At 68.9% G+C, this 115,343-nt stretch carries 106 protein-coding genes, 2 tRNA genes and 2 pseudogenes (2 of these 110 cut by a window edge); 36 read left to right on the top strand and 74 right to left on the bottom strand.

Annotation, left to right across the window (positions count from 1 at the left end):
- The 9 genes from dprA to K3M35_RS01040 form a co-directional block, all read right to left on the bottom strand.
- A protein-coding gene (dprA, locus tag K3M35_RS01080) for a DNA-processing protein DprA (RefSeq protein ID WP_033096503.1) crosses the window boundary here: on the bottom strand, positions 1-414 show its 5' portion. 720 nt of this gene lie to the left of the window's left edge; the window shows 414 of its 1,134 coding nt (coding positions 1-414); it begins with the start codon at positions 412-414; its stop codon lies beyond the left edge, outside the window.
- Positions 411-1,919, bottom strand: coding sequence for a YifB family Mg chelatase-like AAA ATPase (locus K3M35_RS01075; RefSeq protein WP_220665880.1), 1,509 nt, complete (start codon positions 1,917-1,919; stop codon positions 411-413). The genes dprA and K3M35_RS01075 overlap by 4 nt, the downstream gene beginning before the upstream one ends.
- Entirely contained in the window at positions 1,919-2,293 is a 375-nt protein-coding gene (locus K3M35_RS01070; RefSeq protein ID WP_019289117.1) for a YraN family protein, read from the bottom strand. The genes K3M35_RS01075 and K3M35_RS01070 overlap by 1 nt, the downstream gene beginning before the upstream one ends.
- A 177-nt stretch (positions 2,294-2,470) precedes the next feature.
- On the bottom strand, positions 2,471-2,785 hold the full coding sequence (locus K3M35_RS01065; protein ID WP_006550963.1) for a DUF2469 domain-containing protein: 315 nt from the start codon (positions 2,783-2,785) through the stop codon (positions 2,471-2,473).
- Positions 2,786-2,822: 37 nt separating this feature from the next.
- The gene (locus K3M35_RS01060) at positions 2,823-3,575 is read right to left on the bottom strand and encodes a ribonuclease HII (protein WP_220665879.1); all 753 of its coding nucleotides are present in this window, start codon (positions 3,573-3,575) and stop codon (positions 2,823-2,825) included.
- The gene (lepB, locus tag K3M35_RS01055; protein WP_064061631.1) at positions 3,572-4,381 is read right to left on the bottom strand and encodes a signal peptidase I; all 810 of its coding nucleotides are present in this window, start codon (positions 4,379-4,381) and stop codon (positions 3,572-3,574) included. Before lepB ends, K3M35_RS01060 begins: the two co-directional genes overlap by 4 nt.
- A gap of 228 nt (positions 4,382-4,609) precedes the next feature.
- On the bottom strand, positions 4,610-4,951 hold the full coding sequence (gene rplS / locus K3M35_RS01050) for a 50S ribosomal protein L19 (protein ID WP_006550960.1): 342 nt from the start codon (positions 4,949-4,951) through the stop codon (positions 4,610-4,612).
- Between the two features lie 83 nt (positions 4,952-5,034).
- Positions 5,035-5,940, bottom strand: coding sequence for a hypothetical protein (locus K3M35_RS01045; protein WP_024100629.1), 906 nt, complete (start codon positions 5,938-5,940; stop codon positions 5,035-5,037).
- Positions 5,941-6,008: 68 nt separating this feature from the next.
- Positions 6,009-8,369 carry a Tex family protein gene (locus tag K3M35_RS01040; protein ID WP_220665878.1) on the bottom strand — a complete coding sequence of 787 codons (2,361 nt, stop codon included), beginning with the start codon at positions 8,367-8,369 and terminating at the stop codon, positions 6,009-6,011.
- A 155-nt stretch (positions 8,370-8,524) separates the two neighbouring features.
- On the opposite strand from K3M35_RS01040, the gene K3M35_RS01035 reads away from it, so the two are divergent.
- Complete coding sequence (locus K3M35_RS01035; RefSeq protein ID WP_259443454.1) at positions 8,525-9,511, top strand: hypothetical protein; 987 nt, start codon at positions 8,525-8,527, stop codon at positions 9,509-9,511.
- An 18-nt stretch (positions 9,512-9,529) separates the two neighbouring features.
- Here the strand turns inward: K3M35_RS01035 and trmD are convergent, their stop codons facing one another.
- From trmD to K3M35_RS00960, 15 genes are all read right to left on the bottom strand, one after another.
- Positions 9,530-10,237 carry a tRNA (guanosine(37)-N1)-methyltransferase TrmD gene (gene trmD / locus K3M35_RS01030; RefSeq protein ID WP_006550956.1) on the bottom strand — a complete coding sequence of 236 codons (708 nt, stop codon included), beginning with the start codon at positions 10,235-10,237 and terminating at the stop codon, positions 9,530-9,532.
- Between the two features lie 3 nt (positions 10,238-10,240).
- On the bottom strand, positions 10,241-10,831 hold the full coding sequence (gene rimM, locus K3M35_RS01025; protein ID WP_220665876.1) for a ribosome maturation factor RimM: 591 nt from the start codon (positions 10,829-10,831) through the stop codon (positions 10,241-10,243).
- Between the two features lie 10 nt (positions 10,832-10,841).
- The gene (locus K3M35_RS01020; RefSeq protein WP_006550954.1) at positions 10,842-11,084 is read right to left on the bottom strand and encodes an RNA-binding protein; all 243 of its coding nucleotides are present in this window, start codon (positions 11,082-11,084) and stop codon (positions 10,842-10,844) included.
- On the bottom strand, positions 11,084-11,530 hold the full coding sequence (rpsP, locus tag K3M35_RS01015) for a 30S ribosomal protein S16 (RefSeq protein WP_024100625.1): 447 nt from the start codon (positions 11,528-11,530) through the stop codon (positions 11,084-11,086). Before rpsP ends, K3M35_RS01020 begins: the two co-directional genes overlap by 1 nt.
- Positions 11,531-11,615: 85 nt before the next feature.
- A complete protein-coding gene (locus K3M35_RS01010; RefSeq protein WP_374107747.1) occupies positions 11,616-12,515 on the bottom strand; it encodes a hypothetical protein in 900 nt (299 codons plus the stop codon).
- 64 nt (positions 12,516-12,579) lie between these two features.
- On the bottom strand, positions 12,580-14,148 hold the full coding sequence (gene ffh, locus K3M35_RS01005; RefSeq protein WP_024100624.1) for a signal recognition particle protein: 1,569 nt from the start codon (positions 14,146-14,148) through the stop codon (positions 12,580-12,582).
- A 128-nt stretch (positions 14,149-14,276) separates the two neighbouring features.
- On the bottom strand, positions 14,277-16,790 hold the full coding sequence (locus K3M35_RS01000; protein WP_220665875.1) for a [protein-PII] uridylyltransferase: 2,514 nt from the start codon (positions 16,788-16,790) through the stop codon (positions 14,277-14,279).
- Complete coding sequence (locus K3M35_RS00995; RefSeq protein ID WP_006551220.1) at positions 16,780-17,118, bottom strand: P-II family nitrogen regulator; 339 nt, start codon at positions 17,116-17,118, stop codon at positions 16,780-16,782. The genes K3M35_RS01000 and K3M35_RS00995 overlap by 11 nt, the downstream gene beginning before the upstream one ends.
- Positions 17,119-17,181: 63 nt before the next feature.
- Complete coding sequence (locus tag K3M35_RS00990) at positions 17,182-18,489, bottom strand: ammonium transporter (protein WP_220665874.1); 1,308 nt, start codon at positions 18,487-18,489, stop codon at positions 17,182-17,184.
- A 221-nt stretch (positions 18,490-18,710) separates the two neighbouring features.
- The gene (ftsY, locus tag K3M35_RS00985; protein WP_112320000.1) at positions 18,711-20,303 is read right to left on the bottom strand and encodes a signal recognition particle-docking protein FtsY; all 1,593 of its coding nucleotides are present in this window, start codon (positions 20,301-20,303) and stop codon (positions 18,711-18,713) included.
- 12 nt (positions 20,304-20,315) lie between these two features.
- Complete coding sequence (smc, locus tag K3M35_RS00980; protein ID WP_220665873.1) at positions 20,316-23,942, bottom strand: chromosome segregation protein SMC; 3,627 nt, start codon at positions 23,940-23,942, stop codon at positions 20,316-20,318.
- Between the two features lie 36 nt (positions 23,943-23,978).
- Positions 23,979-24,953: an SMP-30/gluconolactonase/LRE family protein gene (locus tag K3M35_RS00975; RefSeq protein WP_220665872.1), complete on the bottom strand. Its 975-nt coding sequence runs from the start codon at positions 24,951-24,953 to the stop codon at positions 23,979-23,981.
- Between the two features lie 87 nt (positions 24,954-25,040).
- Positions 25,041-25,328 carry an acylphosphatase gene (locus K3M35_RS00970; RefSeq protein WP_006551215.1) on the bottom strand — a complete coding sequence of 96 codons (288 nt, stop codon included), beginning with the start codon at positions 25,326-25,328 and terminating at the stop codon, positions 25,041-25,043.
- Between the two features lie 3 nt (positions 25,329-25,331).
- On the bottom strand, positions 25,332-25,769 hold the full coding sequence (locus tag K3M35_RS00965; protein ID WP_006551214.1) for an OsmC family protein: 438 nt from the start codon (positions 25,767-25,769) through the stop codon (positions 25,332-25,334).
- Positions 25,762-26,733 carry a LysR substrate-binding domain-containing protein gene (locus tag K3M35_RS00960; protein ID WP_220665871.1) on the bottom strand — a complete coding sequence of 324 codons (972 nt, stop codon included), beginning with the start codon at positions 26,731-26,733 and terminating at the stop codon, positions 25,762-25,764. Before K3M35_RS00960 ends, K3M35_RS00965 begins: the two co-directional genes overlap by 8 nt.
- A 94-nt stretch (positions 26,734-26,827) precedes the next feature.
- Between K3M35_RS00960 and pcaH the strand changes: the two genes are divergently transcribed.
- Both pcaH and pcaG read left to right on the top strand, forming a co-directional pair.
- Positions 26,828-27,559: a protocatechuate 3,4-dioxygenase subunit beta gene (gene pcaH, locus K3M35_RS00955; protein ID WP_220665870.1), complete on the top strand. Its 732-nt coding sequence runs from the start codon at positions 26,828-26,830 to the stop codon at positions 27,557-27,559.
- Positions 27,556-28,239 carry a protocatechuate 3,4-dioxygenase subunit alpha gene (pcaG, locus tag K3M35_RS00950; protein ID WP_006551211.1) on the top strand — a complete coding sequence of 228 codons (684 nt, stop codon included), beginning with the start codon at positions 27,556-27,558 and terminating at the stop codon, positions 28,237-28,239. The genes pcaH and pcaG overlap by 4 nt, the downstream gene beginning before the upstream one ends.
- Before the next feature lie 37 nt (positions 28,240-28,276).
- Here pcaG and mutM read toward each other — a convergent pair whose 3' ends face one another.
- From mutM to K3M35_RS00900, 10 genes are all read right to left on the bottom strand, one after another.
- Entirely contained in the window at positions 28,277-29,140 is an 864-nt protein-coding gene (gene mutM / locus K3M35_RS00945; RefSeq protein WP_220665869.1) for a bifunctional DNA-formamidopyrimidine glycosylase/DNA-(apurinic or apyrimidinic site) lyase, read from the bottom strand.
- A gap of 6 nt (positions 29,141-29,146) precedes the next feature.
- On the bottom strand, positions 29,147-29,950 hold the full coding sequence (gene rnc, locus K3M35_RS00940; protein ID WP_006551209.1) for a ribonuclease III: 804 nt from the start codon (positions 29,948-29,950) through the stop codon (positions 29,147-29,149).
- A gap of 11 nt (positions 29,951-29,961) precedes the next feature.
- Positions 29,962-30,144 (bottom strand): 50S ribosomal protein L32, encoded by a 183-nt coding sequence (gene rpmF / locus K3M35_RS00935; RefSeq protein WP_006551208.1) that lies wholly within the window; start codon positions 30,142-30,144, stop codon positions 29,962-29,964.
- Positions 30,145-30,146: 2 nt separating this feature from the next.
- Positions 30,147-30,761 (bottom strand): DUF177 domain-containing protein, encoded by a 615-nt coding sequence (locus K3M35_RS00930; RefSeq protein WP_006551207.1) that lies wholly within the window; start codon positions 30,759-30,761, stop codon positions 30,147-30,149.
- 101 nt (positions 30,762-30,862) lie between these two features.
- Positions 30,863-31,621: a DivIVA domain-containing protein gene (locus K3M35_RS00925; RefSeq protein WP_220665868.1), complete on the bottom strand. Its 759-nt coding sequence runs from the start codon at positions 31,619-31,621 to the stop codon at positions 30,863-30,865.
- A gap of 138 nt (positions 31,622-31,759) precedes the next feature.
- The gene (coaD, locus tag K3M35_RS00920; protein WP_006551205.1) at positions 31,760-32,251 is read right to left on the bottom strand and encodes a pantetheine-phosphate adenylyltransferase; all 492 of its coding nucleotides are present in this window, start codon (positions 32,249-32,251) and stop codon (positions 31,760-31,762) included.
- Complete coding sequence (gene rsmD, locus K3M35_RS00915; protein WP_006551204.1) at positions 32,248-32,814, bottom strand: 16S rRNA (guanine(966)-N(2))-methyltransferase RsmD; 567 nt, start codon at positions 32,812-32,814, stop codon at positions 32,248-32,250. Before rsmD ends, coaD begins: the two co-directional genes overlap by 4 nt.
- Complete coding sequence (locus K3M35_RS00910; protein ID WP_006551203.1) at positions 32,811-36,212, bottom strand: pyruvate carboxylase; 3,402 nt, start codon at positions 36,210-36,212, stop codon at positions 32,811-32,813. The genes rsmD and K3M35_RS00910 overlap by 4 nt, the downstream gene beginning before the upstream one ends.
- Positions 36,213-36,394: 182 nt before the next feature.
- Complete coding sequence (recG, locus tag K3M35_RS00905; protein ID WP_220665867.1) at positions 36,395-38,686, bottom strand: ATP-dependent DNA helicase RecG; 2,292 nt, start codon at positions 38,684-38,686, stop codon at positions 36,395-36,397.
- Between the two features lie 45 nt (positions 38,687-38,731).
- The gene (locus K3M35_RS00900) at positions 38,732-40,420 is read right to left on the bottom strand and encodes a DAK2 domain-containing protein (protein WP_220665866.1); all 1,689 of its coding nucleotides are present in this window, start codon (positions 40,418-40,420) and stop codon (positions 38,732-38,734) included.
- A 233-nt stretch (positions 40,421-40,653) separates the two neighbouring features.
- On the opposite strand from K3M35_RS00900, the gene rpmB reads away from it, so the two are divergent.
- Together rpmB and K3M35_RS00890 are read left to right on the top strand one after the other, a co-directional pair.
- A complete protein-coding gene (rpmB, locus tag K3M35_RS00895) occupies positions 40,654-40,845 on the top strand; it encodes a 50S ribosomal protein L28 (protein ID WP_006551201.1) in 192 nt (63 codons plus the stop codon).
- Positions 40,846-40,933: 88 nt separating this feature from the next.
- Positions 40,934-41,749 (top strand): enoyl-CoA hydratase/isomerase family protein, encoded by an 816-nt coding sequence (locus K3M35_RS00890; RefSeq protein ID WP_220665865.1) that lies wholly within the window; start codon positions 40,934-40,936, stop codon positions 41,747-41,749.
- A gap of 22 nt (positions 41,750-41,771) precedes the next feature.
- Here the strand turns inward: K3M35_RS00890 and K3M35_RS00885 are convergent, their stop codons facing one another.
- From K3M35_RS00885 to K3M35_RS00875, 3 genes are read right to left on the bottom strand one after another with little or no spacing between them, the layout of a single operon-like run.
- Entirely contained in the window at positions 41,772-42,500 is a 729-nt protein-coding gene (locus K3M35_RS00885) for a uracil-DNA glycosylase (protein ID WP_052039962.1), read from the bottom strand.
- Between the two features lie 3 nt (positions 42,501-42,503).
- A complete protein-coding gene (locus tag K3M35_RS00880; protein WP_006551198.1) occupies positions 42,504-43,031 on the bottom strand; it encodes a gamma carbonic anhydrase family protein in 528 nt (175 codons plus the stop codon).
- A 45-nt stretch (positions 43,032-43,076) separates the two neighbouring features.
- A complete protein-coding gene (locus K3M35_RS00875) occupies positions 43,077-44,000 on the bottom strand; it encodes a thiamine-phosphate kinase (protein WP_308257044.1) in 924 nt (307 codons plus the stop codon).
- A 144-nt stretch (positions 44,001-44,144) separates the two neighbouring features.
- Here K3M35_RS00875 and K3M35_RS00870 point away from each other — a divergent pair, with 144 nt between their 5' ends.
- Positions 44,145-44,759, top strand: coding sequence for a DUF3515 domain-containing protein (locus K3M35_RS00870; protein ID WP_024100608.1), 615 nt, complete (start codon positions 44,145-44,147; stop codon positions 44,757-44,759).
- A gap of 75 nt (positions 44,760-44,834) precedes the next feature.
- Here K3M35_RS00870 and K3M35_RS00865 read toward each other — a convergent pair whose 3' ends face one another.
- Positions 44,835-46,376: an acetyl-CoA hydrolase/transferase family protein gene (locus K3M35_RS00865; RefSeq protein ID WP_039587366.1), complete on the bottom strand. Its 1,542-nt coding sequence runs from the start codon at positions 46,374-46,376 to the stop codon at positions 44,835-44,837.
- A gap of 349 nt (positions 46,377-46,725) precedes the next feature.
- Here K3M35_RS00865 and K3M35_RS00860 point away from each other — a divergent pair, with 349 nt between their 5' ends.
- The 5 genes from K3M35_RS00860 to K3M35_RS00840 all read left to right on the top strand — a co-directional run bounded on the left by K3M35_RS00860 (position 46,726) and on the right by K3M35_RS00840 (position 52,401).
- A complete protein-coding gene (locus tag K3M35_RS00860; RefSeq protein WP_220665864.1) occupies positions 46,726-48,885 on the top strand; it encodes an ATP-dependent DNA helicase RecQ in 2,160 nt (719 codons plus the stop codon).
- A gap of 216 nt (positions 48,886-49,101) precedes the next feature.
- On the top strand, positions 49,102-49,608 hold the full coding sequence (gene ectA / locus K3M35_RS00855) for a diaminobutyrate acetyltransferase (RefSeq protein ID WP_006551193.1): 507 nt from the start codon (positions 49,102-49,104) through the stop codon (positions 49,606-49,608).
- Between the two features lie 61 nt (positions 49,609-49,669).
- Positions 49,670-50,959: a diaminobutyrate--2-oxoglutarate transaminase gene (ectB, locus tag K3M35_RS00850; protein WP_006551192.1), complete on the top strand. Its 1,290-nt coding sequence runs from the start codon at positions 49,670-49,672 to the stop codon at positions 50,957-50,959.
- Between the two features lie 58 nt (positions 50,960-51,017).
- Positions 51,018-51,416, top strand: coding sequence for an ectoine synthase (locus tag K3M35_RS00845; protein ID WP_006551191.1), 399 nt, complete (start codon positions 51,018-51,020; stop codon positions 51,414-51,416).
- A gap of 49 nt (positions 51,417-51,465) precedes the next feature.
- Positions 51,466-52,401 (top strand): D-isomer specific 2-hydroxyacid dehydrogenase family protein, encoded by a 936-nt coding sequence (locus K3M35_RS00840; RefSeq protein ID WP_024100603.1) that lies wholly within the window; start codon positions 51,466-51,468, stop codon positions 52,399-52,401.
- A 38-nt stretch (positions 52,402-52,439) separates the two neighbouring features.
- Here the strand turns inward: K3M35_RS00840 and ligD are convergent, their stop codons facing one another.
- Positions 52,440-53,378: a non-homologous end-joining DNA ligase gene (gene ligD, locus K3M35_RS00835; RefSeq protein WP_220665863.1), complete on the bottom strand. Its 939-nt coding sequence runs from the start codon at positions 53,376-53,378 to the stop codon at positions 52,440-52,442.
- A gap of 135 nt (positions 53,379-53,513) precedes the next feature.
- On the opposite strand from ligD, the gene K3M35_RS00830 reads away from it, so the two are divergent.
- Together K3M35_RS00830 and K3M35_RS00825 are read left to right on the top strand one after the other, a co-directional pair.
- A complete protein-coding gene (locus K3M35_RS00830) occupies positions 53,514-55,052 on the top strand; it encodes an ATP-dependent DNA ligase (RefSeq protein WP_220665862.1) in 1,539 nt (512 codons plus the stop codon).
- A gap of 5 nt (positions 55,053-55,057) precedes the next feature.
- The gene (locus tag K3M35_RS00825) at positions 55,058-55,903 is read left to right on the top strand and encodes an NAD-dependent protein deacetylase (protein ID WP_024100600.1); all 846 of its coding nucleotides are present in this window, start codon (positions 55,058-55,060) and stop codon (positions 55,901-55,903) included.
- Between the two features lie 5 nt (positions 55,904-55,908).
- On the opposite strand, the gene proB is transcribed toward K3M35_RS00825, so the two are convergent.
- The 9 genes from proB to K3M35_RS00780 form a co-directional block, all read right to left on the bottom strand.
- A complete protein-coding gene (gene proB / locus K3M35_RS00820; RefSeq protein WP_006551186.1) occupies positions 55,909-57,012 on the bottom strand; it encodes a glutamate 5-kinase in 1,104 nt (367 codons plus the stop codon).
- Positions 57,013-57,063: 51 nt separating this feature from the next.
- Complete coding sequence (gene obgE, locus K3M35_RS00815; protein ID WP_019289071.1) at positions 57,064-58,521, bottom strand: GTPase ObgE; 1,458 nt, start codon at positions 58,519-58,521, stop codon at positions 57,064-57,066.
- A gap of 140 nt (positions 58,522-58,661) precedes the next feature.
- A complete protein-coding gene (rpmA, locus tag K3M35_RS00810; RefSeq protein ID WP_006551184.1) occupies positions 58,662-58,925 on the bottom strand; it encodes a 50S ribosomal protein L27 in 264 nt (87 codons plus the stop codon).
- 36 nt (positions 58,926-58,961) lie between these two features.
- Positions 58,962-59,273: a 50S ribosomal protein L21 gene (gene rplU / locus K3M35_RS00805; RefSeq protein ID WP_006551183.1), complete on the bottom strand. Its 312-nt coding sequence runs from the start codon at positions 59,271-59,273 to the stop codon at positions 58,962-58,964.
- 234 nt (positions 59,274-59,507) lie between these two features.
- On the bottom strand, positions 59,508-62,876 hold the full coding sequence (locus K3M35_RS00800; RefSeq protein ID WP_374107746.1) for a translation initiation factor IF-2 N-terminal domain-containing protein: 3,369 nt from the start codon (positions 62,874-62,876) through the stop codon (positions 59,508-59,510).
- Positions 62,877-63,321: 445 nt separating this feature from the next.
- Positions 63,322-63,741 (bottom strand): nucleoside-diphosphate kinase, encoded by a 420-nt coding sequence (gene ndk, locus K3M35_RS00795; RefSeq protein WP_006551181.1) that lies wholly within the window; start codon positions 63,739-63,741, stop codon positions 63,322-63,324.
- Positions 63,742-63,750: 9 nt separating this feature from the next.
- Positions 63,751-64,161 carry a DUF4233 domain-containing protein gene (locus K3M35_RS00790; protein ID WP_006551180.1) on the bottom strand — a complete coding sequence of 137 codons (411 nt, stop codon included), beginning with the start codon at positions 64,159-64,161 and terminating at the stop codon, positions 63,751-63,753.
- Positions 64,158-65,579 (bottom strand): folylpolyglutamate synthase/dihydrofolate synthase family protein, encoded by a 1,422-nt coding sequence (locus K3M35_RS00785; RefSeq protein WP_006551179.1) that lies wholly within the window; start codon positions 65,577-65,579, stop codon positions 64,158-64,160. Before K3M35_RS00785 ends, K3M35_RS00790 begins: the two co-directional genes overlap by 4 nt.
- Positions 65,576-68,236, bottom strand: a complete 2,661-nt coding sequence (locus K3M35_RS00780; RefSeq protein WP_220665861.1) for a valine--tRNA ligase — start codon at positions 68,234-68,236, stop codon at positions 65,576-65,578. The genes K3M35_RS00785 and K3M35_RS00780 overlap by 4 nt, the downstream gene beginning before the upstream one ends.
- Positions 68,237-68,418: 182 nt before the next feature.
- Here K3M35_RS00780 and K3M35_RS00775 point away from each other — a divergent pair, with 182 nt between their 5' ends.
- Positions 68,419-68,784: a hypothetical protein gene (locus K3M35_RS00775; protein WP_024100597.1), complete on the top strand. Its 366-nt coding sequence runs from the start codon at positions 68,419-68,421 to the stop codon at positions 68,782-68,784.
- 32 nt (positions 68,785-68,816) lie between these two features.
- Here the strand turns inward: K3M35_RS00775 and K3M35_RS00770 are convergent, their stop codons facing one another.
- Positions 68,817-70,862, bottom strand: a complete 2,046-nt coding sequence (locus tag K3M35_RS00770; protein ID WP_220665860.1) for an alpha/beta fold hydrolase — start codon at positions 70,860-70,862, stop codon at positions 68,817-68,819.
- 125 nt (positions 70,863-70,987) lie between these two features.
- Between K3M35_RS00770 and thiD the strand changes: the two genes are divergently transcribed.
- Complete coding sequence (gene thiD / locus K3M35_RS00765; protein WP_006551175.1) at positions 70,988-71,779, top strand: bifunctional hydroxymethylpyrimidine kinase/phosphomethylpyrimidine kinase; 792 nt, start codon at positions 70,988-70,990, stop codon at positions 71,777-71,779.
- Between the two features lie 22 nt (positions 71,780-71,801).
- Here thiD and K3M35_RS00760 read toward each other — a convergent pair whose 3' ends face one another.
- Genes K3M35_RS00760 through K3M35_RS00725 form a run of 8 tightly spaced genes read right to left on the bottom strand, consistent with a single transcriptional unit; the run spans position 71,802 to position 78,081 of the window.
- Complete coding sequence (locus K3M35_RS00760) at positions 71,802-72,407, bottom strand: GNAT family N-acetyltransferase (protein WP_006551174.1); 606 nt, start codon at positions 72,405-72,407, stop codon at positions 71,802-71,804.
- Positions 72,408-72,416: 9 nt separating this feature from the next.
- Positions 72,417-73,628 (bottom strand): winged helix DNA-binding domain-containing protein, encoded by a 1,212-nt coding sequence (locus tag K3M35_RS00755; protein WP_019289065.1) that lies wholly within the window; start codon positions 73,626-73,628, stop codon positions 72,417-72,419.
- Between the two features lie 59 nt (positions 73,629-73,687).
- Complete coding sequence (locus tag K3M35_RS00750) at positions 73,688-74,668, bottom strand: DUF3445 domain-containing protein (RefSeq protein WP_064060929.1); 981 nt, start codon at positions 74,666-74,668, stop codon at positions 73,688-73,690.
- 24 nt (positions 74,669-74,692) lie between these two features.
- The gene (locus K3M35_RS00745; RefSeq protein ID WP_006551171.1) at positions 74,693-75,169 is read right to left on the bottom strand and encodes a dimethylamine monooxygenase subunit DmmA family protein; all 477 of its coding nucleotides are present in this window, start codon (positions 75,167-75,169) and stop codon (positions 74,693-74,695) included.
- On the bottom strand, positions 75,166-76,191 hold the full coding sequence (locus K3M35_RS00740; protein ID WP_081263438.1) for a DUF3445 domain-containing protein: 1,026 nt from the start codon (positions 76,189-76,191) through the stop codon (positions 75,166-75,168). Before K3M35_RS00740 ends, K3M35_RS00745 begins: the two co-directional genes overlap by 4 nt.
- Positions 76,188-77,183 carry a PDR/VanB family oxidoreductase gene (locus K3M35_RS00735; RefSeq protein WP_006551169.1) on the bottom strand — a complete coding sequence of 332 codons (996 nt, stop codon included), beginning with the start codon at positions 77,181-77,183 and terminating at the stop codon, positions 76,188-76,190. The genes K3M35_RS00740 and K3M35_RS00735 overlap by 4 nt, the downstream gene beginning before the upstream one ends.
- Entirely contained in the window at positions 77,183-77,695 is a 513-nt protein-coding gene (locus K3M35_RS00730; protein ID WP_308257039.1) for a dimethylamine monooxygenase subunit DmmA family protein, read from the bottom strand. Before K3M35_RS00730 ends, K3M35_RS00735 begins: the two co-directional genes overlap by 1 nt.
- Positions 77,696-77,703: 8 nt before the next feature.
- The gene (locus K3M35_RS00725; protein WP_006551167.1) at positions 77,704-78,081 is read right to left on the bottom strand and encodes an ethanolamine utilization protein; all 378 of its coding nucleotides are present in this window, start codon (positions 78,079-78,081) and stop codon (positions 77,704-77,706) included.
- Between the two features lie 410 nt (positions 78,082-78,491).
- Here K3M35_RS00725 and K3M35_RS00715 point away from each other — a divergent pair, with 410 nt between their 5' ends.
- The 10 genes and pseudogenes from K3M35_RS00715 (at position 78,492) to K3M35_RS00670 (ending at position 88,077) form a co-directional block, all read left to right on the top strand.
- Positions 78,492-79,262 (top strand): amidase family protein, encoded by a 771-nt coding sequence (locus K3M35_RS00715; RefSeq protein ID WP_220665963.1) that lies wholly within the window; start codon positions 78,492-78,494, stop codon positions 79,260-79,262.
- Positions 79,174-79,580 (top strand): annotated as a pseudogene (locus K3M35_RS25955) (acyl-CoA dehydrogenase family protein); the annotation flags it as partial. The gene K3M35_RS00715 and the pseudogene K3M35_RS25955, both read left to right, overlap by 89 nt.
- Before the next feature lie 202 nt (positions 79,581-79,782).
- Complete coding sequence (glnT, locus tag K3M35_RS00705) at positions 79,783-81,159, top strand: type III glutamate--ammonia ligase (RefSeq protein ID WP_006551161.1); 1,377 nt, start codon at positions 79,783-79,785, stop codon at positions 81,157-81,159.
- Between the two features lie 42 nt (positions 81,160-81,201).
- Positions 81,202-82,089 carry a glutamine amidotransferase gene (locus tag K3M35_RS00700; protein ID WP_064060924.1) on the top strand — a complete coding sequence of 296 codons (888 nt, stop codon included), beginning with the start codon at positions 81,202-81,204 and terminating at the stop codon, positions 82,087-82,089.
- A 53-nt stretch (positions 82,090-82,142) separates the two neighbouring features.
- The gene (locus K3M35_RS00695) at positions 82,143-82,841 is read left to right on the top strand and encodes a protein glxC (protein ID WP_050993466.1); all 699 of its coding nucleotides are present in this window, start codon (positions 82,143-82,145) and stop codon (positions 82,839-82,841) included.
- 46 nt (positions 82,842-82,887) lie between these two features.
- Positions 82,888-84,216: an FMN-binding glutamate synthase family protein gene (locus K3M35_RS00690; RefSeq protein ID WP_006551158.1), complete on the top strand. Its 1,329-nt coding sequence runs from the start codon at positions 82,888-82,890 to the stop codon at positions 84,214-84,216.
- Between the two features lie 46 nt (positions 84,217-84,262).
- Positions 84,263-85,492, top strand: coding sequence for an allantoate amidohydrolase (locus tag K3M35_RS00685; protein ID WP_220665859.1), 1,230 nt, complete (start codon positions 84,263-84,265; stop codon positions 85,490-85,492).
- Positions 85,493-86,053 carry a HutD family protein gene (locus K3M35_RS00680; protein WP_121208751.1) on the top strand — a complete coding sequence of 187 codons (561 nt, stop codon included), beginning with the start codon at positions 85,493-85,495 and terminating at the stop codon, positions 86,051-86,053.
- A 57-nt stretch (positions 86,054-86,110) separates the two neighbouring features.
- Complete coding sequence (locus K3M35_RS00675) at positions 86,111-87,301, top strand: FAD-binding oxidoreductase (protein WP_006551155.1); 1,191 nt, start codon at positions 86,111-86,113, stop codon at positions 87,299-87,301.
- Between the two features lie 128 nt (positions 87,302-87,429).
- Entirely contained in the window at positions 87,430-88,077 is a 648-nt protein-coding gene (locus K3M35_RS00670) for an XRE family transcriptional regulator (RefSeq protein ID WP_024100581.1), read from the top strand.
- An 84-nt stretch (positions 88,078-88,161) separates the two neighbouring features.
- Here K3M35_RS00670 and K3M35_RS00665 read toward each other — a convergent pair whose 3' ends face one another.
- Positions 88,162-89,499: an ammonium transporter gene (locus K3M35_RS00665; protein ID WP_064061842.1), complete on the bottom strand. Its 1,338-nt coding sequence runs from the start codon at positions 89,497-89,499 to the stop codon at positions 88,162-88,164.
- Between the two features lie 300 nt (positions 89,500-89,799).
- Between K3M35_RS00665 and fdhD the strand changes: the two genes are divergently transcribed.
- Entirely contained in the window at positions 89,800-90,630 is an 831-nt protein-coding gene (fdhD, locus tag K3M35_RS00660) for a formate dehydrogenase accessory sulfurtransferase FdhD (protein ID WP_220665858.1), read from the top strand.
- Positions 90,631-90,639: 9 nt separating this feature from the next.
- Here fdhD and K3M35_RS00655 read toward each other — a convergent pair whose 3' ends face one another.
- From K3M35_RS00655 to K3M35_RS00625, 7 genes and pseudogenes are all read right to left on the bottom strand, one after another.
- Positions 90,640-91,794: an alpha/beta hydrolase family protein gene (locus K3M35_RS00655; protein WP_374107750.1), complete on the bottom strand. Its 1,155-nt coding sequence runs from the start codon at positions 91,792-91,794 to the stop codon at positions 90,640-90,642.
- A 63-nt stretch (positions 91,795-91,857) separates the two neighbouring features.
- A pseudogene (locus K3M35_RS26580) lies at positions 91,858-92,275 on the bottom strand (SDR family oxidoreductase).
- A gap of 41 nt (positions 92,276-92,316) precedes the next feature.
- Positions 92,317-92,973, bottom strand: a complete 657-nt coding sequence (locus K3M35_RS00645) for a PaaI family thioesterase (protein ID WP_064061840.1) — start codon at positions 92,971-92,973, stop codon at positions 92,317-92,319.
- A complete protein-coding gene (locus K3M35_RS00640; protein WP_039586890.1) occupies positions 92,970-93,839 on the bottom strand; it encodes a MaoC/PaaZ C-terminal domain-containing protein in 870 nt (289 codons plus the stop codon). Before K3M35_RS00640 ends, K3M35_RS00645 begins: the two co-directional genes overlap by 4 nt.
- A gap of 5 nt (positions 93,840-93,844) precedes the next feature.
- Positions 93,845-96,034: an acyl-CoA dehydrogenase gene (locus K3M35_RS00635; RefSeq protein WP_217579912.1), complete on the bottom strand. Its 2,190-nt coding sequence runs from the start codon at positions 96,032-96,034 to the stop codon at positions 93,845-93,847.
- A gap of 34 nt (positions 96,035-96,068) precedes the next feature.
- Positions 96,069-97,232, bottom strand: coding sequence for a steroid 3-ketoacyl-CoA thiolase (locus tag K3M35_RS00630; protein WP_217579913.1), 1,164 nt, complete (start codon positions 97,230-97,232; stop codon positions 96,069-96,071).
- Positions 97,233-97,350: 118 nt separating this feature from the next.
- Positions 97,351-97,968 (bottom strand): TetR family transcriptional regulator, encoded by a 618-nt coding sequence (locus K3M35_RS00625; RefSeq protein WP_094980632.1) that lies wholly within the window; start codon positions 97,966-97,968, stop codon positions 97,351-97,353.
- Between the two features lie 202 nt (positions 97,969-98,170).
- On the opposite strand from K3M35_RS00625, the gene K3M35_RS00620 reads away from it, so the two are divergent.
- Entirely contained in the window at positions 98,171-99,091 is a 921-nt protein-coding gene (locus K3M35_RS00620; RefSeq protein ID WP_121208753.1) for a 3-oxoacyl-ACP reductase, read from the top strand.
- Between the two features lie 33 nt (positions 99,092-99,124).
- Positions 99,125-99,868, top strand: coding sequence for an SDR family NAD(P)-dependent oxidoreductase (locus K3M35_RS00615; RefSeq protein ID WP_006551143.1), 744 nt, complete (start codon positions 99,125-99,127; stop codon positions 99,866-99,868).
- Between the two features lie 93 nt (positions 99,869-99,961).
- Here K3M35_RS00615 and clpX read toward each other — a convergent pair whose 3' ends face one another.
- From clpX to K3M35_RS00590, 5 genes are all read right to left on the bottom strand, one after another.
- Entirely contained in the window at positions 99,962-101,239 is a 1,278-nt protein-coding gene (gene clpX, locus K3M35_RS00610; protein WP_006551142.1) for an ATP-dependent Clp protease ATP-binding subunit ClpX, read from the bottom strand.
- 230 nt (positions 101,240-101,469) lie between these two features.
- Positions 101,470-102,132, bottom strand: a complete 663-nt coding sequence (locus K3M35_RS00605; protein ID WP_016691867.1) for an ATP-dependent Clp protease proteolytic subunit — start codon at positions 102,130-102,132, stop codon at positions 101,470-101,472.
- Between the two features lie 46 nt (positions 102,133-102,178).
- On the bottom strand, positions 102,179-102,805 hold the full coding sequence (locus tag K3M35_RS00600) for an ATP-dependent Clp protease proteolytic subunit (protein WP_016691866.1): 627 nt from the start codon (positions 102,803-102,805) through the stop codon (positions 102,179-102,181).
- Between the two features lie 142 nt (positions 102,806-102,947).
- The gene (tig, locus tag K3M35_RS00595) at positions 102,948-104,333 is read right to left on the bottom strand and encodes a trigger factor (RefSeq protein ID WP_346772272.1); all 1,386 of its coding nucleotides are present in this window, start codon (positions 104,331-104,333) and stop codon (positions 102,948-102,950) included.
- Between the two features lie 73 nt (positions 104,334-104,406).
- Positions 104,407-104,483: transfer RNA gene (locus K3M35_RS00590), tRNA-Pro, on the bottom strand.
- 139 nt (positions 104,484-104,622) lie between these two features.
- On the opposite strand from K3M35_RS00590, the gene K3M35_RS00585 reads away from it, so the two are divergent.
- From K3M35_RS00585 to K3M35_RS00560, 6 genes are all read left to right on the top strand, one after another.
- Positions 104,623-104,696, top strand: a tRNA-Gly gene (locus K3M35_RS00585).
- Between the two features lie 396 nt (positions 104,697-105,092).
- Positions 105,093-106,250, top strand: coding sequence for a glutamate--cysteine ligase (locus K3M35_RS00580; RefSeq protein ID WP_039586881.1), 1,158 nt, complete (start codon positions 105,093-105,095; stop codon positions 106,248-106,250).
- A 73-nt stretch (positions 106,251-106,323) separates the two neighbouring features.
- Complete coding sequence (locus K3M35_RS00575) at positions 106,324-107,472, top strand: zinc-dependent alcohol dehydrogenase (RefSeq protein ID WP_217579914.1); 1,149 nt, start codon at positions 106,324-106,326, stop codon at positions 107,470-107,472.
- Positions 107,473-107,484: 12 nt separating this feature from the next.
- Entirely contained in the window at positions 107,485-108,060 is a 576-nt protein-coding gene (locus K3M35_RS00570) for a hypothetical protein (RefSeq protein ID WP_217579915.1), read from the top strand.
- 119 nt (positions 108,061-108,179) lie between these two features.
- A complete protein-coding gene (locus K3M35_RS26575) occupies positions 108,180-109,286 on the top strand; it encodes a wax ester/triacylglycerol synthase domain-containing protein (protein WP_006551136.1) in 1,107 nt (368 codons plus the stop codon).
- A 56-nt stretch (positions 109,287-109,342) separates the two neighbouring features.
- Positions 109,343-110,122: a hypothetical protein gene (locus K3M35_RS00560; RefSeq protein ID WP_064061830.1), complete on the top strand. Its 780-nt coding sequence runs from the start codon at positions 109,343-109,345 to the stop codon at positions 110,120-110,122.
- Between the two features lie 48 nt (positions 110,123-110,170).
- Here K3M35_RS00560 and K3M35_RS00555 read toward each other — a convergent pair whose 3' ends face one another.
- The 4 genes from K3M35_RS00555 to K3M35_RS00540 form a co-directional block, all read right to left on the bottom strand.
- The gene (locus K3M35_RS00555) at positions 110,171-110,968 is read right to left on the bottom strand and encodes an Fpg/Nei family DNA glycosylase (protein WP_024100566.1); all 798 of its coding nucleotides are present in this window, start codon (positions 110,966-110,968) and stop codon (positions 110,171-110,173) included.
- Between the two features lie 3 nt (positions 110,969-110,971).
- The gene (locus K3M35_RS00550; RefSeq protein WP_006551133.1) at positions 110,972-111,451 is read right to left on the bottom strand and encodes a ribose-5-phosphate isomerase; all 480 of its coding nucleotides are present in this window, start codon (positions 111,449-111,451) and stop codon (positions 110,972-110,974) included.
- 348 nt (positions 111,452-111,799) lie between these two features.
- Entirely contained in the window at positions 111,800-112,387 is a 588-nt protein-coding gene (locus K3M35_RS00545; RefSeq protein WP_064062145.1) for a GNAT family N-acetyltransferase, read from the bottom strand.
- A 37-nt stretch (positions 112,388-112,424) separates the two neighbouring features.
- Positions 112,425-113,057 carry a DsbA family protein gene (locus K3M35_RS00540; protein ID WP_006551131.1) on the bottom strand — a complete coding sequence of 211 codons (633 nt, stop codon included), beginning with the start codon at positions 113,055-113,057 and terminating at the stop codon, positions 112,425-112,427.
- A gap of 159 nt (positions 113,058-113,216) precedes the next feature.
- Here K3M35_RS00540 and K3M35_RS00535 point away from each other — a divergent pair, with 159 nt between their 5' ends.
- Entirely contained in the window at positions 113,217-114,458 is a 1,242-nt protein-coding gene (locus tag K3M35_RS00535; RefSeq protein WP_024100563.1) for an NAD(P)/FAD-dependent oxidoreductase, read from the top strand.
- Between the two features lie 63 nt (positions 114,459-114,521).
- Positions 114,522-115,343 carry the start of an aminopeptidase N gene (pepN, locus tag K3M35_RS00530; protein ID WP_064060713.1) on the top strand. The gene runs 1,761 nt beyond the window's last position, so the window shows 822 of its 2,583 coding nt (coding positions 1-822); the start codon lies at positions 114,522-114,524; its stop codon lies off the right edge, out of view.

The raw sequence follows: 115,343 nt of genomic DNA, 5'->3' as shown, positions 1-115,343 counted from the left end.
CCCGTAACCGCTCGCGGCGCGGGTCCCGACGATGCCGATCGCGCGTTCGGCGAGGTCGTCGATCCGCCGGCTCCCCCACACCCACAGCGCGAGGGGTGGCCCTTCGGCGTCGGTCGCGGTGTCGAGAGTGCCGAAGCCGAGCATCTGCCAGGCAGGCCATTCGTCGTCGTCGGGCGTGACCAGTCGCCCGCCGGCCCGTCCCAAACGATCGAGATCCCGTGCCGCGGTATCGAGGTGCGCCCGCACCGAGTACCGCGACGAGAGTTCGTCGAGGCCCGCACCCGACCGGATGGCGGCTGCCACCTCGAGTACACCCTCGGCTTCCACTGCCGCCGACAACGAACGCGACGCACCCTGTGCGACGGTCGACAGATAGGCCCAGGCCAGGCGCCGTTCGTCGCCGTGCCCGCTCATGCGACACCCCGATCCCGGAAGTCGAGTGCGGCAGCGACGTGCGTCGCCGTCGGCGAATCAGAACCGTCGAGGTCGCTCAGCGTCCACGCGACCCGCAGTGCCCGATCCGCTCCTCGCGCGGTGATGGCGCCCTTGCGCAGCGCCCATTCGACGGGTTCGAGCGCAGCACGTGGAAGACGGAACTTCTGCCGCAGAGCCGGCCCGGGCACCTCGGCGTTGGTGGCCCAGCCGTGCTCGGCCCACCGCTCGCGTGCCGCGGCTCTCGCCCGGGCGACGCGCGCCCGTACGTCGTCGGTGCTCTCGCCGGTCTCCCCCATCAACGCGCTGGTCGCGACGGCTTGCATCCGGACCCGCAGGTCGACGCGGTCGAGGAGCGGGCCCGACAGACGCCCCAGATAGCGGCGACGTGCGGTCGGCGCGCACACGCAGTCGGCGTCGCGTGGTGGTGCGCACGGGCACGGGTTGGCGGCGAGGATCAGCTGGAAGCGGGCCGGATATCGCGCGACACCGTCCCGGCGGGCGATGCGCACCTCCCCGTCCTCGAGCGGCGTCCGCAGCGCTTCGAGTGTCTTCGTCCCCATCTCGGCGACCTCGTCGAGGAACAGCACGCCACGGTGTGCCCGGCTCACCGCGCCGGGTTTCGCCATGCCGGTACCGCCTCCGATCAGCGAACTCACCGACGCCGTGTGATGGGGCGCGATGAAGGGCGGTTCCGTCACGAGCGGCCGGTCGCTGGTGAGGGTGCCCGCCACCGAATGGATGGCCGTCACCTCGAGGGCGTGACTTTCGTCCAGGTCCGGCAGGATCCCCGGAAGTCGCTGCGCGAGCATTGTTTTCCCGATTCCCGGCGGGCCGGTCAACATCAGGTGGTGCGCGCCGGCCGCAGCGACCTCGATCGCGCGACGCGCTTCGTGCTGGCCGACCACTTCGCTGAGATCGCCGCGCACCGCCCGCGGTGGCAGCGCGCGCGGATCGGGCCGTTCGAGCGGACCGTCGCCCTGGAGCCAGAGCACCAACTCGCGCAGTGTCTCGGCGCCGTAGACGTCGATGCCGTCGACGAGCGCCGCTTCGGTCATCGTCGCGGTCGGCACCACCACGCGCGACCAGCCGTGTTTCTTCGCCGTGAGCACGGCGGGCAGCACACCGCGCACCGGCCTGACGCGCCCGTCGAGCGCGAGTTCGCCGAGCAGCACCGTCTGGGAGACGGCCTCGGTCGGCACGACATCCGCTGCGTCGAGCACCGCGCACGCCAGTCCGAGATCGTAGACACTGCCGACCTTCGGCAGCGTGGCCGGCGACAGTGCGAGCACGACCTTCGAATCCGGCCACTTGGCACCGGAATTCGACACGGCGGCGCGCACCCGGTCGCGCGACTCCTGGAGCGCGGTGTCGGGCAGCCCGACCATCGTCACGCCCGGCAGACCTCGCCCGATGTCGGCTTCGATCTCGACGACCTGCCCGTCGATCCCGGAGACGGCGACCGACCAGGCACGGCCGAGCGCCATCAGAGGACCTGCTTGCGATGGGTGATCTCCGGGGCGTGTCCCCGCGCGAGCAGGACGGTGACCACATCGACGCGGATGTGCGACCAGCGGCGCGTCTGCTCGGACAACCACTGTCCGGCGAGGCGACGGATCCGTTCGGCCTTCGCGGGCGTCACCGCCTCGGCGGGGGTGCCGTAGCCGGTGCCGGTGCGGGTCTTGACCTCGACGAAGACGACGGACGCGCCGTCCTGTGCGATGAGATCGAGTTCGCCGTATCGGCTGCGCCAGTTCCGTTCGAGCACGACCATGCCGGTCGACTCAAGGTATTCGGCGGCAAGATCCTCGCCTCGCGCGCCCAGATCCCGGTTGTGTGATGTCCGATTGGTCCCCTGCATGCCCCCACTGTGGAGGACCGGGGCACGCGGAATCGGGGTCCGAGCACGAAGATCGGGGAAACTGTGGATGAGTGCGGTGCCTGTGCATAACGGCGGGCGACGAGCCACGGAGAACGGCTCGGTGTCGGCGCCCCGGCTAGGATGCGGCCGCTGTGCGCAGGGTCATCCCCGAGGGCGTCAGCCCAGCTTGTCGGGCAGTCTCAGTTCGGGCTTGTCGAGCTCTTCGATGTTGACGTCCTTGAAGGTGATGACACGGACGTGCTTGACGAAGCGGGCGGGACGGTACATGTCCCACACCCAGGCGTCGGACATGCGCACCTCGAAGTACACTTCGCCGTTGGCGTTGTGCGGCAGCAATTCCACCGCGTTCGCCAGGTAGAACCGGCGTTCGGTCTCCACGACGTACGCGAACTGACCGACGATGTCCCGGTACTCCCTGTACAGCGAGAGTTCCATCTCGGTTTCGTACTTCTCGAGATCCTCGGCACTCATCGGTCTCGGTGTCCTCCCAGTCTGGTGTGTCCTGCAATCATCCCGCATCCGCCTCGTCGGTGAACAATCGACGCCCCAGGTCGTCTGCATACGATCGACGAACCAGGTCGTCGGCGAACAGCCGACGTCGCACTGCGGGCACTCCGCACACCGAGCGCACATTGGCCCACGACCGCCGGTGCTGCGGTGACGGGCCGTGCTTGGCCAACGCCGCCATGTGCGTCGGAGTGCTGTAGCCCTTGTGTACTGCGAAACCGTACTCCGGTAGCTCGCCGTCGAGGTCGACCATCATGCGATCGCGTGTAACCTTCGCGAGCACGCTGGCCGCCGCGATGCACGCGGCCGCCGCGTCGCCGCCGATCACGGGCAGCGACGGCGCGGGCAGTCCGGGCACTCGGAAGCCGTCGGTCAGCACGTAGCCGGGCGGAGTCGACAGACCTGCCACCGCGCGTCGCATGCCCTCGATGTTGGCGACGTGGATGCCGATCGCGTCGACCTCCTCCGCGGGGATCACCACCACGCTCCACGCCCGGGCGCGTCGCACGATCACCGAGTACAACTCCTCGCGGGTGCGTTCGGTGAGCTTCTTCGAATCGTCGAGCCGGTCGAGCGACGCGTGCGGCCGGTCGCCGAGCACGCAGGCGGCGACGACGAGCGGCCCGGCGCAGGCACCGCGGCCGGCTTCGTCGACCCCCGCGACCGGACCGAGACCGCACCGCGCGAGCGCGGACTCCATGGTGCGCAGTCCGGAGGAGCGACGGATCACGGGTCGAGGTGGCCAGGCAGTCACGAGGGAAGGATCTCCGGTGAGTCGATGAGGCCCCATCGGCCGGGAGGCAGCACGATGAAGCGGGCTTTTCCGATGACATTGTCCAGCGGGATAGAGCCCTGGTGCTCGTCCCCGACGTGGTAGCGCGAGTCGGCCGAGTTACTGCGGTTGTCACCCATCACCCAGACGTGGTCCTCGGGCACGGTGACGGGCCCGAAGCAACGCCCGGAGGTGACTTCGGTCTCGCAGGTGACGACACCCGGGGTGAACGGGAAGTCCATGGTCACGTACGGCTCGTCGAGTGGGACACCGTCGACGAGGACGCGGCCCTGGTCGTCGCAGCATTCCACCGTCTGCCCGCCGGTCGCGATCACGCGCTTGACGAGGTCGTTCTCGTCCGGCGGCACGACGCCGACGAGCGAACCGATCTCCTGCAGTCCCCGCACGACGACGTTGTCGGAACGGGTCGAGGTGTAGCCGGCCGACCACGAGTCGGGGCCTTCGAAGACGATGACGTCGCCGGGACGGGGGTCGGTGAAGCGGTATCCCACCTTCTCGACGACGATGCGGTCGCCGGTGCAGCCCGGGCAGCCGTGCAGTGTCGGCTCCATCGACTCCGAGGGGATGAGATAGACCCGCGCCACGAAGGTCTGCAGCAGGAAGCTCAGGGCCAGTGCGACGACGACCAGGATCGGCAGTTCACGCCAGAACGACTTCTGCTTCTTCGCCTTCGGGGCGGTGTCCTTCGCTGCGGGGTCCTCGCGCCGGTGGTGTGCACCGTCGGCTCGATCGCTCCGAGCCGAACCTCGAACATCGTTGCGGTTCACATCCGGTCGAGCCGGATCGTGCGGGGAATCTGCCACCTCGACAGACTAGCGTCTGCGGCACGGCGGCCCGCCGAGGACGACCGTCGACCGGACGGGAGAGCGACAGACCGCTGCCCACAACGACGACGACCCGGCCGGGACGGAAGTCCGGGCCGGGTCGTCGGATGCTGTATCGGGTGGCTCGGGAGCCGTGCCGAGCAGCCCGAGGGGCTGGTCAGCGGCCGAAGATCAGCGCTTCTCCTTGATCTTGGCAGCCTTGCCGCGCAGCTCACGCAGGTAGTAGAGCTTCGCGCGACGGACGTCGCCACGGGTCAGCACGTCGATCTTGGCGAGGTTGGGGCTGTGGACCGGGAAGGTGCGCTCCACGCCGACGCCGAAGGAAACCTTGCGGACGGTGAAGGTCTCGCGGATGCCGCCGCCCTGACGCCGAATCACGACGCCCTTGAAGACCTGCACACGCTCCTTGCTGCCCTCGATGACCTTGACGTGCACGTCGAGAGTGTCGCCGGGACGGAAGTCCGGGATGTCGTCGCGCAGCGACTTGGCGTCCAGAAAGTCCAGGGTGTTCATCGGTTTTTCATCCTCTTGTTCGCTCGAGCAGAGGAACCTGGCGGCGACCGCCGTGTGGCGGGCTCGACCGGTTCGTGCCCAGGTCAGGTAGGCGTGCCCGAACGGGGCAACCCGTCCATTGTGCCAGACGGAACATCGATCGATGAAATCGGCGGTGGCGCCGGCTTGACGCGACGGTCCAGTTCGGCCTCGGTCGCGGTGCGCGAGTGCTCGACACTGCCCCGCACGGTTTCGAGCGTCGGTGCGCCCGCGACGAGATCCTGCACGAAGATCTTGGCGCGGATCACCGGGCGCCGCAGTCGACGTTCGCGTTCGAGCGCGCGCGCCATGCGACGGGGCCGCTTGCCGTACCGCCAGCGAGCCCAGGGCGCGCCGGGCCGGGAGAGCCGGATCGCGCCGACCCACAGCAGCGGAACGACGAACAGCCCCACCAGGCCCGTCCAGATCTTTCCTTTCGCCAGGACGATCGCGGCGAGCAGGAGGTTCACGAGCACGGCCACCACCAGCGCGGCCCGTCCGGCCCAGTCACCGCTGTCCTCGAAGTTCGTGGTGTCCCCGAGTTCGAACGGTCGCAGACCGAGCAACCACATCCCGGTCACGGCGATCGCCACGAAGACGGCGTCGACGGACACCCGTCCCTGTTCTTCCCAGTACACGTCGTTCAGATAGAAGATCAACGCGAACTCGTCGAGTGTCAGTGCGGCACCGACTCCGAAGAGCGCCGCGAGGATGCACGCGGCGACGCGGTTCGCGTCCTCCGAGATCGCGATCAGTCCCCCACCGGCGATCACCATCGTGACGACACCGAACACCACGTGGTGCACGTGCTGACCGCCCGGGGTGATGTTGCCGGGCCACCAGCGCACCTGCGCGCGGATCAACCGCACGCTGATCCGGATGAAGACGAACGCGGCCACGAAACCGAGCAGGAAGAACAGCAGCGGCAGGCGGCCCTGATCGACGATCTCGCGCCGCATCCAGTCGAGCATCACCGGATCACCCCGGCCACCGTGGATCTCATGTCCACAGCATTGCAGGAGTGACCCGGTGATTCGCGTCAGTTGTTGCCGAAACCGGCGCGTCGCAGGGCGTCGGCCAAGGATCCGGAGGCGGCCGGCGTCGAACGGCGGTCGCCGCCACGGCCCTGCTGCCCACGATTGCCCTGACCGCTGCGTCCACGACCGCCGCCCTGGTTGCCGCTGCCCTGACCTCCGGGGCGACGGCCACCTCCGCGCGGCTGGCCGCCCGACTTCTCGGCGCCCGGGGTGGGGACCTCGTCGTCGAGGCGCAGTGTCAGACCGATGCGCTGGCGCGCGACGTCGACCTCGAGGACCTTCACCTTGACGACCTCACCGGACCGGACGACGTCGTGCGGATCCTTCACGAAGCTGCGCGACATCGCGGAGACGTGCACGAGGCCGTCCTGGTGCACACCGACGTCGACGAACGCACCGAAGGCCGCGACGTTGGTGACCACTCCTTCGAGGACCATGCCGGGCTTCAGGTCGGCGACCTTCTCGATACCGGCGGCGAACGTCGCGGTCTTGAACTCCGGACGCGGGTCGCGGCCGGGCTTCTCGAGCTCGGAGATGATGTCGGTGACGGTCGGGACACCGAAGCGGTCGTCGGCGAACTCGTCGGCGCGCAGCTTCCGCAGGGTCGCGATGTTGCCGAGCAGTTCGCGGACGCTGCTGCCGGTCCGGTCGACGATCCGCCGCACCACCGGATACGCCTCGGGGTGCACCGCGGACGCGTCGAGCGGGTCGTCGCCGTTGGGGATGCGCAGGAAGCCCGCGCACTGTTCGAAGGCCTTCGGGCCGAGTCGCGGAACGTCCTCGAGCGCTCGCCGTGCACGGAACGGACCGTTCTGGTCGCGGTGGGCGACGATGCTCTCCGCGAGCGAGCCGGTGATCCCCGAGACCCGCGACAGCAGCGGGACAGATGCCGTGTTGACGTCGACGCCAACGGCGTTCACCGCGTCCTCGACGACCGCGCCCAGCGACCGCGCGAGCATCGTCTCGGACACGTCGTGCTGGTACTGGCCGACCCCGATCGACTTCGGGTCGATCTTGACCAGTTCGGCGAGTGGATCCTGCAAGCGGCGCGCGATGGAGACCGCACCACGGATGGACACGTCGAGATCCGGGAGTTCCTTGGTGGCGTACTCGGAGGCCGAGTAGACGGACGCGCCCGCCTCGGACACCACGATCTTCGTCAGCCCGGGCACCTTCGCCAGCGACACGAGTTCGGCTGCGAGAGCGTCTGTCTCACGCGACGCCGTGCCGTTGCCGATGGCGATCAGTTCGACACCGTGCCGCGCGACCAGCGCGGCGAGCACCGCGAGGGCCTCGTCACGCTTGTTGTGCGGCTGATGCGGATAGATGGTGGCGTGGTCGACGACCTTGCCGGTCGCGTCGACGACGGCGACCTTCGTGCCGGTGCGGTAGCCGGGGTCGAGGCCCATCGTCGGTCGCGTTCCGGCCGGTGCGGCGAGCAGCAGGTCCTTGAGGTTGGCGGCGAAGACGTCGACCGCGTCCTTCTCGGCGGACTGCCGCAGCCGCATCCTGATGTCCAGCGACAGCGACATCTGCAGCTTGGTGCGCCACGCCCACCGCACAGTGTCGAGCAGCCACTTGTCGGCGGCGCGTCCCTCGTCGGCGATGCCGAAGCGCGTCGCGATCCGGCCCTCGTAGTAGGTGCGCTCACCGGGCACCGGCTCGTCGATCTCGGGATCGAACGACAGCGACAGCACCTCCTCCTTCTCGCCGCGCAGGAGGGCGAGAATGCGGTGCGAGGGCAGCTGGGTGAACGGTTCCGAGAACTCGAAGTAGTCGGAGAACTTCGCGCCGTCGTTCTCCTTGCCGGACCGCACGGTGGAGCTCACCTTGCCGCGCGTCCACATCGCCTCGCGGAGCTCGCCGACGAGGTCCGCGTCCTCGGCGAAGCGTTCGACGAGGATGGCGCGCGCACCGTCGAGCTGCTCGGAGGTGTATCCGGCGGGGTCGGTGGTGGGGTCGCCGATGAGCGCGTCGGCGACGGGTTCGTGACCGGCCTCGCGCGCGATCTGCGCCTTGGTGCGCCGCTTCGGCTTGAACGGCAGGTAGATGTCCTCGAGCCGCGCCTTGGTGTCGGCGAGCATGATCTGTCCGCGCAGCGTGTCGTCGAGCTTGCCCTGCGCCTCGATCGATTCGAGGATCGCGACACGGCGCTCGTCGAGTTCACGCAGATAGCGGAGGCGTTCCTCGAGGGTGCGCAGCTGGGCGTCGTCGAGCCCACCGGTCGCCTCCTTGCGGTAGCGCGCGACGAACGGCACGGTCGCGCCGCCGTCGAGCAGTCCCACGGCCGCAGCGACCTGGTCTTCGCGGACGTCGAGTTCCTGGGCGATCCGCTGGTTCACGGTGTCGAGTTCGGTCGTCACGTCGAACGACCCTACAGTTGCCGTCCCCCGCCCGCGCCTGTGACCGTGGGGCGCCCGCGCGCGTAACGGCACTCGCGCTCGCGAGCGGGGTCCGTGCAGGCTGCCGGGTGGACCGGCGCTATCGTCCACAGCACAATGGAATGCAGGAACCGGACATGAAGCACGGGCGCGGACGCGCACGATCGGGCGCGATGATGCTGTGCGTGGCCACCGCACTGGCCGTATCCGGCTGCGAATCGATGGACTCCCATCCGCTCCCGCACGAGGCGCTCGGTCTCGCCTCGGTGACGGACACCGATTCCGACGAATCGACCGTGACGCTGTCGACGGCCGAACTGCCCCGACAGATCGACGCGGCCGTCGCGCTCGCCGACAGCCGCGGAGCGCGCCTGACTGTCGCCGTGCTCGACCGTGAATCCGGGACCCGCGTGCTCGGCGGTTCGGACGAACCCTTCGAGACCGCCTCGACGGTGAAGCTGTTCATCGCCGAGGAGGTCCTGTACCGCGAGGTGACGGGCGAGGCGACGCTCGCCGACGAGGACCACGAGTTGATCCGGTCGATGCTGCGGTCGTCGGACGACAACGCGGCGACGCTGTTGTGGGAAACCTACGGTGGTCCCGAGATCGTCGAGCACGTCGTGGAGCGGCACAACCTGACCGGCACGACTCCCCCGGATCCGGGGTCCTGGTGGTGGGACACGACCACGACGGCGTCGGACCTGCTGACCTGGTACGACGATCTGCTCGGCGACAGTGCCTCCGGTGATGAGAGCGCGGCCCGGATCGTCGGCCATCTGGTGGAGTTCACCGACGAGGGCATCGACGGATACGACCAGCGTTTCGGGCTTCCCGAGGGTCTCGGCGACTCCACGGACCTGGGTGTGAAGCAGGGGTGGATGTGCTGCCTGGCCGGTGAATGGCTGCACCTGTCCACCGGCTTCTTCGGCGACGACCACCGGTACGCGGTCGTGGTCGCGGCGCGGGAGACCGTCACCTACGAAGAGTCGGATCCCTTCTACGACACCGGTTTCCTGCCCGACACGGCGATGTACGACGCGACGGACGACGGGAGCGCGCAACACGCGCGCGAGACCGTCACGCTGGCGGTCGAGACGACGCTCGGAAGCGCGCACCGGCCCTGAGGACCGTCGGGCCCGGCGTCAGTCGTCGGACGGGAGCAGATCGGGTCGTCGTTCGCGGGTGCGTTCGAGCGACTGCTCGTGGCGCCAACGAGCGACCTTGCCGTGGTCGCCGGACAGCAGCACCGGTGGCACCTCGAGGTCGCGCCACACCGCCGGCCGAGTATAACTCGGCCCTTCGAGCAGTCCGTCGGAAAACGAATCCTCTTGATGCGACGCCTGATTGCCGAGTACACCGGGCAGCAGACGGACGACGGCCTCGACCATGACGAGGACGGCGACTTCCCCACCGATGAGGACGTAGTCGCCGATGCTCACTTCTTCGACGCGCACGCGCCGCGCGGCATCGTCGAAGACGCGCTGGTCGATTCCTTCGTAGCGGCCGCAGGCGAAGACGATCCGCTTCTCCTTCGACCACCGTTGTGCGGTGGCCTGATCGAAGCGGCGACCGGCGGGCGTCGGGACGACGAGCAGTACGTCGGGATCGGTTTCACCATCGGGTCCGGCGAGCACATCGTCGAGCGCCGGTCCCCACACGGTGGGTTTCATGACCATGCCCGGTCCGCCGCCGTAGGGCGCGTCGTCGACGGCCTTGTGCACGTCGTGCGTCCAGTCGCGCAGGTTGTGCACACCGACGGAGATGAGCCCCTTGTCGATCGCCTTGCCGAGCAGGGCGACGCGCAGGGGTTCGAGATATTCGGGGAAGATGGTGACGACGTCGAGCCGCACGGACTACTGCTTCCCCTCGGTCGACTTCTTCTTCTTGGACGGCGGTTCCCCGAAGTCGGGGTCGAGGAGTCCTTCGGGCGGATCGATCTCGATCACGCCGTCCCGGACCGACACCGTCGGGACGATCTCGGTGACGAACGGGACGAGTAACTCTCCGCGCTCCTGGCCGGCTGGCCGGATCGACAGCAGTTCGCCGGCGGCCGTGTGCAGGACCTCGCGGACGGTGCCGACCTCGGTTCCGCCGTCGGGGCGACCGGCGACGATCCGCACCGTCAGCCCTTCGAGTTCGTGGTCGTAGAACTCGTCCGGGTCGCCGGACGGCGGAAGGTCGGCGCTGTCGACGACGAACAGCACCCCGCGCAGTGCGTCGGCGGCGTCGCGACCGTCGATGCCCTGCAGGCGCAGCAGAAGCCGCCCGGAGTGCTCCCGGGCGGCTTCCACTGTGTACTCGTGCAGGTGCCTGTCGCGAGGCTTACGGCCACGCAGGACCGCGCCGACGGCGAAGCGCTCTTCGGGTTCGTCGGTGCGAACCTCGACGACGACTTCGCCTCTGATGCCGTGCGACTTGGCCACACGGCCCACGACGAGCTCCATCGACGCTCGCCTAGCGGTCGGTGTCGACGACGTCGACACGGATACCCCGGCCACCGATTCCGGTGACGAGGGTCCGCAACGCGGTCGCGGTGCGACCGCCGCGGCCGATGACCTTGCCGAGGTCGTCGGGATTGACGTGCACCTCGACGGTGCGGCCCCGACGGCCCGCGATCAGGTCGACGCGGACGTCGTCGGGATGGGCGACGATTCCACGAACGAGATGCTCGACGGCATCGGCGACCACGGCGCTCATTACTCGGCGGCCTCGGTGGACTCGGCCTCGGTGGACGCCTCGGCGGCCTCTTCCTTGGCAGCCTTCTTCTTCTTGGGCGTGACGGCCTCGGCAGCCGGCTCGTTCTCGGCCTGCGCGAGAGCGGCCTGGAACAGCTCGAGCTTGGACGGCTTCGGCTCCGCCTTCCTCAGGGTGCCCTCGGCGCCCGGCAGGCCCTTGAACTTCTGCCAGTCACCCGTGACCTTGAGGAGGTTGAGGACCGGCTCGGTCGGCTGCGCGCCGACGGCCAGCCAGTACTGCGCACGCTCCGAGTCGATCTCGATCAGCGAGGGCTCTTCCTTGGGGTGGTACTTGCCGATGGTCTCGATGGCCCGGCCGTTGCGACGGGTGCGCGAGTCCGCAATGACGACGCGGTACTGCGGGTTGCGGATCTTGCCGAGACGGGTGAGCTTGATCTTGACAGCCACTGCTGTGTTCTCCTTCGGGGTGCGCCGAGGCGCGTGTCACGTGCAATTCGGACGACGCGCCCTTCTGGCACGCCCGGTTTTGCCTCTAGCCTGTGACCGCCGCGCGGTACGTAACCGGATGCGACGACAGCGAACCATTCTGCCAGACGCGCGAGCCAGGACGAAACCGGCACCCGGTGACTCCGCGCACCCTCTCTACAGCCGCGCGGGGCGCCCCGAGACCACCCGGCCGCACAGCGTACGCCTCGGTCGGGTCGAGACCCACACGCACGAGCGATGCGATCTCGTCGGCGATGCGCCCGTGCTGCACCTGGCCACCTGCATCGGTGCCCGCGTAGATCGGGATGCCGGCCTCGTGGGCGGCGCCGATGGTCTCGTCGGTCAGGCCAGTGCCGTGTTCGATGCAGTCGATCCCCGCCGCGAGCAGTCCGGGCAGGGCGTCCTCACCGAAGACGTGCGCCGTCACCCGCGCGCCCTCGCGGTGGGCCGCGGCGATCGCCTCGACGAGGATCTCGTCGCTCCACAGCGGCGCGAGGTCGCCGGCCTCCCGGTCGATCCAGTCGCCGATGAGTTTGACCCAGCCGTCGCCGGCCCGGGCCTGACGGGCCACTTCGTCGGGCAGCTGCGACTCGTCCTCGAGGTCGACGGGCAGCCCGCGGATGTAGCTCTTGGGCAGGGCGATGCGCCGGCCGGCCCGGATGATCCGGGACAGGTCCGCCCGCTGATCGAGGGCCCGGGTGTCGACAGGCGACCCGGCGTCGCGGAGCAGCAGGACACCCGCGTCGCGTTCGGTGACGGCCTGCGCGAGCAGACCCTCCTCGTCCTCCGCTCCCCCACCGAACCGGAGGCCGACATGGCAGTGCGCGTCGACGAGGCCCGGCAGGATCCAGCCGTCGGCGCAGAGCACCTCGGCGTCGCGGCCGGGCTCGGCCGTGAACGCTCCGTCGGCCCCGACGAACAGTTCGACGGGTTCGCCGTCGGCCAACGACCGGCCTCACACGACGAAGGAACGCGCATCACCCTCGGTCACGGTCATCCCCCGGACCGGCTCAGTTCTTGGGGAACTTCAGCTTCGACAGGTCGAAGTTCTCGAGTCCCGGAGGAAGCTCGTCGAGGCCCTTCGGCATCTTCGACAGGTCGGGCATCCCGGCGGGCATGCCACCCGGGAGACCGGGGAAGCCGCCGGGCATACCGCCCCGCACCTTCGGCGGCGTCGGTCCGCGACCGCCCTTCTTCCCCTTCTTGCCCTTCTTGCGCTGATTCTTGCGTGCGCCCGGCATGCCCATCTGGCCGGCCATGGCCGTCATCATCTTCCGGGCCTCGAAGAACCGGTCGACGAGCTGGTTGACGTCGGAGACCTTCACACCGGAACCGTTGGCGATGCGCAATCGCCGCGAGCCGTTGATGATCTTCGGGTTGGCGCGCTCCTCCGGCGTCATGCCGCGGATGATCGCCTGGATGCGGTCGAGCTGCTTCTCGTCGACGTTGGCGAGGGCGTCCTTCATCTGCCCGGCTCCGGGCAGCATGCCCAGGAGATTGGCGATGGGGCCCATCTTCCGCACGGCCATCATCTGCTCGAGGAAGTCCTCGAGGGTGAGCTCGCCGGAACCGATCTTGTTGGCGGTGGCCTCGGCCTGCTCGGCGTCGAAGACCTGCTCGGCCTGCTCGATCAGGGTGAGCACGTCGCCCATGCCGAGGATGCGGCTGGCCATGCGCTCGGGGTGGAAGACGTCGAAGTCCTCGAGCTTCTCACCGGTGGAGGCGAACATGATCGGCTGGCCGGTGAGCTCGCGGACGCTGAGCGCGGCACCTCCGCGAGCGTCGCCGTCGAGCTTGGTGAGCACCACGCCGGTGAAGCCGACGCCCTCGCGGAACGCCTCGGCTGTGCTCACGGCGTCCTGACCGATCATCGCGTCGAGGACGAACAACACCTCGTCGGGCTGCACGGCGTCGCGGATGCCCGCGGCCTGCGCCATGAGTTCCTGGTCGATACCGAGGCGACCGGCGGTGTCGACGATGACCACGTCGTACTGCTTGTTGCGCGCCTCGGCGATGCCCTGCTCGGCCACGGCGATCGGGTCAGCGGCGGTGACTCCGAGCTCGTTCTCGCCTCCGCCGATGGAGGTACCGGGATGGGGCGCGAAGACCGACACGCCGGCACGCTCACCGACCACCTGCAGCTGGGTCACAGCGCCGGGGCGCTGGAGGTCGCAGGCGACCAGCATCGGGGTGTGCCCCTGCGCCTTGAGCCACTTCGCGAGCTTACCCGCGAGCGTGGTCTTACCGGCACCCTGCAGACCGGCGAGCATGATGACCGTCGGCGGGTTCTTCGCGAACTGCAGACGACGGGTCTCGCCGCCGAGGATCCCGACGAGTTCCTCGTTGACGATCTTGACGACCTGCTGGGCCGGGTTGAGCGCGCCATGCACCTCGGCGCCCTTGGCGCGCACCTTGATCTTCTTGATGAACTCGCGCACGACGGGCAGCGCGACGTCGGCCTCGAGCAGGGCGAGGCGGATCTCACGGCAGGTCGCGTCGATGTCCGCGTCGGACAGCCGCCCCTTGCCGCGCAGGTCCTTCAGGACCCCTGTCAACCTGTCGGAAAGGGATTCGAACACCGAATGCGCTCCTGAGCTCTGACGAAGATGCGGACATTGCTGCGAACCAGGGTAACCGCTCCCGATCCCTCGCGACCGCGGGTGGCCACACCACAGCGCGGGCCACCCGCGCTGTCACGATCCGTCGGTCACGCTCTGTCGACGGGTGCGGGCGGCTCGGGAGCAGGCAGGACCGACAACAGTTCCTTCTCGAGATGTTCCCGGGAGACACGGGTGTGGGCACCGGCGAGATCGACGCAGAACGAGTCGATCACCGTCGAACCCAGCGTGCTCACCCGCGCCCACCGCACGTCGGCTCCGACACGCTCGAAGACGTCCGCGAGACGGCACAGCAGACCGATCCGGTCCTCCGACCGGATCTCGAGCACGACCTGGTCCGATTCGGATCCTTCGAACCAGATGATCCGCGGCGGCGCGAGAGCGGCGCTGACCGGAACCGCCCGGGCCGTTCGCTCGGGAAGCCGGCTCTCCCGTTCGGCGCGGTCCTTGGCCTCGAGGGCACCGAGGAGGTCGAGATCGCCGGAGCGCGCCCGCACGAGTTCCTGCCGGAGCAGGGCCGCTTCGGGCGGTGAACCGAATCTCGGAGCCACGACGAAGCTGTTGACCGTGCTGCCGGCGTGACTGCCGATCGAGGCCGACAGCACCCGCAGACCGTGCAGGGAGAGCACACCGGCCTCGTCGGAGAGCACGCCCCGCTCGTCGGGCGCGACGAAGGTCGCGGAGAAGCTGCGGCCGTCCTCGCGTGGTTCGAGCGCGACGTGCAGGGCGCCGTCCTCGGCGAGGTTCGCGAGGGCGGGATCGATCGGATCCGGTGCCGGCAGCTCGTCCCCCGCCATCATCATGCGGCAGCGGCGCACGAGTTCCCGGATCAGCGACGCCTTCCAGTCCCCCCACACCCCCGGGCCGGTGGCCTGCGAATCCGCCTCGGCCAAGGCGTGGAGCAGGTCGAGCAGCACCGGATCCCCGTCGAGGGCGCCGACGACCGCGGCCACGGTCTCCGGATCGTCGAGGTCGCGGCGGGTCGCGGTGTGCGGCAGGAGCAGATGGTGCCGCACCATCGAGGTGAGCAGCGCCAGATCCGAAGGCCACAGGCCCATCCGCCGCCCGATCTGCAGGGCCAGTTCGGCACCGACCACGCTGTGGTCGCCGCCGCGTCCCTTCCCGATGTCGTGCAGCAATGCGCCGAGGACGAGCAGGTCCGGACGGGAGACCCGCGTCGTCAGTTCGCTCGCGTACACGGCGGTCTCGACGAGGTGCCTGTCGACGGTCCACGTGTGGACGGCGTCGCGGGGCGGCAGGTCGCGCACCGCACCCCATTCGGGGAGCAACCTCCCCCACAGTCCGGTGCGGTCCAGCGACTCGATGACGTCGACCGCGCGACGTCCCGAGCCGAGCAGCACCAGGAAGTCGTCGAGGGCTTCCCGGGGCCAGGGTTCGCGCAGCTCCGGTGCGTGATCGGCGAGTCGGGTGAGCGTGGCCGCCGAGACGGGCAGTCCGGCCTGCGCGGCGGCTGCCGCGACCCGCGTGATCAGGCCCGGATCGCGACGCGGATGCGCGTCGCGTGCGAGGGCGACCTCTCCCCCGTGCTCGACGACCCCTTCGTCGAGCGGACGCCGCACCGGTCCGCGGCGCAGACGCGACAGACCCTTGCGCGGCAGCGAATTGGCCGCGGTGCGCAGACCGACGTCGACGGAATAGCTGATCGTGCGGGCCGATTCGGTGAGCACCCGCGCAAGATCGAAACGGTCGCCGATCCGCAGCGCCGCGGCGATCTCGTCGGCGTCCTGCGCGCGCAGCTGGTCGCGGGAGCGGCCGGCGACGCGGTGCAGCTCGGTGCGTACATCGAGCAGTCGCCGGTGGGCGGCCGCGAGCCCGCCGCCCGGGACGTCGGGTCCGAGTCCTGGCATGCCGTCGGTGAGCTGCGCAACGGACAGGGCATTGAGCAACTGCACGTCCCGCAACCCGCCGCGACCGCTCTTGAGGTCGGGTTCGGCCCGGTGGGCGATCTGCCCGCTGCGCTGCCATCGCACCTCGGTCGTCTCGATGAGTTCGTCGAAGCGGGACCGGATGCCGGTGCGCCACTGCCGTCGCACACCACCGATGAGCAGATTGCTCAGCTGGGCGTCGCCCGCGATGTGCCGCGCCTCGAGCATTCCCAACGCGGCCGTCAGATCGGACGAGAACACCTGGAGGGCCTGGGGCACCGTCCGGACACTGTGGTCGAGCTTGATGTGCGCGTCCCACAGCGGGTACCAGAGCTCGTCGGCGACCTTCGACACGACGGACGGCGCCATGTCGTCGTGGAGGAGGATGAGATCGAGATCGGAGTACGGGAGCATCTCGCGGCGTCCGAGACCCCCGACGGCGACGATGGCGAAGCCTCCCTCGCGCTTGATGCCGAGTTCGGAGCCCTTCGTCGTCAACCAGAATTCGTGCAGGTCCACGAGGGCGTGGCGCAGGGCCACGGTGTCGAGGCGGCGGCTGCGGGGGCCGCCGGAGAGCAGGGCGTCGCGGGCGGCCGCGAGATCGGCGGCGCCCGCCGGTGCGGTTGTGCGGGCCGAGGACACCGAAGGCCCCGATCCCGCTGCCGAAGCAGCGCGATCAGGGCCTCGAGTGCCGGACCCCTGGGGGTCAGAGCGCATCCGAACCTCGTTCTCCGGTGCGGACCCGGACAACGGCTTCCACGGGCGTGACCCACACCTTGCCGTCGCCGATCTTGCCGGTACGGGAGGCCTCGACGATGGTCTCGACGACCTTGTCGACAGCGGAGTCGTCGATGACGACCTCGACACGGACCTTCGGCACGAAGTCGACGGAGTACTCGGCTCCGCGGTAGACCTCGGTGTGGCCCTTCTGGCGGCCGTACCCCTGCACCTCGCTGACTGTCATTCCCAGCACACCGGCCTGCTCCAGGCCTGCCTTGACGTCCTCGAGCGTGAACGGCTTGATGATCGCCGTGATCAGCTTCATATCCTCATCCTTCCCAGAGCCCGCTGGCCGCTGTCATCCCTGCTCACTGTCGTGGTCTTCTTATCACTTGAGAGCCGGCGTGAAGTCGTATGCGGATTCCGCATGTTCGGCTTCGTCGATACCGCGGGCCTCTTCCTCGTCGCTCACACGCCAACCCATGGGCTTGAGTGCGAAGGCGATCACTGCGGTGACGACGGCGGTGAACACCAGGGCGACGACTGCGATGACGATCTGGATGACGAGCTGCTTGTAATCGCCACCGTAGAACAATCCGGTCTCGGTGCCGAGGAAGCCGATGGCGACCGTGCCCCACAGGCCGGACACGAGGTGGACACCCACGACGTCGAGCGAGTCGTCGTAACCGAACTTGTACTTCAGACCCACCGCGAGGGCGGACAGGACACCGGCGATGACGCCGAGGGCGATCGATCCGACCGGGCTCAGCGAGCCGGCAGCGGGGGTGATGGCGACCAGGCCGGCGACGGTACCGGACGCGGCACCGAGGCTGGTGGCCTTGCCGTCACGGATGCGCTCGGTGAGGAGCCAGCCGAGGATGGCGGCGGCGGTGGCGGTGGTGGTGTTGACCCAGGCCAGGCCGGCGGTACCGTCGGCGGCGAAGGCCGAACCGGCGTTGAAGCCGAACCATCCGAACCACAGCAGCGCGGCACCGAGCATGACGAACGGCAGGTTGTGCGGACGGAAGGCGGTGCGACCGAAGCCGGCACGCTTGCCGATGACGACGGCCAGGACGAGAGCGGCGATACCGGCGTTGATGTGCACGACCGTGCCACCGGCGAAGTCGATCGGCTCCACCGCGGCGCTGACTTCTCCGCCGTCCTCGACGGTGCCGAACATGGCCGCTGCGATGCTGTCCTCGGAGCCCGAGAGCAGGCCGCCACCCCACACCATGTGGGCGAGCGGGAAGTAGGCGCAGGTGACCCAGATGGCCGCGAACGCCATCCACGTACCGAACTTCACGCGCTCGGCCAGCGCACCGCTGATCAGGGCGGTGGTGATGATCGCGAAGGTCACCTGGAAACCGATGTCGATGATCTGCGGGTAGTTGCCCGAACCACTTGCAAGGAACTCACCATCCTCGCCGTACATGGCTCCCTGCAGACCGAACTGCTCGAAGGGGTTCGCGAAGATCCCGAGTACGCTCTCGTTGCCGTAGGACATCGACCAGCCCCACAGGACGTAGATGACCCCGATCACGGCCATCGCGCCGAAGGACATCATCATCATGTTGAGCACGGACTTGGAACGGGACATCCCGCCGTAGAAGAACGCCAGGCCCGGGGTCATCAGAAGCACGAGCGACGCTGCTATCAGCATCCACGCTGCGTCGCCGGTGTTCACCACTTCCTCCACTTGCAACCTCCCTGTAGGCCGCGCCGAGCGGCGCGTTGTCGAGGGAAAGCTTGCTGCCCGGATGTTTCCGTGGAGGCGCCGCGCTGTTTCGTGGGCGTGAACGCAGGAACCGACCTTGTTTCATCCTTGTTTCACACTTTTCGGACACCGCATCCCCACCGACGGAACCGGCCGCTGCCCGCATGAGCGGACAGCGGCCGGAACAACGGACGCGGTGCGGATCAGCCCAACAGGGCGTCCACGAAGGCTTCCGGTTCGAAGGGGGCGAGATCGTCGGCGCCCTCACCGAGACCCACCAGCTTCACCGGGACGCCGAGTTCGTGCTGCACCTGGAAGACGATGCCGCCCTTGGCGGTTCCGTCGAGCTTGGTGAGCACCACACCGGTGATGTCGACGACCTCGGCGAACACGCGGGCCTGCATCAGACCGTTCTGGCCGATCGTCGCGTCGAGGACGAGCAGAACCTCGTCGACGGCGGCCTTCTTCTCCACGACGCGCTTGACCTTGCCGAGCTCGTCCATCAGGCCGGTCTTGGTGTGCAGGCGGCCGGCGGTGTCGACGAGGACCGCGTCGACACCGTTGTCGATGCCCCTCGCGACGGCATCGAACGCCACCGCGGCCGGATCGGCGGCCTCCTTGCCGCGGACGACCTCGGCGCCGACGCGTTCGGCCCAGGTCTGCAGCTGGTCGGCGGCCGCGGCACGGAAGGTGTCGGCGGCACCGAGCAGCACCCGGCGTCCGTCCGCGACGAGCACGCGGGCGAGCTTGCCGGTCGTCGTGGTCTTTCCGGTGCCGTTGACACCGACGACGAGCAGCACCGCGGGATGGTCCTCGTGCGGGAGGGCCCGGATGGAGCGGTCGAGCTCGGGGCGGAGCTCATCGACAAGCACGCTGCGCAGCACGGCGCGGGCGTCGGCCTCGCTGCGCACGTTGTTCACGACCATCTCCTCACGCAGACGGTCGACGATCTTGGTGGTCGTCGCGGCACCGAGGTCGGCCACGAGCAGCGTGTCCTCGATCTCCTCCCAGGAGTCCTCGTCGAGATCGCCACCACCGAGCAGGCCGAGCAGGCTCTTGCCGACCGCCGACTGCGAGCGGGCCAGACGGCCGCGCAGGCGGACGAGGCGACCTGCGGTGGGTTCGATCTCCTCGATCGGGGCTGCCGGAGGAACAGCGGCCGGTCCGGCCGGTTCGACGACCTCGGGTTCGGTGACCTCGGGTTCGGCAACGGTCTCTGTCGCCGGGGCGGGCTCGACCTCGGGCTCGACGGGCTCGGGAGCGGGACGCTCCGGCTCCGGGGCGACCTCGGGCTCGACCGGCTCCGGTTCGGCAGGCTTCGGCTCCGCAGGCTCCGGCTCGGGCTTGGGCTCGACCTTCGGCTCAGGCTTCGGTTCGACCTTCGGCTCGGGCTTCGGTTCCGCCTTCGGCGCAGGCGCAGGTTCCGCCTTCGGCGCAGGCGCAGGTTCCGCCTTCGGCTCGGCGGGTGCGGGTGCGCTCGGCGGAGCTTCGGTGATCTCCTCCGGCAACGGCACCGTGCGGGGCGCCGGCTCCGGCTTCACCGCAGGCTTCGGTGCCGGTTTCGGCGCAGGTCGGGGGGCCGGCGCCGGTGGCGCGGCCGTGCCCTGCGAGAAACTGAATCCGCTCTGCGCCTTGTAACCGCCCGAGCGGTCCTTTGTCTCGGCGGAATCGAGCTGCGGGGTCTCGGGCGCCTTCAGCGACACCTGCCGCCGCCGGTAGAGGGTCAGACCGACGACGAGCGCGACGAGAACGACCGCCAGCGCGGCGGCGATGACTATCCAGGCTCCGGTACTCACGCACCCATACTGTCAGGCCTGGAGCTCTTCCTCCGGTTCGGGGACCGGTGTCGCGATCTCGCGTCCGCGCAGTCGCTGCGAGATGACCCGGGTGATGCCGTCGCCCCGCATGCTCACGCCGTACAGCGCGTCGGCGACCTCCATCGTCGGCTTCTGGTGGGTGATGACGATGAGTTGGGACTTCTCGCGCAGCTGCTCGAACAGCCCGATCAACCGTCGCAGGTTGGTGTCGTCGAGCGCGGCCTCGACCTCGTCCATCACGTAAAAGGGCGACGGACGGGCCCGGAAGATCGCGACCAGCATCGCCACCGCGGTCAGGGACTTCTCGCCGCCCGACAGCAGCGACAGGCGCTTGACCTTCTTGCCCGGCGGCCGGGCCTCGACCTCGATGCCGGTGGTGAGCATGTCGCTCGGGTCGGTGAGCACGAGCCGCCCCTCACCGCCGGGGAACAACTTCGCGAAGACCTGTTCGAACTCGCGCTCGACGTCGGCGTACGCCTCGGTGAACACCTGCAGGATTCGCGCGTCGACCTCCTCGACGACAGCGAGCAGGTCCTTGCGGGCGCTCTTGACGTCCTCGAGCTGGGTAGACAGGAAGTTGTACCGCTCCTCGAGCGCCGCGAACTCCTCCAGTGCGAGCGGGTTGACGCGTCCGAGCGTCGCGAGATCCTTCTCGGCGCGCTTGGCCCGCCGCTCCTGGGTGACCCGATCGTAGGGCATCGGTTGGGGAGCGACGACCTGTTCGCCGCGTTCGCGGGCCTGCTCGTACTCGGCCATCTCCAGCGGCGTCGGCGGCAGCGGCACGTCGGGGCCGTACTCGGCCACGAGGTCGTCGAGGGCGATGCCGTGCTGCTCGAGGATGGTCTGTTCGAGTTGCTCGATCCGGAGCGAGGCCTGCGCCCGGGCCACTTCGTCGCGATGCACCGCGTCGGTGAGCTGGTCGCGCTGCACGGACAGTTCGCGGACGAGTTCGCGGGCCCGTTCGAGTTGCTCGGCGCATTCGGCGCGGCGCCGGTTCAGGTCGTCGCGCTGTGCGAGTGCCGTCGCCACGGCCACCTCGAGTTGTTCGACGAGTCGCTGCCCTGATTCGGCCACCGCCGCGGCGACGGCCGCCGCCTGACGACGCGCGACGCGGGCACGTTCGGCACGAGCGCGGGCCTCGCGCTCGGCCTGCGCGGCGCGGCGGAGCGAATCCGCTTTGCCCCGAAGCGCTTCGGCACGTTCCTCGGCCGTGCGTGCCGCGAGTCGCGCCTCGACCTCGACGGCCCGGACCTCGGCGAGCGCGGTCGCGGCCATCTCCCGCTCGGCGGCGGTGTGATCGGTGCCCGCACCGTCGCTACTTCCGGCCGAGTCGTCCTCGGCCAGGCGCAGTCGCTCCTCGAGCTCGACCAGCTTCTCCCGTGCCGCGTCGCGTTCCTTCTCTGCCTCCGTGCGTTGGGCTGCGAGGCGTCCGGATTCGGCGTGAGCGGTGCGTGCCGCCTGGCCGAGCCGACCGAGTTGTTCGTAGACGGCCGACATCGCCGCGTCGGACTCGTTGAGCGCGGCAAGGGTCTGTTCGACGTGTTCGGCGCGTTCGGCCTGTTCCGCGAGTGCGCCCGCGAGGGCTGCGGCCAGTTCCTCGGAGCGACGTTCGGCCTGTTCGAGGCCGGCACGGGAGGTGTCGATCGCCGCCTGGATCTCGAGGGTGCTCGGGGCGCGGTGCGAGCCGCCGACCACCCAGCCCGCGCCGGCGAGGTCTCCTCCGCGCGTCACGGCGCGCAGATCGGGCCGGGCAGCGCAGACCCCGAGGGCAATGGGCAGGTCGTCGACCACGACGGTGCGGGCCAGCAGGCCGTCGACGCCTCCGCGCAGGTCTGCGGGGCACTCGACGACCTCGCGGAGCCATCGGGCACCGGACGGCAGGTCGCCGGTGTCGGTGGGACCGGCAGTGCCGGGCAGGACGAATGCCACCCGGCCCTGGTCGGCTTCGGCGAGCGCTGCGACCGCCGAGATCGCGGCGTCGGCCGACTCCACCTCGAGGGCGTCGGCCGCGGCGCCGAAGGCAGCTGCGACGGCGGCCTCGTATCCCGAGGACACCCGGAGCCGGTCGGCGAGGCGCCCCACGAGTCCGTCGCCGGAACGCGTGTCGATCAGCCAGGCCGCGCCGTCGGTGCGTTCGAGTCCCAGCGACAGGGCTTCGATACGGGCGCCGAGCGAGGCGACCACTTTGCCCGCGGTGCGTTCTGCCTCCTGGAGTTCGGTGACCCGCTCGTCGGCGAGCCGCTGTGCTTCCAGCGCTCGTTCGTGCTGCGCGTCGGCGTCGATCTCACCGGCGTCGAGATCGTCGATGCGTGCCTGAGCGGTCTCGAACTCGGCCTGTGCGGCGACGCCGCGGAGCCGGGCCTCCTCGATGGCGACGGTCAGGCGTGCGATCTCCGCGTCGATCGATTCGGCGCGGGTGCGCATCGTCTCGACCTGGCCTGCGAGACGCGCGAGGCCCTCGCGCCGGTCGGCGACGGCACGCACCGCGGCCAGATGTGCGCGTTCGGCGGCCGCTGCGGCCTCCTCCTGCGCGGCGAGCTGCTCGCGGGCCGCCTCGAGGGCTCCGTGCGCGATCTCGACGGCCTCGACCAGTTCCGCTTCCTCGGCGGCGATCCGGTCGGCACGGGCTTCCATCTCGTCGGGATCCTGACCGGAACGGTCCTCGGGTTCGGCGTGCAGGTGCCGGGCGCGTTCCTGCGCGACCCGCACGGTCGCCGAGACGCGCTCGGCGAGGGCGGACAGGCGGAACCAGGTCTGCGACGCCGCTTCGGCACCGGGAGTGAGCTGCGCGAGGGCCTGTTCGTGGCGGGCGAGTTCGGCGTTAGCGTCGTCGAAGGCCGCGAGCACGGTGTCGAGCCGCTCCCGGACCATCTTTTCCTGCTCGTCGTGCCCGGCGAGTTCGGCGCGGCGCGTGACGAGGTCGTCGGCGGCCAGACGTAACCGCGCGTCGCGCAGGTCGGCCTGGATGGTCTGGGCGCGACGCGCGACCTCGGCCTGCCGGCCGAGCGGTTTGAGCTGGCGGCGCAGCTCGGCGGTGAGGTCGGTGAGGCGCGCGAGGTTGGCCTGCATCGAGTCGAGCTTGCGCAGCGCCTTTTCCTTGCGCTTGCGGTGCTTGAGGACGCCGGCGGCCTCCTCGATGAAGGCGCGTCGGTCCTCCGGGCGGGACTCGAGGATCGCGGCGAGGCGGCCCTGACCGACGATGACGTGCATCTCGCGGCCGATACCGGAGTCGGATAACAGTTCCTGTACGTCCATGAGACGGCAGGAACTGCCGTTGATCTCGTATTCGCCCGCGCCGTCGCGGAACATGCGGCGAGTGACGGAGACCTCGGAGTACTCGATGGGCAGCGCACCGTCGGAGTTGTCGATGGTGAGCGTGACCTCGGCGCGTCCGAGCGGCGGGCGGCCGGCGGTTCCGGCGAAGATGACGTCCTGCATCTTGCCGCCGCGCAGGGCCTTGGCGCCCTGCTCCCCCATCACCCAGGTGAGTGCGTCGACGACGTTCGACTTGCCGGACCCGTTGGGGCCCACCACACAGGTGATACCCGGTTCGAAACGGAGAGTCGTCGACGAGGCGAAGGACTTGAAGCCCTTCAACGTCAGACTCTTGAGGTACATGGGTGAGAACTCTACCGGCGGGTTGTGACCGCTTTCCTAGGCCGGGTGCACCGCGCGGACCGTCCCGTCGAAACCGGTCGTGTACAGGACGTTCGGGTCCCAGCCCGGTCCCGAACCGAAGGCGAGCGAGGACATCAGTGGGATGCCCTCGGCGATGCGGCAGCTGTGCCCGGTCGCCGGATCGACCCGCAGGACCGCGCCGGCGAGGTTGAGCGCGATGTACAGCGCGCCGTCGGGACCGATCGTGAGGTCGTCGGGCATAGAGAGCAGCCCCGGCCCGGGCAGGTCGATGCTGCGCACGGGTCCTTCGAGGTCGCGTGCGTCGAGGATGTGGAGCCGGTTGACGTTCTCGAAGGTCGTCACGGTGTAGACGGTGTCGCCGTCGACGGCGATGCCGTTGACGGATCCGAGATCGGTACGGACGACGCGGGCCTCGCCACCGCCGGCGGGCACGAGGGTGAGTCCGACCTCGCCGAGATCGCGTGAGGTGAGCATCGATCCGTCCGACAGCCGGCCGAGGCCGTTGGGCATGACCAGCCCGGTGCCGTGGGTGCCGCGTTCACCCGTATCGAGGTCGAGCGTGTCGATCGTGCCGTCGGCGATCCCGGCCAGCCCCGAGACGGTCGTGTTGCCCACGTTCAGGTACACGGTGGGAACGTCGACGACGATGCCGCCCGGACCGGTCACCTCGGACAGCTCGGTGGTCACGCTGCCGTCGGGAGTGATCCGGCGCAGCGCTCCGGGGCCGACGAAGGAGGTGTCCGAGACGAGCAGACTGCCCCGCTCGTCGAACGCCAGGTTCTCGAGGACACCGAGCCCCGCCGCGACCGTCGTGACGGACCGCGGTGCGCAGGCAGCCGGAACGAACGCCGCCGGTGCTGTGGCAGCGGGACCGGCCGCCGCCGGTGCTGTGGCAGCGGGACCGGCCGCCGCCGGTGCTGCGGCCAGGGGTGCCACTGCCACAGCGGCGGCTGCTGCCGCCACCATCGTCGAACGTGCACGCCTGCCCATATGTCTCCCCCTCGCCGACCGCGACCCCCGGCCGCGTGCACCCGATCGCGGCAGGATACCAAGCCGAACGCACAAACAGGACGGACGTCAACGTTCGACGAAACCGTCGAGGTCGCCGCGCGCGGGATCCCACGAGTCGACGACGAGCCGCACCTCACCGGGGGTGTCGCCGGACCGCAGCCACGCGAGGAGCTGTTCGAGTGCCGGCCGGGGGCCCTCGGCCACGACCATGACGCGACCGTCGGGATGATTCGTCGCGTGCCCGACGAGACCGAGTTCGAGTGCGCGGGCACGCGTGAACCAGCGGAAACCGACCCCCTGGACGCGGCCGTGCACCCACGCCGTGAGCCGTTCGACGTCTGCGGGGGCGCTCATCGATCAGTCCTCAGGGGTGATCGTCAGCGAGACCTCGGTGCCCGCCTCGAGGGTGCGGCCCACCGTGCACACCTTGTCGACGGAGCGTTCGACGAGGGCGATGAGGCGGTCCCGTGCGTCTGCGTCGAGCTCCGACAGGTCGAGGACCATCTCCTCCTCGAGGTGCGGGTAGACCTCGTTCTCGCGGTCGGCGGCACCGGAGACGCGGATCGTCGCGTCGTAGTCGTCGCCGAGCCGGCGGGACAGCGGGAAGTCCGAAGCCATGCCGGAGCACGCGGCGAGCGCGATCTTGAGCAGCTCGCCCGGGGTGAAGACGCCCTCGACGCTCTCCGAGCCGATGAGCACCTCGGCGCCGCGGGAGCTGCGTCCGGTGTAACGGCGCGTGCCGGTGCGCTCGACCCACAGCTCGGTGGTGGGAAGGTCGGAAGTCTGGTCAGCCATGGAGGAAATCCTGCCATGTCCCGTCGACCGGGATGTCGCGCAGGATGGTCACGAAGTCCTCGACCTCGGCGGACGACGCGTCGGCACTGCGTCGCAGCACTCCGACCGGTTCGACGGTGCCCGCGGTGGGTAGGTCCAGGCGCCGGACCACGCCGTCGGCGAGGTCGTCCCGGGCCGCGCGTTCGGTGGTGATCCACACGGCGTCGCTGCGCCGCACCACCCCGCGTGCCACGGCGAGGTCGAGTGTCTCGATCAGCCCGACCGGCAGTCGCAGGCCGTGACGTTCGAACAATGCCTCGGTCGCGTGGCGCGGTACGGTTCCGCTGGTCGCGACCACCAGGGGGTGTTCGAGCGTGTCGGCGACGGAGACGGAACGCCCGGCGAGGGGGTGGTCGGGCCGGACGACGAGGATCAGCGTCTCGGCGTACAGGAGCTCGAACGACAGCCCCACCATCCGGGACGGTTCGGCCATGCGCCCGAGGACGACGTCGAGGGCGCCGGCGGCGAGCGCCGACAGCAGGACGGCATTGGGGTCGGTGCGGATCCGGATGTCCAGATCGGCGCGCACGCGGCGCAGCTCCGCCAGAGCTTCGGGGAGTACGTACCCGGCCACGGTGGGTAGGGCCCCGATCCGCAGCGGCTCGCGGGCGGGTTCGGCCGCTCCCGCCAGTGCGGCCACAGCTGCGTCCAGTGAGGTGGTGACGTCCTGCGCGTATCGCAGGAAGCGGTGACCCGCCGCGGTGAGGCGCGCACCGTGTCGGCCGCGGTCGAGGAGTTTCGCTCCGGCGAGCACCTCGAGCTCGTTGAGTGTCTTCGTGACGGCCGGCTGACTCAGCTGCAACAGCTCGGCGGCCCGACCGACCTGACCCTCGCGCGCGACGGTGACGAAACATCTCAAGTGCCGGAGGCGGATGCGTCGCACCTGCTCCGGGACGGACGAGGACGGACCGAACGCGGATTGCATTACTGAAAGTTATGAATCAACTGCCGTTTTGTCAATTTACATGAGTTTTTATTCACCTTATGGTTGTGTCCACAGCTCAGAGATCGGAGATCGCATGTCCACCGGCGAATACGTCGAGCGCGACCACACACTGCACCCACCCGCGCTCACCCCCGGCTACCGCACGTCGGTGCTGCGCGCACCGCGCAACGCGCTCATCACGCCGAAGCCGACCCTGTCGGAGATCACCGGACCTGTCTTCCGCAGCGACGAGCTCGGCGCCCTCGACAACGACCTGATCCTGAACTTCTCGAAGGACGGCCTGCCGATCGGTGAGCGCATCATCGTCCACGGCTTCGTCAAGGACGAGTTCGGCAATCCGGTCGAGGGCGCACTCGTCGAGGCGTGGCAGGCCAACGCCGGTGGCCGGTACCGCCACAAGAAGGACACCTATCTCGCTCCCATCGATCCGAACTTCGGCGGTTGCGGGCGGATGCTCACGGACGCGAACGGCTACTACCAGTTCCGGACGATCAAACCCGGCGCATATCCGTGGGGCAACAGCCGCAACGCCTGGCGCCCGGCGCACATCCACGTGTCGATCCTCGGCCGTGGGTGGGCGCAGCGCCTGATCACCCAGCTGTACTTCGAGGGCGACCCGCTCATCGAGAAGTGCCCGATCGCGCGGACGATCCCGACCGTGGATCAGCTCCGCAGCCTGATCGCCCAGGAGGACCCCGCCTCCAACGCGCCGTTCGACGCCCGCGCCTACCGCTGGGACATCACCCTGCGCGGTCGCCGCGCCACCTTCTTCGAGAACACCGACCTCCCGGGAGCCCCGCGATGAGCCTGCCCACCGATCCCTACCGGCCCGTGCCCCCGCTGCTCCCCCGCGCGATGGTCACGCGTTTCCCGGAAACGCCCTCGCAGACCGGCGGCCCGTACGTCCACATCGGGCTCGCGCCGCAACAGGCCGGCTTCGACATCTTCGACAACAACTTCGGCAACGTCCTCGTCACCGACGAGACCGAGGGCGAGCGAATCGTGTTGGAGGGCCGCGTCATCGACGGCACCGGCACCCCGGTGCGCGACGCCCTGCTCGAGAGCTGGCAGGCGAACGCGCACGGCCGGTACGCACATCCGGACGACGCACAGGACAAGGATCTCGATCCGAACTTCCGCGGCTGGGGACGCACCGGCGGCGACTTCGAGACGGGCGTGTTCACGATCGAGACGATCAAGCCCGGGGCCGTCACCAACCCCGACGGCTCCGTCTCGGCACCCCACATCCTGCTGGTGATCTTCGCGCGCGGAATCAACCTCGGGCTGCACACGCGGGTCTACTTCGAGGACGAGGCCGGGCTCAACGCCGAGGATCCCGTCCTGAAGGGCATCGAATGGGAGGTGCGGCGCAACACCCTGATCGCGTCGCGTTCCGAGCGCGACGGACGCACCGTCTACACGATCGACATCCGGCTGCAGGACACTCCGGACGGTGGCGCCGAGACGGTCTTCTTCGACATCTGAACCACCACCTTTCCGAACGGCCCGGTATGCGCGTGCGCTACCGGGTCGTTCGCGGTCGTGGCTGACACTTCGGGCAGCTGTACGACGAGCGGTTCATGAACTTCTCGCGGCGGATCGGCGCGCCGCAGCGTCGGCACGGCTCGTTCTCGCGTCCGTAGACGTTCAGGGAACGCTCGAAGTAGCCGGACTCCCCGTTGACGTTGACGTACAGGGCGTCGAACGACGTACCACCCTGCCCGAGGGCCTCCGCCATCACCTCGGTGGCCGCATCGAGAGCCGACCGGAGCTTCGGACGCGACAGCGCGTCGGTGGGCCGGTTGCCGTGAATCCTTGCGCGCCACAGCGCTTCGTCGGCGTAGATGTTGCCGATGCCGGAGACGACGGTCTGGTCGAGCAGCGCACGCTTGATCTCGGTGTGCTTGGTGCGCAGCACGGCCACGACCGCATCCGGGTCGAACCGGGGATCCATCGGGTCGCGGGCGATGTGCGCGACCGGCAGCGGCAGACGATCACCGTCCACCTCCACGAGCGGGGCCAGGGCCCAGCCTCCGAAGGTGCGCTGGTCGACGAAACGCAGATCGGCACCGTTGTCGAGGACGGCGCGGATACGCAGATGCTTCTCGTCCGGCACGGTCGGAGGCTGCACGAGCATCTGCCCGCTCATCCCCAGATGCACCACGAGAGCCAGATCGGCCGGTTCGAGCACGAGCCACATGTACTTGCCGCGGCGCTCGACCGAAGCGATCTTCTGACCGGTCACCTGCAGTGCGAGATCGCGCGGGCCGGGCTCGTGCCGTCGGACGGCACGCGGATGCAGCACCTGCACCGAGTCCACAGTCGCGCCGACGACGTGCGCGTCGAGTCCGCGACGGACCACCTCGACCTCGGGAAGTTCGGGCACCTGCGGTCAGTTGTCCTCGGTGGGCGTGTCGGCGGATCCGGACTGCTGGTCGGAAGCCCCGGCATCACCGGTCTCGGCAGCAGTGCCCTCGGTCAGCGCGTTCCATGCGGCCGACGCGGCCTTCTGCTCGGCTTCCTTCTTGGTGCGTCCGACACCGGTGCCGTAGGGATTGCCACCGATGAGGGCGGTGGCGGTGAATTCCTTGTCGTGATCCGGACCGGTGGCGGTGATCTCGTAGGCGGGAACACCGAGACCGCGCTCGGCGGTGAGTTCCTGCAGACTCGTCTTCCAGTCCAGACCGGCACCGAGGCGCGGGCCGCGTTCGAGCAGTGCGGCGAACAGGCGCAGAACCACTTCGCGCGCGACGTCGATGCCGTGCGCGAGATGGACGGCGCCGAGGAGCGATTCCATTCCGTCGGCCAGGATGCTGGCCTTGTCGCGTCCGCCCGTCAGTTCCTCGCCCTTGCCGAGCAGGAGATGCACTCCGAGCCCGCCTTCTCCGAGGCCGCGCGCCACCTCGGCGAGCGCGTGCATGTTGACAACGCTCGCGCGGATCTTGGCGAGTTCGCCCTCGGACTTGTCCGGGTGGGTGAGGTAGAGCTTTTCGGTCACCGCGAGCCCGAGGACGGCATCGCCGAGGAACTCGAGACGTTCGTTGGTGGGCAATCCGCCGTTCTCGTAGGCGTACGAGCGGTGGGTGAGCGCCAAGGACAGGAGTTCTGCGTCCAGAGGCACGCCGAGGGCGGCGAGGAGAGACTCGTGGCTCTCTTCGCCGCCCTCGGTAGCTGTTTCGGAGGACTTGCTCGTCACGTGAATACCGATTAGACGGGCGCGGTCACCTGACGGCCGTTGTAGGTGCCGCACGACGGGCACGCCACGTGGGGCAGCTTCTTCTCTCCGCAACCCCGGTTCGGGCAGGTGACGAGCGTCGGCGCAGTGGTGTTCCACTGGCTGCGCCGCGACCGGGTGTTGGAACGCGACATTCTGCGCTTGGGGACGGCCACGTCTACTTCTCCTCGTTGTTCGAGCTGTCGATTTGACTGCTGGGTTCTTCGGAGCCCGCGCCGAACTTGGCTGCCAACCCAGCCCAGCGAGGATCCATTGTCTCATGACGGTGCCCGGATTCTGCAATCGCCAGGCGAATGCCGCATTCGGGGCACAATCCCGCACAGTCGTCACTACACAACGGCTGCAGCGGAAGTTCCAGACCAACCGCGTTCACGAGGACCGGTTCGAGATCGATCAGATCGTTCTCGACGCGGTACACCTCGTCGTCCTCGGTGGTCTGCTCAGTGACGCTGTTCGGGTAGGCGAACAGCTCGGTGAGGTACACGTCCACCGGCTCGGTGAACGACTCGAGGCATCGAGAGCACTCGCCGAGGGCGTCGACACGAACACTACCGGTGACCAGGACGCCCTCGGACACCGACTCCAGGCGGAGATCGAGATCGATCTCGGAGCCTTCCTCGATCGCGATCAGATCGAGCCCGATGCGCGAGGGTGACGGCACCTTCCGCTCGACCGTACGCATCGAACCGGGCCGGCGGCCCAGGGAGAGCGTGTCGAACACCAGCCCCGAGTCCCGGCCGGAACGGGACGTGCTGGAATCACGGGTGGACACGGGGAACTCACCTTCTTCGGACGACGCAGGACACGACTCGGTCGTGATAGGGCAACCGCTCCATGATACGCGATGGGCGGCAGGAGCGAAAATCCCGCGGGTCAGCGGCGACGGCTCGCCCGGTGGTCGGCCTCCGCGAAGTCGGGAGCACCCGACAGCCGCAGCTGCTGCCGGCCGCGGCCGACGGACCGCAGCGTGGTGCCGAGCAGGTCCTCGAACTCTCCCAGCTTGCCGTCGATGTACTCGTCGCACTCCGTCCGGAGACGGTCGGACTCGGCGTGGGCCGAATCGATGACACGCGCCGACTCGGCGTGTGCGGCCTGCACGACCTCGGTCTGCGACACCAGACGTGCCTTCTCGGCCTCGCCCTCGGCCACGGAACGCTCGTAGGACGCCTGCCCGGACTCGACCAGACGGTCGGCCTCGACGCGGGCACGCCCGGTCACGCTCTCGTACTGCTTGTTGCCCTCGGCGACGAGATCGTCGGCCTCGGCCTGCGCATCGCGCACCAGTTCCTCGGCGTGGGCGCGGGCCTCCTTGACCATCCGGTCCGCTTGGGCCTTCGCGTCCGCGAGCATGCGGTCGGCGTCGGCGCGCGCGTCCTCGAGGAGGGTGCGTGCCTCCTCGTCGGCGTCCCCGACCGTCTTGTCGGCCTGAGCCCGCGCGTCGTTGATCAGCTTGTCACGGTGATCGAGGACGTCCTGCGCGTCGTCGAGTTCGGGCGGCAGCGCATCGCGCACGTCGTCGAGCAATTCGAGGACATCGCCGCGCGGTACCACGCAGCTCGCCGTCATCGGAACGCTACGTGCCTCTTCGACGATTGCGACCAGCTCGTCGAGTGCCTCGAATACCCGGTACACGCCCAACCCCAATCACTCGCTCGACACGACCGGTGCGGCCGCGCCGCCGTCCAGTCTGCCGCAGCGCAGGGCACGCTCGTGTGCCCTGCGCTCGGTGTGTCGGGATACGGCCGTCACAGGCCGTGCGGAGGGTCCGGTCTATTTCGCGGCGGCCCGCTCGGCCAGGCGCGTGAGCAGACGATCGTGCACGGAGCCCGGCAGCATCTCGGAGACGTCGCCACCGTAGGTCGCGACCTCCTTGACGAGCGAGCTCGAAAGATAGCTGTAGACCGGGTTGGTGGCGACGAACAGCGTGTCGACGCCGGTGAGCTTGTGGTTCATCTGCGCCATCTGCAGCTCGTAGTCGAAATCGTTGGCGCCGCGCAGGCCCTTGACGATCGCGGTGATCCCCCGCTCGCGGGCGTAGTCGACGAGCAGGCCCTGCCAGGCGTCGACCGTGACGTTCGGCAGGTGCGACGTGGCCTCGGTGAGCATCTCGAGGCGTTCGTCGATCGTGAACATCCCCTGCTTGTTGGGATTGATCGTGACGGTCACGACGACCTCGTCGAACTGGGCCGAGACCCTGCCGATGACGTCGAGGTGTCCGTTGGTGACCGGGTCGAAGGATCCTGGGCAGACCGCGCGGCTCATGACCCAGCACCGTAGCAGGTGGCGATTTCCACTCTCGTCTCGCCGTAGCGCTTCGACCTGCCGACCTCGAATCCCTGCGGCCACACCGTTTCCGGTGATCGCGACGACCGTTCGACCACGACGATCGAGCCGTCCTCGACCCAACCTCCGGACACCAGCGTCCCGAGCACGCCGGTGACGGCCTCCTCGGTCACGGCGTAGGGCGGGTCGGCCAGGACGAGGTCGTAGACGCGGTCGGGGGTGCCCGCAAGCACCGCGGATACCGGTGCGGTGCGCAGCACCGCACCGGACAGTCCGACCGTCGCGATGTTCTCGCGGATCACGCCCGCCGCCTTCGCGTCGGACTCGACGAGCATCGCGTGCTCGGCGCCGCGGGACAGCGCCTCGAGGCCGAGCGCCCCCGACCCCGCGTAGAGGTCGAGGACGGCGGCCCCGTCGATGTCCATGCGTGCGTCGAGCGAACTGAACAGGGCTTCGCGCACCCGTTCGGAGGTGGGCCGGGTTCCGCGGGGCGGCACCTTCAGGCGCCGCCCCCCTGCCCGGCCGGCGACGATCCGTGTCACTCGGCGCTGTCTCCCGTGGACACCTCGACGAGCAGGTCGCCACCTTCGACCTGTTGCACCGGCCCGATCGCGACGCGCGTGATGCGGCCGCCGCGCGGCGCGGTGATCGCGGCCTCCATCTTCATGGCCTCGATCGTGGCGACGGTGTCGCCCGCCGAGACGCTGTCGCCCTCGGACACGACGAGGGTGACCATGCCGGCGAACGGCGCCGCGACGTGACCGGGATGGTTGCGGTCGGCCTTCTCCGCGGCAGGGGTCTCCGCGGCCACCGAGCGGTCGCGCACCGACACCGGGCGCAGCTGCCCGTTGAGGATGCACATGACCGTGCGGTAACCCTTCTCGTCGGCATCGGAGATCGCCTCGAGGCCGATGAGCAGTTCGACACCCTTGTCCAGGCGCACCCGGTGCTCGTCGCCGTGCCGCAGACCGTAGAAGAACTGGTTGGCCGACAGCTCGGTGGTGTCGCCGTAGGTCTCGCGGTGCTGCTCGAACTCCTTCGCGGGGCCCGGGAAGAGCAGGCGGTTGAGCATGCGGCGACGCTCGTCGGACGAACCGCCGAGGGCCTTCTCCTCCTCCGGCGCGAGCGGGGTGATCGGCTTGGGCTCGGCGCGGCCCGACAGCGCCTTGCTGCGGAAGGGCTCGGGCCAGCCGCCGGCCGGGGTCCCGAGATCGCCGCGCAGGAAGCCGATCACCGAATCGGGGATGTCGTACTTGCCGGGCTCGGCGGCGAAGTCGTCGACCGAGACGCCCGCGCCCACGAGGTGCAGCGCGAGGTCGCCGACGACCTTGCTCGACGGCGTGACCTTGATCAGGCGGCCCAGGAGGCGGTCGGCGCCGGCGTAGGCGGCCTCGACTTCTTCGAATCGGTCGCCGAGGCCCAGCGCGATGGCCTGCTGGCGCAGGTTCGACAGCTGACCGCCGGGGATCTCGTGGGTGTAGACGCGGCCGGTCGGTGCGGGCAGCCCCGACTCGAACGGTGCGTACACCTTGCGCAGCGCCTCCCAGTACGGCTCGAGATCGCACACGGCCTGCAGGTCGAGACCGGTGTCGAACTCGCTGTTCGCCGCGGCGGCGACGATCGCCGACAGGGCGGGCTGGCTCGTCGTACCGGCCAGCGCCGCGGACGCACCGTCGACGGCGTCGGCACCGGCGTGCCAGGCCGCGAGGTAGGTGGCGAGCTGACCGCCCGGGGTGTCGTGCGTGTGCACGTGCACCGGCAGATCGAAGTTGCTCCGCAGCGCCGACACGAGCGTCGCGGCGGCCGGGGCGCGCAGCAGACCCGCCATGTCCTTGATGGCCAGGACGTGCGCACCGGCCTCGACGATCTCCTCGGCCAGACGCAGGTAGTAGTCGAGCGTGTAGATCGACTCGTTCGGGTTCGACAGGTCGCCGGTGTAGGACATCGCGACCTCGGCGAGGGTGGTGCCAGTCTCGCGCACCGCGTCGATTGCCGGACGCATCTGGTCGACGTTGTTCAGCGCGTCGAAGATACGGAAGATGTCGATGCCGGTGTCGGTGGCCTCCTGCACGAAGGCGCGGGTGACGGCCTCCGGGTAGGGGGTGTAGCCGACGGTGTTGCGTCCGCGCAGCAGCATCTGCAGGTTGATGTTCGGGATCGCCTCGCGCAGCGCCGCGAGCCGCTCCCACGGATCCTCGTGCAGGAAGCGCAGTGCGACGTCGTAGGTCGCGCCGCCCCACGCCTCGATCGACAGCAGTTGCGGCGTCATCCGGGCCACGTGCCCGGCCACCGTCAGCAGGTCCTTGCTGCGCACGCGGGTCGCGAGCAGCGACTGGTGGGCGTCGCGGAAGGTGGTGTCGGTGACGCCGATCGCCTTCTGGTCACGCAGCGCACGGGCGAAGCCCTCGGGTCCGAGCTCGAGCAGACGCTGACGCGAACCGGCCGGCGGCTCGGCGTTCAGGTCGATCGCGGGCAGCTTGTCGTGCGGGTAGACCGTCGTGGTGCGCTCGCCGTGCGGCTTGTTCACCGTCACGTCGGCGAGGTACCGCAGGATCTTGGTGCCGCGGTCGGCGGACGAGCGCAGAGTCAGCAGGTGCGGGCGCTCCTCGATGAACGAGGTGTTGACGTTGCCGCCGCGGAAGTCCTCGTCGTCGAGCACCGCCTGCAGGAACGGGATGTTCGTGGCGACACCGCGGATACGGAACTCGGCGACCGCGCGGCGCGCGCGGGCGACGGCGGTCTCGAAGTTGCGGCCGCGGCAGGTGAGCTTGACGAGCATCGAGTCGAAGTGGGCGGAGATCTCCGCGCCGACCGAGGTGCCGCCGTCGAGACGGATACCGGCACCGCCCGGAGTGCGGTAGCCGGTGATGCGGCCGGTGTCCGGACGGAACCCGTTGGCCGGGTCCTCGGTGGTGATGCGGCACTGCAGCGCCGCGCCGCGGATGGTGATGCCCTCCTGCGACAGGCCCAGTTCCTCGAGCGACTCGCCTGCGGCGATGCGCAGCTGGGACTGCACGAGGTCGACGTCGGTGATCTCCTCGGTGACCGTGTGCTCGACCTGGATACGCGGGTTCATCTCGATGAACACGTGGTTGCCGCGTTCGTCGACGAGGAACTCGACGGTGCCCGCGCACTGGTAGCCGATCTCCTTGGCGAAGGCGACGGCGTCGGCGCAGATGCGGTCGCGAAGCTCGGGATCGAGATTCGGGGCGGGGGCGAGCTCGATGACCTTCTGGTGGCGGCGCTGCACCGAGCAGTCGCGCTCGTACAGGTGGATGACGTTGCCGTGCTTGTCGGCGAGGATCTGCACCTCGATGTGCCGCGGGTTGACCACGGCCTGCTCCAGGAAGACGGTGGGATCACCGAAGGCCGCGTCGGCCTCGCGGGAGGCGGCTTCGATGGCCTCGCGCAGCTGGGAGGGCTCGGCGACCCGGCGCATGCCGCGTCCGCCACCGCCGGCGACAGCCTTGACGAAGACCGGGAAGTTCATCGTTTCCGAGGCGGCGACCAGCTCGTCGACGTCCGACGACGGCTCCGACGACGCCAGCACCGGGAGGCCGGCGGCCTTCGCCGAGGCGATCGCGCGGGCCTTGTTGCCCGTCAGTTCGAGGATCTCCGCCGACGGACCGACGAAGGTGATGCCCGCTTCGGCGCACGCCGCGGCGAGGTCCGGATTCTCGGAGAGGAAGCCGTAGCCGGGGTAGATCGCGTCGGCACCGGCCGACACGGCCGCTTCGACGATCTTCTCGACCGACAGATATGCGCGGACCGGGTGCCCCTCCTCACCGATCTGATAGGCCTCGTCGGCCTTCAACCGGTGCAGGGAGTTCCGGTCTTCGTACGGGAACACCGCGACCGTCCCGGCGCCCAGTTCGTAGGCGGCACGGAATGCGCGGATCGCGATCTCGCCACGGTTGGCGACAAGCACTTTCGAGAACATTGGTCGACGGTACCGCGACGTAACATGCCGCCTTCGACGCGCGTTCCACATCGTGGGACAAGGCGCCCGGATGGCACGACTGGAACGATGCAGTCGGCCCAGTCGTAACACGGCGTCAACATGCCGGGCACGGCCACCGAAACCTCACCGCGGGTTCTGCGGCACGGTGTACGGAACGTAACTCAGGACTTGTCGAGATAGGCCACGCGCTCGGCGTCGAGCGCGGCCCGCACCATGCTTGCGAGCCCCGGGTGGTGTTCGAGGCCGGGATCCTTCTCCGTCACCGTCCGGGAGAAGTCGCGAGCCGCCTCGATGACGGCGGCGTCGTCGACGAGCGAGAGTAACCGCAGCGTCGACACGGTGCCGGACTGGGCGACACCGAGGACGTCGCCCTCCCGGCGCAACTGCAGGTCGAGCTGGGCGAGTTCGAAACCGTCGGTGGTGCCGGCGACGGCCTCGAGCCGCATCATCGTCGGGGTCGCGGGCTTCGCGTCGGTCACGAGCAGACACAGGCCCTGATGGCCGCCACGACCGACGCGACCCCGCAGCTGGTGCAACTGGCTGACACCGAACCGGTCGGCATCGACGATCACCATCACGGTCGCGTTCGGCACGTCGACACCGACCTCGACGACGGTCGTGCACACGAGCACGTCGAGCTCCGCGGCGTTGAAGGCCTGCATCACCGCGTCCTTCTCGTCGCCGGGGAGGCGACCGTGCAGCAGCCCCACCCTCAGATCCCGCAGCGGACCGGAAGTGAGGAACTCGAACTGCTCGAGCACAGAGACGGTTTCGGGCGGGGCCTGCTTGCCCTTCCCCGATCCCGACGGCTCGGGCCCGTCCGGATCGAAGAGCGCGTCGTCGTCGGAATCGCCGTCGCCGATGCGGGAACACACCACGTAGGCCTGCCGCCCCTCGGCGACCTCCTCGCGGATGCGTTCCCACGCGCGGTCGACCCACTTCGGATGCACCTTCGCCGGCACCACGCGGCTGACGATCGGCGACCGTCCTCTGGGGAGTTCGCGCAGGGTCGAGACCTCGAGGTCGCCGAGCACCGTCATCGCGATGGTGCGCGGGATGGGTGTTGCGGTCATCACCAGCACGTGCGGGGACGTGCCGTCGCGACCCCGCGAGCGCAGTGCGTCGCGCTGTTCGACACCGAAGCGGTGCTGCTCGTCGATCACCACCAGGCCGAGGTCGAAGAACTGCACCGTGTCCTCGATCAGCGCGTGCGTGCCGATGACGATGCCGGCATCGCCCGTCACCGCCTCGTTGAGCGCGGCCCGCTTGCGTGCGACCCCCATCGAGCCGGTCAGCAGGGTCACGCGGGTCGCGAGTTCGTGAGCGTCGAGTTCGCCCGCCGCGGCGAGATCGCCCAGCATCTTCGTGAGCGAGCGCGCGTGCTGCGCCGCGAGCACCTCGGTGGGTGCGAGCAACGCGCACTGCCGACCGGAGTCGATCACCTGCAGCATCGCCCGTAGCGCCACGATGGTCTTGCCGGAACCGACCTCGCCCTGGAGCAGCCGGTTCATGGGGTGTTCGCGTGCGAGATCGGCCGCGATCTCGTCGGCCACCGAGAGCTGCCCGGCCGTCAGTTCGAAGGGCAGCCGCCGGTCGAACTCGTCGGCGATCCCGCCCTCGCGGCGCGGGCAGGACGGCGCCGACCGCACCTCGACGTCGTGCCGGCGTCCGGCGAGCACGAGCTGCACCGCGGCGGCCTCGTCGAACCGCAGACGGTCGCGTGCCCGGTCGATCTCCTGCTTCGTGTCGGGCAGGTGGATCGAGCGGAGCGCCTCGTCGAGGCCCACGAAGCCGTGCTCGTCGCGCACCCACTCGGGCAGCGGATCGTCGACGTGGTCGAGCTGGTCGAGCACCTGCCGCACGCAGCGCATGACGGTCCACGACTCGACCTCGCGGGTCGCGCGGTACATCGGGATCAGCGCGCGGTCGAAGACCGACATGTCGACTCCCGATCCGTCCTGCGCGGTGCGGGCGAGACCCGCCAGGGCGCCGGCGCCCCGCACCCGCGCGGGGGTCGCCGAGACCAGGTCCTCGGCGTCGCGCGGTTCGGGCAGCACGAGATAGCTCGGATGGGTCAGGCTCCACTTGTCGCGGAAGTACTTCACGGTGCCGGAGAACATCGCGCGCACGCCGGGCTTGATGTTGTGCTTGACCCGGTGCGGGTTGAAGAAGGTGACGTCGATGCTGTGGCGATCGGAGCGCAACCGCACCGCGAGGCGTTTGCCGGCGCGGGATTTCATCGGCACCTCCTGCGCCGACTCGACCCGCGCGATGATCGTGATGTGCTGGCCCTCCGCGGGCTGGCTCTCGCCGAGTTCGGCGCCCTGGGTGGCGTAGCGGTGCGGATAGTGCCTCAGTAGATCCTCGACGGTGGTCATCCCGAACGCGTCGTGCAAGGCGTCCGCCGTCTTGCGGCCGAGGACATGATCGAGCCGGTCCGCGAGTGTCGCCACTGCCGTCCCTTCCGCTACTCATGCGGTGGCCTCGCGGCGCACCGGCTACTCGACGCCGAGCTGCAGCAGGTCGCTGCGCTGACCGCCCTGGTAGACCGCCACGTCGATCTCCGGGTGACGGCGATCGAGGTGGGCGGCCAGTTGCTCGACGAGTCCGTCGGGGGCGTCGGCGCCGACCAGCATCGTCACGAGCTCGCCGCCCGCGGCGAGAATCCTGTCGAGCAGCGACGCTCCCGCTGTCACCAGATCATGCTCGATCACTACGACATCATGGCCGGCCAGTCCGAGACTGTCGCCGGGCTCGCACGTTCCGACCCAGGTCAGCGCGCGTTCGTTCGCGTACCGCAGCGATCCCCAGCGCACGCACGACGCCGCCTCCGACATCGCGAAGGCGTCGTCGACCGTCGCGCGCATCGGATCGTGCACGGCCAACGAGGCCAGCCCCTGGACGACGGAGGAGGACGGCAGGAACATCACGTCACGGTCGTCCCGCCGCGCCCGGGCGCCCACGGCGACGACGTCCTGCGCGGAGAGCGCACCGTTGGGCAGCACCAGGACGTCCCGGCTCGGCAGTGCCCGGATCGCCTCGAGCAGTTCGTCCGGGGCTGAGATCTCCTCGGCCCGCAGCACCCGGGCACCCTCCGCCTCGAACAGTTCGGCCGCGCCCTCGCCGCCCACCACTGCGAGGACCGCCCGGGACTGTTCCTCCGCCGACTCGGCACGGACCCGGGCGGGAGCCGCGCCCAGCGCCACGGGACCGTCGCCGCACCCGCGACGCGCGGACTCGAGCGCGAAGCACGTGATGTCGATGCGGCTCAGCGAACCCGCCGCGAGACCGGCCTCCACGGCAGCTCCGGGCTCGCAGCAGTGCACGTGAACGGACCAGCACCCCGATCCCCCGGAAACGATCGCGACCGAGTCGCCGAGCGCGTCGAGGGAGGACCTCAAGGCATCCATGCGCGCGTCGTCGGAATTCCCGACGAGATACATCACTTCGTACTCCTGCTGGTCGCTGTCGTGACGTTCGTCGACGATCTCGGGTTCGACGACAGGCCGCGAGGTGCCGGCGAGCACCATCCGGCGATCGGGCCGTATTCCGGTGGTGACCTCCACCAGGCAGTCGAGCAGCACGAGCAGGCCGAGGCCGCCGGCGTCGACGACCCCTGCCTCGGCGAGGACGTCGAGCTGGGTGGTGGTGCGCTGCAGCGCGTCGGCGGCGGCGTCGGCACTCGCGACGGCGACATCGCACACGGTCGCATCCGTCTCCGAAGCGACGCGGGTCGCGCCCTCGGCCGCAGCTTCGAGGACGCTGACGATGGTGCCCTTCGCGGGTGCGCTGAGCGCTCCGGTCACGAGCGTCGCGGCGTTGGAGAAGGCGGCGGCGAGGTCCCGGGCGCCGACCGTCGTCAGTCCGGCGATCGCGTCGGCGAGACCGCGCAGTGCCTGTGCCAGGATGATCCCGGAGTTGCCCCGCGCCCCGGCGAAGGCACCACGCGCGAGCCCTTCGGCGACGTCGGATGCGGTGAGCGCGCCGTCCACGGGCCCGCCGATCCGGGCCGCCGCGGCCTGCAGGGTGATCAGCAGATTGTTTCCGGTGTCCCCGTCGGGCACCGGGAAGACGTTGAGCGAGTTGATCTCCGCTCGGCGCTGTTCGAGCGCTTCCACACCGAACTCGACCCACCGGCGCAGCGCCCGCCCGTCCACCGTGTCCTCGGCTCCGAGCAACGATTCCACCCCCTTCGCCTCGTCCTGCGAGCATCGTCCACCTCTGCGATCGGTACCGTTGCGCACGGTGCCGAGCCCTGGCGAACAGGTTAGCCGCGAGTCGTCGCACCGTCCGGTTTGGCCAACCGCCCTCGAGTTCGCTAAGCTTGCCGGGTTGCCTCGCACGGGCGGCTCGTTCCCCGTGTTCGCAAGGCGAAACAACAGACAGAAGATCTATCCACTAGACACAAGGAGTTCGCGACATGGCTGCCGTCTGCGACGTATGCGCCAAGGGCCCCGGCTTCGGGAAGTCGGTCTCGCACTCGCACCGGCGTACCAACCGTCGCTGGAACCCGAACATCCAGAGCGTGCGCGCTCAGGTTGCACCGGGCAACACCCGCAAGATGAACGTGTGCACCTCCTGCCTCAAGGCCGGCAAGGTCGTCCGCGGCTGATTCCCGGTCGAGTCGTCGCGAAGGCCCCCTGCGCTGATTGCGCAGGGGGCCTTCGCCGTTCGATCCTGCGGCCCGATATCGTGCGGGAATGACCGAGAACCAAGCTTCCTTCCCCGACAGCGACTCTCTCCGTTCACTGGTGAGCGTGGAGGACCGCGTCCTGCGGATCGCCGTGGCGACCTCCGAGCACGGCACCTCCCTGTCCCCCGCAGGGATGGAGCAGGGCATCGCAGCCCTGCGTGCGGCAGGCCCGGAGATCGGCGCCGTGCTGCTCGTCGGTGAGGGTGCGAACTTCTGCGCGGGCGGCAACGTCCACGGATTCGCCGCGGCCGAGGACCGTGGCGCCCACCTGCTCGAGATCGCGAACCTCTTCCATGACTTCGTGCGCGCACTGGAGAAGGCGGCCGTGCCGGTCGTCGCCGCCGTGCACGGCTGGGCCGCCGGCGCCGGCATGAGCCTGGCGCTGCTCGCCGACATCGCGCTCGCCGGCCCCGGCACGAAGATGCGCGCCGCGTACCCGTCGATCGGCTTCTCCCCCGACGGCGGCATGTCGTGGACCCTGCCGCGGATCGTCGGCCCGTCGCGGGCACGGGAGATCATCATGACCGACGCCGTGATCGGCGCCGACGAAGCCGTGCGCCTGGGTCTGCTCAGCCGGCTCGTCGCCGACGGCGAGATCCAAAGCGAAGGGTTGCGACTCGCACGAACCCTCGCGCACGGCCCCACGCAGTCCTACGCCGCCATCCGCTCGCTCGTGGCGGGCTCGGCCGGACGATCGCTGTCCGACCACCTCGATGCCGAAGCCGCCTCGATCTCCGCGGCCGCGACGACGCCCACGGGTATCGAGGGTGTCGACGCCTTCGTCGCCAAGCGGCGTCCGGACTGGGATTCGGCCCGCGCCTGACATCCGGGCGGCGGATCGGTGGTCAGGGCAGTCGCCAGTCCACCGGTTCGCCGCCCTGCTCGACGAGCAGGGCGTTCGCGCGGCTGAACGGACGCGACCCGAAGAATCCGCGTGAGGCCGACAGCGGGGACGGGTGCGCCGACTTCACGGTGGGCACACCACCGAGCATGGGTTCGAGGGTCGCCGCGTCGCGGCCCCACAGGATCGCGACGAGCGGGGTACCGCGCGCGACCAGCGCGCGGATCGCCTGCTCGGTGACGGCCTCCCAGCCCTTGCCGCGATGCGAGGCCGGCTGGCCCGGCGCGACGGTGAGGACCCGGTTGAGCAACAGGACACCGTGCTCGGTCCACGGCGACAGGTCGCCCGTGGAGGGCTGCGGCAGACCGAGATCGTCGGTGTACTCGCGGTAGATGTTGGCGAGACTGCGCGGGATCGGCCGGACGGCCGGAGCCACCGAGAAGCTCAGTCCCACAGCGTGACCCGGAGTGGGATAGGGATCCTGCCCGACGATCAGGACGCGGACGGACTCGAACGGCTGTGTGAAGGCACGCAGCACGTTCGGACCGGACGGCAGGTAACTGCGGCCCGCGGCGAGTTCGGCGCGGAGGAACTGCCCCATCGCGGTGATGTCACCTGCGACGGGTTCGAGTGCTCGCGCCCAGCCCGGGTCGACGAGTTCGGACAGGGGCCGACCGGCACGGGGCTCGTCCGCTCCCCCGTCCGCGGACTGTGTGTCGACGGTGTCGGCCACGTGTCACTCCTGGTCGATGCGGCGGAGAGCTGTCCGGTAGTAGGCGGCGTTCGCCGCATACATCTCGGCGTTGGGGTCGAATTTGTTCTCGGGGATCTCGTAGCCCTCGCGGACCTTCGCGGGGATGCCCATCGCCATGCGGCGGGGCGGAAGTTCGAAGCGCGGTGGGATCAGGGCGCCGGCGGCGACCTGCGCTCCGGCGCCGATGACCGATCCGTTGAGGACGAGCGAACCCGAGCCGATCAGCGCGCCGTCACCGATCGTGGAGCCCTCGATGTGCGCGTTGTGCCCGACGACGCACCGCGCGCCGATGACGGTGGCCTCGATCGCGGTGCAGTGGATGATCGTGCCGTCCTGGATGTTGGTCTTCTCCCCCACGGTGATCGTGCCGTAGTCCCCGCGCAGCACCGCCGAGGGCCACACGGAGGCACCGGCACCGAGGGTGACGTTGCCGATCACGACCGCGTCGGGGTGAACCCACGCGTCGGGATGGATATCGGGGACACGCTCGCCGAGTGCGTAGACAGCCATGACTGCAGAACCTATCTCGAGCGAACCCCACCCGAAGTGGTCGCCCTAGTGACCAGCGCCCGCCGCAAAGCTCTCCCAGCCTCCGGATCCGTCGCGGCGCTGCCCGTCGACGGTGACGCCGAAGCCTTCCAGGACCACGCCGATCGGCCGCCATCCGTCCGGCAGTGCGACCTCGCGAGGGAAGCACGCTGCGAGGGCATGGTCCTCGCCGCCGGTGAGGATCCACTCCCACGGGTCGGCCGCCAGCACCCGACCGGTCTCGCGGAGTTGCGTGTCGGGAGCGAGCGCACCGGAGTCGAGGTCGATCGCGACCTCCGAAGCCGTGCAGATGTGCCCGAGATCGGCGACGAGACCGTCGGAGATGTCGGTGCATGCGTGGGCGCCTGCTGCGGCCGCTGCAGGACCTGCGGCGTAGGGCGGAGTGGGCACACGATGCGCCGCGACGAGTTCGGGGAAGTCCCGGTTGCCGGCCAGCAGCAGGGCCAGACCCGCCGCGGAGCGACCGGTGCGACCGGCGAGGGCGACGACGTCGCCGGGGCGGGCGGTGGAGCGGAGCAGCGGTGGCCGTCCGTCGAGTTCGCCGAGCACGGTGACCGAGATGATCACCTGACCCGCTTGCACGAGATCGCCTCCCACGACTCCGGCGCCGATCTCCTCCGCAGCCTCCCCGATGCCCGCCGAGATGCCGTCGAGCACGGCGACGGGAGTCTCGGGCGGACAACCGAGGCCGACGACGAAGGCCGTGGGGCGGGCGCCGACCGCGGCGACATCGGCTCCGTTCTGGGCGACCGCCTTGCGTCCGACCTCTTCCGGGCTCGACCAGTCGAACCGGAAGTGACGTCCTTCGACCAGCATGTCGGTCGAGATCGCGATGCGCCCGTCGGATGCTGTCACGACCGCTGCGTCGTGGCCCGGCCCGACGAGTGTGCTGTCGGGTTGCCGCCGTGCTCTCACCGCGCGCTCGATCACTGGGAATTCGCCGATGTCGGCGACGGTGGGTCCGCTCGGGTTCGTCACGGTGACGGTCGCCTCTTTCTCGGTCGGCGGTGGGAGAGAGCCGGCACGTGCCCTGCTACGTTCGATCACGCTACCGCCCCCTGTCCCCGAGCCCGGATGCTGGACACGATGAACGACACCTCTGCTTCCGATCGCGAACCTTCCGACGACGCCCCCGTCGAGGCACCCGGATCGGACGGGATGCGACGCAGTCCCGCTCTGATCGCCACGGCGATCGCACTGCCCGTCGCCCTGCTGGTCGGAGTGGTGGTGGCGGCCGTGATCGTGTCGCAGTCACCGGTGAATACACCCGTGGGTCTCGGTCCCGTGCCCGCTCCGGAGGCGGAATCCGAATCCTGCTCGCAGTTGCTCGACGCGCTGCCGGAGGAGCTCGGCGACTACACGCGCGCCGAACTGGCCGATCCGGCACCGGTGGGTGCTGCGGCCTGGCAGTCGGACGACGGCGAGGAGGTCGTCCTACGTTGCGGTCTCGACCGGCCCGACCAGTTCGACCGAGCGGCGGCGCTGCAGGTGATCGACGACGTGCAGTGGTTCGAGGTGTCGGGCGCCGAGCAGGGCATCCCGGCGAGTACGTGGTTCGCCGTCGACCGTCCGGTCTACGTGGCCTTGACCGTGCCCGACGGATCCGGGCCGACCCCGCTGCAGGACATCACGGCGACGATCTCCGCGGCGCTCCCGCAGCAGGAGATCGATCCGGCGCCGATCCGCTGAGCCGGACGGACGAGAAAGGTCGGCCCCGGCACCGTGGTGTGGTGCCGGGGCCGACCGTGTTCGTCGCCGCGACGATCAGGACGCGTGCATGGTCCCCGTGCGCTGGTAGCGCTCGTGGAAGGAGAACGCCTCACCGAGCAGGTGCGGGGTGTGACCTGCTCCGGGGGTGGCTTCTGCGCGCTCGATGTAGTCGAGCAGTTCGGCGCGGTAGTCGGGATGCGCGCAGCGCTCCACGACGACCCGCGACCGACGGCGGGGGGACAGTGCGCGCAGATCGGCGAGACCCTGTTCGGTCACGATGACCTGCACGTCGTGCTCGGTGTGGTCGACGTGCGGCACCATCGGGACGATCGACGAGATCGCGCCGTCGCGGGCTGTCGACGGGCTCAGGAACATCGACAGGTAGCCGTTGCGCGCGAAGTCGCCGGAGCCACCGATGCCGTTCATGATGCGGGTGCCCATCACGTGGGTGGAGTTGACGTTGCCGTACACGTCGGCTTCGAGCATGCCGTTCATGGCGATGATGCCGAGTCGGCGGACGATCTCGGGGTGGTTGCTGATCTCCTGCGGCCGCAACATGATGTGGTCGCGGTAGAAGTCGATGTTCTCGACGAAGTCGTTCAGCCCCGCTTCGGACAGTGCGAGGGAAGTCGCCGAGGCGAACCGGACGGTGCCGTGTTTGACGAGGTCGAGCATGCCGTCCTGGATGACCTCCGAATAGCAGGTCAGCCCCCGGTACGGTCCGCTGTCGAGACCGGCGAGAACGGCGTTGGCGACGTTGCCGACACCCGACTGCAGCGGAAGCAGCGTGTCGGCGGGCAGCCGTCCCGCGGCGACCTCGTGCGCGAAGAAGTCGAGGACGTGGTCGGCGATGGCCCGGCTGGTGGCGTCGGGCGCCGTGAGCGCGGTGGCGCTGTCGGAACGGTCGGTCTCGACGACCGCGACGACGCGTTCCGGATCGATCCGGAAGTAGGGCTGGCCGATGCGGTCCTCGACGTCGGTGAGGTCGATCGGACGACGGTTCGGGGGAAGCGCGGTGCCGTAGTAGACGTCGTGCACGCCGTCCATGGCGGCGGGGATCCACGAGTTGACCTCGAGGATCACCTTCTCGGCGACGTCGAGCCAGGTCTTGTTGTTACCGATGGACGTGGCGGGGATCAGCTCGCCCGTCTCCGTGATGCCGGAGATCTCGACGACGGCGACGTCGATGTGTCCGTAGTAGCCCTCCCAGACCTGCTGGGCGACGTGCGACAGGTGTATGTCGACGTAGTCCATCCGGCCTTCGTTGATCCGCCCTCGGGCGGTGGGCTCTGCCTGGTACGGCATACGCAGCGCGATTCCGTCGACGTCGGCGAGCATGCGCTCGGTGTCGGAGGCCACCGACGCTCCGGTGAGCAGGTTGATCCGGAAGTCGCCGCCGGTCGCCCGCGTGCGCCGGATGTGTTCGGCGAGGGCCGGGGTCACTGCCTTCGGGGTGCCTGCGCTGGCGAAGCCGCTGATGGCGACCGTGTCGCCGGGGCGAATCCACTGGACGGCGTCCTGAGCCGACACGATCTTCTTGCGGTAGGTCTCATGACGTACCCGAGCCTCGGCCGGGGTCACGACGACCGACTCCACAGACGGCGCTGCGGGGGATGAAAGGGCTGCGTACATGACGACGACCATAGCGACGCGGATGATCCGCTCATCACACTCGGTCCGGATCAGCGATCGCCGTCACCAATTCGGACACAGAGTGCCACGAGTCGCACTCCAAGATCGATTCAATCGGAAGTTGTTGTTTCGCAAGCTTTTACAGCATGATCTCTGCCACGCCGACTGACACTGGGTGCCACCCTCTTTCGTGAGAGCCCCTCCGTCGCTATCTCTACGGTATCCCCGTTCGCCGCCGCATCAGTACCGTTTGCCGCCCCCGGAGAACCGTTCACCGTCGCCGTGACGGAACGTCGTCGGGCACGATTGCAGCATGACGAACTCCACCGACCTGTTGCGCGACGATGCCGAGCACCTCCTCCGCGAGCTGGCAGGCCCCGATGCCCGGCTCCGCGACGACCAATGGGTCGCGATCGAGGCGCTCGTGGTACACCGTCGCCGCGCCCTCGTCGTCCAGCGCACAGGCTGGGGAAAGTCGGCCGTCTACTTCATCTCCGCCAAACTGCTGCGCCGGCAGGGCCGCGGTCCCACGGTGATCGTGTCGCCGCTGCTCGCCCTGATGCGCAACCAGGTCGCGGCCGCCGAGCGGGCGGGCGTCCACGCCGCGACCATCAACTCCGGCAACGTGACGGAATGGGCGGCGATCCACGAGCGGATCGCGGCGGGTGAGGTCGACGTCCTCCTCGTCAGCCCCGAACGCCTCAACAACCCCGACTTCCGCGACCAGGTCTTGCCCTCCCTCGCCCGCGACGCCGGATTGGTGGTCGTCGACGAGGCGCACTGCGTGTCGGACTGGGGTCACGACTTCCGGCCCGACTACCGCCGCATCCGCACCCTCGTCGCCGAACTCGGCGACGACATCCCGGTCCTGGCGACGACCGCGACCGCCAACGACCGGGTGGTCGCCGACATCGCCGCCCAGCTCGGTGTCGGCGGAGGCAGCGACCTCGGTGGAAGCAGCAATGCCGGCTCCGACGGCACGCTCGTGCTGCGCGGCGGCCTCGACCGTCCGTCGCTGCACCTGTCGGTGGTGCGGATCGACGAACCGGCACGACGCGCAGCATGGCTCGCGCAACATCTGAAGGATCTGCCGGGCTCGGGCATCGTGTACGCGCTGACGGTCTCCGCCGCCCGCGACCTCGCGGCGCTGCTCACCGACCACGGCTATGCAGTGGCGGCATACACCGGTCAGACCGAACCGACCGAACGTGAACAGCTCGAGGCCGATCTCCTCGACAACAAGGTCAAGGCGCTCGTCGCGACCTCGGCACTCGGCATGGGCTTCGACAAGCCCGACCTCGGCTTCGTGGTGCACCTCGGCGCTCCCTCGTCCCCGATCTCCTACTACCAGCAGGTCGGGCGTGCGGGTCGCTCCACCGAACGCGCCGAGGTGGTTCTGCTCCCCGGCCCGGAGGACCGCCGGATCTGGCAGTGGTTCGCCTCGGTCGCCTTCCCGGACGAGGCACTCGTACGCCGTGTGATCGCAGCGCTCGATACCGAACGGCCGGTATCGACACCCGCGCTCGAACCGCGGGTCGACCTCACGCGCTCCCGCCTGGAGATGGTCCTCAAGGTCCTCGACGTCGACGGAGCGGTGAAGAGGGTCAAGGGTGGCTGGATCGCCACCGGGCAGCCCTGGATGTACGACGAGGAGCGCTACGGGCGGCTCGAGGAGGCGCGCGCCGCGGAACAGGAGGCGATGCTCGAATACGAACGCACCACCGAATGCCGCATGGTCTTCCTCCGCCGTCAGCTCGACGACCCCGATCTCGACACCCGGACCCCCGGCTGCGATCACACCGCCGGAGGCCCCGGCTGCGGCCGGTGCGACAACTGCATCGGCTCCCGGTGGGAGACGTCCGTCGGCGACGACGAGGTCGCCCGCACCCGCGCCCGGCTCGAACGCCCCGGTGTGGATCTGCCGCCGCGCCGGCAGTGGCCCACGGGAATGTCGACCCTCGGGATCCCGCTGTCGGGCCGGATCACGGACGGTCCGCACCCCGGGCGAGTGCTGGGCAGGCTGTCGGATCTGGGATGGGGACCGCGACTGCGCGAACTGCTCGACGGACCGGACCGCGAAGTGCCGAAGGCGGTGGTCGACGCGTCGATCGCGGTGCTCGCCGCGTGGGACTGGGAGGAGCGGCCCACCGCCGTCATGACCATGGACTCCCCCACACATCCCCTGCTCGTCGAGTCACTCGCGTTCCGATTGGCACAAATCGGACGATTACGAGATCTAGGTGTATTGCGACGCCGAAGCGGGAATACGGAGCCGACGGCAGCGAACTCGGCATATCGGGTCGCCGCACTGATCGATGCGTGGGAGCGACCCGACAACCTCGGGTCGAGTGGTCCGATCCTTCTCGTCGATGCGGTGACCGACACCGGCTGGACGTTCACGATGGCGGCGAGAACTCTCGTCGCTGCGGGAGCCGACGCGGTGTTGCCGTACGCACTCGCGAGCCCGAAGTAATCGCCACGAGGAGGACCGACGTAACATGTTTGTGACCGGCATCACAACATGCGCTCGACCTGCACGGACCACAGGGTTCCGATCCCGATTCCGGACACGGGCGTGATCTCGACACCGGAAGTTGTTAGGTTGAAAGGACATATGAGGCCCGTCAAGGAAAGAAGTACCCCGACCCCCGACTCGGCTGAATCGAATACCGCGACCACCTCTTCGGAGGTGGCCGCAACCGAGTCCGGTAGTGAGCCGGCTGCAATCGAATTCCGGCGTCCGCGTATCGCCGACGGTAGACGACTCTGGCAGATCGCGCGTGATTCGCAGGTTCTCGACGTCAATTCCGGTTACGCATATGTGTTGTGGTGTCGCGATTTCGCCGACACATCGGTCGTCGCAACGGATGACACCGATCGCCCCGTGGGATTCGTGACCGGCTACCGCCGTCCCGACTCCCCGAACACCCTGTTCGTCTGGCAGGTGGCAGTCGACGCAGACCAGCGTGGACGTGGAGTGGCCGGCCGTATGCTCGACGCTCTGCTCGACCGACTCGAGCCGCTCGGCGTGACCCGTCTGGAAACGACGGTGAGTCCCGACAACGAAGCGTCGATCGCAATGTTCACCGCTCTCGCGCGTCGCCGCGGAACGCATATCACTCGCACCGAGTTGTTCGCGCCCGACGATTTCCCCGATTCACATCTGGCCGAGGATCTCTACACCATCGGCGAATGATCGCAGCGCGTGTGCGCACGACATCTTCATAATTCTCGAATAATCACAGGAGGACCACGACATGACCATCCTGGAAAACAAGCCCGAGACCACCAGTAAGCCCGATACTGCGATTTTCTCGCACCTCGAATCCGAGGTCCGGAGTTACAGCCGCGGCTGGCCCGCCGTTTTCGACAAGGCATCGGGATCCTGGCTGCGCAGCGAGGACGGCAAGGACTACCTCGACTTCTTCGCGGGCGCCGGAGCCCTGAACTACGGCCACAACAATCCGGTTCTCAAGTCGGCCCTGGTCGACTACATCATGAGCGACGGCGTCACCCACGGCCTCGACATGTACACCGTCGCCAAGCGCAAGCTGCTCGAGACCTTCGAGTCGCACGTGCTCGCGCCGCGCGGCCTGGACTACAAGGTCCAGTTCCCCGGCCCGACCGGCACGAACGCCGTCGAGGCGGCGCTCAAGCTCGCCCGCAAGGTGACCGGTCGCGAGTCGATCATCAACTTCACCAACGCTTTCCACGGCATGACCCTGGGTGCGCTGTCGGTGACCGGTAACTCGATGAAGCGCGCCGGCGCGGGTATCCCCCTCGTCCACGCCACGCCGATGCCGTTCGACAACTACTTCAACGGCGTCACCGAGGACTTCCAGTGGTTCTCGCGCGTCCTCGACGACGCGGGCAGCGGCCTGAACCGTCCGGCCGCGGTCATCGTCGAGACCGTGCAGGGTGAAGGCGGCGTGAATGTTGCTCGCCCCGAGTGGCTTCGCGCTCTGGCCGACCTGTGCAAGGAACGCGACATCCTGCTGATCGTCGACGACGTGCAGATGGGCTGCGGCCGCACCGGCCCGTTCTTCTCGTTCGAGATCGCCGGCATCACGCCCGACATCGTGACCCTGTCGAAGTCGATCGGCGGATACGGAATGCCGCTGGCGCTCACCCTGTTCAAGCGTGAGCTCGACGTGTGGGGCCCGGGCGAGCACAACGGCACCTTCCGCGGCAACAACCCTGCTTTCGTGACGGCGGCTGCCGCCCTCGAGCACTACTGGGCCGACGACAAGCTCGAGCGCGACACCCTGCGCAAGGGCGAGCGCATCCGTCAGACCTTCATGAACCTGTCGGACATGTTCGACGGCGTCTCGACCCGCGGCCGCGGCCTGGTCCAGGGCCTGGTCTTCGACAAGCCGGAGGACGCCGACAAGGTTTGCGCCCTGGCCTTCGAAGAGGGTCTGCTCGCCGAGACCTCCGGTCCGTCGGACGAGGTCGTCAAGCTGCTGCCGCCGCTGACCATCACCGACGACGAACTCGAGTTCGGGCTGAACATCCTGGCGGAAGCGACCGCCAAGGTCCGTTCCTGAGCGGTCCCCCGCTCCGCCCGTTCCGAACCCACTTGCAGAAGAAGGACTTTCGACACCCATGATCGTTCGTACGACAGAAGAGATCACCGGCACCGAGCGCGACGTCGTCTCGGAGGACGGCCAGTGGCGCAGCAAGCGCATCGTCCTCGCCGGCGACAAGGTGGGCTTCTCGTTCCACGAGACCACCATCGAACCCGGCACCGTCAACGAGTTCCACTACGCCAACCACGTCGAGGCCGTATGGCTCGTCGAGGGCACCGGCAAGCTCCAGGACCTCGACAACGACGTGGAGTACGATCTCGCTCCGGGCACGATGTACCTGCTCAACGGACACGAGCGTCACCGCGTGCTCCCCGAAACGCGCATGCGCATGCTGTGCGTCTTCAATCCCCCGGTCACCGGCCGTGAGGTGCACGACGAGAACGGTGTGTACCCGTTGATCGTCGAACCCGCCTGAGCGCGGTAACCACGTGACCGATGCGGGGCGGACGCTTAGAGTCGAGACCATGACTCCCGAGCGTGCGCCCCGCATCGCTGTCGGCCCCGAGCGCGACCCCCGTTTCGAACGGGCGGTCACGGGCGGGGGCGGCGTGCCCTGCGGACTCGAGGAGACCCCCGACGCGCTCGTCTGGACGGCCGGGCCGCAGGACTTCCCCGAGGTCCTCCCCGCCTCCGTCCGCTGGGTGCAGCTACCGTCCGCCGGTGTCGAGTACTGGCTGTCGCAGGGCGTCGTCAAGGCCCATCCTCGCGTCACCTGGACGTCGGCGGCCGCGGCCTACTCCACGACCGTCGCCGAGCACGCGCTCCTGCTCCTGCTCGCCGGGGTCCGGGCCCTGCCTGCCCATCTGGCGGCCACCTCGTGGACACCCGAGAGTCTCGCGCCGGTCGTCGGCACCCTCCGCGGCGCGACGGTCGGGATCATCGGCGCCGGGGGTGTCGGCCGGGCGCTGATCCCGATGCTGGCCGCGCTGGGGGCGCGCGCGCTCGCCGTCACCCGCAGCGGTCGTCCCGTGCCGGGAGCCATCGAGACGTTCCCCGTCGAACGTATCGACGAGATATGGCCTCTGGCAGATCATTTCGTCATCTCCGCGACAGCCACTCTCGACGTCGAGCAGCTCGTCGGCGCAACCGAGCTCGCAGCGATGAAGTCCACGGCGTGGGTCGTCAACGTCGCCCGGGGCGATCTCGTCGACACCGACGCCCTCGTCGCCGCTCTCCGATCCGGCGCGATCGGTGGTGCAGGGCTCGACGTCACCGATCCCGAACCGCTCCCCGAGGATCATCCGTTGTGGACGCTCCCCAACGCCGTGATCACTCCCCACGACGCCAATCCACCCCCGCTGCGCATCCCGGCCTATCTCGAGCACGTGATCGAGAACGTCACACGCTTCGCATCCGGCCTCGTGCCGATCGGGGTCGTCGATCCCAGCGCCGGCTACTAGGCCACGTCTACCGGGCCACCGTTACCGGGCCATAGGGCTCACTCCGACGGCTTCTCGTCGCGTTCCGCCCATTCCAGGAGCGGATCGAGGGAGAAGACCGCGTCGTCGATACCCGAGTGCAGGTCGCCGAGTTCCTCGAACCGCTTCGGCACGGTCCGGATCGTGAAGTCCCGCGGTTCGAGGTCGTCGATCTCCTCCCACCGCACCGGAGTGGAGACCGTCGCCTCCGACACACTGCGGACCGAATAGGCACTGGCGATCGTGTGGTCGCGCGAGTTCTGGTTGTAGTCGACGAAGACCGCCGACGGGTCGCGTTCCTTGCGCCACCATGCCGTCGTCACGTCGCCGGGCGCGCGTCGTTCCACCTCCCGCGCGAAAGCCCATGCGGCCCTTCGGACGTCGTCGAACTCCCATTCCGGCGCGATCCGGACGTAGACGTGCAGGCCGTCGCCGCCCGAGGTCTTCGGCCAGCCCACGGCACCGAGTTCGTCGAGCACCTCGTGCGCCACCTTCGCGACACGCCGGACCCGGTCGAAATCGCAGTCGGGCATCGGATCGAGGTCGATCCTCCACTCGTCGGGTCGCTCCACGTCGCTGCGCCGCGAGTTCCACGGATGGAACTCCACGGTGGACATCTGCACGGCCCACACGACGTCGGCGAGATGGGTCACGCACAGTTCGTCGGCATCGCGGTCGTAGCGCGGGAAGTGCACCCGCACGGTCTCGACCCAGTCCGGAGCCCCGCGCGGCAAACGCTTCTGGTGTACCTTCCGCCCTTCGAGCCCGTCGGGAAACCGGTGCAGCATGCAGGGCCGTTCGCGGAGTGCCCGGACGATCCCCTCCCCCACGCTCAGGTAGTAGTTCGCGAGGTCGAGCTTGGTCGCCCCGATCTCGGGGAAGTACACGCGCTCGGGGTGCGAGATGCGCACCGTGCGACCGTCCACGTCGAGTTCGACTGCATCGGCGTCCTTGCTCATCCGCGTCTCCCGTCCCTCCCTGCGTGGAGGCGTCCTGTGCACCATCCTGGCCTCTCGATTCCCACCCCCGTGCGGAAATACACCCCGGCGCACGATTTCCTCCGCGTGGCACGTCCGGGCGCTAACGTCGAAGCGATGCTGCTGCACTCGGTTGTCGACACCTCCGTCGCCGTCGCCGCCACACGGTCACGACGCACCAAGATCGATCTGCTGCGGGAATTACTCGGGCGCGCCGAACCTCACGAGGTCGAAGCGGTGGTCTCATGGTTGTCCGGAGAGATGACCCAGGGTCGCCTGGGTGTCGGTTTCCGCACCCTCGCCGGCCTCTCCGCACCGGTCGCCGACGATCCCGTGCTCGACGTCGACGAGGTGTCCGGCTTCCTCGACCGCCTCGCCGGCATCTCCGGTTCCGGATCCACCGCCGCGCGGCAGCAACTGCTCCTGGATCTGTTCGGACGGGCCACCGAGGCCGAGCAGCGTTTCCTCGTCGCGCTCCTCGGCGGTGAGCTGCGGCAGGGCGCGCTCGAAGGGGTGATGACCGATGCGGTCGCAGCGGCAGCCGGTCTCCCCGTCGAACCGGTCCGTCGGGCGGTGATGTTGTCGGGCCGACTCGCGCAGGCCGCAGCGGCGGCCTTCGAGGGTGGTGTCGACTCGCTGGCGGAGTTCGGCCTGGAGCTCGGCCGACCGGTCCGGCCGATGCTCGCCTCACCCGCCGAGTCGCTCGAGGCGGCACTCATCGAGTTCGACGGGGCGGTGAGCGTGGAGTACAAACTCGACGGTGCACGCATCCAGGTGCACCGCCACGAGGACGCGGTGTGGATCTTCACCCGCACGCTGCGCGACATCACCGCATCGGTCCCCGAACTGGTCGAACTCGTCCGGGCGCTGCCGTGCCGCAGTGTCGTGCTCGACGGCGAGACACTCGCGCTCACCGATGCCGGCCGTCCCCGACCGTTCCAGGAGACCATGAGCCGGTTCGGTGCCCGCTCCGAACGCGAACTGCTTCTCCACCCGTACTTCTTCGACTGCCTGCACCTCGACGGCGCCGACCTGCTCGACGAGCCGCTGTCGGTGCGTCGCGACCATCTCGCCCGCGTCGCGGGTGAGCACCGCATCCCTACGCTCGTCGCTCCGGACGCCGACAGCGCCGAGGCGCACCTCGGTGACTCGCTCGGCAACGGTCACGAGGGCGTCATGGTGAAGTCGCTCACATCGACCTACACCGCCGGCCGCCGGGGCCGAGCCTGGCAGAAGGTCAAACCCGAGCACACCCTGGATCTCGTGGTGCTCGCCGCCGAATGGGGTTACGGGCGCCGCACCGGCTTCCTGTCCAACCTGCACCTCGGTGCCCGCGACCCCGACGGTGGTCCGCCGATCATGGTCGGGAAGACGTTCAAGGGACTCACCGACGCGCTGCTGCAGTGGCAGACAGAGGAGTTCCCACGCCACGAGACACACCGCGACGAGCACACCGTCCACCTGCGACCCGCGATCGTCGTCGAGATCGAACTCGACGGAGTGCAGACGAGCAGCCGCTATCCGGGCGGGGTGGCGCTGCGCTTCGCACGGGTGCTGCGGTACCGGCCCGACAAGTCGGCCGCCGACGCCGACACCATCGATGCGGTCCGCGCGCTGCTGCCCGCGGCACCGGTTCCCGGAAGCGGCCTACCGTAGAAGGAGTGATCGACGTTCCACTCCGTTCCGACGACCTGCCCACTCTCCTGCACGGCCGTCGGATCGCTGTTCTCACCGGCGCCGGGCTGTCGACGGACTCCGGTATCCCCGACTATCGCGGACCGGACTCGCCGCCCCGCAACCCGATGACCTACCAGCAGTTCGTCGGCGACGCGGAGTTCCGGCAACGCTACTGGGCCCGCAACCACGTCGGCTGGAAGCACATGGACGCCGCCCGCCCGAATCCCGGGCACCGCGCGCTCGCGGCCCTCGAACGCGCCGGTTCGGTCGTCGGCGTGATCACCCAGAACGTCGACCTGCTGCACACGAAGGCCGGCAGCCGGCAGGTCGTCGACCTGCACGGCACCTACGCGCAGGTCCGATGCCTGTCGTGCGAACACCGCATCTCGCGGTTCACGCTGCACGAACGGCTGTGCGCGGCCAATCCGGGATTCGACGACCGGATGCGCGCGACGACCGGTCTCGAGGTCGCCCCCGATGCGGACGCGGTGGTCACCGACACCGAGGACTTCGTCGTCGTCGACTGCGAGCGCTGCGACGGGATGCTCAAACCCGACATCGTGTACTTCGGGGAGACGGTGCCGCGCCCGCGCGTCGATCTCGCCTTCTCGGTGGTGGACGGTGCCGACGCCCTGCTGGTCGCCGGGAGTTCACTGACGGTGCAGTCGGGGTTGCGGTTCGTACGTCGCGCCGTGCAGCGGAACATCCCGGTGGTGGTGATCAATCGTGGCCCCACCCGCGGGGATGCGCTGGCGACCCTCAAGCTCGAGGCGGGTACCTCGGAGACCCTCGCCTTCCTGGCCGACGCGGTGACCGCACCGACTTCGTGAGGTTCTCAGACCACCCGGACGAGGTCGTCGGCGTGCACGACGGGTCGCTGGAGATCCGGCGGCAGCTGACCGGTCGAGAAGCCGATCATGAAATCGAGTTCGGACGCGTCGTAGGCCACCACCCCGCGCGCGACCGTGCGGCCGTCGGGCGCGACGATGCCGACGACGTCGCCGGCATGGAAACCGCCACTGGTGCCGGTGATTCCGGCGGCGAGCAACGAGCGTCGCCGCTCCATCACGGCCCGCACGGCACCCTCGTCGAGATACAGCGAACCGTGGACGTCGGCGGCGTGCCGCACCCAGAAACGCCGCGCCGACAGACGCTGTGGGCGGGCCGCGAAGGCCGTGCCGACGTCGGCGGCGCCCAGCGCACGATCGGCCTGGGAGGCCGCGGCGAGCAGCACCGGCACGCCGGAGTCCGCCGCGAGACGGGCCGCGGACAGTTTCGACGCCATGCCACCGGTGCCCAGCGCGCCGCCCGACCCGGCGACCACACCGTCGAGATCCTCGGGGGTGCGGACCTCGGGGATGAGGTTCGCGGAGCCCTTGCGGGGATCCCCGTCGTACAAGCCGTCGACGTCGGACAGCAGGATCAGCGCGTCGGCGCCGATGAGATGCGCGACGAGTGCAGCGAGCCGGTCGTTGTCGCCGAAGCGCAGTTCGACGGTCGCGACGGTGTCGTTCTCGTTGACCACCGGCACCGCCCCGAGCGAACGCAGCCGGTCGAGGGTGCGTTGCGCGTTGCGGTGCTGAGTGCGCCGGCCGATGTCGTCGGCGGTGAGGAGCACCTGGCCCACCGTGCGGTCGTAGCGGGCGAAGGAGGTGCCCCAGGCGTGGGCGAGGGTGAGCTGCCCGACGCTGGCCGCGGCCTGCTTCGTCGCGAGATCACGCGGCCGACTCGTGAGACCGAGCGGTGCGAGCCCGGCACCGACCGCACCCGAGGAGACCACGATGACACTCGAACCCGTGCGGATCCGGGCCTCGATGGCATCGACGAGACGATCGAGCCGGCCACGGTCGAGTCCACCCACCAGGCTCGTGATCGCCGACGAGCCGATCTTGACCACTACGCTGCGGGCGTGGGAGACGACCTCCCGGGTGTCGCTCATGTTCTCCTCGGTACGCTTCGGGCTTCCTGAACGGTGGGGACGCGCGGACGGTTACTCGAACTCGTCGTCGGTGGCCAGGCCGCGGCGCACCTTCTTCGCGTGGCGACGCTCGGCAGCGCCGACGCGGTCGACCTGGTCGAGACGGGCGTCGGTGCCGCGACCGGTGGGCACGACGTCCACGCCGGCCTGCGTCTGCGGTTCCCACTCGAAGCCGACCTCGCCGATGGTGACCCAGCATCCGGGTTCCGCGCCGAGCTTGACGAGCTTGTCCTCGACGCCGAGACGGGCGAGTCGGTCGGCGAGGTAACCCACGGCCTCGTCGTTGTCGAAGGCCGTCTGGCGCACCCACCGCTCGGGACGGGTGCCCCGCACGATGAATCCGCCGGGCACCTCGGGATCGCGGACCACGGTGAAGGCCTCCTCGTCGCGGGCGACGGGACGGATCACCGGGCGGGTGGGCGCGGCCGGCGGATGCGCCGCCCGGTACTCGTCGACCATCCTCGCGAGGGCGAACGTCAGCGGACGCAGGCCGTCGCGGCTCACGGCCGAGATCGTGAAGACCGGCCAGCCACGGGCCTCGAGTTCGGGGGTGACGAACTCGGCGAGTTCTTTCGCGTCGGGCACGTCGGCCTTGTTGAGGATGACGATGCGGGGGCGCTCGGCGAGGTCGCCGAGTCCGCTGTCGCCCGACAGCGCAGGCTGGTAGGCGGCGAGTTCGGCCTCGAGCGCGTCGATGTCGGAGATCGGGTCGCGGCCGGGTTCGAGGGTCGCGCAGTCGACAACGTGCGCGAGCACGGCGCAGCGCTCGAGATGACGGAGGAAGTCGAGGCCGAGGCCGCGACCCTCACTGGCGCCGGGGATCAGGCCGGGCACGTCGGCGACGGTGAAGGTCGTGTCGCCCGACTGCACCACACCGAGATTCGGCACGAGGGTGGTGAACGGGTAGTCGGCGATCTTCGGCTTGGCGGCCGACAGCACCGACACGAGCGACGACTTGCCGGCCGAGGGGAAGCCCACGAGGCCGACGTCGGCGACGGACTTCAGTTCGAGGACGAGGTCGAGTTCCTCGCCTTCCTCACCGAGGAGCGCGAAGCCGGGGGCCTTGCGTGCCTTCGACGCGAGTGCGGCATTGCCGAGACCACCGCGACCGCCGTGCGCGGCGACGAAACGCGTGCCGGTGCCCACGAGGTCGGCGAGGATGCGGCCGTCGCGGTCGAGTACGACGGTGCCGTCGGGAACCTTCAGGACGAGGTCGCCGCCGTTGGCACCGTTGCGGTGGCCGCCGGCGCCCTGGGCACCGTTGGTCGCCTTGGCGTGCTGGTGGAAGTGGAAGTCGAGCAGGGTGTGGACGTTCCGGTCGACTTCGAGGACGACATCGCCGCCGTTTCCTCCGTTACCGCCGTCGGGGCCGCCGAGCGGCTTGAACTTCTCGCGGTGGACGGAGGCGCAGCCGTTGCCGCCCTTGCCGGCGCTGACGTGCAGCACCACCCGGTCGATGAAGCGGGACATGGGTGGACCTTCTCTCGTCCTAAAAAACAAACCTGGTGATCAACGCAACAAGGGCGGGTCAGGGTGTGCGACCCTGGCCCGCCCCTATTGGGAGTATGTCGCGGGAGCTGGTCCCGCGGTGTCCGTTACCGGACGGCAGATCAGGCGTCTGCCGCAGCCGGAACGATGTTGACGGTCTTGCGACCGCGCTTGGTACCGAACTCGACGGCACCGGCCGCGAGGGCGAACAGCGTATCGTCGCCGCCGCGTCCCACGTTCACGCCGGGGTGGAAGTGGGTGCCGCGCTGGCGCACGATGATCTCGCCGGCGTTGACGGCCTGGCCACCGAAGCGCTTGACGCCGAGTCGCTGTGCGTTCGAATCGCGACCGTTACGGGAGCTGGATGCGCCCTTCTTGTGTGCCATGACGAACCCTCCTGGGGTTGAAGCTCGAAGCTCGGTTTACTTGATGCCGGTGACCTTGACGACCGTCAGCTTCTGACGGTGGCCCTGGCGCTTGTGGTACCCGGTCTTGTTCTTGAACTTGTGGATGCGGATCTTCGGGCCCTTGGTGTGCTCGACGATCTCGCCGGTGACCGAGACCTTGGCCAGCTTGTCGGCGTCGGTGGTCAGTTCGGATCCGTCGACGACGAGGACCGGGGCAAGCGAGACAGCAGCGCCGGGCTCACCCTCGATCTTCTCGACCTTGACGAGGTCGCCTTCAGCGACCTTGTACTGCTTACCGCCGGTCTTGACGATCGCGTACGTTGCCATCGGACGGCTACCCCTTGCTTCTTCGAACGTGCTCGCGCCACAGTGCTGCGGACGCGACTGGTCTGGTGTGGTTGCTGACTCGGGTCCCGCCGGCATCCTGAATCCGGACGCGGCTGGGCACTATCGCCGAGTAGCGACTGAACAAGATTACGGGAAGGTGACTCCCAGGGTCAAACCGGGTGGCACGGTAGTGCCCGCTTCCGGGCCGGTCGTGACCGGCCCGGAAGCGGAGGGTCACGCTTCGGCGTCCACCGGAGGTCCGGCGGGGCGCCCTGCGGCACGCCGCGAACGCGGCCGCCGCACGATCTCCACCGGCGTCTCGACCGGTGTGCTCGGCCGGGAGTCCGACTCGGCCCCCGTGGACGACCCGGTCGTCGCGGGGACGACGAACACCTTGGCTGTAGGCCCACCGTCCCCGGCGGGCGCTGCGGCCGCCCGGGCGACCCTGCGTGCCCGACGGCGACGCGGAGCCGGTCCTGCGGCCTCGACGGAAGCCGCTCCGTCGGTGCCCTCCCCTGCGCCGGAGACGGCCGTCTCGGACACGGCAGCCTCGGGAACAGCGGTCTCCGCGACCGCGGCTTCGGCTGCTGCGACCTCTGCCTCGATCTCGGCGGGCTCGTCGGAGGCCGTCGTCACCGTGGTGGCGTCCTCCCCTGCGACGGGCTCCTTCGTCGGTGCGGCGACCTTCTCGGGCTCGACGGCCCGCAGCGGCTCGGTGACCTTGACCGGGTCGACGTCGCCCGCAGGTGCGGACGCCGCCTCGGATGCGGTCTCGGTCGCTGCCGGCTCTGCGGCCGGAGCGTCCGCGGCCGGTGTCGAGTTGTGCGCGGCCATCGCGAGCGCGACGGGGTGCGCGGCACGCTTGACGACCTCTTCGGGCGACGGCGTCGTGTGCGTCTCGGCGGCGGGCTCCTGCGAACTCTTGTCGCGTCCACGCTTACGCCGCGAACCACCGCCGGACGAACGACCGGAGTCGTCCGAGGACTTCGACTCGATCGGCTCCGAGTGCACGATGAGGCCGCGGCCGCTGCAGTGCTCACAGGTGGTGGAGAACGCCTCGACGAGACCGGTCCCGAGCCGCTTGCGCGTCATCTGTACCAGGCCGAGCGAGGTGACCTCCGAGACCTGGTGGCGGGTGCGGTCCCGGCCGAGGGCCTCGGTCAGGCGACGCAGTACGAGGTCGCGGTTCGACTCGAGGACCATGTCGATGAAGTCGACGACGATCATGCCGCCGATGTCGCGCAGGCGCATCTGGCGGACGATCTCCTCGGCCGCCTCGAGGTTGTTACGGGTGACCGTCTCCTCGAGGTTGCCGCCGGAACCGGTGAACTTGCCGGTGTTGACATCGATGACAGTCATCGCCTCGGTGCGGTCGATGACGAGCGTGCCGCCGGACGGCAGCCACACCTTGCGGTCGAGAGCCTTCGCGAGCTGCTCGTCGATGCGGTGCGCACCGAAGACGTCCACCGAGTTCTCCGAACGGTAGCGCTCGACGCGCGGCAGCAGGTCGGGTGCGACCGTCCGGATGTAGCTCTCGACGGTGTTCCACGCCGAGTCGCCCTCGATGACGAGCTTGGAGAAGTCCTCGTTGAACAGGTCTCGCACGACCTTCACGAGCAGATCCGGCTCCTCGTAGAGCGTCTTCGGCTGGCCCGAGGCGTCGGCCTGCAGCTTCTCGGACTGCTCGCGGATCGACTCCCACTGCGTCTGCAGGCGGGTGACGTCGCGCGAGAGTTCCTCCTCGCTCACGCCCTCGGCGGCGGTACGGATGATCACGCCCGCCTCGGAGGGGACGATCTCGCGGAGGATGTCCTTCAGACGCTTGCGCTCGGTGTCGGGGAGCTTGCGGCTGATGCCCGTGGACGAACCTCCCGGCACGTAGACCAGGAAGCGTCCGGCGAGGCTGATCTGGGTGGTCAGACGCGCGCCCTTGTGACCGACCGGGTCCTTGCTGACCTGCACGACCACCTGGTCGCCGGGCTTGAGGGCCTGCTCGATCTTGCGGGAGTTGCCTCCGAGGCCGGCGGCCTCCCAGTTCACCTCACCCGCGTAGAGCACGCCGTTGCGGCCACGGCCGATGTCGATGAACGCCGCCTCCATGGACGGGAGGACGTTCTGCACGCGACCGAGGTAGATGTTGCCGACCATCGACGCCGAACCGGAGGTCGTGACGAAGTGCTCGACGAGGATGCCGTCCTCGAGCACCGCGACCTGCGTCATGCCCGCGTGGGAACCGCCCGTGCGTTCGCGCACGACCATGACCCGGTCGACAGCCTCGCGGCGGGCGAGGAACTCGGATTCGGTGAGGATCGGGGGCCGGCGGCGACCGGCCTCGCGACCGTCGCGACGACGCTGACGCTTCGCCTCGAGGCGCGTCGAACCGCTGATGCCCTGGACCTCGTCCTTGGCGCGGCTCTTCGGACGCGGCTCCCGCTCGTGGACGACCGTGGGAACCGAGTCGTCGTCGGTGCTCGCGGTGTCGGTGTCGGAACCGCGACGGCGACGGCGACGGCGGCGACGACGGGACATCCCCCCGCCCTGCTCGTCGTCGGTGTCGTGCTCGTCGCTGCTCTGCTCGTCGCCCGAGGCGGACTCGTCGGAGGTGCTCTCCTCGGTGCCGGCGGTCTCCTCGGCGGGAGTCTCCGCTGCGGTGGACTCCGCTTCGGCGGACTTCTCCGTCTCCGCGGCCGCGGACTTCTCCGTCTCCGCGGCGGCGGACTCGGAGTCCTCGCCGGTCGCGGTCGTCTCGTCCTGCTGGTCGGTGTCGGTGCCGTCCCCGCGTCCACGTCCACGACCGCGACGTCCGCGTCGGCGGCGACGCGGCTGGTCGTCCTGGTCTTCGTCCGCCTGGTGCGACGGCGCTTCCTCGGTGGACTCGGCGGCCGGCTCGGCGGTCTGCTGCTCGTCCTCGGCCGGTGCCTGCTCGGTGTCCTTTCCGCGGCGTGCGCGCCGGCGACGCGGGCGGGTCTCCTCCTCTCCCTCGGCAGGCGAGGGTACCTCGGGCTGGAGGAACAGCGGTGCAGCGACGATCGGCTCGGCCGTGGTGGACGGCTCGGGCATCTCGAACAGCGGCGTGCTCTGCTCCACCGACGTGAACAACCCGGTGGGTCCTCCGACGGAGGGGATCTCGACGGCCTGCGGTGCGGTCTCGTCCGCGGTCTTCTCGGCGGGTCGCAGCTCGTCGCTCTCGACCGGCGCGGCCTTGGCGGTCTCCGCAGCCTCGGCCGCAGGCTCGGGAGTCGTCTCCGCGGCAGGCTCGGGGGCGGTCTCGGCCTCGGGAGCCGTCTCCGCCACAGCTTCGGGAGCTGTCTCGGCTGCAGCTTCGGGAGCCGTCTCGGCTTCCTGCACGGCGGGCTCGGCCGTGCCCGTGTCGTCGCTCAACGCAGCGTGCAGGTCCTCCGCGACGTCGCGTGGGAGGGTCGAGTGCGCACTGCGCAGCTCGGTGCCGCGCTCGGCGGCTTTCGCGATCACCTGCTTACTGGTCAGCCCCAGCAGCTTGGCGAGGGCATGGACGCGGATCTTGGCAGGCAGACCGAGGAGGTTCCGTCCCCCTGCGTCCGACGCTTCGATCGAGTTGTTCTCCGGCGGCTCTTGATCGGCCACGTAGGTCTCCTAAGGCCCCCGGGCGCGTCCACCACCGACAACAGCGATGTGAGCGGCCACGCGGGGGCGCAGCTTGTGTACTCGCGCCGGGTGGGCGCGAGTCCTTCCGGTCTCGCATCGCGCGGTCGTCCGGTGCCCGTTTTCACTGCACGGCCGAGCAATGCCTGGCTTGATCGCGGGTCGAGCGCCGGAACATCCAGCGTGCCGCCGAGCGAGGTGTCTCCTTCGTCCTCGGCCACAGCGATGTCGGGCATCGATCCGTGATGTCGTTCGGCCGCTCCGCACGCGGTGTGTGCGGAGCAACCTCTGCCAGTATCCCACACGGAGATGCACGGATACGCCAACGGCGCCCCGGAGGGCGCCGTCGGCGGTGTCGGGAGGCGCGAAGCGCGACGCCCCGAGAGGTTTCGTGAGCGACACGCCAGGCGCCGCTCGTGCGGGGCTGTTACTTCGCAGCCAGGGCGGGGAACCAGAGAGCGATCTCGCGCTCGGCGGACTCCACCGAGTCGGAGCCGTGGACCAGGTTCTCGCCCGGGTCCAGGCCGAGGTCGCCGCGGATCGAGCCGGGCACGGCCTTCTCGACCGGATCGGTGCCACCGGCGAGTTGACGGAACGCCGCGATCGCGCGCGGGCCTTCGAGGACCGCGGCCACGAGGGGGCCGCCGGTAATGAACTCGATCAGCGAGGGATAGAAGGGTTTGCCCTCGTGCTCGGCGTAGTGCGCTCCGGCGACCTCCTCCGTCGCAGTGCGCAGCTCGAGAGCCACGATGTCCAGCCCCTTGCGCTCGATGCGCGAGAGGATCTCTCCGACGTGACGGCGTGCGACGCCGTCGGGCTTGATCAGTACCAGGGTCCGCTCAGTCACGCGACAAGCCTAGAGGTCGTCCCGCTGGCCCGGCAGCAGACCCCTGGATTCGCGATCCCTGATGTCCTTGCGCAGGTAGAAGATGTACGCCCACACCGCGGCGAAGAGCACACCCACCGCACCGAACGCGAGGTCGACGAAGAAGCCGAGCACGGCGAGCACCTGCAGCGTGATGTTGAACGGGATCGCCCACGACTTCTTCTGCACCCCGGCTCCGAGGAACATGAGAACGGCGAGGCCCACGACGTAGGTCGTCGACCACGCGCTCAGTCCCCCGCCGACGGTCGCGATCACCGGCAGCACCAGCAGCACCACGATCGCCTCGAGCACGAGCGTTCCCGCCATCACGCCGCGGAAGCCCTTCCAGGGGTCCGTCGTCGGCGGCCGGAACTTCTGTTCCTCCGGCTTGTCGTTGCTCACGCGGGATCCTTTCCGAACAGACTGCGGGCCGCACCTGCGGTCACCACCGAACCGGTGACCACGACCCCGGCGCCCGACACCGCTTCGCCGGGCTCGCCGACCTCCTCCGCGATCGCGATCGCGGTTTCGATCGCATCCGGGAGCGTCGCCGCGGTGACGACCCGTTCGTCGCCGAATCGGGCGACGGCGATGTTCGCGAGATCGTCGACGTCCATCGCTCGCGGCGACCCGTTGTGGGTGACGACGATCTCGTCGAAGACCGGTTCGAGCGCCTCGATCAGACCTGCGACGTCCTTGTCGGCCATCACGCTCACGACGCCCACGAGCTTGCGGAAGTCGAATTCCTGGGCGAGCGCGGCCGCGAGGGCCTTCGCGCCGTGCGGATTGTGCGCGGCGTCGAGGAAGACGGTGGGCGCATTGCGCACCCGCTCGAGCCGGCCCGGCGTGGTCACCGACGCGAACGCGTCGCGCACCGCCTCGACATCGAGCTGCTTGCCGGGGCCCGCCCCGAAGAACGCCTCGACCGCGGCCAGCGCGACCGACGCGTTGTGCGCCTGGTGCTCGCCGTGGAGCGGCAGGAAGATGTCGGTGTAGAGACCCCCGAGACCCTGCAGGTCGATCTGCTGTCCGCCGACGGCGACCGCACGCCGCACCACCGCGAACTCGGATCCCTGACGGGCCACGGCCGCGTCGGCCTCGACGGCCTGCCGCAGCAGCACGTCCATCGCCTCCGGTTCCTGCTGCGCGATGATCGCCACGGTGTCGCGGGGCACGAGACCGTCGTCGGGTGCCTTCTTGATGATCCCGGCCTTCTCCCCCGCGATCTCCGTGAGGGTGTCGCCGAGATAGCCGGTGTGGTCGATGCCGACGGGCGTGATCACCGCGACCTGCCCGGTGACGACGTTCGTGGCGTCCCACCGTCCGCCGAGACCGACCTCGACGACCGCCACGTCGACGGGTGCATCGGCGAACGCCGCGAACGCCATGGCCGTGGTGACCTCGAATTTGCTCATCTTCGGGCCACCGGCCGCCTCGGACTGCTCGTCGATCATCCGGACGTACGGTTCGATGTCGCGGTAGGTGTCGACGTAGGTCCGCGGCGAGACCGGCGCGCCGTCGATGCTGATCCGCTCGGTGGCGAGCTGCAGGTGCGGGCTCGTCGTCCGGCCGACCCGGTGGTGCATGCGGGTGAGCAGCGCGTCGATCATCCGGGTTGTCGACGTCTTGCCGTTCGTGCCGGCCACGTGGATCGACGGGTAGCTGTTCTGCGGCGAGCCGAGGATGTCCATGAGCGCGGCGATCCGCGCCAGGGACGGCTCGATCTTCGTTTCCGGCCAGCGCTTGTCGAGCTCGGCTTCGACGAGCGTCAGTTCGGCCAGGTCCACCGGGGACGGCGCCCCCGGGGTGTCGGTGCTCACGCCGCGCCCAGCTCCTTCAGTCGTGCGGTGATCCGTGCGATCTCCTCTTCCGCGATCTGCTTGCGACCGCGGATCTTCTCGACCACCTGATCGGGTGCCTTCGCGAGGAAGGCCTCGTTCGACAGCTTCGCGGAGGTGCCCGTCAGTTCCTTCTCCGCGGCGGCGAGATCCTTGCGCAGGCGCGCGATCTCGGCGCCGACGTCGATGCTGCCGGAGGTGTCGAGCTCGACGGTGACCGTCGCGCGGCTCAGCCGGACCTCGATCGACGCGGTGGCCGAGAACGAGTCCTCCGGCGCGGTCAGGCGCGCGAGCGACTGCACGGCCGGCACCTGCGCGACGAGATCGGCGTCCTCGACACCGACGAGCCGGGCCGCGACCTTCTGCGACGGCTTGAGACCCTGGTCGCTGCGAAACCGGCGGATCTCGGTGACGAGCCTCTGCAGGTCGGCGACCCGCTGCGCCGCGGTCTCGTCGGTGGCGATGCCGGACGTCTCGGGCCAGGACGCGACGACGACGGACTCGCCGCCGGTGAGCACCTTCCACAGGGTCTCGGTGACGAACGGGATGACCGGGTGCAGCAGGCGCAGCAGCTGGTCGAGGACGGTGCCGAGCACAACCTTGGTGCCGTCGGCGTGGGCGCTGCCCTCGGCGAGCTGGACCTTGGCGAGCTCGAGATACCAGTCGCAGACCTCGTCCCACGCGAAGTGGTAGAGCGCCTCGCACGCCTTCGAGAACTCGTAATGATCGAAGGCCGCGTCGACCTCGGTCCGCACCTGCTCGAGGCGGTCGAGGATCCACCGGTCGGCGTCGGTGAGCTGCTGGCGGGCCGGGAGCTCGCCGATCACCGCGCCGTTCATCAATGCGAACTTGGTCGCGTTGAACAGCTTGTTCGCGAAGTTGCGCGACGACTGGGCGTGGTCCTCACCGACGGCGAGATCGCCACCCGGGTTCGCGCCGCGCGCCAGCGTGAAGCGCAGGGCGTCGGCGCCGAAACGCTCGACCCAGTCGAGCGGGTCGATGCCGTTGCCGCGCGACTTCGACATCTTCTTGCCGAACTGGTCGCGGACGAGGCCGTGCAGGAACAGATCCCGGAACGGCACCTGCGCCTGGTGCACCGCGTCGTCACCCGACACGTAGGTGCCGAACATCATCATGCGGGCGACCCAGAAGAACAGGATGTCGTAGCCGGTGACGAGAACGCTGGTGGGATAGAACTTGTCGAGCTCGGGGGTCTTCTCCGGCCAGCCCATCGTGGAGAACGGCCACAGGCCGGACGAGAACCACGTGTCGAGCACGTCCGGGTCCTGCTCCCAGCCCTCGGGGGCGATCTCGTCGGGGCCGAAGCACTCGACCTCGCCGTTCGGGCCGTACCAGATCGGGATGCGGTGACCCCACCACAGCTGACGCGAGATGCACCAGTCGTGCATGTTGTCGACCCAGTCGAACCAGCGCGGTTCCTGGCTCGCCGGGTGGATGACGGTGTGACCGTTGCGCACCGCGTCGCCGGCAGCCTTGGCGAGCTTGTCTACCTTGACCCACCACTGCATCGACAGCCGCGGCTCGATGGTCTCGCCGGACCGCTCGGAGTGGCCGACGCTGTGCAGGTAGGGGCGCTTCTCGGCGACGACGCGGCCCTGCGCGGCGAGTTCCTCGCGGATCGCGATGCGCGCCTCGAAACGGTCCATGCCGTCGAAGCGGGTGCCGGAGTCGGCGATACGACCGGCCTTGTCCATGATCGTGGGCATCGGCAGGTCGTGCCGCAGGCCCATTTCGAAGTCGTTGGGGTCGTGCGCAGGCGTGATCTTCACTGCGCCCGTACCGAATTCGGGGTCGACGTATTCGTCGGCGATGATCGGGATCTGCCGGCCGGTGATCGGGTGCTCGAGCGTCGTGCCGATGATGTCCTTGTAGCGCTCGTCTTCGGGGTGCACCGCGACGGCGGTGTCGCCGAGCATCGTCTCCACACGAGTGGTAGCGACGACGACGTGCGGCTCGTCGTCGTTCAGGGAGCCGTAGCGCAGGGAGACGAGTTCGCCCTCGACCTCCTCGAACTTCACCTCGATGTCGGAGATCGCGGTCTGCAGCACGGGCGACCAGTTGACCAGGCGCTCGGCCCGGTAGATCAGCCCCTCGTCGTAGAGGCGCTTGAACATCGTCTGCACCGCGCGGGACAGCCCATCGTCCATGGTGAAGCGGTCGCGCGACCAGTCCACACCGTCGCCGATGCGACGCATCTGGCCCTGGATCATGCCGCCGGACTCGGCTTTCCACTGCCAGACCTTCTCGATGAAGGCCTCGCGACCGAGGTCCTCCTTCTTCTTGCCGTCGGCGGCGAGCTGCTTCTCGACGACGGTCTGGGTGGCGATGCCGGCGTGGTCCATGCCGGGCAGCCACAGCACCTCGTAGCCCTGCATGCGCTTACGGCGGGAGAGCACGTCCATGAGGGTGTGGTCGAGGGCGTGACCCATGTGCAGGCTGCCGGTGACGTTCGGCGGCGGCAGGACGATCGAGTACCCGGGCTTGTCGCTCGTGGGGTCGGCCTCGAAGTAGCCGGCGTCGACCCACTGCTGGTAGAGCTCCGCTTCGACGGCGCTGGGGTCCCAGCTCTTGGGAAGGGCGTCGGCGGGGTTCTGCGAGTTCTCTGGCGCACTGGTCACCCGTCAATCGTAAGCGTCGCGGCGAACCTCCTGGACACGGGCCACGACAGAGATGGACAAGGGTCGCGACAGAGCCGGACAGGGGTCGCGACAGAAGAGTGTGGCCCGCTCCCCGACCGGGTATCGCAGTGCCGGGCGGCCGAATGCGCGGACGCCGAACGGACAGGACGGAGGACACCGTCATGATGCGGGCATTGATCTTCGCTGCAGGTGCGGCCGCGGGATTCGTCGCGGGGACCCGGGCGGGACGCGAGACCTACGACAAGATGCGGGGGCGTTCGAACGAGCTGTGGCACAACCCGGCAGTGCAGGAAAAGGTCATTCCTGCGGTACAGGACAAGGTGACGGAAGCGGCCGGCGTCGTGAAGGAGAAGGCACCGCACCTCCAGGAGACGGTCGGTGGTCTCGCCGAGAAGGTCACCCATCGCGGCGGATCGGGTCAGCACTCGGCCGGTTCCGGTTCCGCGACGAGCGAGTCGACACCGGCCACCGACGAGCCCACGCGTCCGCCGGTCTCGCCGGGCGACCAGCCGCGCCCGCCCGAATAGCGAGGCAGTAGACCCCGAGCGGACGTCCTCGGTCAGCCCAGCTCGTCCGGCAGGTCGAGCGGGCGACCGAGCACGTGCTCGGACAGGAACGCCTCGACGGCCCGGTACCAGATCTTCGAGTGCTGAGGCTTCAGCACCCAGTGGTTCTCGGACGGGAAGTACAGGAAGCGGTGGACGGTGGTGCCGTCGTCCTCGGCGGGTCGACCCGATTCGTTGAGCAGCTCGTACCACAGGCGCAGGGCTTCGCCGATCGGGACGCGATAGTCCTTGTCGCCGTGGATCACGAGCATGGGCGTGACGATGTCGGCGACGAACAGGTGCGGTGAGTTCTCGACCGCCATCTCCGGGGTCATCTCCCGCTGCCAGTACCAGGCAACGTCGGTGGTCGGGGTGAACTGGTCCAGCGCCCACAGACCCGCGTGGGTGACGACCGCGCGGAACCGGTCGGTGTGCCCGGCGATCCAATTGGCGAGATATCCACCGAACGATCCGCCCATCACCGCGGTCCGCTCCTCGTCGATATCCTCACGCGCGACCGCGGCATCCGTGACGGCCATCAGATCGGTGTACGGTTCGTTCCCCCACCGACCCCAGCCACGCCGCACGAAGTCGTCGCCGTAGCCGGTGGACAGTGCGGGATCGGGCAGCAGCACCGCATAGCCGCGGGCGACGAGGAGCCACGGGTTCCAGCGCCACGACCAGGTGTTCCAGCTGCTCAGCGGACCGCCGTGCACCCACAGAAGCATCGGCGCGGGGTCGTCGGCGGACGCCGTGTGCGGAAGCGCGAACCACGCCCGCAGCGGCGTGCCGTCGGCGGACGCCGTGTGCGGAAGCGCGAACCACGCCCGCAGCGGCGTGCCGTCGGCGGCCTCGGTGGTCAGTTCCTCGAGACGTCCCGGCAGTTCCGGGAGCGCAGCGGGAGCACGTAGCGGCGTAACGGTGCCGGCGTCCGGTCCGGTGAGGTCGATGCGCACGGGGTGCGGCGGCGCTTCGTAGGAGGCGCGCAGCGCGTACGCCCTGCTGCCGTCGGGTGCGAGGCAGACGTCCGCGTAGGCGGCGTCGTCCGCGGTCAGGCGGTCGGGCTGCGCGGACCCGAGTCTCTGCACGAAGACCGGCGCACGGCCGTGATCGTCGGCGGTGAGCACGAGACCGGAACCGTCGGGCAGCCAGGTGACGGAAGTGGGACGTCTGTCCCATTCGGGGGCCTCGATGGTCGTGGTTCCGCTCGCGATGTCCAGGACGCGGACGGTGATCTGCGGCGGGTTCTCCGCGTCGCCCATCGATTCGTGCAGGTAGGCGAGCTTCGTCCCGTCGCGCGAGATCGACGGGTGCGTCGCGTCGCCGGTCTCGTCGTCGACGAGCGGGGTGCGCAGGCCGGTGCCGAGATCGACCCGCACGAGCGTGACCCGGCGCGAGGCGAGCGGACCGGGGACCACCCAGGTCGCGGCGGCGAACGAACCGTCGGCAGCGATGTCGACGGAGCCATCACGCAGCGACCCTCGGATCCCGGGCGTGAGGTCGGTGAACCCGTGGCCGCAGTTGTCCGGGACGAGCAGGTGCGGCTGGTCGGGTCCGAGATCGTGGTCCCAGTAGCGCACCGGATAGCCCGTGTGCAGCACCGCGGTGACGACCTTGTCCTTACGGGCGTCCCGGATCCGTTCGTCGTCGGACTCGCTGTGGCCGAGGACGGACGCGACGAGGACGATCCGGTCGGCCTCGGATGCCGCGTGCACCGATGCGAATCCACCCTTGCGGGATCCGACCTGCTCGGCCTCGCCGCCCGCTGCGGGCAGTCGCCACAACGACACCGGCGGATCGTCCTTGCCCCGGGCGGCGGTGAACAGCAAGTCGCCGGACGCGGTGAAGGTCGGGTTCGATTCACCCGTGGTGCCGTGGGTGAGGCGGCGCGCCGGGGCGTTGCCTTCGGGATCCACCTCCCACAAAGCCTCGGTGTACGAGGTGGCCTTGTCGTCGAGCGTCGACTGCGTGATCACCAGGCGATTCCCGTCCGGGGACATCGTGAGGGAGGTGACGCGAGGAAGCGCCAGGTAGTCGTCGAGCTCGTGGAAGGCCGTCATGCCTGGACGATATCGGGAGCGGCGGTGGGCGGTCCGCAAGGTGGCACCGAGTTCGTCTGTAACCTGGTCGTTCGGCGGGTACATCCCGTGGCAACGCCGTCACCCAGTCCGAACGGAGCACTCACATGGTCGACCTCGCATACGTCATCGCCGGCTCGGAAGCGACCGGTGGCGCCGGTCTGCAGGTCGACCTCAAGACGTTCCAGCAGCTCGGTGTGTACGGGGTGGGCACCACGACGTGCATCGTCTCGTTCGACCCGAAGAACAACTGGGGCCACCGCTTCTTCCCCGTCCCGGCCGACGTGATCGCCGAGCAGATCGAGGCCGCCACCGCCGCCCACAATCTCGACGTGGTGAAGATCGGCATGCTGGGCACGCCCGCGACGATCGACGTCGTCGCCGAGGGACTCGAGAAGCAGGACTGGCGGCACGTCGTGCTCGACCCGGTCCTGATCTGCAAGGGCCAGGAGGCCGGCGCGGCCCTCGACACCGACAACGCCCTGCGCGCGCAGGTGCTCCCCCACGCCACGGTCGTCACCCCGAACCTGTTCGAGGCACGGACGCTGTCCGGGATGGACGAGATCACCTCGGTCGACCAGCTCATCGAGGCGGCGCGTCGCATCCACGACCTCGGCCCGAAGTATGTCGTCGCGAAGGGCGGCGTCGAACTCGACGGCGAGGACGCCGTGGACGTGCTGTTCGACGGCTCCGAGGTCACCCTCCTGACGGCACCGAAGGTCGGCAACGAGCGTGTCTCCGGCGCCGGCTGCACCCTCGCCGCCGCGATCACCGCCGAACTCGCGAAGGGCGCGTCGGTCGCCGACGCCGCGGCCCGCGCGAAGGATTTCGTCACGACCGGGATCAAGGGCCGCGTGTCCGCCAACACCCCGTTCGACACCGTCTGGCAGGGCGCCTGATCCGAAAGCGGGAAGCATCCCGTCAGCGCGGCTGCCGCCACATCCCCCACAGGGTCGGCCCACCACCGGGGATGACGATGGCGCGGGTGACCTCGAACCCGAACCGCTCGTAGTAGGGAACGTTCGATTCCTTGCTCGACTCGAGGTAGGCGGGGGCGTGTTCGGCGTCGGCACGGTCGAGGCCGGCCTTCATCAGGGCTTTGCCGAGGCCGGTCCCCCGCGCATCAGGTGAGGTGCCGATCGTCGACAGGTACCAGTGCGGTTCGTCCGGATGCGCCGCGTCGAGGGTGACGTTGACCTGCCCTCCCCGCTTCATGTAGCGGCCGAGCGCGGCGTAGAAGCCGGGCAGGAGGCGGAGGGAGGTCCACGCATCGGTGCGCCATCGTCCGGGCGGCGCCCACATCGCCGCGCCTCCGACGGTCCCATCGGACTCGGCGATGTCGGTGGCTCCCAACGGCACCATGTGGTGGCGGGCGTCGGCGGCGAAGAAACGGGTCATGCGGCGGATACGGTGCTCCTCGTCCGGGAACATCCACGCGAAGACCGGATCGTCGAAGAACGCCTCGGCGATCACCCGAGCGAAGACCGGAATGTCGCGGCGCGTGGCGGTTCTCGGTTCGACGGCCATGTCGGCAGCCTACGACGAAGACGTGCCCGACGACCTGCCTTCCGTCGCCAGTTCCTTCGCGAGGGGCGTGGGGAACCGCGGCATCACCCGCACCCCACCCAGCCAGTCGTCGAGGCGGGCGGCTTCCTCGCGTAGCACCGCGGTGCCCTCGGCGCCGATGTCCTCGAGCAGATGCAGGCTCACCGCTCCCGTGTCGGTCTGCCACCACGTGCCGACGATCCGTCCGTCCCACCAGGCGGTGGGACCGGCGTTGCCGTTGGAGTCGAACAGCGCCTCCTTGTACGGCCCGAGATACCACTCGCGTTCGGTCCACCCCATGACCGTGGGGTCCAGACCGGGCAGCAGTGCACCCCACGGTTCGACGGGAGCGGGCTCGTCCACGTCGTCGGCCAGGAGGTAGCCGGGACGGCCGTCGAGATCGACCTCCACCACGTCGAGTTCGGCGAGGGCCGCGCGGACGGCAGTGAGGGTGGAGCCGAGCCACCATTTCAGATCCCCCTCGGTGCCGGGACCGAATGCGCGCAGCCACATCCGCACGAGTTCGCGCACACCCGTCGCCTCGTCGACGGGGTCGACGGCCGAGCCCAGCCACGACTCGGTGGTCGTCCAGGTGGGGCGCGAAACCCGCCACGACCCCTTGTTCGACGCCCGGACCACTTTCCCCTCGGCGGAGAGCACCGTGAGCACGCGAGGCGCGAAGGTGACCGGCCCACCCCAGGATTTGCCGGCACCGAACTCCAGCGCGCCGTCGAGGAGCGGGATCTCGGCCTTGAGCTCGCTCGATGTCGCCTCCCGCCCGTCGGCCAGGGCGGCGAGGATGTGGCGGCTCACCTCGTCGAGCCAGCTCTCGCCGTCGTCGTGCAATCCGGCCTTCACGACGTCCTTGACGACCGTGCGCCGTTGTGCGGCGGCAACCCGGGCGCTCGCCCCGGCCTGCACCACCGGGAGGGTGTCGAGCGGGACGACGAAGACGGTGCGCCGCATGGCCATGTGTTTGACCATGGTGCGGTCGTCGTAGAGCGCCCTGTCGAGGTCGGCCACGGTGAACCCGTCCACACGTGCCCACGCCGACAGGTAGACGGTCGCCGGGTCGGTGCCGTGCAGGCACACCAGGGACGTCGCCGCGTCGACGGCGTCGGGGGCGCGGTGGGCGGGATGCAACCGGTGCCGGACGGCCAGTCGTGCCCGGCGTTCGTCCACGTCGATCCTGGGTGCGGCCATGGCCGTCATCGTAGGACCGGCCACCGACCTCGGGCGCGCGGTGAAGGGGCCCCGCGGCCTCAGGCTGCTCGTTCGCGCAGCCAGGCCATCGCCTCCATCCGGTACTCGTCGATGCCCTTGTACTGCGCGATCTCGCGCGGCAGCTCCTCGACGATGTCGGCGAGCTGGTACGCCCACTGCGGGTAGGCGGCGATCTCGGCGAGGGGTGCCATGTAGGTGCGGATGTTGAACACGATCGCACCGGTCGTCGGCAGCCGGATGAGGTGCTCGAGTTCGATGCGCAGCTGGATCCTCCCCCAGTCCTTCTCGGCCATCAGGCGGGGGATGTCGTCCATCCACTCGGGCATCGTCTCGAGGCTCGTGTCGCGGCGCCGCGAGCCGACGGCCGAGAAGGTCCAGTTCACCCGTCGGTAGGGCTGGTCGGCGGTGAGCCGGCGCAGGAACTGCTCGGCCCGGTCGGTGACCCCGTCGCGCGTGAGACCGGGTACGGGACGGTGGATCTCGTGCATGCTCATGCCGATGTCGAACTTCACCGACCAGTCGGCGGAGGAGGTCACCACGGCGGCGTCGAAGTAGAAGTGGCCGTCGCGTTCGGTGACGAGCAGGACGTCGTCGGGGATCTGGCAGGCGACGAACACCAGCGGGTGTTCGGGCAGCGTCTCCGGATCACCCGGGACGAAGGTGCAGTCGATTCCGAGAGGTTGGTTGCGCCAACGGTATCCGGATCCGAGGCGGTCGAGGGTCATGAGGTCGGGATACGACGCGGCCATCTCGCGGAAGTAGAACATCAGCAGGTCCCACGAGGCCGGGGTCATGTGCGGGAGGTAGCGGACCCGGTGCGGGTCCCGCTCGAGGATCCCCTGTCGCAGGGCCATCATCTCGACGTAGTCAGGTCCGAGGTCGACGATGTGTTCGCCCCAGCCGCCGACGAACGTGTCGACGCGGCGGCGAGCGGGTTCGACGTTGACCCCGTAGCGGAATCTGTTCTCACCTTCGAGAAAAGGCCACGGGAGATAGGACAGGTCGCTGGTAACGGTCACATTCGGTCCTTCCGGTCGGTTCTGTCAGGCGACGGCTCCGAGATAGGTGCCGTGGTGACTCGACAGGTGCGGGCGGATCTCGAGGGAGATCCCGCACCCGGCGCACGAGATCCTGTCGCCGGGTCGCGCGTCGGCCCGCTGTGTCGTCTCGCAGTGGGGGCAGAAAACCGTCAGCGTCACCGTCGACGTGACGTAGGTGATGAGTTCGCAGGGCAGGGCGCCGGCCTGCCGGGCGGCGGCGGTGTAGGCCATGGCCTCGGCGGCCGGACCGGCGACGAGGATGCGTGATCCCGCCCTCAGCGCGGCGACCGCTTCGGCGGCGCGACCGGGTGTCGGGTCGTAGAGGGCGGCGGCGTCGCGTCCAAGTTCGGAGGCGTCGGCCATCCAGTGCCGCACCGCCTTTCGCGCGAGTTCGCAGTCGCTCGCGGCGAGGACGAGGAAGGCGCGACCGGCACGGTCGAGTGCGGGTGGGTCGCCGTGGACGAATCCGGAGGCCTTCACGTCCGCACACCCCCGTAGGTGCGGAGCCAGCGCACCCCCGGTTCGCGGGTGCGGGTGATGCCCTTGTAGTCGGCCATATCCTCGGGCAGCTCCTCGAGGACACGACACAACCGCTCGGCCCATTCCGGTACGCGGGCGATGTCCTCGAAGGGCAGCAGGTAGGTGCGGATGAGGAACATGATCGCGCCGGAGACACCGAGGCGCACGAGGTGCTGGACCTCGACGCGCAGGTTCAGCCGGCGCCCCACGTCCTCGAGCGGCCCCTCGGCGAGCAGCCGCCGGTCGCGTCCCCACACGGGATAGGTCTCGGTGGACTGGTCGAGGAGGCGGTCGACGCTGAGCGACCAGTTGGTGCGGCGGTACTGCCGGCCGGGCTGCAGGCCCATGAGGAACTGCTGGGCGCGCGGGATGACCCCTTCGGTGTGCACGCGCGGGACGGGCCCGTGGATCTGCAGGAAGCTCATGCCGACGTCGAAGCGCAGCGACCAGTCGGCGGCGAAGGTCACCAGTCCGGCGTCGCCCCAGAGGGCACCCTCACGCTGGTCGAGCAGCACGACGTCCTCCTGGAGGTGCCTGCCGACGAACAGCAGGGGTGGTTCGGGCAGGGTGGACGGATCACCGAACACGAAGGACTGTTCGACGCCGAGTGCCCGGTTGGTGAATCGCCGGGCCGCACCGTCCCCGTCGAGCGAGAACTTCTCGGGGTGGGCGTCGGTGAGCATCCGCATGAGGGTGAGCATCGCGTCCCACTGGGCGATCTCCATGTGCGGCAGAGCCTGGAACCGGGTGGGGTCCTCGGCGAGGATGCGGGTGCGTTCGGCGAGATCCTCCCGGTACCGGCCGTCGACGTCGACGGGGTGGGTCCCCCATCCCCCGACGGGTGTCTCCACGACACTGCCGGCGGGTTCGACGTTGGTGCTGTAGCGGTAGGTGTCGCGGGGGAAGGGGAACGGGAAGCGGGCGATGCGGTCGGGGATCGCCGCGCTGTCGCCGAGGGCCTCGAGGTCGATCGTGGTACTCACAGATCCAGCTCCAATCGGGGTCCGTTCGCGCGGGAGACGCACGGCATGAGGCAGTCTCCGGCCTCCTTCTCGGCGGCGCCGAGATACAGGTCGCGGTGTTCGATGTCGCCGCTCACCACGGGCAGCCGGCACTCCCCGCACACGCCCTGACGGCAGAGGCTGGGGACCGCGATGCCGCGGGATCCGAGCGCTTCGAGGAGGCTGACACCCGAGGCGACGTCCACGTCGACGCCGCTGCGGGTGAGGTGTGCGGTGAACGGTTCGCCGGGGTCGAGGTCGCCGACCCCGAAGTGCTCGTAGTGCACGCGGGCGCCGGGCCAGCCGGCGCGACCGGCACGGTCGGTGAGTTCGTCGATGAGCGCAGCCGGGCCGCACGCGTAGAGGTGGGTGCCGATCGGCTGGTCCAGCAGCGCGGGTCCCATATGCTCCCAGAAGCCGTCGCGGCCGGTGTGGAGGTGGAGGCGGTCGCCGCACAGCTGCTCCAGGTCGTCGAGGTGGGCGGCGTCGCCCTCCCGGTGGACGTAGTGCACCTCGAACGAGCGGCCCCACTGCACGGCGGCGCGGACGTGGGACAGGATCGGGGTGACGCCGATTCCGCCGGCGACGAGCAGGTGGTGCCGCGCGGTGAGGACCGGGGCGAAGGCGCTGCGCGGGGTGCTCACCTGCACCCTGTCCCCCGCTCGCAGGGAGTGGATCCAGCGGGAGCCACCGCGGCCGTCCTCCTCGAGCCGTACGGAGATGCCGTAGTGGTCGGGCTCGAAACCGGGTCCGGTGAGGGAGTAGGAGTTTCGGCGGGATTGCCCCTCCGGCCCGGTTCCGCAGGTCACGACGATGTGACTGCCCGGGGTGAAGGAGGGCAGGAGTGCGCCGTCGGACGCGACCAGCCGCATGTGCCGCACGGTCGGGGTCAGTGCGGTGACCTCGTCGACCGCCAGCACCAGGCCGGCGTCGGACGGCACGTTCGTTGCGGGGCTGTCGGACATCAGGGTCATCAGCGTTCCTCCGCGTCGATCATGTAGCCGAGGTAGGCCGCGTGGTGACGCGAGACATGGTGGTAGACCACGAGTTCCGCGCGGCAGTTCGGGCAGGTGGTGCACCGGCCGACCTCGACGTCGGCGAGATGGGTGGTGTGACAGTGTGCGCAATAGACCGCGTGGTCGGCGGTGTCGATCGGGACGGGCATGATCTCCTCGTCGACGAGCCCGCCGGCCACCGCCACGGCCCTTGCGGCGAGGACGGCGGCCTCGGATCCGACGAGGACGAGTCGGCAGCCGACCCGGGAGGCGTCGAGCTGCCGTCGGAGGACGCGGGCAGCTGTGTCGCCCCACTCGGCGGGCAGACGCATCCAGTCCACCCGCCGACCGTCGAAGGACAGCAAGAGATTCCGCGCCTGCTCGGCGGCCTCGTCGCCGAAGGACAGGATCGTGAAGGTCCGTCCCCCGCCGGCGATGCTCCGTTCCTCGTCCCACCTCGGCATACTGGTGGTGTCCATACAGACGTTCACGGCATCTCCTAGGGCGCGAAGGAGCGGAGGCCGACGTAGAAGGCGAGCGCGCCTTCGGGGGTGGTGAAGCGGATGCGGGATCCCTTGGGGAAGAAGATCGCGTCGTACGCACGGGCGATCTCGACCTGGCCGGTGTCGAGGTTCTCGAGGCGGAACTCGCCGTCGAGGACGACCTTCATCTCGTCGTATTCGTAGGTGTAGTCGAGGGGCGCCTCGGTGGGTTCGAGACGGAAGTAGCCGGAGGCCATGGGGCAGCCTTCGGGATTCGGGTGGACGTCGTCGATGTAGCCCTTCGTTCCCGGGAACTCGTCGACCGACATCTGCGGGAGGTTCTTCCAGAAACCGGAGGTCACTCGGAATGCGGGCACGGTGGTGGTCTCGGACATGGCAACTCCTCAAAGGGAAGGAATGCGCGAACGCGCGGTGTGCAATGAGAACGTCGATCGCTGACGTGAAACAGACGATAATGGGAAGAAACGCAGCGATGGTTGCAGTTCTGTTAACGCGCGTAACCGATTCCTCTCGAGGGCAAGGGAATCCGGACCCTCGAGGAGGTTCCCCGGAACCTGGACGGAACATCCGTCAGCGGCCGGGATCGAAGAGGGCGCGATGCCAGATACGCGTGACGATCTCGGCGGCCCGTTCGAGCGGTATGGGCGTCTCCTGCAGGGCGTCCTGCGCGTACCAGACGTAGTCCGACCCAGCGCGGGCGGATCGCCCGGTCCGACTCCGGTGCCGTCGCCCGGCTGCGCGCCGCGGGCTCGGTGATGCCCGGCAAGACCGACATACCCGAGTTCTGCCAGTCCGCGACCAGCGACAACCTGCTCGGCCGGAGACCGGGAACCCGTGGGATCCGTCCCGTACGCCGGGCGGTTCGAGCGGTGGCGCCGCGGCTTCCGTCGGCGCCGGTCTCGCGACGATCGCGCTCGGCTCGGACGGCGGCGGGTCCATCCGCATCCCGGCGGCCTTCAGCGGACTCGTCGGGTTCAAGCCGACCACCGGATCGTGCGCGGACGAACGGGGTTTCCGCGCGATGACTGATTTCGTCACCGTCGGCCCGCTGGCCTGGACGGTGGACGACGCCCGCATCATGACGGAGATCCTCGCCGAGACGACCTTCGAACGCACCGCGGTGCGGCACCGGCGGATCGCCTTCTTCCGGCGCCCGGACGGACGTCCGGTCGATCCCGCGGTCGCCCGCACCGTCGAGACCGTCGCCGGAATCCTGTCGGATCTCGGGCACGAGGTCGTCGAGACCGACATCCCGATCCAGGGGTGGAACGAGATCTTCGGGCCGCTCGTGCTCGACGACGGGCTGCGCGAACGCGCCCATCTGCTCGACGATCCGGAGCTGCTGACCCCGCTACGAGCGGGCGAGTCCGCGAGCCGCGATGCAGCTGACCAGCGCCGAGGTCGCCGGTGCCCGCGGGCACTGGACGGATTCCGCCTCCGCATGGACGATTTCCTGCACCGTTGCCGTCAAGGGCATCGACACCCTGAACGGTACCGAGGTCGACGACCTCTACTTCTCCGACTGCGAGTTGCCCGCCGACTCGGTGGTCGGTGAGGTCGGCCAGGGCTGGTCCCAGCTCATGCCCGGGCCGGCGACCGAGCGCTGATCCTCGCCGCCCAGATGCTCGGCGTCGCCGAACGTGCCTTCGACGACCCCTAGGGTCTGGCGCGGGCGTCGTCGATGGCCAAACTCGAGGCGACGGAGGTCGCCAAGAACACGGCCCTCGAGTGCGTGCAGATGATGGGCGGCTACGGCTACTCCACCGAGTTCGACATGGTGCAGCACGTGCGCGCGGCCCTCGGCGCGACGATCTACGGCGGAACCAACGAGATCCAGCGCGACATCATCGGGAACTCGTTCGGTCTCCGATAGAACCCTCGCTCACACGAACATCGCAGCGGCGGGACGGTCCTTCGACCGTCCCGCCGCTGTTTGTCGTTCGCATACAGGGCGGTTTCCACGCCAAGCGTCACCGCGATCTCACGGTTGCGTAACACGCCCGTCATGGATACCGTGTTTCCTTCTATTCGACAGCGATTCCTACAGTGAAACTTCGTCGAACCGAGGAGCCCCCATGACGCTGGAAGCCACCGACACATCCGTGCTGCGCCTCCCGTCCACGAACGGCCGGTCCCCCGAGACCTCCGGCACCGCCGGTCTGGCCGAGCTCGCACACGCGACCGGCACCCGCTTCATCCTCGCCGTCTTCACCACCCTGTCCGGAAAGCCCTGCGCCAAGCTGGTTCCCGTCGAATCCGTCGACGAGCTCGCCACCGACGGTGTCGGTTTCGCCGGCTACGCCGCGGGCTCGATGGGCCAGGTCCCCAAGGACCCCGACCTGGTCGCCATCCCCGACGTCTCGTCCTTCACCCCCATCCCCTTCGTCCGCGAGGGCCTGGCGCTGGTCCACTGCGACCCCTACGTCGAGGGCAAGCCCTGGCCGTACGCCCCGCGGGTGATCCTCAAGACCGCGCTCGCGCAGGCCGCCGCCAAGGGCCTGAGCGTCAAGGTGGGCACCGAGATCGAGTACTTCCTCGTCCAGCGCGACGAGAACGGAACCCTGCGCACCGCCGACGCCCTCGACACCTCCCGCCAGCCCTGCTACGACGCCCGCGACGTCACCCGCATGTACGAGCACCTGACGTCGATCTCCTCGGCGATGAACACCCTCGGATGGGGCAACTACGCCAACGACCACGAGGACGGCAACGGGCAGTTCGAGCAGAACTTCCAGTACGCCGACGCCCTGACCACCGCCGACCGCGTCATCACCCTGCGTTACCTCATCTCCGTGCTCGCCGAGCAGCGCGGCATGACCGCGACCTTCATGCCCAAGCCGTTCGCCGATCGCACCGGCTCCGGGATGCACATGCACCTGTCGCTGTGGCAGGGCGACACCCCCGTCTTCCCCGACGCGAACGATTCCTGCGGACTCGGACTGTCCAAGACCGCCTACTCGTTCGTCGCCGGCATCCTCGAGCACGCCTGCGCCCTGCAGGGTGTCATCGCACCGACGGTCAACTCCTACAAGCGCACCGGCGCCACCAGCACCGCCTCCGGCGCCACCTGGTCGCCGCGCTACGCGACCTACGGCGGCAACGACCGCACCCACTACCTGCGCGTCCCCGACGCCAACCGCGTCGAACTGCGCGGCGGGGACGGCTCGGCCAACCCCTATCTCGCCACCGCCGCGACCGTCGCCGCCGGCCTCGACGGCATCGAACGCGACCTCGATCCCGGCGAGCCGGGCACCGGCGGCACCGCGACGCTGCCGATGACGCTGCTGCACGCCATGGACGCCCTCGAGGCCGATCCGGTGGTCTCCGGCGCACTCGACGCAGCCGGTGCGGGCGTTGCCGACTACTTCGCCTCCCTCAAGCGCGAGGAGTTCTTCCACTGGCACAACACCGTGACCCCGTGGGAGATCGACAGCTATCTGACCGCTTTCTGATCACCCGACTTCTTCCAGACCCATCGAACAGGAGAGACGACCATGTGCGGAATCGTCGGACTTCATCTGCGAGACGCCTCGCTCGAGCCCCGGTTGGGCAGCCTGCTGACCGGGATGCTCGGGCAGATGGTGGACCGCGGACCGGATTCGGCGGGCGTCGCCGTCTACGGCAACCCGGTCTTCTCCCCCGCCGGGGAGTCGTCGGTCTCGGTGCTCGACGCACCCTCGGACCTCGTCACCGCCGTCGGCGATGCACTGGGTGTGACCGTCGGGGCACTCGATCTCGCCCCCACCACCGTGCTGCACGCCCCCGTCCCCGCGACCCTGCTCGCCGACACCGTCCGCACGCTGGCTCCCACCGCGACCGTCATCGGTTTCGGCGACGACGTGACCGTCCTCAAGGGCACCGGCGATCCCCGCGATCTCGCCGAGACCTTCGGCCTGCCCGCCGCCTCCGGCCGGCGGGGTGTCGGCCACACCCGCATGGCCACCGAATCCGCCGTCACCGCAGCAGGATCGCACCCCTTCGCCGTCGGCCCCGACCAGTGCCTCGTGCACAACGGCTCGTTCTCCAACCACCTGTCGATCAAGCGCGAACTCGAGGACGAGGGCGTGGTGTTCGACAGCGAGAACGACACCGAGGTCGGCGCACGCTTCGTCGCCAAACATCTCGCCGAGGGCGCCGACCTGGAGAAGGCACTGCGTCTGCTCGGTGAACGCTTCGACGGGTTCTACACCCTGCTGGTGTCCACCTCCGATTCGTTCGCCGTGGTCCGCGATCCGATCGCTTGCAAGCCCGCGATCGTCGCCGAGTGCGACGCCTACGTCGCGATGGCCTCGGAATTCCGCGCCCTGGCAGGACTTCCCGGCATCGCCGACGCCCGCATCTTCGAACCCGAGCCGGACCGGGTCTACGTGTGGCGACGCTGACCGGCCGCGCGAATCCCGACTCCGCCGTCCCGATCTCATCCCCGGAGGCAATCATGACCACCGATACCCTGCTCCCGACCGCCACCTACGACCTGGCGACGACCACTACCCGCGAACTCAATGCGGCACTGCACGCGATGGAGGCCCCGGCCTCGATCGAGGTGGTGAACCCGCAAGGCGCCCACGCACTCGCCTGCGGCCTGAACCGGCCGATCGACGTCCGCATCGACGGCCACGTCGGCTACTACGCAGCCGGGATGAACCAGCACGCCCACGTGACCATCGATGGCAACGCCGGCGTCGGGGTCGCGGAGAACATGATGTCGGGCAGTGTGCGCGTCACCGGCGACGCCTCGCAGTCCGCCGGTGCGACCGCCCACGGCGGGCTGCTGGTCATCGAAGGCAACGCCGCCGCACGCTGCGGCATCTCGATGAAGGGCGTCGACATCGTCGTCGGCGGTGATATCGGTCACATGAGCGCCTTCATGGGACAGGCCGGCCGACTCGTCGTCCTCGGCGATGCCGGTGAGGCCCTGGGCGATTCACTGTACGAGGTGCGGATCTACGTGCGGGGCAGCGTCGCCTCGCTCGGTGCGGACTGCGTCAAGAAGGAGATGCTCCCCGAGCACATCGCCGAGCTGCAGGAACTGCTCGACACGGCCGGTTTCGACGCCGACCCGGCCGAGTTCACCCGCTACGGCTCGGCCCGGCAGCTCTACCACTTCCACGTCGACAACGCTTCGGCCTACTGAGAGCCCCCGACGTTCTTCCGCCCGCTCGACCCCCGAGGAGACTTCCATGACCTTCCAGCCCGGACTGCGTGAGTCGGCCACCTTCGACCGCAACGTCATCCACGAGATCCAGCGCGCCGCCGCGACCGGCATCTACGACATCCGCGGCTGGGGTGCCAAGCGCAAGGTTCCCCACTTCGACGACCTGCTCTTCCTCGGCGCGTCCATGTCGCGTTACCCACTCGAGGGCTACCGCGAGAAGTGTGAGACCGACGTCGTCCTCGGCGACCGCAACGCGAAGTACCCGTTGCACCTCGACATCCCGGTCACGATCGCCGGAATGAGCTTCGGTGCGCTGTCCGGTCGCGCGAAGGAGGCCCTCGGGCGTGGCGCCAGCGAGGTCGGCACGTCCACCACCACCGGCGACGGCGGCATGACCCCGGAAGAACGTGGGCAGTCCAAGCACCTCGTCTACCAGTACCTTCCGTCGCGATACGGCATGAACCCCGACGACCTCCGCAAGGCCGACGCCATCGAGGTCGTGCTCGGCCAGGGAGCCAAGCCCGGTGGCGGCGGCATGCTCCTCGGGCAGAAGATCACCGAGCGGGTCGCGGGGATGCGTACCCTGCCGGTGGGCATCGACCAGCGCAGCGCGTGCCGGCACCCCGACTGGACCGGCCCCGACGACCTCGCCATCAAAATCCTCGAACTGCGCGAGATCACCGGCTGGGAGAAGCCGATCTACGTCAAGGTCGGCGCGACCCGCACCTACTACGACGTCAAGCTCGCCGTGAAGTCCGGCGCCGACGTCGTGGTGGTCGACGGGATGCAGGGTGGCACCGCTGCCACCCAGGACGTCTTCATCGAGCACGTCGGCATCCCGACCCTGGCCGCGCTCCCCCAGGCGGTGCAGGCCTTGCAGGAGATGGGTGTGCACCGCACCCCGGGCGGCGTGCAGCTGATCGTCTCGGGCGGTATCCGCTCGGGCGCCGACGTCGCCAAGGCGATGGCCCTCGGCGCGGACGCCGTCGCCATCGGCACGGCCGCGCTGATCGCCCTCGGCGACAACGATCCGAAGTACCAGGCCGAATACGAGAAGCTGGGCTCCGCAGCCGGTTTCTACGACGACTTCCAGGACGGCAAGGACCCCGCCGGCATCACCACGCAGGATCCCGACCTGCAGGCCCGCTTCGATCCGGTAGAGGGTGGCCGCCGCCTCGCGAACTACCTGCGGGTGCTCACCATGGAGGCCCAGACCATCGCCCGGGCGTGCGGCAAGTCGCACCTGCGCAATCTCGAACCGCAGGACCTCGTCGCGGTCACGATGGAGGCCGCCGCGATGGCTCGGGTGCCCCTGGCCGGCACCGACTGGATCCCCGGCCGCAGCGCCTTCTGACCGTGGCGACAGGCCTGCCACCGCACTTCCCGAGAGGACACAAGATATGACCGCCTTCGACACGCTCTGGGCATCGATCCTGGATGTCGGTAAGCATCCGACGACCGGGGGCTATCGCCGATTCGCTTGGAGCGACGCCGATCTCACTCTCCGCGAGTGGTTCCGCGGCTGCGCCGCCGAGCGCGGCATGGACGTCGAAGAGGACCGGAACGGGAACCTGTGGGCGTGGTGGCTCCCCGTCGGCTGGGAAGGCGATCCCACCGACGCCTTCGTCACCGGTTCGCACCTGGACTCGGTGCCCGACGGCGGCGCGTTCGACGGACCACTCGGCGTGGTCTCGGCGTTCGCCGCGGTCGATCTGGTCCGCGAGCGCGGCATCGTCCCGACCGTGCCGATCGCGATCACCGCGTTCTCCGACGAGGAGGGTGCCCGCTTCGGTGTGGCTTGCGTGGGCAGTCAGCTCACCACCGGGGCGCTCGCTCCGCAGCGTGCGCTCGGCCTGCGTGATCGTGACGGAATAACGTTGGCCGAGGCCATGACCCGCGCCGGTCGCGTGCCCGAACACATCGGCACCGACCCCACCCTCGTCGACCGGGTCGGGGTGTACGTCGAACTTCACGTCGAACAGGGCCGGGCCCTCGACCTCGTGGATGCACCGGTCGCGGTCGCGTCGTCGATCTGGCCGCACGGCCGATGGCAGTTCACCTTCACCGGTGAGGCCAACCACGCCGGAGCCACGCGCCTGGTGGACCGCCGCGACCCGATGCTCGCCTTCGCCTCGTCGGTGCACAGCGCCCGCTCGTGTGCCGCGGCGGCCGGTGCGGTCGCCACCTTCGGCAAACTCGAGGTGCTGCCCAACGGGGCCAACGCGATCCCCTCCGAGATCAAGGCCTGGCTCGACGCTCGCGCCGCGGACGAGGAGACCCTGACGACGCTGGTCGCCGAGATCGAGGTCGAGGCCCGCAAACACTGCCTGCCGGACGAGATCGGACTCGATGTCTTCGCCGAATCGATCACCCCGATCGTCGAGTTCCCGGCCGGACCGCGCGAACGGTTGCGCCGCGCGCTGTCGCATCTCGGGGACATCCCGGTACTGCCCACCCAGGCGGGACACGACGCGGGCATCCTCTCGGAGAAGGTTCCCACCGCAATGTTGTTCGTGCGCAACCCCACCGGTGTCTCGCATTCACCGCACGAGTTCGCCGAGGCCGACGATTGCAACATCGGGGCGCAGGCGCTGGCCGACATCATGGCGGACTGGGCGACGGGCAGTTAGGTGGCCGCGCAGGTGATCCGGCCCGGCGAGCGGCGGCGGGTGCCCTGGCGCAACGGCGCCGGGATCACGGAGGAGATCGCGACCGGACCCGACGGCCCCTCCGGCCGTCCGCTGTGGCGGATCAGCGTGGCCGAGCTGGGCTCCGAGCCCAGCGAGTTCTCGGCCTTTCCCGGCACGGAACGGATCTTCACCGTCATCGGTGAGCACGGCGCCGACCTCGACTCGGGCCACGGACCCCGTTCGCTGGATCCGTGGCGTCCACACTCGTTCGCCGGTGAGGACGCGCCCCACTGCGTCCCCCGAGGCGCCACCCGTGCATTCAATGTCATGACCGAGCGCGGGGGCGCCACTGCGGCCGTCGGGTACTTCGCGCTCGACACGGTGTGCGACACCGCCGCAGATGGTGTCACGGCCCTCTACGTGCGATCGGGCTCGGTGCAGGCCGGTACCGAACGAGCTGCGCCCGGGGACTGCGTCCTGATCCGCGGCGAGGCCGTCACCCTACGAGGCTCGTCGGCCACCGGACTCCTGGTCCGCATCGAACCCACTTCCTCCCTCTGACATCGACTCCCCCACCGACCTCCTGATTCGGAGGCCGACCGAACAAAGGATCCTCAGGTGACGGACACGACCAAGTTTCTGATCGTCGGCGGCGGCCTCGAAGGCCTGGCCATCGCCTACTCCCTCGCCGACCGCGGCGAAACCGACGTCCTCGTCCTCGAGCGCGACACCCTCTGCTCGGGCATGACCGGTAAATCGAGCGGCGTCGTGCGGTGCCACTACGGCACCCCTTCGCTGGCCGCGATGTCCTGGTACGGCGTCGATATTTTCACCAGGGCGACCGAAATCTTCGGCGACGACATGGCATTCCGCCGGTGCGGTTACGTCGTCGGTGTCGCGGAGAACAACGTCAAGCCGCTCGAGGCGAACATCGAGATGATGCAGGGCCTGGGCATCGCCACCGAACTCATCTCCCACGACAAGATGGCCGAACTGTGGCCGGGCCTGAACCTCGACGATTTCGCCCTGTTCGCCTACGAACCGCTCGGCGGTCGCGGCGAGGCCTACATGGCGGGAATGGCGTTCGGTGCAACGGCACGTCGGATGGGCGTGAAGATCCGACAGAGCACCCCGGTGGTGTCGTTGCTGCAGAACGCCGCGGGCCGGGTCTACGGCGTCACTCTCGCCGACGGGTCCGAGGTGCACGCCGAGCAGGTCGTCGTCGCGGCGGGACCGTGGACGCCGGCACTCGTCGCCGGTGTCGGCGTCGACATCGACGTCCGGGCGCAGCGCGCGCAGTTGGTTCTCGTCGACCAGGGTGTCCCGACCCCGGAGGTGCCCGTGCTGTCCGATCTGGCGGGTCTGCAGTACATCTGCCGTGAGCCGAACGGTGAACTCCTGGTGGGCAATTCCGATCATCAAACGCCGCAGTACATCGATCCCGACAAGTACGTGAACCGCGCCGACGACTCGACGATCGAGAAGAACATCATGAAGCTCGGCAACCGCCTTCCCGACATGCCGGACCCGCGGATCACCAGTTCGTACGTCGGTGCCTACGACGTCACCGAGGACTACAACCCCGTCATCGGTCCGGCACCGGTCGAGGGTCTGTTCCTGGCGACGGGATTCTCCGGGCACGGATTCAAGATCTCCCCCGCGGTGGGCAAGCTGGTCGCCGACCTGCTGATCGACGGGAAGACCGACCTTCCGAACGTGAACCCGGACGACTTCCGTTTCTCCCGCTTCGAGGAGGGTGATCTGCTCCTGAGTCTCAACCCCTACGAAGGCGCCGGCGAGATGCGCTGATCCCCACCTACTCAGCACTCGTGCCCTCCACGGACCCGGCCGGATCCCTGTCGTCCGGATCTGTGGAGGGCACCGCCATGTCTGCATTGCGGCGTTCACCACCGGTGGACACACGCTACGCTGACGAGATGGCCAGCCCAGATCGTCCCGTCTTGTACGACGATTCCGGACGCGAAGTTCCGCGCGGCACCCCGACGGGTGTGGATCTCGAGCGCGCGATCGCCCACCAGGTGCGGTCGTTGCGGCTGGCCAGCGGCCTGTCCGTCGGCGACATGGCCGCGAAGGTGGGGATCTCCAAGGCGATGCTCTCGAAGATCGAGAACGCCCAGACCTCGTGCAGTCTGTCGACGCTCGCCCGGCTCGCCGTCGGCCTCGACGTCCCCGTCACCTCGCTCTTCCGGGGCGCGGACGCGCACCGCGACGCGGTGTTCACCAAGAACGGGCACGGCGCCGAGATCGTCGGTCGCGGTACGCGGGTGGGCCATCACTACGAACTGCTCGGCGCGCTGCGGGGACAGCACAAGAGACTCGAACCGGTGCTGGTGACCCTCACCGATGCGAGCGACGTCTTCCCGCTCTTCCAGCATCCCGGCACGGAATTGCTGTACATGCTCGAGGGCGAGATGCTCTACGGCCACGGCGATTCCGAGTACCACCTGCAACCGGGCGACGCCCTGCTCCTCGACGGCGAAGGGTTGCACGGACCGAACGAGCTGCTGAAGCTGCCCATCCGGTTCCTCGCCGTCACGGCGTATCCCGACAATCACCAGCCGTGAACGACCGGCAACCGTGAACACGACGGAGCCCTCACCGCCCGGTGCGGTGAGGGCTCCTGCCGTTCGATCGGTGAAGCTCGCCGGTCAGGACTTGGGCACGATCACGTCGCGATCCTCGGCGAACACCTCGGGACGCAGCGTCGACGGACCGGTGGGTGAGAACGAGTCCATCACGTAGGCCGTCTCCCCATGGACCGGGACGTCGATGCCCCGCATCTCCGTCTCGGTGTCGACCCGGATGCCCATGATCTTGTCGAGCGCCTTCGCGATCAGGAAGGTCACCGCGAACGAGTAGGCGAACACCGCGGCCATCGCGACGATCTGGCGTCCGAAGAAGTCGATCCCGCCGCCGAAGAACAGACCGTCGACACCGGCCGGCGCGGCGGCCGTCGCGACGAAGGCGATGAGGGTGGTGCCTACGACGCCGCCCATGAGGTGGATGGCAACGACGTCGAGTGAGTCGTCGTAGCCCATGCGGAACTTCCAGCTCACGGCGAAGCAGCCGACGGCACCGGAGACCACGCCGATCAGCAGGGCACCGAGCGGGGACACGAGGCTCGCTGCGGGCGTGATGCCCACGAGTGCGGCGATCACGCCCGAGATGGCACCGAGCGTCGTCGCGTGCTTCTCCTTGATGCGTTCGACGATCAGCCAGCCGAGCAGGCCGGCCATCGCGGCGACGAGCGTGTTGAGGACGACGACACCGGCCGTGTGGTTGGCGCCGCCCGCCGAACCGCCGTTGAAGCCGAACCAGCCGAACAGCAGGATTCCGCCACCGAGCACGACGAGGGGCAGGTTGTGGGGACGTGCCACGTGCGGGAATCCACGGCGGCGACCGAGTGCGATGGCGAGTGCCAGCGCCGCGACACCCGAGTTCATGTGCACGGCGGTGCCGCCGGCGAAGTCGTGGGCGGCGAGCGTGTTGGCGATCCATCCGCCCTTCGTGCCCGCTTCCTCGTCGTCGAAGGCGAAGACCCAGTGCGCGACCGGGAAGTAGACGAGGACGACCCAGATGCCCGAGAACACCAGCCACGCCGAGAACTTCATCCGGTCCGCGACACCACCGGCGATGATCGCCACCGTGATGCCTGCGAAGAGGAGGTGGAAGGCCGCGGTCAGTGCGGCGGGCATCCCTCCGTCCGGGTCCTCCTCGAGCAGCGAGCCCAGACCGATGTCGGTGAAGGGATCGCCGATGAGGCCGAGGCCCCCGACGCTGTCACCGAGCACGGCGGCCGGACCGAACAGCACCCACAGGACGGCTGTGACGGCGAATCCACCGAACACCATCATGATCATGTTGAGCGCGCTCTTGACTCCGAGCATGCCGCTGTAGAACAGCGCCAGGCCCGGAACCATCAGTACGACTGCTGTGAACGCCGCCAAAACCCAGGCGGTATCGGCGGCCGCGAGTGCCTGTTCCATATAAGTCCACCCTGTTCGATCCCGGGGTTCACGACCCCTACGTCAGTCGGTGACCCACATTCATCACCGTCCCCTGAGAGTGGACCCACTCTGTAATGTCCCTGCGAGGCGCGGGTGAACTTCGTGTAACGCCACCGCAGTTCACCGGACGGGGATGCCGTTGCGTCCGGGCAGGCAGTATGGAGGACGAGACGCCGCATCCCGCGGTGTGCACAACCTGTGCCACCCGGGTATCCCTGCCCTGCCCGGGTTCCGCGGGAACGACGGCTCGAACCGCTGCACGCATCTGGGAGGTAGACGATGGGACGGGTCACGACACGTCGACCGGTACTGCGCATCACTGCGGCAGGGGCGACGCGACGTCCCGACACCCTCGCCGTCGAGGAACCGCTCGAGATCAGGGTCGGCGGTGAGTCGCTCACCATCACGATGCGCACCCCCGGTCACGACGTCGATCTCGTCCACGGATTCCTGCTGGCCGAAGGGATGATCGGCAGTCGCGAGGACATCGCCGCCGTTCGCTACTGCGACGGGGTGGACGAGAGCGGCGCCAACACTTACAACGTTCTCGACGTCGCCCTCGCGCCCGGCGTCACCGTCCCCGAAGGGACAGGGCGACGCGCATTCACGACGACCTCCGCGTGCGGGGTGTGCGGGAAGAACTCGCTCGACGAGGTGCGCACGCGCACGCGATATCCACTGAAGGATGCCGGCACCACCTCTATCGGAACGCACACCCTCACCGAACTGCCCGACACGCTGCGTCGGCACCAGCAGGTCTTCGAGTCGACCGGCGGTCTGCACGCGGCCGCACTGTTCACCCCCGACGGGGCGCTGCTGGCCCTGCGCGAGGACGTCGGCCGGCACAACGCCGTCGACAAGGTGATCGGCTGGGCCCTGACCGACAACCGGGTGCCGCTCTCGCACAGCGTGCTCATGGTGAGCGGACGCGCCTCGTTCGAACTCGTGCAGAAGGCGGTCATGGCCGGGATCCCCGTGCTCGCGGCGGTCTCGGCGCCGTCGTCGCTGGCCGTCGATCTCGCCGCGGAGTCCGACCTCACCCTCGTGGGCTTCCTCCGCGGCGACACGATGAACGTCTACACCGTCCCCGAACGCATCAAGACCGACTGATCGGCGGCATCAACCGCACGTGCCGTCCTGCGCCTCGCCCGCGCGTACTCCGTCGACGAACGCCCGCACGTCGTCGACGGACTCCTCGAGTACCGCTCGGTGATCGGCTCCGTCGTATACCCGATAGCTCAGGTCGGCTCCGTTGCCGCACAGCGCCGCGGTCACCTGATCGGTGACCGGACGCAGTACCAGCGCGTCGTCGCTTCCCTGCACGACGAGCGTCGGCACCCTCAGGGTGAGCGGTTCGACCTCCTGACCGGCGTAGTACTCAACGAGCGGTTCGAGGTCCGCATCCGGAGCGAACACCTGATCCACCGGTACCGTGCTCGCCACCTCGCGGATGTCGTCCATGCACCCGGTGCGCGCGGCGTCGAGCAAGGGGCGCGAGGCGTCGGTGAGCATCGCGTCGGCGTCGATGCTCGGGTCCGCCGCCTGCGCTCCGAGCAGCAGCACCGGCAGGAACCCGAGCGCCGGACCGATCGCCGGTCCGGCGGTCGCGTAGTACTCGGCCGTCTCACTCGTGCGACTGCCCGGGGCGAAGGCGACCGCGCCCTGCAGTTCGAGTTCAGGGGCGCGTTCCGTGCCACGAGCCGCCGCATACAGCGCGGCGTGCCCGCCCTGACTGTGTCCCATCGCGATCCATCGGGTGCCGATAGCCGGATCGAGTTGACGAGCGGCACGCACGATGTCGACGACACTGTCGGCTGCGCTGTCTCCGTTCATGTAGGGATGTCCGCCCGGTGTGCCGAGGCCTTCGTAGTCGGTCTGGACCACGGCGTAGCCGTCTGCGACCCACCGGTCGAGCATGGCAGTCGTCCTGCTGATGTAGGAGTGGGCGGGACCACCGGGGGTGTCGGCGGACGGCGCACAGGCGTCACCGACCCCGGTGGTGCCGTGCGCCCAGCTGATCACGGGCCAGCCTCCGGCGGGCGCTTCTCCCTCGGGGATCGCGACCGTGCCCGAGACGAGGGTGGGGCGCCGATCGGCACCATCGGACAGGTAGGTGATCAGATGCGTTCGCGACGCGCTGGGAAGCGCCGCCGTACCGGTGAGGGTGCGTTCGGTGACGAGGGAGCCGGGTCCCCCGGCAGTCTCCTCGGCGTCGTCGCCGAAGTCGGAGCAGGACGTGATGCCGAGCATCGACGCTGCGGCGAGTACTGCCATCACACGCCGGGAAGTACGAGAGAGCATGAATCCTCCGTTGGGATGTCAGTCCACGTTCGGCGCTCACTGCACGCCGTTGACGTGGCTACCGCCGTCGACGAACAGCGTGTTGCCTGTGGGATAGCGGGAGTCGTCGCTCGCGAGAAAGGCTGCGACCGTGCCGATGTCGTCGAGAGGGTCGCCGATGCGGCCCATCGGGTTCGCCGCGGCCTGCGTGGCGGCCATCTGCGGGTCGGCCGCCGCCACCCGTCGGTATGCCGCGCTCTGCACGCCGGGGCAGATCACGTTGCAGCACACCTGTTTCGGCGCCCATTCCCGAGCCGCAGTACGGTCGTGCTGCGCAGTGCCGAATTCGCGCACCGCGGCATCCACCATGGCGTGCACCTGTTCGCGGTCGGTGACGTCGGTCGGGACGAAATCCGCGGCCGATCCCCATCCCGGCGCCGGTGACGATCGCCACCCGCCCGTCCAACTTCCCCATGCCGTTCCTTTCCGATACGACGGCGTGTGCGGCGCAGGCCGTCAGCGAGGACGGGGAACCGTCCTGTCGATGAACAGCGCCTCCACGGACACGCACACCGTGCCGTCCGCGGTCCTGATCTCGCCGACTGTGTTGATCTTGCGGCCGTCCTGCTCGACCAGACGACCGGTGATCGTCAGCGGCTCGAACAGTGGGGTCGGCCGGTGGTACCGCACGTTGAGCTGTGCGGTGGCGCCGCTGCGTCCGGCCCAGGCGTTCGCCACACCCAGCGTGTGATCGAGCAGGAGGGCGGAGACTCCGCCGTGCACGTGCCCGGGCGGGCCCTGGTACGGGAAGGTCAGTTCGACGACGCCATCCACCGATCCGTCTTCGCGACCGGCCAACACCAGCGGCGGAGCGAGCGCGTTCTCCGGACCGGTGACCGGATCGTGCCGGGTGACGCCCTCCCCGTGCCACATGTCGATCAGTCGCTCCCGCACTTCGGGAGCGTGTTCCTCGAGGTGCTCGGCGATATTGTCGAGCTCTTCGGCGACCCGCTCGAGATTCGCGTTGCCACGGTCGGTGCGCAGCAACGCGTCCACCACGCGCCGCGCGGCGGCGGTGGCGCGGTCGACGGCGGTGTCCTGCGGTGCCGAGGTCAGAACCGTACCGTCGGGCGCGTGTCCGACGACGGGGTGGGTGTCCGGGTCGACTCTCATCGAATCTCCATCGTGGCGTGGGTGAGCACCGGTTGCCCGTCGCGCTCGGGACATGTGGCGAGCAGGGTGAGAGTGTCGTCGTCTCGCCAGACCTCCGTCTCGATCGTCTCCCCGGGGTACAGCGTGCCGGCGAAGCGGACCGAGAACGACCGGACCCGGGTCGGGTCTCCACCGAGCACACCGTCGACGACGGCCTTGCACACGACACCGTACGAGGCGAGTCCGTGCAGGATCGGCCGATCGAAACCGGCTGTCTTCGCGAATTCGGGATCCGCGTGCAGCGGGTTCATGTCGGCACTGAGCCGGTACACCAGTGCCTGTTGCGTGCTCGTAGGTGACACCAGGGTCTTGTCGGCGTCCCGTTCCGGCACTGCGTTCGACACATGGGGCCCGGCGTCTCCGCCGAAGCCGCCCTCACCGCGCGCCCAGATCTGCATCGCACTGGTCCACAACGGGTTTCCGTCGGCATCCACTGCGGACTGTTCGAGCACGATCACGGCGGCCTTGCCCTTGTCCCACACATCGGAGATGCGAGACGAGACGGTCGCCGAACCCGAGATCGGGATCGGGGCGTGCACGGTGACGGACTGGCCACCGTGCAGGATCCTGCGCAGGTCGATGTCGATTCCCGGCAGGCTCAGTCCGGCCTGTGTCACCGCACCGGCAGAGACACCCTGACCGGCGACCATCGCGAAGGTCGGCAGGACCCGCAGGTCCTTCTCGTACACCCACCGCAGTTCGGCGGGATCGAGCGAGTCGACACCCGCACCCAGACCGAGGTGGTAGAGGATCACATCGCGTTCGGTCCACGAGGCATCGCGGACGGTGGGCGCAGCGGAGAGCGCGACATCGGTATCGATGGGCATGGGCGTCACTTTCCGGGCTCGGGATCGCGGGGCAGGCCGAGAAGCCTCTCACCGATGATGTTCAGCTGGACGTTGGTCGTCCCACCGGCGATGGACATGCACTGCACGTTGAGGAACATGTGGGTCGCCGAAGTTCGGTCCTGGTCGTCGAGCAACGACGCAGTACCGGCCCAGTCCATCGCGGTCTCCCAGACCTGCTGGAGGTGCTCGACGCCGAGGAGCTTGGCGACGGAGGATTCGGCACCCGGCTGTGCACCGGCCAGGGAGCGGAGAGCGGTACGCAGACCCATGAGGCCACCGGACGCGGCATCGCCGAGAACCTTGCCGAGGACGGTGAGTTGTTCGTCGTCCGGCCCACCGGGCATACCGTTCGCGAGCGCCATGAGGGTCTCGCAGCCGGCACCGAAAGTCGAATCGTGCGAGAGGGAGACGCGTTCGTTCGCGAGGGTGGTACGGGCGAGCTTCCATCCGTCCCCGGGCTCGCCGACGAGGCACTCGTCGGGCACGAACACGCCGTCGAGGAACACCTCGTTGAACAGGGCTTCGCCGGTGATCTCCCGCAGCGGCCGGATGTCGAGCCCCTCGGTGTTCCTGATGTCGATCAGGAAGTAGGACAGGCCTTTGTGCTTGGGCGCTTCCGCGTCGGTGCGGGCGAGGCAGATGCCCCAGTCCGCGACCCGCGCCATCGACGTCCACACCTTCTGGCCATCGAGCCTCCATCCGCCGTCCACCTTGACGGCCTTGGTGGACAGGCCCGCGAGGTCGGACCCGGCGCCGGGTTCGGAGAAGAGCTGACACCACACGAGATCCCCGCGCAGCGACTGCGGGACGAATCGCTCGATCTGCTCGGTACTGCCGTGCGCGATCAGGGTCGGCACCACCCAGTTGCCGATGATCATGTCGTGCGGTTCGAGTTCGGCGGCGTGCAGTTCCTCAGTGACGACGAGTTGCGTGACGGCGTCGGCGGCCTTCCCCCACGGTTCGGGCAGGTGGGGAGCGGTGTAGCCCATCTCCGCCAGATACGCCTTCCGCGCTGCGTCCTCCAACGACTTCGCCGGCTCGAGTTCGGCACGGACGTCGGCGCGGATCCGTTCCGCCTCGGGCGGAAGATCGACACTCAGCACGCGGCGGGCACCGTCGAGCGTGAGGTGGGCGACCCGGCGCCGCCACGACGCCGTGGAGCCGAGCAGGATCCGGAGCGACTGAGCGCGCCGCATGTACAGGTGGGCGTCGTGCTCCCAGGTGTAGCCGATACCGCCGAGCACCTGGATGCAGTTCTTGGTGACCTGGAAGGCGGCCTCCGGGGCGATGGACGCGGCGACCGCCACGGCCAGCGACGCCTCGTCGTCCGACACGTCCTCGGCATGCGCACGGGCTGCATCCCAGGCCACGACCCGGGCCTGTTCGGTGAGGCAGAGCATCCGGGCGACGGTGTGCTTGACGCCCTGGAACTGCCCGATGACACGTCCGAACTGCCTACGGACCCGCGCATATCCCGCAGCGGTGGTGGTTGCCCAGTCCGCGAGACCGGCAGCCTCGGCGGCGAACAAGGTCGCGGCGATATCGACGATCCGATGCGAGTCCGATCCCAGTACGTCCTCGTCGGACAATGTCACGGCACTTGCGGTGATCTCGGCGTTGCGGCGGATCACGTCGTAGCTGGGCAGGTTCGTGACCTCGACCCGGTCACGGGTCACGACGACGAAGACCCGCTCACCACCGTCGTCGGCCGCGAGCAGGAACACATCCGCGACCTGGCCGCCGAGGGCGACACCGGAGGTTCCCGAGAGCGTGACGGAATCGCCGTCGCGCTCCACGCGCAGGTCCCCCGGCTGCAGGGCGACCGCACCGAACAGCGAACCGTCCGCGAGCCCGTCGAGTTCGCTGCGACGGCCGGCCTCGTCGAGGACCGCGGACACGATCACGGTCGGAAGGAACGGGCCGGGCACCATGGCCCGTCCGAGTTCCTCTGCGACGATTGCTGTTTCGAGCAGACCGAAACCGGCGCCTCCGACCTCTTCGGGCAGGTGCAATCCCAGCATTCCGAGTTCGGCGAACGAGCTCCAGTACGTCGGGCGGGCTTCCGTCTTCGCTTCGACGGCCGTGCGGATCACGTCGGGTGTGGCGTGTCGTGCCGCCCAGCCGCGTACGGAATCACGGAGCTCGCGGTCCTCGTCGCTCAATCCCAGAGTCATGATCGGGTCCCTTCGGATAGCAGAATGTCCGGCGTCAGATGCGCTCGATGATGGTGGCGGAGGCCATCGCGCCACCCGCACACATCGTGACCAGCGCAGTCGAACGGCCCGAGCGCTCGAGTTCGTGCAGGGCACTGGTGATCAGTCGCGAGCCGGTGGAACCGACGGGGTGGCCGAGCGCGATGGCGCCGCCGTTGACGTTGACCTTGCTCATGTCGGCCCCGTGGACCTGCGCCCAGGACAACACGACCGAAGCGAAGGCTTCGTTGATCTCGACGATGTCGATGTCGGACAAGGACATTCCGGTGCGCTCGAGTACCGCGCGAGTCGCGTCGATGGGGCCGTCGAGGTGGTAGTACGGGTCCGAACCGACGAGCGTCGACGCGAGGATACGGGCACGTGGCCGCAGACCCGACTCGCGCGCCTTGTCCTCACTCATCAGCAGTACGGCGGCCGCGCCGTCGCTGACCTGGGAGGAGTTTCCGGCGGTGTGGATTCCGTTCTCGATGACCGGCCGGAGACCGGCGAGTCCTTCCGCGGTGGTTTCGCGAAGACCTCCGTCACGCGTCACGGTCGCGATCTCACCGGTGGGCTCGCCCTCCTTGGTCACGACCGGCGCCTGCACCGGGACGATCTCGCGGTCGAAGCGCCCCTCGGCCCACGCGGCTGCGGCGCGACGCTGCGACTCGAATCCGAGAGCATCGACATCGTCACGTTTGATGCCGCGCTTGTGGGCGATACGTTCGGCAGAGGTGAACTGGTCGCCCATGTCGATCGACCAGTCGGCCGGATAGGGGTTGCCGGTGCCCGGGGCGTTTGCCTGGCCGAGGAACACGCGACTCATGACCTCGACGCCGCATCCGATTCCGGCGTCGATCTGCCCGGACGCGATCAGGCCCGCCACCATGTGGACCGCCTGCTGCGACGAACTGCACGCGCAGTCGATGGTCGTCGCCGCGGTCGTGTACGGGAGACCTGCGTGGAGCCAGGCCTGCCGGGTCACGTTGTTCGACTGTTCCCCCGCCTGGGTGACGGCGCCTCCGACGAGCTGACCGATCTGGTCGGCGGGGAGGCCGGTGCGGTCGAGAACGGCCTTCTGGGCGGCACCGAGCAACACCGCGGGGTGGACCCCCGCCAGCTGTCCGCGGCGACGACCGATCGGTGTCCGCGCGGCCTCCACGATGACGACCTTGCTCATGCCTACTCCCAGCTCTCGAAGATATTGAAATTTATTCTAGTGACGGTGACCGCAGTTTCCTGCGCAGTCCCAACGAGCGGGACGGACCTTGCGGAATGCGGTCTTCGAGAATTGCCCGTCAACGCGTACCGGCGGGCAGATCGACCAGCAGAAGGTCGCACGCGACGCGCAGATCGGACTCCACCTCGGGGATCGATATCCGCCCGTTGAGCGCGGACTGGACGAGACCGAACCACAGCGCCACAACCAACCGCACGACGGTCGCGTCCCGCACCGTGGGTTCCGCGATACCCGCGGCGGCCAGGAGCAGTCCGTCGAAGTGCTGGTCGATCTTCGCCACGTCGGGAATGGTGGCGGCGTTCGACGACGCGGCGGATTGGATCATCGCGTTCGCCAGTAACGGAGTGCGCACAAGCGCCCGGGTGGCCTGCAGCAACGCGTCGTATACGACGTCGACAGGCGACGAGGACGACTGCGAGCGCCTGGAGAGGTGGATTCCCATCCGATCGATCTGATCCACCATGACCGCGACGAACAGATGGGTCTTGGACGGAAAGTAGCGGTAGAGGGTCCCGATGGCGACGCCGGCGAGTTCGGCGACCTCCTGCATCCGAACGCGTTCGAGTTCCTTCACCGCCCCCAATTGTGCGGCAGCGTCGATGATCCGGCCGTATCGCGCATGCTGTTCCGCCGAACTCGGTTCTGCGGCGTCCCGGGCCTCCGCAAGTCTGGGCATGCTCGGTTCCTCCCCTTCACGACCGGTGGCGCATCGACCACTGCGGCGACGAACGTTCCAGGTGGGCACGTCTCGTATCCCGCCTGATCCCGGCCAGTGGGACCTGTCCCGTGGGTGGACCGACCACCACCCGAAACTAGAATGAATACTAATTCCGGCGCGGTGCACTGACGAACCGCCGCCATCGAACAGGAGACGTTTCATGGGTGAATCCGTAAGTCTGGCCGGGCGCGCGGCGGTCGTGACCGGCGCCGGGGCCGGCCTGGGCCGCGCCGAAGCCCTCGCCCTCGCCGAGGCAGGCGTCGCAGTCGTCGTCAACGACATGGGCGACGCAGCGCACGAGGTGGCAGAGGAAATCGTCGCGTCGGGAGGCCAGGCCATCGCCGTCACCGGCGACGTGTCCGACTGGGCTCTCGGCGGTCGCCTCGTCGAGGAATCGGTCAAGGCATTCGGGTCCTTCGACATCCTCGTCAACAACGCGGGCATCATCCGCGACAAGATGATCTTCAACCTCACCGAGTCCGACTGGGACGACGTGATCCGAGTGCACCTCAAGGGCCATGCCGCCACCTCACATGCGGCGGCGGTGTACTGGCGTCAGGCGAGCAAGGCTGCGGGTGGACCGGTCTACGGCCGCGTCGTCAACACCTCGTCGGAGGCCTTCCTCTTCGGTTCCGCCGGACAGCCGAACTATTCCGCTGCGAAGGCAGGCATCACGGCACTGACACTGTCCACGGCGCAGGGGCTGGCGAGCTACGGCGTCACCGCGAATGCGATCTGCCCCCGCGCACGCACCGCGATGACCGCGGAGGCCTTCGGCGAGGCCGGCGCCACGACCGGACTCGATCCCCTGGCGCCGGAGCGCGTGGCCACCCTCGTGCGTTACCTCGCCTCGCCGGCCTCCTCGGAGATCACCGGACAGGTGTTCGTGGTGTACGGAAAAATGGTCGCGCTCATGGCAGCGCCGACCGTCGAGAACCGCTTCGACGCAGCCGGTTCGGCATTCACGGTCGAGGAACTCGACGAGCAGCTCTCGTCGTACTTCATCGGCCGCGGCCCGTACGAGACCTACGCCGCCTACAGCATCGCGGAACTCGAAAAGGTCGCACTGGCCGTCGACTGATCGCTTGACACCGCACCCACGAAGGGAGCAAACATGAGACTTGCAGACAAGGTCGCGATCGTCACCGGTGGTGCCGGAGGGATCGGACGCGGCATCGTCAGAGCATTCATGGGCGAGGGTGCCCGCGTCCTGTTCGTCGACATCGACCGGCCCGCGGGTGAAGCCCTCGAAGCCGAGGTCGGCGAAGCCGGGAAATTCCTGTACGCGGACATCTCCGACGAGTCGAGCGCCGAGACGATCGTCGCGGCGGCCGTCGAACGGTTCGGAAAGCTCGACGTGCTCGTCAACAATGCGCACGCATCCCGACAGGCACCACTGCTCGAGACCACACAGGAGATGCTCGACCTGTCGTTCGGCACGGGCTTCTATCCGACCTTCCGATTGATGAAGGCAGCGCACGCCCAGCTCGCCGCGAACAAGGGGTCGGTGATCAACTTCGCGTCGGGAGCCGGGATCGAAGGGAGCGCCACGCAGAGTTCGTACGCCGCTGCGAAGGAAGCGATCCGGGCGATCAGCCGGGTCGCGGCGAACGAATGGGCCGCGGAGGACATCAATGTCAACGTCATCTCGCCTCTGGCACTGACCGAGGGCGTCGAGGCGTACATCGCGGCCAACCCCGGCGTCGAGGAGGCGCTACTGGCGAAGACCCCGATGCACCGCTTCGGTGACCCGCAGGCCGATATCGGCCGTGTCGCGGTCTTTCTGGCCAGTGAGGATGCGTCCTACATGACGGGCCAGACACTCATGGTCGACGGCGGGACCATCACACTGCGCTGATCCACCGACGGACCGGATTCGACCGCCAAAGACGACGAGCGCCTCGGCACTTTCGTGCCGAGGCGCTCGTGCAGTTCCGAAGGGTCTTCGGAATCAGGCGGTCTTGTCGCGCCGTTCCCGATCGGTCTTGCGCGGCACGATCGTCGGAAGGACGTTGTCGTTGACGGTCTCGGCGGTGACCACGACCTTGGCGACGTCGTCGCGGCTGGGGATGTCGTACATCACGGGCAGGAGCACCTCCTCCATGATGGCGCGGAGCCCGCGGGCGCCGGTGCCACGGAGGATCGCCTGGTCGGCGATCGCTTCGAGTCCGTCCTGGGAGAACTCGAGTTCGACGCCGTCCATCTCGAACAGGCGCACGTACTGCTTGACCAGAGCGTTCTTCGGCTCCGACAGGATCTGGACGAGTGATTCCTTGTCGAGATTGGTCACCGACGCGAGGATCGGCAGACGACCGATGAACTCCGGGATCAGGCCGAACTTGATGAGGTCCTCGGGCATGACGTCGGCGAAGTGGTCGGTGGTGTCGATTTCGGCCTTCGACCGAACCTCGGCGCCGAAGCCGATGCCGCGCTTGCCGACGCGGTCGGAGACGATCTTCTCGAGACCCGCGAATGCACCCGCCACGATGAACAGCACGTTCGTGGTGTCGATCTGGATGAACTCCTGGTGCGGATGCTTGCGACCACCCTGCGGCGGGACGGATGCCTGGGTGCCTTCGAGGATCTTCAGCAGCGCCTGCTGCACGCCCTCGCCCGACACGTCGCGAGTGATCGACGGGTTCTCGCTCTTGCGGGCGATCTTGTCGACCTCGTCGATGTAGATGATGCCGGTCTCGGCGCGCTTGACGTCGTAGTCGGCGGCCTGGATGAGCTTGAGGAGGATGTTCTCGACGTCCTCACCGACGTAGCCGGCCTCCGTCAGTGCGGTGGCGTCGGCGATGGCGAAGGGCACGTTGAGCATCTTCGCGAGCGTCTGCGCGAGGTAGGTCTTGCCACAACCGGTGGGGCCGAGAAGCAGGATGTTGGACTTCGCGAGTTCGACCGTCTCACCGCGGGAGTCGCGGCCCTTGTCGCCGGCCTGGATGCGCTTGTAGTGGTTGTAGACCGCCACGGCCAGCGTGCGCTTGGCGTCGTCCTGGCCGATCACGTAGTTGTCGAGGAAGTCGCGGATCTCGGCCGGCTTGGGCAGCTCGTCGAGCTTGACCTCGCTGGTCTCGGCCAGCTCCTCCTCGATGATCTCGTTGCAGAGATCGATGCACTCGTCGCAGATGTAGACACCGGGGCCCGCAATGAGCTTCTTGACCTGCTTCTGGCTCTTTCCGCAGAAGGAGCACTTGAGCAGATCTCCGCCGTCACCGATACGTGCCATCAGTCAGGTCCCTACTTCCTCGTGTGCGTGCAACCGGTCCCGCAACCACCACACGGGGCGGTCCCGGGGAGCGGGCCCTTTGATCGACCGTACCCGGATGTCGGCGCGCAGGTCGACCGGTTCTGCGCGTTTCCGGTCATATTTGTACACCACAACATGTGTCGGCGATCACAGTCCCGGCGTCGGTGGTTCCGGAAGGCACCGTGCCTTCCGGAACCGCCTGCGACGTTCTACTTCTGGGCCGAGAGCTTGCGGTACTCGAGGACCCGGTCGATCAGACCGTATTCGACTGCCTGCTCCGCCGTGAGGATCTTGTCCCGATCGGTGTCCTTGCGGATCTGCTCGGGATCCTTACCGGTGTGCTTCGAGAGCGTGTTCTCCATGAGGGTACGCATGCGCTCGATCTCGGCGGCCTGGATCTCGAGGTCGGAGACCTGTCCCTGGATGCCACCCGTCGCGGGCTGGTGGATGAGCACGCGAGCGTTGGGCAGCGCCAGACGCTTGCCGGGAGTGCCGGCGGCGAGCAGGACGGCCGCGGCGGATGCCGCCTGCCCGAGGCACACCGTGGTGATGTCGGCGCGGACGTACTGCATGGTGTCGTAGATCGCCATGAGCGAGGTGAACGAACCACCCGGCGAGTTGATGTACATGGTGATGTCGCGGTCGGGATCGAGCGACTCGAGCACCAGCAGCTGGGCCATCACGTCGTTGGCGGACGCGTCGTCGACCTGGACGCCGAGGAAGATGATGCGCTCTTCGAACAGCTTGTTGTACGGGTTGGATTCCTTGACGCCGTAGCTCGAGTGCTCGATGAACGACGGGAGGATGTAGCGGCTCGCGGGCGAGGCAGGAGCGGCGCCGCCGAGCTGGCGCGGATCGAACATGTTGGTCATCGCTTCTCCAAGAATTCGGTGGTGTGAGGGCAGATCGGGCCGGGACCTAGTTGGCGGTGCCGCCGGCCTGCTGCGCCCGGGAGACGACGTGGTCGACGAAGCCGTATTCGAGCGCCTGCTGCGCCGTGAACCAGCGGTCGCGGTCGGAGTCCTTGGTGATCTGCTCCACCGACTGGCCCGTGTGCTCCGCGATGAGCTCGGCCATCTCTCGCTTGGTGTGTGCGAACTGCTCCGCCATGATCGCGATGTCGCTCGCCGTACCACCGATGCCTGCGGACGGCTGGTGCATCATGATCCGCGCGTGCGGGAGTGCGTAACGCTTGCCCTTGGTACCGGCGGAGAGCAGGAACTGACCCATCGAGGCGGCGAGACCCATCGCGAAGGTCGCGACATCGCACTCGACGAACTTCATCGTGTCGTAGATCGCCATACCGGCGGTGACCGAACCGCCTGGTGAGTTGATGTACAGGGAGATGTCGCGGGTGGGGTCCTCGGCCGACAGCAGAAGGATCTGCGCGCACAGCTTGTTCGCGATGTCGTCGTCGACCTGGGTGCCCAGGAAGATGATGCGCTCGCGGAGCAGGCGTTCGTACACCGAGTCGCTGAGGTTCAGCCCAGCCGTGGCCGAGGTCATCGCGGGACCGATGGATGTCGCCGGATTCTGAGGAGTCACGGGTACCTGCCTTCTCGTCGATCGTGGGTTGCTGACACTGACACTAACGAAACGGGGCGGCACCGGATGCCCGGTGCCGCCCCTCTTCGCTGAAAGCGGAAATTCGTGCCCCTGGGGTTTCGAATCTCCGCGGGTCGCCCGACTACTCGGAGGCCGAGTCCTCGGTGGTCTCCGCCTCGGCGTTCTCGCCCTCGGCGTCATCGTCCTTCTTGGTGCCGAACAGCTCGGCGGTGTCGACGGTCGCACCCGTGGTGTCGGTCACGTTGGCGCGATCGACGACGGTGCCGAGCGCCTTGCCGCGGCGGACGTCGGCGAAGACGGCACCGAGCTGGTTGGCCTGGCTGATCTGCTGGATGAACTGCTCCGGCGGGATGCCGTAGCGCTGCGCCTGGAAGAAGATGCGCTCGGTCAGCTCCTGCTGCTCGACCGTGGTGTTCTCCGCCTCGGCGATCGCGTCGAGGAGCAGCTGGGTCTTCACCGAACGCTCGGCGGACTCGCGTGCTTCCTTGTCGAACTCCTCGCGGCTCGAACCCTGGGCCTCGAGCAGCTCGTTCAGCTTGGTCTCGTCGTGATCGAGCTCGTGGATGGCGTCGTGCAGCGCGCTGTCGACCTCGGCCTGGACGGCAGCCTCGGGAACCGGGATGTCGACGGTCTCGAGGAGAACCTCGAGGACCTTGTCGCGGATCTGGCCGGCCTGCTCGACCTGCTTGACGCGCTGGACGCGCTCGCGGAGGTCGGCCTCGAGCTCGCCGATGGTGTCGAACTCGCTCGCGAGCTGCGCGAACTCGTCGTCGGCCTCGGGCAGCTCGCGCTGCTTGACGGTGTTGACCTTGACGGTGACGACGGCTTCCTTACCGGCGTACTCGCCGGCGACCAGCGTGGAGGTGAACTCCTTCGACTCGCCGGCGGACAGGCCGATGATCGCCTCGTCGAGTCCGTCGATGAGCTGGCCGGAGCCGACCTCGTGCGACAGGCCCTCGGTGGCGGCCTCTGGAACCTCGTTGCCGTCGACCGTCGCGGACAGGTCGATGGAGACGAAGTCGCCGTCCTGCACCGGACGCTCGACACCCGTCAGGGTGCCGAAGCGCTGACGCAGCGACAGAAGCTGCTCGGCGATGTCCTCGTCGGTGATCTCGACGGGATCGACGGTGACGGCGATCTCGGAGAAATCGGGGAGGGTGATCTCGGGACGCACGTCGACCTCGGCGGTGAACGCCAGCTCGACGTTGTCCTCGAGCTTGGTGACGTCGATCTCGGGCTGGCTGATGACCTTGACGTCGTTCGCGGTCACGGCTTCGCTGTAGCGGCTCTGGATGGCCTCGTTGATGACCTGGTCCAGGACGGCTCCGCGGCCGACGCGGGCCTCGAGGATCTTGCGAGGTGCCTTACCGGGGCGGAAGCCCGGGATGCGGACCTGGCCGGCGAGGGCCTTGAAAGCGCGGTCGAAATCAGGCTGGAGCTCCTCGAAGGGCACCTCAACATTGATACGGACTCGCGTCGGGCTCAGCTGCTCGACGGTGCTCTTCACGGACATGCTCCTTCTGTCGTGCTCTCTTGTCGGTCGTTCGTGTCACTACTGAGCGCGCTGACGCTGTTCGATCTGGTCGGGATGACAGGATTCGAACCTGCGACCCTCCGCTCCCAAAGCGGATGCGCTACCAAGCTGCGCCACATCCCGGTCGTGAAGGCACCGCATCCGACCGCGGGACCCATCGCAGAATCCTACGGCCCCCCGATTATGAAATCCAAAGCGAGGTCCGGTACAGTCTCATCTCGCAAGCCGCAGCACCGGTCGACACCGGCACTGCAGGCGCAACGGGGATGTAGCTCAATGGTAGAGCCCCAGTCTTCCAAACTGGCTACGCGGGTTCGATTCCCGTCATCCCCTCCACGGAGGAAGCCCGCCGGGTGCACACAGCACCGGCGGGCTTCGTCGTTCCGGACCGTCCCGTCCGGCCCAGCCCATCCGCATTCCGACGACCGCACGAACCACCGCGTCGTGATTCCTCGTCGCGTCCCTCCAGCGGACGCGACCGCGAACGGGTGGGGCGTCGTCGGATGACACCGCAGGGGGTGTGGAGGGACCGACCCCGCCCCACCTCCGGTCGGTCCCTCTCCACCATCGAATGCCGTTCTCCGGTGTGAAATCCGAGTATCGTCGTCTCACCCCCGTAGGTCAGCGGTCGGTCGAGAAGGCGCCGGCGTCAACGACGGCGCCGGCTGTACCGACGGCGCCTCGCTATGCAGGGAAGCAACGATGCCTCGGCGCCACAGACCGACTCCGGACATGCCCCCGACCCCCGCTCCGACCGTCGGCGTCGAGGAGGAGTTCTTCCTCGTCGACCCGACCTCCGAACGGCTGACCGCGAGCAACGACCTCGTCGTGGCCGCAGCCGCCCGGCTCGGACTCGACATGGACTACGAGCTCAAACGCATCCAGGTCGAGGTGAACACACCGGTCTGCCGCAGCTCGGCCGAGTTGCGCGCGCGTATCGTCGAGGGCCGGACCGTCGCAGCCGCGGCCGCGCGGGAGGCGCACGCGGGTCTGCTCGCGTCGGGTGTGTCGCCCACGCTCCAGAAGCTCGCGTCCGTGACGGATGTGCCGCGCTACCGGACGATGGCCGAGCGGTACGGACGTCTCGCCGAGGAGCAGGAGGTCTGCGGCTGCCACGTCCACGTCGGTGTCGCGGACCGCGAAACCGCCGTCCTGGTGTGCAATCACGTCCGGGTATGGTTGCCCACCCTGCTGGCCGCGACGGCCAACTCGCCCATCCATCGAGGCCGCGACACCGGGTACGCCAGTTGGCGGGCAATCATGGCCTCCCGGTGGCCGTGCGCGGGTCCTCCCCCGCGGTTCACGTCGGCGGAGCACTACGACGCGATCGTCGCCATGATGATCGAGAGCGGCAACATCCTCGATCCGGGCATGGTCTATTGGGACGTGCGTCCCTCGGCGCATCTGCCCACCGTCGAGATCCGGGTGAGCGACGTGCCGGCGACCGTCGACGAGACTGTTCTCCTGGCGATGCTCGTCCGCGCGCTCGTCGCCACCGCCGAACGAGAGGTCCGGGCGGGCATCACTGCTCCCCCGGTCGCCGACGAGGTCGTCCACGCCGCGTACCTGTGCGCTGCTCGCGAGGGGCCGACCGGACGTGCCGTCGACGTGTTCACCGGGCGGCCCACCACCGCGCAGCAGTCCTTCCGCGCCTTCCTCCGGTACATCGGCCCCCGACTCGAGGAGGCCGGCGACCGCCGGTGCGCGGTGGCGATGTGGGAGGCGATCCTCGCCCGCGGCACCGGGGCGATGCTGCAGCGACGCGCGTTCGCCCGCCGTCACGCCGTCGCCGACGTCGTCGACGCGCTCCACCGGGCGTTCGTCGCCGGACCGCAGACCCCTCCACTGTCCGGCGGAGCCCATCCCACCCCGGACGTCCCCGCGCTCTGATCCCGCGACCTGCCGTTTGGAGCGCCTTCCCTCGGGTATTCGCGACCACACGAGCCAGGACGAGGGAGCACGTATGCGCGCGATGGTCTATCGCGGCCCCTATCGGGTCCGCGTCGAAGAGAAGGACATTCCCCGGATCGAGCACCCCAACGACGCCATCGTGCGCGTCGAGTTGGCGGCGATCTGCGGTTCCGACCTGCACCTCTACCACGGGATGATGCCCGACACCCGCGTCGGTACGACCTTCGGTCACGAGTTCGTCGGGGTGGTCCACGAGGTCGGGCCGTCGGTGCAGAACCTGAAACCCGGCGACCGGGTCATGGTCCCGTTCAACGTCTTCTGCGGGTCGTGCTTCTTCTGCGCGCGCGGCCTGTACTCCAACTGCCACAACGTCAACCCCAACGCCACCGCGGTCGGCGGCATCTACGGCTACTCGCACACCTGCGGCGGCTACGACGGCGGCCAGGCCGAGTTCGTGCGGGTGCCGTTCGCCGACGTCGGCCCAACCATCGTGCCCGACTGGATGGACGGCGAGGACGCCCTGATGCTCACCGACGCCCTCGCGACCGGCTACTTCGGTGCACAGCTGGGTGACATCGTCGAGGGCGACACGGTCGTGGTCTTCGGCGCCGGACCGGTGGGCCTGTACGCGGCGAAGTCCGCCTGGTTCATGGGTGCCGGCCGGGTCATCGTGATCGACCACCTCGAGTACCGGCTGGAGAAGGCCCGGACCTTCGCTCACGCCGAGACCTACAACTTCGCGGAGTACGACGACATCATCGTCCACCTGAAGAAGATCACCGGTCATCTCGGAGCGGACGTCGCCATCGATGCGGTCGGGGCGGAGGCCGACGGCAACTTCCTGCAGCACGTCACGGCCGCGAAATTGAAGATGCAAGGTGGCTCGCCGGTCGCGCTGAACTGGGCCATCGACGGTGTCCGCAAGGGCGGCACCGTCTCGGTGGTGGGTGCCTACGGCCCGATCTTCAGTGCCGTGAAGTTCGGCGACGCACTCAACAAGGGGCTGACCTTGCGGATGAACCAGTGCCCCGTCAAACGTCAGTGGCCCCGTCTGTTCGAGCACGTCCGCAACGGCTATCTGAAGCCGAACGACATCGTCACGCACCGTGTCCCGCTCGAACACATCCCCGAGGCCTACCACATGTTCTCGTCGAAGCTCGACAGGTGCATCAAGCCGATCATCGTCGCCGACGGGAGTTGAGGAGGATCCGCCATGGCCTACACCGCAGACAAGCCCGAACCCCCGGAGACCCCCGACCAACTGCGCGCCCGCATCCCCGGATGGGGAGTCGACCTGGATCCTCGCGATCGGCCCTCGGTGCCGAAGGAACGCTTCGCACCTGAGACGACCGGCGCGCACTGGGACTTCCCCGAACGCCAGCCCGGGTACGAGACCCGCGAACGCTCGATCGAGCATGCCTTCGTCACCCCGGTCTTCGGCACTACGGCGCCGCTGAAGGGACTGTGCGGCGTCGTGCGCAGGCACGCCTACCGCCGCTACAGCGAAGGCCGCGCCGCGCACTGGTTGCTCCTGATCGGCGCCGACCGCATCGACGTCGCCGAGAGCCGGGTCCGGGCCCTGATGCAGGGCCGTCCCGACAATCCCGTGACCGAGAGCGGGATCCGGTCGGAGATCACCGCGCACGGCGGGGCGTCGAGGCGGCGGAGTTCGCGTGCCGACGTCAACCACCAGTGGCTCGATCCGTTCGTCTCCGGCGCACCGTGGATCGCCGCAGCGGGTCTGGGCGCAGCGGTGGTGGTACGCCGGAAAGGGCGCTCACGGAGGTGAGAACCGGCACGTGGGGAGATCCCGAATCCAGCAACGACGTGTCACCTTTTCGACTCGATAGTGCAAAGCGAGAGTCAAGCAGGGGTGTGCGTCGTTCACGATATGAGACCGTCCCTCTTGTGAAGGACACCTCCGACGACCTCCCCCGGGCCCTCTCTCCCGGCTCCTCCGTCGTCGCCGCGGTCCTTCTCGATGCCACCCCCGACTGGGATCGGGTCGCCGCCGTGCTCGCGCCCGGCAACCACGAGTCGCCCAGTTTCCGGCACCGGGTGGTGGAACTGCCGTTCGGGCTCGATCCGCCGCGCCGCGCCGGGCATCCCGACTCGGATCCGCCGTGGCATCTCGAGCGGGTCGCCCTGCCCGCCCCGGCGACTTTCGAGGAGGTACTCGCCTACGCCCGCACGGCCCCCGACCCCTCGGGTCTCCGGCACCCGCGCTGGGAACTGACCTTGCTCGACGGCCTCGGCGGTGGCCAGTCGGCGCTGGTGATCCGGCTCCGGCATCTCGGCTCGGCACCCTCACCCGGTCAGTCCGAGTCCATGTTGTCGTGGGCGAGATCGGTGTCCGAACAGGGCGTCGAGTCGTTCCGCACCGCGGCGCACATGTTCACCTCGCTGGGCACCGGATTGATCAACGCCCTGCTCGGACGCACCGGCGACCACGAGGAGCCCGCACCCCGCGCGCCGCGACTGCACGTACTCGACGCGGATCTCGCCGCCCTGCGTCACGCCTGCGAACGCGCGGGCTGCCGCGTGTCGAGCGGGTTCTCCACTGCGATGCTCCTCGCGTGCAGCGAGTACCGGCGGCGGCACGGCCGCTCGATCGACGATCTGCGTGTCGTCGTCCCCGGGCCGGACGGCGGGGCGGTGCCTATGGCACCCGAGGACGAGGCGGACATCCACGCGATGGACACGGTCGATCTCATGCGACGCATCGACATCTCGTTCCCGTCCTCCGCCGGAGCACACTCCGACATCGCCGTCGGTCCGCGGGACGTGGTGGTGTCCACGCTCCCCGGTTCCCACGCGCCGCTCTACGTCGGCGGCGCGAAGATCGAGCGGTACTACGGCTTCGGTGCGGCCGACGGCGCGATGATGACCGCGTCGGCGATGTCCTATCGCGACACCTGCTGCATGGGCCTGGCGGTGGACCCCACGGTCGTCCCCAACCGCGATTCGTTCGATTCGTGCCTGCAGGAAGGGATGCGCGCGGTCCTCGGGGAGTGACTCCCCGCGTCGGTACGCTGGAGGACAGGACCCTCCCCCACCGGAAGGATCGGGCCGTGGAACTTCTGCTCATCCTCGCCGCCATCGGTGCCGTGGTGTACTTCGTCTCCCGCTCCCAGAAGAGCACCACCCGTCACCGCACCGTCACCCTCGACGACGCCAAGGCCGACGCACGGCAGGCGATCGAGCGTCTCGGCGGCCAGATCTACAACCTGACCGGCACCGACGACGCCTCGCGTCAGGCGCTGGCGGACGCCTCCGAGCGCTTCACCGCCGCCGGCTCCCAGATCGAGCAGGCGAACTCGCCGATGCAGGCGCGTCTCGCGAAACAGACCGCGCTCGAAGGTCTGTACTACATCCGAGCTGCGCGCCTGGCGATGGGCATGGACCCGGGGCCGGAGATCCCAACGCTCGACGGACAGAAGTCCGCCGGCGAGGTCACCGAGAAGCGCACCGTCGACTTCGAGGGCCGCACCATCGCCGCGTCGCCGTCACCGTCCTCCGCGACGCCGAACTACTACCCCGGCGGCCGCGTCGCGGGCCGGCCTGTCCCTGCGGGCTGGTATTCGGAGCCGTGGTGGAAGCCCGCCCTGGTCGCGGGCGCGTGGGGCGTCGGCTCGATGCTGCTCTTCTCGACGATGTTCGCCGGGATGGCCGGTGTCCCCTACGACGCGCAGGCATTCGAATCCGGTGTCGGTGATCCGTCGGCGGAGACAGGTGCCGGCGACGACTTCGGCGGTGGTGACGAGTACGGCGGGGGCGACGAGTACGGAGGCGGTGACGACTTCGGTGGCGGAGACGGCGGCGGATTCGATTTCGGGGGCTTCGATTTCTGAGTCGGATCTGCTGAGTCGGATCTGCTGAGTCGGGTCAGCTGAGTCGGGTCAGCTCGGCTGACAGACCGGGCACCAGAACAGGTTCCGCGCCTGCATGACCGAGTGCAGAACGGGAGTCCCGCAGATCCGGCAGGGTTCGCCGGCACGGCGGTAGACGTACGTCCGGGGCCTGTTCTTGGCGTAGGCCGGTGCGCCGTGGTCGTGTTCGGGTCGCACGACGTGCATGCGCCCGTGCTCCACACCGACGTTCATCAGTTCGACGAGGTCGGCCCAGATCGCGTCGAACTCTCTGCGGGACAGCTTGTTTCCCGGACGTTCCGGATGGATGCCGTGACGGAAGAGCACTTCTGCGCGGTAGACGTTGCCGACGCCGGCGATGACGGCCTGGTTCATGAGCAACGCGCCGATCGCGGTGCGTGATCTGCCGATACGGCGCCATGCCCGCTCGGGATCGGCGTCGGGTCGCAGCGGGTCTGGACCGAGCCGGGCCTCGATCGCCTCGACCTCGCCGGGGGTGAGCACCTCGCACGCCGCCGGACCACGCAGGTCGCTGCCGTGGCGCGCGCCGATCATCCGCATCCGCACCTGTCCGACCGGTTCGCCGAGCGGCAACTCGCGGTCGGTGAACTCACCGTAGATACCGAGGTGCACGTGGACGGCGAGACCGCCCTCGTAGTGGTGGAAGAGATGCTTGCCCCACGCGTCCGCGTGGGTCAGGACGCGCCCGTCCACGGCGGCGGCACCGTCGGCGAACCGCCCCTGCGGACTGGACACCCGCACCGGCGCACCCGAGTACCACTCGTGGTGCAGCCGGGCAAGCCGGTGCAGGATGTGTCCTTCGGGCACGGATCAGGCAGGTGCGCCGGGAACTGCCGGAGCCTCGCCGGTCTTCTCGTACTCGGCGAGGATGTCGATACGGCGCTGGTGACGCTCCTCGTTCGACCACTCGGTCGACAGGAAGGCGTCGACGATCGCGAGGGTCTCCTCGAGGCTGTGCATGCGGCCACCGATGCCGATGAGCTGCGCGTTGTTGTGCTCGCGCGCAAGCTTGGCGGTGTCGACGCTCCAGGCGAGGGCGCAGCGCGCACCTCGCACCTTGTTGGCGGCGATCTGCTCGCCGTTACCGCTGCCACCGAGCACGATACCGAGGCTGCCCTCGTCGGCGACGGTGCGCCGAGCAGCCTCGATGCAGAAGGCCGGGTAGTCGTCGAGGGCGTCGTACTCGAACGCACCGCAGTCGATCGGCTCATGGCCGTTCTTCTTCAGGTGCTCGATGATCTCATTCTTCCGTTCGAAGCCCGCGTGGTCGGCTCCCAGGTAAACGCGCATGGGCCGAGTCTAACGAGACTCGTCCGCTCGCCCGCAGGCGCCGTTCGCCGTGCGAGGGGCGGGTCGGAGCACACCCCGCCGGGGCGGGTCAGAGGGCACCACGCCGGGGGCGGGTCAGAGGGCACCACGCCGGGGGCGGGTCAGAGGGCACCACGCCGGGGGCGGGTCAGAGGGCACCGTAGCGCGGCGGGTGGGTGCCGCTGGCAGTCCGGAGGCCGCGAGCCGTGATGCATCACGGTAGTCCGCGCCCGACCCGAAGCCGAGAATCGAATTCGGAGTGAGCACAAGTCTGTACGGCGGAGCGTTGCGACCTTCGGTCGCGAGCGTGGCGAACCCCGCCCCGGCAGGTCAGCGGCGCATCGCCCAGACCTTCGGGCCGCCGTCCGGCAGCTCCACGACAGCGGTAACGACGAATCCGAGACGTTCGTAGAGCGCGACGTTCGCCTCCGAGGAGGTCTCCAGACAGGCCGCGACCCCCTGCCGCTCGGCCGCGCGAAGTCCTGGTTCGAGGACGGCCCGTCCCAGGCCGCGCCCCTGCGAGGCGGGATCGACGCCCACCGTGGCCAGGAACCACCCTGGCTCGCTCGGTTGCAGTTCCGCGGTGGCCTGCTCGGCCAGTTCGGCGGCGCGGGCACGATCACCCCGCAGCTCCGTCACCCGATCGGAGACGGACGTGAACGCCTCCTCGAGTCCGGTGGAGCCGGGCGTCGTCCAGACGGCCACGGCGTCGACGTCGTCGGAGACCCATACCTCGCCGCAGCGCATGCCGATCTCGGCGAGGAAGAGCCCTTGGAGGTCGCGGACCCGGGTCTCGTGGTCCCGGCCGTCGACGGTGTAGCGGGTGAACGGATAGTCGCGGAACGCTCGTCCGAGCGTTGCCGTCGCCTTCTCGACATCGTGCACCGTCGCCGGCCGGACCACATGATCGTTCGACACGCCGTTGCACTCTACCGAGCGCCACGGCGGTGCCCGGTCAGGAGAAGTCGGGCTCCTCGTCGCGGCTGCGCTTGAGCTCGAAGAAGTGCGGGTAGGACGCGAGGGCAACCACACCGTCCCATACCTTGCCGGCCTCTTCCCCGCGCGGGATCTTCGACAGGACGGGCCCGAAGAAGGCGATGCCGTTGACATGGATCGTCGGGGTACCGACGTCCTGGCCCACCTTGTCCATGCCGGCGTGATGGCTCGTGCGCAGAGCCTCGTCGTAGGCGTCGCTGTCGGCGGCCTCGGCCAGCGAGGCGTCGAGGTCGAGTTCGGCGAGCGACGCGGCGATCACGTCCGCGAAGTCCTTGTTGCCCTCGTTGTGGATGCGGGTGCCCATCGCCGTGTACAGCGGGGAGAGGATGTCGTCGCCGTACTTCTGCGCCGCAGCGATCGCGACGCGCACCGGGCCCCAGGCTTTCGTCATCAGCTCGGCGTACTCCTCCGGCAGGTCGCGCCCCTCGTTCAGCACGGCCAGGCTCATGACGTGGAAACGCGCCTCGATGTCGCGCACCTTCGTGACCTCGAGGATCCAGCGCGAGGTGATCCAGCACCACGGGCACAACGGATCGAACCAGAAGTCGGCGATGTCCTTGCCGGTCGAGGACGCGGCGGTCAGGTCGCTCAAGAGATCTCCTCACAAGAGTTCGTACGGGCCGGACAACTACAAGCATGTTCAACACGGCCCCGTCGACGATTCTTCCTGAACCGGGCCGTAGTGCGGGCGGTAGCCGTAACGTCGGAGCCGGGAAGCAGGTCCGGCACGCATCACAGCGGAGGCACCACGATGTCGGGTGAGGAAACGTTTCTGATCGTCGGCGCGGGTCTGGCCGGCGCCAAGCTGGCAGAGGAACTGCGCGCCCGCGACTTTCCCGGGCGCATCCTGCTCATCGGCGCGGAGGAGCACCTGCCCTATGAGCGACCGCCGTTGTCGAAGGACTACTTCGCCGGACGCAAGCAACTCGCCGACTTCACGGTGCACGACGGCGACTGGTACCGCGACCACCGCGTCGAACTGCTGCTCGGCACGAAGGTCACCGCGATCGATCCGGCCGCCCACACGGTGACGCTGCCCGACGGGTCGACGCTCCACTACGACAAGCTCGCGCTCGCCACGGGCTCGACGCCCCGCACGGTCCCGATTCCCGGAGCCGACGCCGAACGCGTGTACGTCATGCGCACCATCGAGGACTCCGATGCGCTGCTCACCGCGATCCAGGGCGAGACCGACCACGCGGGATGGCTGGCCGTCATCGGCGCGGGATGGATCGGCATGGAGATCGCCGCGAACGCCCGCGACCGGGGCGCGGGCGTGGTGGTCGCGGAGACCGCGAAGCAACCCCTGTCCGGTGCCCTCGGCGAGGAGATGGGTGCGGTGTTCGCCGACCTGCACCGCGCGCACGGTGTCGATCTGCGGACGAACACCTCGGTGCGCGAGATCGTCGCCTACGACGGTCGCGCGAGCGGCATCCGGTTCGGCGACGACAGTGTGGTGCCCGCCGACGCCGTGCTCGTCGCGGTCGGGGCGCGCCCGAACATCGAGCTGGCCCGCGACGCCGGACTCGCGGTGGACGACGGCGTGCTCGTCGACGCATCGCTGCGGACGAGCGACCCGGACATCGTCGCCGTCGGCGACATCGCGTCGGCGGAGCATCCGCTGCTCGGCACCCGTGTGCGCGTCGAACACTGGGCGAACGCCCTGAACCAGCCGGCCGTCGCGGCCGCGACGATGCTCGGACGTGAGGCGACCTACGACCGGCTCCCATATTTCTTCACCGACCAGTACGACCTTGGCATGGAGTATGTCGGGCTCGCGCCCCGCGACGCGCGGGTGGTCACCCGCGGCGACGTGCCGGGACGGCAGTTCCTCGCGTTCTGGCTCGACGACGAGCAGCGGGTCCGGGCGGGGATGAACGTCAACATCTGGGATGCCGGGGACGACCTCCGCGCACTCATCGCCTCCGGGCGGCCCGTCGACGTCGGCCGGCTGACGGACACCACGGTGCCGTTGTCCGACGTCGCTCCGTGAGGGTTCGCCGATCATGATGGGATGGACGCCGACCGACATTCCGTCGTGAGAAGGAGTTCTCCCGTGGCACCACCGAATCTGACCCGCGAGCAGGCCGCCGAACGGGCCGCGATCCTGTCCGTCGACAACTACAGCATCGAACTGGATCTCACCGACGGTGCCGGCGCGCCGGGCACCACGACCTTCCGATCGGTGACCACCGTGCGATTCGACGCGACCGAGGGAGCCTCGACGTTCATCGACCTCATCGCGAAGACCGTGCATTCGGCGACCCTCAACGGCGACCCCGTCGACGTGTCCGGATACTCCGAGGAGACCGGCATCGCCCTTACCGGGCTCGCCGCTCACAACGAACTCGTCGTCGACGCCGACTGCCTGTACACGAACACCGGCGAGGGCCTGCACCGGTTCGTCGACCCCACCGACGACGCGGTGTACCTGTACTCGCAGTTCGAAACGGCCGACGCCAAGCGGATGTTCGCGTGCTTCGACCAGCCCGATCTCAAGGCCACCTTCGACCTGCAGGTCACCGCGCCGCAGGACTGGGCCGTGATCTCCAACGCCGACACCGTACAGACGGCGGCCGCGCAGCCGGGTCTGCACATCTTCCGCACCACCCCGCGGATGAGCACCTATCTCGTCGCGCTCATCGCCGGTCCGTATGCCGTGTGGTCCGACGAGTACACCGACGAGCACGGCACCATCCCGCTGCGCATCTTCTGCCGAGCGTCGCTCGCGGAGTACATGGACGCCGACCGGCTGTTCACCGAGACCAAACAGGGCTTCGGCTTCTACCACGCCAACTTCGGGATCCCCTACGCCTTCGGCAAGTACGACCAGCTGTTCGTGCCCGAGTTCAACGCCGGGGCGATGGAGAACGCCGGA

This window comes from Rhodococcus sp. DMU2021 (genome assembly GCF_019641445.1).
GTDB classification, from domain to species: Bacteria; Actinomycetota; Actinomycetes; order Mycobacteriales; family Mycobacteriaceae; genus Rhodococcus; species Rhodococcus pyridinivorans.
Note: the sequence above shows the minus strand (reverse complement) of the source record. Positions and strands in the feature narration are given on the sequence as shown.

Coding starts and splice junctions, on each gene's coding strand:
- K3M35_RS01075 (WP_220665880.1), bottom strand. CDS start 1,919: ATGGCGCTCGGCCGTGCCTGGTCGGTCGCCGTCTCCGGGATCGACGGG.
- K3M35_RS01070 (WP_019289117.1), bottom strand. CDS start 2,293: ATGCAGGGGACCAATCGGACATCACACAACCGGGATCTGGGCGCGCGA.
- K3M35_RS01065 (WP_006550963.1), bottom strand. CDS start 2,785: ATGAGTGCCGAGGATCTCGAGAAGTACGAAACCGAGATGGAACTCTCG.
- rplS (WP_006550960.1), bottom strand. CDS start 4,951: ATGAACACCCTGGACTTTCTGGACGCCAAGTCGCTGCGCGACGACATC.
- K3M35_RS01045 (WP_024100629.1), bottom strand. CDS start 5,940: ATGCTCGACTGGATGCGGCGCGAGATCGTCGATCAGGGCCGCCTGCCG.
- K3M35_RS01035 (WP_259443454.1), top strand. CDS start 8,525: ATGAAGCACGGGCGCGGACGCGCACGATCGGGCGCGATGATGCTGTGC.
- rimM (WP_220665876.1), bottom strand. CDS start 10,831: ATGGAGCTCGTCGTGGGCCGTGTGGCCAAGTCGCACGGCATCAGAGGC.
- K3M35_RS01020 (WP_006550954.1), bottom strand. CDS start 11,084: ATGAGCGCCGTGGTCGCCGATGCCGTCGAGCATCTCGTTCGTGGAATC.
- K3M35_RS01000 (WP_220665875.1), bottom strand. CDS start 16,790: ATGCGCTCTGACCCCCAGGGGTCCGGCACTCGAGGCCCTGATCGCGCT.
- K3M35_RS00995 (WP_006551220.1), bottom strand. CDS start 17,118: ATGAAGCTGATCACGGCGATCATCAAGCCGTTCACGCTCGAGGACGTC.
- smc (WP_220665873.1), bottom strand. CDS start 23,942: ATGTACCTCAAGAGTCTGACGTTGAAGGGCTTCAAGTCCTTCGCCTCG.
- K3M35_RS00975 (WP_220665872.1), bottom strand. CDS start 24,953: ATGGGCAGGCGTGCACGTTCGACGATGGTGGCGGCAGCAGCCGCCGCT.
- K3M35_RS00970 (WP_006551215.1), bottom strand. CDS start 25,328: ATGAGCGCCCCCGCAGACGTCGAACGGCTCACGGCGTGGGTGCACGGC.
- K3M35_RS00965 (WP_006551214.1), bottom strand. CDS start 25,769: ATGGCTGACCAGACTTCCGACCTTCCCACCACCGAGCTGTGGGTCGAG.
- K3M35_RS00960 (WP_220665871.1), bottom strand. CDS start 26,733: ATGCAATCCGCGTTCGGTCCGTCCTCGTCCGTCCCGGAGCAGGTGCGA.
- pcaH (WP_220665870.1), top strand. CDS start 26,828: ATGTCCACCGGCGAATACGTCGAGCGCGACCACACACTGCACCCACCC.
- pcaG (WP_006551211.1), top strand. CDS start 27,556: ATGAGCCTGCCCACCGATCCCTACCGGCCCGTGCCCCCGCTGCTCCCC.
- coaD (WP_006551205.1), bottom strand. CDS start 32,251: ATGAGCCGCGCGGTCTGCCCAGGATCCTTCGACCCGGTCACCAACGGA.
- K3M35_RS00910 (WP_006551203.1), bottom strand. CDS start 36,212: ATGTTCTCGAAAGTGCTTGTCGCCAACCGTGGCGAGATCGCGATCCGC.
- rpmB (WP_006551201.1), top strand. CDS start 40,654: ATGGCTGCCGTCTGCGACGTATGCGCCAAGGGCCCCGGCTTCGGGAAG.
- K3M35_RS00890 (WP_220665865.1), top strand. CDS start 40,934: ATGACCGAGAACCAAGCTTCCTTCCCCGACAGCGACTCTCTCCGTTCA.
- K3M35_RS00880 (WP_006551198.1), bottom strand. CDS start 43,031: ATGGCTGTCTACGCACTCGGCGAGCGTGTCCCCGATATCCATCCCGAC.
- K3M35_RS00870 (WP_024100608.1), top strand. CDS start 44,145: ATGCTGGACACGATGAACGACACCTCTGCTTCCGATCGCGAACCTTCC.
- K3M35_RS00860 (WP_220665864.1), top strand. CDS start 46,726: ATGACGAACTCCACCGACCTGTTGCGCGACGATGCCGAGCACCTCCTC.
- ectB (WP_006551192.1), top strand. CDS start 49,670: ATGACCATCCTGGAAAACAAGCCCGAGACCACCAGTAAGCCCGATACT.
- K3M35_RS00845 (WP_006551191.1), top strand. CDS start 51,018: ATGATCGTTCGTACGACAGAAGAGATCACCGGCACCGAGCGCGACGTC.
- K3M35_RS00840 (WP_024100603.1), top strand. CDS start 51,466: ATGACTCCCGAGCGTGCGCCCCGCATCGCTGTCGGCCCCGAGCGCGAC.
- ligD (WP_220665863.1), bottom strand. CDS start 53,378: ATGAGCAAGGACGCCGATGCAGTCGAACTCGACGTGGACGGTCGCACG.
- K3M35_RS00830 (WP_220665862.1), top strand. CDS start 53,514: ATGCTGCTGCACTCGGTTGTCGACACCTCCGTCGCCGTCGCCGCCACA.
- proB (WP_006551186.1), bottom strand. CDS start 57,012: ATGAGCGACACCCGGGAGGTCGTCTCCCACGCCCGCAGCGTAGTGGTC.
- obgE (WP_019289071.1), bottom strand. CDS start 58,521: ATGTCCCGCTTCATCGACCGGGTGGTGCTGCACGTCAGCGCCGGCAAG.
- rpmA (WP_006551184.1), bottom strand. CDS start 58,925: ATGGCACACAAGAAGGGCGCATCCAGCTCCCGTAACGGTCGCGATTCG.
- rplU (WP_006551183.1), bottom strand. CDS start 59,273: ATGGCAACGTACGCGATCGTCAAGACCGGCGGTAAGCAGTACAAGGTC.
- K3M35_RS00775 (WP_024100597.1), top strand. CDS start 68,419: ATGATGCGGGCATTGATCTTCGCTGCAGGTGCGGCCGCGGGATTCGTC.
- K3M35_RS00770 (WP_220665860.1), bottom strand. CDS start 70,862: ATGACGGCCTTCCACGAGCTCGACGACTACCTGGCGCTTCCTCGCGTC.
- thiD (WP_006551175.1), top strand. CDS start 70,988: ATGGTCGACCTCGCATACGTCATCGCCGGCTCGGAAGCGACCGGTGGC.
- K3M35_RS00760 (WP_006551174.1), bottom strand. CDS start 72,407: ATGGCCGTCGAACCGAGAACCGCCACGCGCCGCGACATTCCGGTCTTC.
- K3M35_RS00755 (WP_019289065.1), bottom strand. CDS start 73,628: ATGGCCGCACCCAGGATCGACGTGGACGAACGCCGGGCACGACTGGCC.
- K3M35_RS00735 (WP_006551169.1), bottom strand. CDS start 77,183: ATGACCCTGATGTCCGACAGCCCCGCAACGAACGTGCCGTCCGACGCC.
- K3M35_RS00725 (WP_006551167.1), bottom strand. CDS start 78,081: ATGTCCGAGACCACCACCGTGCCCGCATTCCGAGTGACCTCCGGTTTC.
- glnT (WP_006551161.1), top strand. CDS start 79,783: ATGACGCTGGAAGCCACCGACACATCCGTGCTGCGCCTCCCGTCCACG.
- K3M35_RS00700 (WP_064060924.1), top strand. CDS start 81,202: ATGTGCGGAATCGTCGGACTTCATCTGCGAGACGCCTCGCTCGAGCCC.
- K3M35_RS00695 (WP_050993466.1), top strand. CDS start 82,143: ATGACCACCGATACCCTGCTCCCGACCGCCACCTACGACCTGGCGACG.
- K3M35_RS00690 (WP_006551158.1), top strand. CDS start 82,888: ATGACCTTCCAGCCCGGACTGCGTGAGTCGGCCACCTTCGACCGCAAC.
- K3M35_RS00685 (WP_220665859.1), top strand. CDS start 84,263: ATGACCGCCTTCGACACGCTCTGGGCATCGATCCTGGATGTCGGTAAG.
- K3M35_RS00670 (WP_024100581.1), top strand. CDS start 87,430: ATGGCCAGCCCAGATCGTCCCGTCTTGTACGACGATTCCGGACGCGAA.
- K3M35_RS00665 (WP_064061842.1), bottom strand. CDS start 89,499: ATGGAACAGGCACTCGCGGCCGCCGATACCGCCTGGGTTTTGGCGGCG.
- fdhD (WP_220665858.1), top strand. CDS start 89,800: ATGGGACGGGTCACGACACGTCGACCGGTACTGCGCATCACTGCGGCA.
- K3M35_RS00655 (WP_374107750.1), bottom strand. CDS start 91,794: ATGGCAGTACTCGCCGCAGCGTCGATGCTCGGCATCACGTCCTGCTCC.
- K3M35_RS00645 (WP_064061840.1), bottom strand. CDS start 92,973: ATGAGAGTCGACCCGGACACCCACCCCGTCGTCGGACACGCGCCCGAC.
- K3M35_RS00640 (WP_039586890.1), bottom strand. CDS start 93,839: ATGCCCATCGATACCGATGTCGCGCTCTCCGCTGCGCCCACCGTCCGC.
- K3M35_RS00635 (WP_217579912.1), bottom strand. CDS start 96,034: ATGACTCTGGGATTGAGCGACGAGGACCGCGAGCTCCGTGATTCCGTA.
- K3M35_RS00630 (WP_217579913.1), bottom strand. CDS start 97,232: ATGAGCAAGGTCGTCATCGTGGAGGCCGCGCGGACACCGATCGGTCGT.
- K3M35_RS00625 (WP_094980632.1), bottom strand. CDS start 97,968: ATGCCCAGACTTGCGGAGGCCCGGGACGCCGCAGAACCGAGTTCGGCG.
- K3M35_RS00620 (WP_121208753.1), top strand. CDS start 98,171: ATGGGTGAATCCGTAAGTCTGGCCGGGCGCGCGGCGGTCGTGACCGGC.
- K3M35_RS00615 (WP_006551143.1), top strand. CDS start 99,125: ATGAGACTTGCAGACAAGGTCGCGATCGTCACCGGTGGTGCCGGAGGG.
- clpX (WP_006551142.1), bottom strand. CDS start 101,239: ATGGCACGTATCGGTGACGGCGGAGATCTGCTCAAGTGCTCCTTCTGC.
- K3M35_RS00605 (WP_016691867.1), bottom strand. CDS start 102,132: ATGACCAACATGTTCGATCCGCGCCAGCTCGGCGGCGCCGCTCCTGCC.
- K3M35_RS00580 (WP_039586881.1), top strand. CDS start 105,093: ATGCCCCCGACCCCCGCTCCGACCGTCGGCGTCGAGGAGGAGTTCTTC.
- K3M35_RS00575 (WP_217579914.1), top strand. CDS start 106,324: ATGCGCGCGATGGTCTATCGCGGCCCCTATCGGGTCCGCGTCGAAGAG.
- K3M35_RS00570 (WP_217579915.1), top strand. CDS start 107,485: ATGGCCTACACCGCAGACAAGCCCGAACCCCCGGAGACCCCCGACCAA.
- K3M35_RS00550 (WP_006551133.1), bottom strand. CDS start 111,451: ATGCGCGTTTACCTGGGAGCCGACCACGCGGGCTTCGAACGGAAGAAT.
- K3M35_RS00535 (WP_024100563.1), top strand. CDS start 113,217: ATGTCGGGTGAGGAAACGTTTCTGATCGTCGGCGCGGGTCTGGCCGGC.